The sequence below is a fragment of the Tabrizicola flagellatus genome, from assembly GCF_046295235.1.
Lineage (GTDB): Bacteria > Pseudomonadota > Alphaproteobacteria > Rhodobacterales > Rhodobacteraceae > Tabrizicola > Tabrizicola flagellata_A.
This window is the reverse complement of the sequence record NZ_JBKBLV010000001.1, coordinates 9871-120414: the sequence shown is the minus strand read 5'-3', so window position 1 is coordinate 120414 and position 110544 is coordinate 9871. Positions and strand designations below refer to the sequence as shown.

Here is a 110544-nt window from a genome sequence, read left to right as displayed (position 1 = left end):
AGCTACAACTCCCAGCGCACGCGCGAGGCGGTGGCGATCCTGAAGGACCTCGGCACGCCGCTCCTCATCCACCAGCCCAGCTACAACATCCTGAACCGCTGGGTGGAAACCGACGGGCTGAAGGACACGCTTAAGGAACTGGGCGTCGGCTCCATCGCCTTCGTGCCGCTGGCGCAGGGCATCCTGACGAACAAGTATCTGAACGGCATCCCCGCCGGCAGCCGGGCGACGCAGGGCAAGTCGCTCGACCCCGCCGTGGTGGAAAAGGCGCTGGCCTCGGTGCGCAAGCTGAACGACATGGCCGCCGCGCGCGGGCAGACGCTGGCGCAGATGGCCATCGCCTGGGTCTTGCGGGGCGGCGGGATCACCAGCGCGCTGATCGGCGCATCCAGGCCCGAGCAGGTGGTGGACTGCGTGGGCGCGCTGGAGAACCTGGACTTCACCGCCGAGGAACTGGCCCGGATCGACGCCATCTCCGAGGAGAAGGACATCAACCTCTGGGCCAGATCCTCCGAGGGATGACCGCGCAACCCCAAGATTTTTCGTCGAAAAATCTTGGGGCCCGCCCGTGGCCTACTTCGCCGCCAGAAGCTCCGGCACTTCCAGAAGGACGAACTCGTTGTCCGCGGCCTTGTCCAGCGCGCGACCCGAGGAGAACGGCAGGTTGTTGTCCACCGCCACGACGATATGGGTATCGTCGGCCTTCATCACGTCCTCGATGGTGAAGAAGGGCAGGGTGAAGACCCCTGCCTCGCCGCCCGCGGTTTGCAGACGCGCCTTGCCGTCCGGGTCGGCGATGTTCATCAGATCGACATGGCCAAGACGCTTGGCGAAACCGTCCGCGTCGATCTGCGCCGTGTCGATCAGCACCACGTTCTTCACCATCGCCGGGGCGGGGAAGCAGTCGGGCTTCGGATCGCCCGCGCATTTCAGCGCCGGAACGCCCTCGCCGTTGTCACGCTCGATTACCAGGGCACGAGTCTCGTCGATGAAGTTGAAATCGCCGATCGCCGTCGCGCCTTCGGCGAGCGCGAACTTGAAGCCCGCCCCGGTCCATTCGCCCTTGGCCGGATCGAAGGCCAGCGCGCGCAGGAAGGCACCCTCGTTCTTCCCCTCGGCGTTCAGGAGCGGCTTCTCGAACATCGCCCAGAGCAGGCCCGAGCCCGGTTGCAGCGCCATCCCCTCGTAGCCGCCCGAGCGTGGCACGGTCCAGTCCTTGCCCATGACCGAGACCGCGCTGATGCCGGGGGTGTCGGGGCCCTTCAGCTGCGCGCCGTCCATCATCGTCGGATAGACCGCCTTGACCACGCCATCGAGGCCGGCGCGGATGATGTAGGGTCCGAACTCGTCGCCGATCCAGACCTCGCCGTTCACAAGCTGGATGCTTTCCAGATCGAAATCGGCACCGGTCAGATAGCGGCTGTCCGACCCCTCATAGGCGATGCGGAACGGCACCTTGAACTCGGGGTCGCGCAGGAAGACCGTCTCGCGCACCGCGACCTCGCCCGAGGCCCAGTCCGGCGCGACGCGGTGGAAGAACAAGAGCGCATCGGGGCTGTTCGCCTTGGAGCCGAAGCCGTTGTCGGTCAGCGTCAGGATGCTGCCGTCCTCGGTCAGATTCATCGCAAAGCCGGAAAAGCCCTGCAGGGGCTGGCCCTGGAACGGCAGGCTGATCCCGGTCGGGCGCTTGCCGTGGCTGGCGCCGGTGTCGCCCGGGACGGTCCCCGGCTCCCTGACCGGCGCCGCGCCGGTGAACTTGCCCGACACCTGCGCATCCTTCGGCGCATCGGCGGGGGCGGGAATGTAGCTCGCCGCCGGCACCAGCGCATGGCCGGCGAGTTTCGACGGGAACACCGTCTCGGCGGCGGCGGGCAGGGCCAGGCCGGACAGGGCGGTGCAGAGCAGAAGGAACCTGGATCGCATTGCAAGGTCTCCATTGGCGGGTTGACCTCGCTTCGGTAGCAAAGCCGCCACGACGGACGCGTGACGGCGCTGCGAAAGTTTCGCAAAGGCGCCCGGACCTCACGGCCCGGGCGCCCGAACTGTTACTCTGCCGGAACCTTGGCCACCTCGTCCGACAAGGGATAGGGCAGGCGATCGACCATCTCTTTCGGGCAGACCTGAAGGAAGTTCTGCCGCTCGCGGTCCCAGTTCGACAGAATGCGCCCGGCGATCCGGCTGCCGGTTTCCTCGTGATGGCGCTGAATCAGGCCCTTCAGCTGCATCTCCCAATGCGGATGGCCCACGGCGCAGGTCAGGATCGACTCGAGGTTCATGAAGTCCTCGGCCACACCATCCGGGTCATAGACATAGGCCATGCCCCCGGTCATCCCCGCCCCGAAGTTCGCGCCGATCCGGCCCAGGATCACCGCCACCCCGCCGGTCATGTACTCGCACCCGTTCGAGCCGCAGCCTTCCACCACGACCGAAGCGCCCGAGTTCCGCACCGCGAACCGCTCCCCCGCGCGGCCGGAGGCGAACAGGAACCCGTCGGTCGCACCATAGAGCACGGTGTTGCCAATGATCGTGTTCTCTTCCGCCTTCAGGGGCGAGGACATCAGCGGCCGCACGGTGATCGTGCCGCCCGACAGGCCCTTGCCGACATAGTCGTTGGCGTCGCCCTGCACCTCCAGCTTGAGACCCCGCACCGCGAAGGCGCCCAGCGACTGCCCGCAGGACCCGGTCAGCTTCACCGTCAGATGGTCGGGTTGCAGCGCATTCCGCATCCCGAACTTCTTGACGATGTGGCTCGAGGCCCGCGTCCCGATGGTGCGATGGGTGTTGCGCACCGCGTAGGACAGCTGCATCTTCTCGCCGTCCTCGAAGAACCGCGCGCCGTCGCGGATGATCTCGGCATCCAGCGTGTCGGGCACCGCATTGCGCGGCTTCGACCGGTCATAGGTGATCGACCGCGCGCCATCGACAGTGATCAGAAGCGGGTTCAGGTCAAGGTCGTCGAGGTTCGCAGCCCCACGGCTGACCTGGGTCAAAAGGTCCGCGCGCCCGATGATCTCGTCCAGCGACCGCGCGCCGATGGAGGCGAGGATTTCCCGCACTTCCTGCGCGTAGAAGGTGATGAGGTTGACCACCTTGTCCGCCGTGCCGGTGAACTTGGCCCGCAGGCGCTCGTCCTGGGTGCACACGCCCACCGGGCAGGTGTTCGACTGGCACTGGCGCACCATGATGCAGCCCATGGCGATCAGCGCCGCTGTCCCGATGCCGTATTCCTCAGCCCCCATCATCGCCGCCATGACGACGTCGCGCCCGGTCCGCAGGCCTCCGTCCGTGCGCAAAGTCACCCGCTCGCGCAGGTTGTTCATCGCCAGCACCTGATGCGCCTCGGTCAGGCCCATCTCCCACGGCAGGCCCGCGTACTTGATCGACGTGGCCGGCGATGCCCCGGTGCCCCCGTTGTGGCCCGAGATCAGGATCACGTCGGCCTTGGCCTTCGCCACCCCCGCCGCGATCGTGCCCACGCCACTGGACGACACCAGCTTCACCGTCACCTTGGCGCGCGGGTTGATCTGCTTCAGGTCGTAGATCAGCTGCGCCAGGTCCTCGATCGAATAGATGTCGTGGTGCGGCGGGGGGCTGATCAGCGTCACCCCAGGCGTCGAATGGCGCAGGCGCGCGATCAGCGCCGTGACCTTCATCCCCGGCAGCTGGCCGCCCTCGCCGGGCTTCGCCCCTTGCGCGACCTTGATCTCCAGCTCCTCGCAGGCGTTCAGATACTCCGCTGTGACGCCGAACCGGCCCGAGGCGACCTGCTTGATCTTGGCCGAGGGGTTGTCGCCGTTCGGTTCCGGCACGAAATGCGCCGGGTCCTCGCCTCCCTCGCCCGAGTCAGACTTCGCCCCGATGCGGTTCATCGCCACGTTCAGCGTCTTGTGCGCCTCGGGGCTGAGAGCGCCCAGGGACATGCCGGGCGTCACGAACCGCTTCCTGATCGAGGTGATCGACTCCACCTCCTCGATCGGCACCGGCTTTCCCAGCGGCTTGATGTCCAGCAGGTCGCGCAGGTGAATGGGCGGGTTCGCCCGCATCGCCGCTGAATACTGCTTCCAGATGTCATAGGACGCCCGGTCGCAGGCTGATTGCAGCATGTGCATCGTCTGCGCCTCCCAGGCGTGCTTCTCGCCCGACCGCCGCGCCTTGTAGAAGCCGCCGATGGGCAGCACGTCCGCGCCGCCCAGCCAGCCCCTGCGATGAACCTCCTCCAGCTTCTGCTCGATCCCGGTCAGGCCGATGCCCGAGATGCGCGACTGCATCCCCGGGAAATACTCGGCCACCATTGCGCGGGACAGTCCCACCGCCTCGAAGTTCAGCCCGCCGCGATAGCTGGAGATCACGCTGATCCCCATCTTCGACATGATCTTCAACAGGCCCGCGTCGATGGCATCGCGATAGCGACGCATCGCATCGGTCAGCGAGCCATCGAGCAGCCCCCGGTCGATCCGGTCCGCGATGCTGTCCTGCGCCAGATAGGGGTTCACCGTGGTCGCGCCGCAGCCGATTAGGACCGCAAAGTAGTGCGGGTCGATGCATTCCGCCGACCGCACGTTGATCGAGCAGAAGGTCCGCAGCCCCTTGCGCGTCAGCCAGCTGTGGACCGCCGAGGTCGCAAGGATCATCGGCATCCCCACCTTCTCCGGTCCCTGATGCTCGTCCGTCAGCACCAGCTGCGCCGCACCCGACCGCACGGCATCCTCGGCCTCGGCCCGGATCCGCTCCAGCCCCTGACGCAGGTCGTCAAGCCCCTCGCCCACCGGGAAGGTGCAGTCGATGAAGGCCACCTGATCGCCGAAGCGTTCCACCATGACCTGGAACTCGCGGTTGGCGATGAAGGGGCTTTCCAGAACCAGGATCTCGGTCTGGCTGGACGACTCATCCAGCACGTTCTTCAGGTTGCCGAAGCGGGTCTTCAGGCTCATCACCCGCCCCTCGCGCAAGCTGTCGATGGGCGGGTTCGTCACCTGGCTGAAGTTCTGGCGGAAGTAGTGCGACAACGGCCGATAGACGCTGGACAACACCGCCGGCGGCGTGTCGTCGCCCATCGAGGCGACCATTTCCTTGCCGTCCTCGGCCATCGGCGCCAGCACCTGCTCCAGCTCCTCCAGGGTGAACCCCGCCGCGATCTGGCGCTTGCGCAATTCCGCCCCGGTGAAGGTCTGCGTCTCGGGTACGTCGCGCAGAAGGCTGTTCAGGTCCACGACCTTCTCGATCCACTCGCCATAGGGCTGGGCGGCGGCGAGTTTGTCCTTCATCTCGACATCGTGGTATAGCTTGCCCTCCACCATATCGACCGCGATCATCTGACCCGGCCCCAGCGCGCCCTTCTCGCGCACCGTCGCTTCATCCACCGGCACCATCCCGGCCTCGGACCCGGCGATCAGCATCCCGTCGCCCGTCACCACATAGCGCATCGGCCGCAACCCGTTGCGGTCGAGGCCCCCGCAGACCCAGCGCCCGTCGGTCATCGCCAGTGCCGCCGGACCGTCCCACGGCTCCATCACCGAGTTGCAGTAGGAATACATGTCCGCCCAGGCCTTCGGCATGTTCACCGTCTGCTTCGACCAAGCCTCGGGCACCAGCATCGTCTTGGCCATCGGCGCCGACCGCCCCGATCGCACCAGCACCTCGAACACCGCATCCAGCGCGCCCGAGTCGGACGTTCCTCCCGGAATGATGGGCTTGATGTCCTCGGCCGCCTCGCCGAAGTTGTTCGAGGCCATGCGGATCTCATGGCTCTTCATCCAGTTGACGTTGCCCTTCAGCGTGTTGATCTCGCCGTTGTGGGCGAGCATCCGGAAGGGCTGCGCCAGCCACCATTGCGGGAAAGTGTTGGTCGAATAGCGCTGGTGGTAGATGGCAAAGGCGGACTCAAACCGCTCGTCCAGAAGGTCCGGGTAGAAGGTCGAGACCTGCTCGGCCAGCATCATCCCCTTGTAGATGATCGACCGGCAGGACAGGCTGCAAAGATACATCCCCTGGATGCCCGCCGCCGTCGCCGCCTTCTCGATCCGGCGGCGGATGATGTAAAGTTCGCGCTCGAACTGTTCCTGGTCGATGTCCTTCTCGCAGCGGATCAGGATCTGCTCGATCTCGGGCCGCGTCGCGTTGGCCTTTTCGCCCAGCACGGACACATCCACCGGCACATGCCGCCAGCCGTAGATGTAATGCCCCATCCGCAGGACCTCGGTCTCCACGATGGTCCGGCAGCGTTCCTGAGCGCCGAAATCCGTCCGCGGCAGGAAGACCTGACCGACGGCGATCAGCTTGTTCACGTCGGGCTCGTGCCCCGTCCGGCGCACCACGTCGTAGAAGAATTTCACCGGGATCTGCACATGGATCCCCGCGCCGTCGCCGGTCTTGCCGTCGGCGTCCACCGCGCCCCGGTGCCAGACCGCCTTCAGCGCGTTGATGCCGTTCTCCACCACCTTGCGGCTGGGCTTGCCGCTGATGGAAACCACCAGACCCACCCCGCAGGAGGAATGCTCGTCCTCGGCCCGGTAAAGCCCGTTCGCATCCAGCCAGGCGCGCTTTTCCTCTTCGGCCTTCACCCAGGCGGCATCGTATTTCGTCATGGCTTGCCCCTCATTCACTGGCCAGCAGCGGGAATTTCTCCACACACTGCGCGCGCGTCAAAACTTGCCGATCACCGCCCGCAAAGGCGTAACTATCGGGTTTGTGGTCGATGTAGATCTCGTTGGTCATGGTCAGCCCGTTCGCATCGTCGAACGAGCCCACCGGCAGTTCCAGGTTCCCCGCATAGGGCCCCTCGACCGTCACCCGGAACCAGACGGGAGAGCCGCAGTCCGCGCACCAGGCGCGTTCGCCCCAGGCCGAGGACTGCCGGCGCGCGATATGCTCCGCCCCCGTCCACTCCACGTCGGCCGCCGGGACCGTGATCCCCAGCAGGGCCGAGCCGGTCCATTTCCGGCACATCGGGCAATGGCAGGCGCCGAAGTTGGTCCCCGTCAGCCGGGCGCGGAACCGCACGGTCCCGCAAAGACAGCCGCCTGCCCGGTCCAACTCGGGGCGCTCAAGGCTCATGGCTGACCCTCCACACGGGCAGCGAGGCGGTCAGCGCATCGCAGTCATACAGCGGCTGATTGGACAGAAAGCCCTTGTCGCCCGGAAAGACGAAGTCCACCGGGCTGCCGTCGATCGGCAACCACTGGCCATCGCCCAGGTCCGTCTCGCCCGGCCCGGCGAAGAACAGCCGCCAGTCGGGATGGACATATTCATTGCCGCGCGACCGGCGCAGCACCGTGCCGTCGCGGCCGTATTCGGTGAAATCGACCTCGGTCTGTTGCAGGGTGATGCCGTCGATCAGGACCGACTTGCCGGTCAGCCGGTCATAGCCCTCGGCCCGGCTGCCGGTGCCGTCCTCCTTCGACAGGCTGAAGCTCCAGGTGTCCATCCCCTCGGCCAGCAGCTCGGTCATGCTGGCCGGATCGGCCGGGTTCGGGTCCAGCACCTGCTTGACCGGGTCGTAGCTTTCGACCCATTCCGCCTCGTGGTTGATGCGGGAATAGAAGAACGGGCCCTCCTGATCCAGGTCCACCCGCCATTGGTCCCCCGGCGCATCGGCGCTGCACTTGTAGTAATGCGAGACGCGGCAGCCCTTCGACTGCACCGTCATGAAGGCCTCGCAGCCCTCGGGCGCGGTCCAGGTCCCGGCCAGCCCCGGGGTCGGGGTAGCAAGACAGGCAAGGATCAGAACTTTCCGCATCGCCGCTCCCCCTTCCGGATGGGTCACCCATCCTGACATTTCGTTGCCTCCGGTCTGTCAGCTGTGCCCGACGCAAAGCCGACGCATGCCAGACAGATGCCAGACGCTTGACCTTCCCTTCACTATTCGGCCGCCACCGCCCCGGTCTGGGCCAGATAGGACAGGATCGACTCCGCCGCCTCGCGCCCGTCGCGGATCGCCCAGACGACCAGGCTTGCGCCCCGTACGATGTCGCCCGCGGCATAGACGCCGGGCAGGCTGGTGGCATGGGTGCGGAAGTCGGCCTTGATCGTGCCCCAGCGGGTGACCTTCAGTTCCGGCACGCCCCAGAGCGTCGGCAGGTCTTCGGGCTCGAAGCCCAGCGCCTGGATGACCAGGTCGGCGGGTTCGACATAATCGGCGCCCTCGATGACCTCGGGCGTCTGGCGGCCCGTGGCGTCCGGCGCGCCCAGGCGCATCTTCTGCACCATCACGCCCTCGACTTCCGTGCCGCCGGTGAACCCCTTCGGCGCGGAAAGCCATACGAATTCGACGCCTTCCTCCTCGGCGTTCTGCACCTCGCGCTGCGACCCCGGCATGTTCACCCGGTCGCGGCGGTAAAGGCATTTCACCGACAGTGCCCCCTGCCGGACCGCCGTCCGCACGCAGTCCATCGCCGTGTCGCCGCCGCCGATCACGACGACTCGCTTGCCGCTGGCGTTCAGCTCGCCGCTGTCGAACTCCGGCACATCGTCGCCAAAGCCCTTGCGGTTCGAGGCGGTCAGGTAGTCCAGCGCCTTGACGATGCCCCTGGCACCGACCCCGGGAGCCTCGATGTCGCGCGCCTTGTATACGCCCGTCGCGATCAGCACCGCGTCGTGCTGGCCAAGGATGGCGTCAAAGCTGATGTCCTCGCCCACGGTGCAGTTCAGCACGAAGTTGACGCCCCCATCCGCCAGCTGGGCGTTGCGGCGTTCGACCACGTCCTTCTCCAGCTTGAAGCCGGGGATGCCATAGGTCAGGAGGCCCCCCGCGCGGTCATAGCGGTCATAGACCGTGACCTGCACGCCCTGCCGCCGCAGCACATCCGCCGCCGCCAGACCCCCCGGCCCCGCGCCGATGATGCCCACGCTTTCGGGGCGCTCGGCATGGGGGCGGATCGGCTTGACCCAGCCTTCCTCCCAGGCGGTGTCGGTGATGTATTTCTCGACCGAGCCGATGGTGACGGTGCCGTGGCCGGACTGTTCGATGACGCAGTTGCCCTCGCACAGCCGGTCCTGCGGGCAGATGCGGCCGCAGATTTCTGGGAAGGTGTTGGTGGCCTGGCTGATCTCGTAGGCTTCCTGCAACCGGCCCTCGGCGGTCAGCTTCAGCCAGTCGGGGATGTTGTTGTGCAGGGGGCAATGCGACTGGCAGTAGGGCACGCCGCATTGCGAGCAGCGGCTGGCCTGCTCGGCCGCCTTGCGATCGGCGAACTCCCGGTAGATCTCGTGGAAATCCTGCGCGCGCGAAGCTGCGTCACGCTTTTCCGGCATTTCCTTGCCGATCGTGACGAACTTCAGCATCTTCTGCGTGGCCATGGCTGCGCCTTTCACCAGAGTCTTCCGGACCCGCTGGATAGCTTGGTTCGACACACAAGAAAAGTCAAATATGCTGACCTAATTGGGCCTTTTTGGCAGATTAGGTCAAGGAATCTGCCAGAATCCCGAAAATTTATGTCAGCTTTGCTTACCTATAAGCCCTCGCTGCCTCAGATATTGGCCCATCCTCCATCGATTATGTGCGCAACGCCGGTGGTGTAGGAGGATTCGTCCGAGGCCAGATAGACGACCAGAGCGGCGATTTCCTCGGCCTTCGCCATGCGTCCGATCGGCTGGCGGGCGGCAAAGGCTGCGCGGGCGGCCTCATAATCCCCGGTCGCGCGCAACCGGTCCTCCAGCGAGGGGCTTTCCACGGTTCCCGGACAGATCGCGTTGCAGCGGATGCCCTTGCCGACGAAATCGGCGGCGATGGACTTGGTCAGCCCGATCACCCCGGCCTTGGTCGCGCCATAGACGAACCGGTTCGGCGCGGCGATCACCGACGAGGCGACCGAGGCCATGTTGATGATCGACCCAGCCCCCCGTTCCAGCATCCCGGGCAGGAAGGCACGGCACATCCGGTACATCGCCGTCAGGTTCAGATCCACGCTGAAGGCCCACTGGTCCTCGTCACAGTCGAGGATGGTCCCGTTGGCAACAAAGCCTGCACAGTTGAACAGCACATCGACCGGGCCTGCCGCCTGAACCGTCGCGGCGATCTCGGCGGGATCGCGCACGTTCAGAAGCCGGGTCTCGATCCCTTCGGACCCCAGGCTTTCCAGCGCCGAGGCATTGATGTCGGTGGCCAGCACCCGGGCACCTTCCCGCGCCATGGCCAGGGCGCTTGCCCGCCCGATCCCCTGCCCGGCGGCCGTCACCAGCACCCGCTTGCCCTTCAACCGATCCGTCACACCCGACCTCCTGTTCCCTGCCGACCCATCACCTCGGAACCCCCGCCAGCGCCCGGTCCAGATGAGTGTATCCGCCGTCCACGAAGAGCCATTGCCCGGTCAGGTGCCGTGCGCGTTTGGACAGGGCAAAGACCGTCATCGCCGCGATCTCCGCAGCCTCGGTCATCCGCTGGCCCAAGGGGATGCGCGCCGTGATCTCCGCCAGCTTTTCCTGCGGATTGTCGAAGCTTTTCAGCCAGCGGTCATAAAGCGGCGTCATCACTTCGGCCGGGATCACGGCGTTGACCCGCACCCCATGCGGCGCGAAGGCCGCCGCCCATTCTCGCGTCAGCCCCAGCTGCGCCGCCTTGGCCGCGACATAGGCCGAAGTGTTCCCCTGCCCGGTCACCGCCGTTTTCGAGCTGATGTTCACGATCGCGCCCTGCGCGGCCTTGATGTCCTCGGCCAAGAGATGCACCAGCGTGTAATAATGCACGAGGTTTCGCTCGAGCGAGGCGCGGAAGGCTTCGGGCCCGGCCTCTATCCCCACACCGTCGTTGCTGCCGGCATTGTTCACCAGCCCGTAGATCGCCCCGAACCGCGACCGCGCCTGGGCCACCGCCGCGCGGCACTGGTCATCGCTGGACAGTTCCACCTCGATCCAGGCCGCCCTGGGACCAAGTCCGGCCAGCCAATCCGGATCCGGCGCGCGGCGGGCGAATATCACCGGCACCGCGCCCTCTGCCGCCAGGTCCTCGGAGATGGCCCTGCCGATCCCGGCAGCGCCGCCGGTCACCACGACCACCTTGCCGTCAAGGCCAAGGTCCATTCCCATTCTCCCCCGCGCGCTTCCCCCTTGCGCGTCCCGGGGCGATCCTGACCAACCCAGCGCCCGTGTCAACGGCCCTGTGAAGCGAACCGGATGCTCATGAGACTGGACGGATCGGGTCCTGCCGTCGCCGGCCCGGGGTTTGCGACACCTCGCCGCGTTCCTGCGAAAGGGCACCGGCGCCGAAAATGAATGAAGGGCCCCGCACCCCTACGGGACCCTTCATCCAACCCACGCGCACACCCCATAGCACCGCGTGTCTGTATAAGGGTCCCGGGCGTCCTGCCCTGACTTCAGTCTTGTCGCCCGAATCCCTGCCGCGCTGCAAGGCAGGAGTTCCAAGCTGTTTAGTCAAATGCGCCTCATCGAAAAGCGCCCGGCCCGCTCCGGCAGGAACGGGCCGGTTGCGTACCGCAGCGGGGCGTCACTTGTAGGCGGATTCCTTGCCGAAGTGCTTGACCAGCAGATAGTAGAACACCGCGCGGTACTTGTTCCGCTCGGACTTGCCGTAGGTCTCGACGGCAGCGTTGATGCCTTCCATCAGCTTGGGGCTGTCGGCGAGCCCCAGCTTCTTCATCAGGAAGTTGTTCTTGATGCGCTCCAGTTCCTCGGGATCGGAGGCGGCGACAGTCTGGGCGTCGTTGTCGTAGATCGAAGGACCGCAGCCGATCGTGACCTTGGTCAGGAGAGCCATGTCCGGCGTCACCTTGCACTTGTTCTTCAGGTCATCGGCATATTTCGCGATGAGCTCGTCTCTCTTACCCATGGTATCCTCGTTCCTTTTACCTGTCCCGTTCGGCCCCTGCCCCGCAGAGGCCGGGCAAAGACCCGGTCAGCTTACGTTAACGAGCCCAAACGGCAACGGGAAAGATCGCCAGGTCTTCCCCGCAGGTCGGGCCGACGGGGAAAACCGGGGGTCAATAGCGATAGTGGTCCGACTTGAACGGGCCTTCGACCTTGACGCCGATATAGTCGGCCTGGTCCTTGCGCAGCTCGGTCAGCTTCACGCCGATCTTCTTCAGGTGCAGCCGGGCGACCTTCTCATCCAGCGCCTTGGGCAGGATGTAGACGCCCGGCGCATAGTCCTTGCCCTTGGTCCAGAGCTCGATCTGCGCGAGCACCTGGTTGGTGAAGCTGGCCGACATAACGAAGGACGGATGGCCCGTGGCGTTGCCGAGGTTCAGGAGGCGGCCTTCGGACAAGAGGATGATCCGGTTGCCCGAGGGCATCTCGATCATGTCCACCTGGTCCTTGATGTTGGTCCACTTGTGGTTCCGCAGCGCCGCCACCTGGATCTCGTTGTCGAAGTGACCGATGTTGCCGACGATGGCCATGTCCTTCATCTGGCGCATGTGCTCGATGCGGATCACGTCCTTGTTGCCGGTGGTGGTGATGAAGATGTCCGCCGTGGCGACCTCGTCCTCCAGAAGCGTCACCTCATAGCCGTCCATCGCGGCCTGCAGGGCGCAGATCGGATCGATTTCGGTCACCTTCACCCGCGCGCCCGCACCGCGCAGCGAGGCTGCCGAGCCCTTGCCCACGTCGCCGTAGCCGCAGACGACGGCCACCTTGCCGGCCATCATCGTGTCGGTCGCGCGGCGGATGCCATCGACCAGGCTTTCCTTGCAGCCATACTTGTTGTCGAACTTCGACTTGGTGACGCTGTCGTTGACGTTGATCGCCGGGAAGGGAAGGAGGCCCTTCTTGTGCAGCTCGTACAGACGGTGAACACCCGTGGTGGTTTCCTCGGACACCCCCTGGATCGCGGCGCGCTGCCTGGTGAACCAGCCGGGGCTGGCGGCAAGGCGCTTCTTGATCTGGTTGAAAAGGCACACTTCCTCTTCGCTGGTCGGCACGGCGATCAGGTCGGTCTCGCCCGCCTCGACCCGCGCCCCCAGCAGGATGTACAGAGTGGCATCCCCGCCGTCGTCGAGGATCATGTTGGCCGTGCCACCCTCGCCCCCGAACTGGAAGATGCGGTCGGTATAGTCCCAGTACTGCTCCAGGCTCTCGCCCTTGATGGCAAAGACCGGGGTGCCCGAGGCCGCGATGGCGGCGGCGGCGTGGTCCTGCGTGGAAAAGATGTTGCACGAGGCCCAGCGCACATCGGCGCCCAGCGCCTTCAGCGTCTCGATCAGCACGCCGGTCTGGATCGTCATGTGCAGCGACCCCGCGATGCGCGCGCCCTTCAGCGGCTTGGACGCGCCGAACTCCTCGCGGCAGGCCATCAGGCCTGGCATCTCGGTTTCGGCGATGGTCAGCTCCTTGCGGCCGAAGTCAGCCAGTCCGATGTCCTTGACGATGTAATCCGCTGCCATCTTGGCGCTCTCCTTGATCCTTTGTTGGCGGGGCAGATAGCATTGATCCCGACCGCAGACAACAAAGGCCCGCCGATGAAACAACCCCGCGCCTGGCAGAGGATGCTTTCGGGCCGCCGGCTGGATCTTCTGGACCCCACGCCAGTGGACATCGAGATCGAGGACATCGCGCATGGCCTGGCCTTCGTCGCGCGCTGGAACGGGCAGACGCGCGGGGACTGGCCCTATTCGGTGGCGGAACACTCCCTGCTGGTCGAGGAGATCTTCACCCGCATGAACCCTGGAACCGCGCCAAGATGGCGGCTTGCGGCCCTGCTGCACGACGCACCGGAATATGTGATCGGCGACATGATCAGCCCGGTGAAGGCGGCGGTCGGGCCAGGCTACGGGGCTTTGGACGAACGGCTGACTGCGGCGGTGCATCTGCGGTTCGGTTTGCCGGCCGTGCTGCCCGCACCGATCAAGAAAGCGATCAAGGCGGCGGACAGGGTTTCGGCCTGGCTGGAGGCGGTGAGGATCGCCGGATTCAGGGAGGCGGAGGCCGACAAGCTGTTCGGCAGGCCCTTGCCGGAACTGATCCACCGACTGGAAATCAGGCTTCGTCCGCCCGCAGAGGTGCGGGCGGACTATGTCTCGACCGTGGCGAGGCTGCTTGCTGACTGCTGACAGCGACCGATCATCAGCGGCCCGTGTGCCGCAGATGATCGGCGGTGCGCAGCGCTACGTCATCCTGGAACTCGCGCGGCGACCGGCGCGGGTAGTGCCGCGGCAGGTAGTCCTCGGAGTTGTGCTTGAACCGCGTGGCGATCATCAGGGCGTCGGCGAAGATATTCAACATTGACTTTCTCCCTTTCGGCTTTCGATGATCCCTTTTGCCATAAAAACGGCTGTGATACGATTCAATAAGGCTTCTGAACTGTAAGGCAGTCTAACACATGATCGACTGGCGCAGCATCCCGTCGCTGACTGCCCTGCGCGCCTTTGCGGCCACGGCGGAGCTGCGCAACTTCAGCCAGGCGGCGCGGGTCCTGAACGTGACCCATGCCGCCGTGGCCCAGCAGGTCCGCGCGCTGGAGGATCAGCTCGGCCGCCCGCTGGTTCAGCGCGAGGGGCGCGGCGTCAGTCTGACGTCGGACGGTGAGCAGCTTGTCGCAGCACTGATCGACGGATTCGGCGCGATTCAGCGCGGGATCGAGACGCTAAAGGCGGGCGAGGCGGACCGCCCGGTCCGCGTCACGCTGACCGCAAGCTTTGCCGCCCAGTGGCTGATGCCGCGACTGAAGGATTTCTGGCGGCAGCACCCCGACATCGGCTTGTCGCTGCATCCCGACAGCAGGGTCTTGGACCTGCACCGCGAACGGATGGACCTGGCCATCCGCTATGGCAACGGCGACTGGCCGGGGGTCGAGTCCGCTTACCTCACCTCCGCGCGCATGGTCATCGTCGGGGCGCCTGCGCTGATCGGCGACCGTGACCTTACTGTCGATGACATGGCGCGGATGGACTGGATCCTGTCTCCGACATGGCCCGAACAGGATGCCTACCTGCGTCAACTGGGGCTGGATCCCGCGCGGCTGGAGCGCACCGATATCAACAGCGAGGAGCTGGCGCTGGCGGCGGCGCGGCAGGGACTGGGGCTTGTTGTGGAAAGCATGGCGCTGATCGAATCCGACGTGACCGAGGGCCGGCTGCGCATCGTGCATGAAAGCAATGAAAAACTGCCGGCCTATTTCGTCGTCGCCTTGCCCGGACCAAAACGCGCCGCGGCCCGGGCATTCCTGAAGTGGCTGAAATCGCAGGGCTGAAGGTCAGATCGCCAGATCTTCCGGCTTCTTCCCCTTTGCCAGTGCTTCAGAGAACCAGCGCGGTTTGCGGCCGCGGCCCGACCAGGTATCGGCCGGATTTGCGGGATTCGCGTATTTCGCTACCGACGGCGTCCTCTTGCGGCCCGCCGCGATGCCGGTCAATTCAGCCAGAGAAAATCCTTTTGCCTTGGCGATTTCATCAAGCTCCGCAAGTACTTCCTTCTTGCGGCGATCCTCATACCCGGCTATCGCCTTTGCTACCTGAGATTGCAAATCCTTCAGCTCTTTCAAGGAAAGGCTATTCAAATCGACTTTCAATTTCTGATCCCTCCCGGACAGGTATGGGACTTGATAAGGCGAATTGTGGATAAGTGCAAGAAAGGTTAATTATCTCGGGCTGCGCTTTGCCAGGATTCGCTGTAACGTGCGCCGGTGCATCGAAAGCCGGCGCGCGGTTTCCGAGACGTTGCGGTCGCACATCTCGTAGACCCGCTGGATATGTTCCCAGCGCACGCGGTCAGCCGACATCGGGTTTTCGGGCGGCTCGGGCAGGTTTCCGCCGCGCGCCAGAAGCGCGTTGGTCACATCGTTCGCGTCGGCAGGCTTGGACAGATAATCGATGGCACCGATCTTGACTGCCGCAACCGCCGTCGCAATTGCGCCGTAGCCGGTCAGCACGACAACGCGGCAGGAGGGCCGCTTTTCGTGCAGGGCCTCGATAACCTCGAGCCCATTGCCATCCTCAAGCCGCAGATCGACGACGGCATAGGCAGGTGGCCGGGCAATCGCCTTGGCCCTGCCTTCCGCCACGCTTTGCGCCGTTTCCGGCAGAAAGCCGCGCTTCTCCATCGCCTTGGCAAGACGCTTCACGAAGGGTTCGTCGTCATCGACCAGCAGAAGCGTGCGATCCGGGCCAAGCTCGGCGGCGAAGTCTTCAGTCATGCGGCATTCCTGCTTCGGTTTCGGGCGTCACATCGCAGCTTTGCCCGCCTCGACAAAACACGCAACGCTTTCCGCCATTTGTTCTGATGTAATCTCGCGGCGGAAGAAATCCACAAATCCCACGCCCGGCAGCACCAGGTAAGTAAAGGTCGAGTGATCCAGCAGGTAGAATTCGTCCCCGGTTTCACGCCGCTTGTAGAAGGTCTTGTACGCCTGCGAGGCCGCCCTCACCTGCTCGGCGCTGCCAGTCAGCGCGATCAGCTTGGGATGCAGGTTCGCCTCGTAGTCGGCAAGGGCTTCGGGCGTGTCGCGCTCGGGGTCGATCGAGATGAAGACCGGCGTCACGTCGATGCCCTTCTTCTCAAGCAGGTCCACGGCCTCGACGTTGCGCGACATGTCGAAGGGGCAGACGTCGGGGCAGAAGGTATAGCCGAAATAGACCAGCGACGGCTTTGTCAGCACCTCGGCATCCGTGACCGTCTGCCCGGCGGAATTGACCAGCGTGAACGGCCCGCCGATGTCGCCGCCGGCAACCTGTCCCTGACGGCACTGCGCGAAAGGGTCCGCTTTTCGGTCGGACAGGACATACCAGGCCGATCCGCCGAGAAAGGCGGCAACGGCAACCGTGGCGACAGTCGCGAAAAATCTGGTCACAGTCTTCTCTCCCATTCTGCAACGCGGCGCATTGATCTCAGATGGGGGCGTCCTTAACAATGAGCAATCCATCGGCAGGGACATCCGGTCACAGCATGGCCAGCTTCGCCACCGGCTCTCCGTCCCAAGAAACAGGGACCAACTGGGTGCGCCTGCGGACCCTTATCCTGCTGCGCTGGATGGCGATTGCCGGGCAGATCGCGGCGATCCTGGTGGCAGGCCAGGTCTATGGGCTCGACCTGCCGCTCGGGCCTTGCGTGCTGGCAGTCGGGGCTTCGATCCTGGCCAACCTCGCCCTTGTGATGCTGTTCCCGGAAAACCGCCGTCTGTCCGAGGCCGAGGCCTTCCTGACCCTTCTGTTCGACCTCGGACAGCTTGGCGTGCTGATCTTCCTCACGGGCGGCCTGACCAACCCATTCGCCATCCTCGTCCTCGCGCCGGTCACCATCTCGGCCAGCGTGCTGCGCCTGCGCTCGACCATCACGCTGGGGGCGCTGGCCATCCTGATCGTGACCGCCGCCCTCGTCTGGCACCTGCCCCTGCGCTTTGCCGACGGCCGGGCACTGGTGATCCCGCCGCTCTTCGTGTTCGGATTCTGGCTGTCGATCGTGATAGGCATCCTGTTCCTGGGTCTCTACTCCCGCCGGGTGGCCACCGAGATGCGCTCGATGTCCGAGGCCCTTCTGGCCACCCAGATGGCCCTTGCGCGCGAGCAGAAGCTGACAGACCTCGCTGGCGTCGTCGCTGCCGCCGCACACGAACTTGGCACGCCCCTTGCCACCATCAAGCTGGTCAGCGCCGAGCTGATCGAGGAACTCGACGGCCAGCCTGCGCTGCAAGAGGACGCCCGGCTGATCCGCGATCAGGCCGACCGCTGCCGCGACATCCTGCGGGACATGGGCCGGGCCGGGAAGGACGACCGCCACCTGCGGCAGGCGCCCCTGTCCGCCGTCCTGCGCGAGGCGGCCGAACCGCATCTGTCCCGCGGCAAGGGGGTCGAATTCGCCTTCGGCCCGGTGCAGGACGGAACCGACGAACAGCCGGTGATCCAGCGCCGGCCCGAGATCATCCATGGCCTTCGGAACCTGGTGCAGAACGCAGTCGACTTCGCCCGCTCCCGCGTCTGGATCGAGGGCGAATGGACCGCCCAGCGGATCATCGTGCGCATTACGGATGACGGTGACGGCTTTCCTGCCAATGTCATCGGGCGGATCGGCGATCCCTTTGTCCGTGTCCGGCGTCCCGAGCCGGAACCGGACCGGCGCCCGGGCTATGAAGGCATGGGACTGGGCCTCTTCATCGCCAAGACGCTTCTGGAGCGGTCGGGCGCCGACCTTTCCTTTGCCAATGCGACCGATCCCTTCCTGCCCCAGAAGGATCGCCCGGACCGCTCGGGTGCCGTGGTCGAGGCGATCTGGGACAGGGATGTGCTTGTTGCGGCGCAGACACAGGGTGGCCTGGGCGACAACCCCCGGATCGCCGACTAGGCGCGGTGCGCCTTTTCGGGACAGGCCGGGTGCAGTCTGTCTCGCGGTCCCCATCTGCCGGACCCCGTGATCGCCAGACCTGCCGTTTCGACCGCAGACTGATCGTCGTGGGCTGCGCCAGTGCCAGGCCGCGTTGGTCAGCCAGAAGAGGTTGCCCACCGGACCCGGCTCGTGCCGGACGCCAGCTTGCCTGACCGGAGATTCGCGCGTATATCGCGCTCATGTCCGGGTTCATCTTCTTCGACATCACCGATCACGCGCGGCTTCCGGCCCGCTTCTTCGGCATGACCCGCTCGATCCTCGCCCGCGCCTGACCGCTGCCGTCCCGCGCGCCCGCGCCGCTTTGCCTATCCCAGCCATCCCAAGAACAGGTGAGAGCCATGGCTCCTCGTACGCTTTACGACAAGATCTGGGACGACCACGTCGTCCATCAGGCCGAGGACGGCACCTGCCTCCTCTACATCGACCGCCACCTCGTGCACGAAGTGACCAGCCCGCAAGCCTTCGAGGGTCTGCGCATGGCCGGCCGCAAGGTCCGCGCGCCGGAAAAGACCATCGCGGTGCCCGACCACAACGTGCCGACGACGCAAGGACGCGAGAACCCGGCGCAGATGCCCGAGGAAAGCCGCATCCAGGTGGCCGCGCTCGACAAGAACGCCAAGGACTTCGGGATCAACTACTATCCCGTGACCGACATCCGCCAGGGCATCGTCCACATCGTCGGCCCGGAACAGGGCTGGACCTTGCCGGGGATGACGGTGGTCTGCGGCGACAGCCACACCGCCACCCACGGCGCCTTCGGGGCGCTCGCGCACGGGATCGGCACGTCCGAGGTGGAGCATGTGCTGGCCACCCAGACGCTGATCCAGAAGAAATCCAAGAACATGAAGGTCGAGATCACGGGCAGCTTGCGCCCCGGCGTCACGGCCAAGGACATCACGCTCTCGGTCATCGGGGCCACCGGCACCGCGGGCGGCACCGGCTATGTCATCGAATACTGCGGCCAGGCGATCCGCGAGCTTTCCATGGAAGGCCGGATGACCGTCTGCAACATGGCGATCGAGGGCGGCGCCCGCGCGGGCCTGATCGCGCCGGACGAGAAGACCTTCGAATACGTCAAGGGCCGCCCGCACGCCCCGAAAGGTGCGAAGTGGGAAGCCGCTCTGGCCTACTGGAAGACGCTCTACACCGACGAGGGCGCACATTTCGACAAGGTGGTGACGATCCGCGGCGAGGACATCGCCCCCGTCGTGACCTGGGGCACCTCGCCCGAGGACGTGCTGCCGATCACCGGCGTGGTGCCGGACCCTGAAAGCTTCACCGGCGGCAAGGTCGAGGCCGCGCGGCGGTCGCTGGACTACATGGGCCTCAAGCCCGGCATGAAACTGACCGACATTGCCATCGACACGGTCTTCATCGGCTCCTGCACCAACGGCCGGATCGAGGACCTGCGCGCGGCGGCCGAGATCCTGAAGGGCAAGAAGATCAAGGTGAAGCGGGCGATGGTCGTCCCCGGCTCGGGCCTCGTCCGCGCCCAGGCCGAGGAAGAGGGTCTGGCCCAGATCTTCATCGACGCGGGCTTCGAATGGCGGCTGGCGGGCTGTTCCATGTGCCTCGCGATGAACCCCGACCAGTTGCAACCGGGCGAACGCTGCGCCGCGACCTCGAACCGCAACTTCGAGGGCCGGCAGGGCCGTGGCGGCCGCACGCATCTGATGTCGCCCGCGATGGCGGCGGCGGCGGCGATCACCGGCCACCTGACCGACGTGCGCGATCTGATGGGCGAGACTGTCTGATTCATGACCGGCCAGCCGACCACGGACGACCAGCCCCCCGCCCCCCGGCGGCGGGTGCTGGTCATCGCGGAAGCCGCGAACCCGGAGTTGGTCTCGGTGCCTCTGGTCGGATGGTCCATCGCCAATGCGCTGCGCGCGCATCACGATGTCCACATCGTGACCCAGATCCGCAACCGCGACGCCTTCCTGCGCGCGGGTCTGGTCGCGGGCCGCGATTTCACCGCCATCGACAGCGAGGCTGTCGCCCGCCCGATCTGGCGCCTGGCTGAGATCCTGCGCATGGGCGAAGGCAAGGGCTGGACCATGGTCACCGCCCTGTACTCGAAACTCGCCTATCCCCATTTCGAGCGGAAGCTGTGGCGGCAGTTCGGCCGCCGCATCGCGGCGGGCGAATTCGACATCGTCCATCGTGTCACACCCCTCACCCCCACTGCCAGCAGCCTGATCGCCCCGCGCTGCGCGAGGGCCGGCGTTCCCTTTGTCATGGGCCCGCTCAACGGCGGAGTGCCCTGGCCCAAGGGGTTCGACGCCGAGCGCTGGCGCGAGCGCGAGTGGCTCTCCTACGTCCGCGGCCTCTACCGGCTGTCATTGGGCCGCCGCCGGATGATCCGCGCGGCCTCGGCGATCATCGCCGGCTCGCGCCATACCGCCTCGGAATTCGCGGCGGCCCGGAACCGGCTGACCCTGATCCCGGAAAACGGCATCGACCCCGCGCGCTTCTCGATGCGCGCCGATCAGCCCGGAACGCTGCCGATCCGCTGCGCCTTCGTCGGCCGTCTGGTGCCCTACAAGGGCCCTGACATGCTGATCGAGGCGGCCGAGCCCTTTCTGCGCGACGGCAGCATGGTGCTGGACATGCTCGGCGACGGACCTTTGATGCCCGCACTGCAAGAGATGGTCAGCGCCCGGGGCCTGACCCATGCCGTCACTCTGCACGGCTGGATCGACCACAAGGATTTGCAGGCCCTTCTGTCGCGGTCCCAGCTGCTCACCTTTCCTTCGGTCCGCGAATTCGGCGGCGGCGTGGTGCTGGAGGCAATGGCGCTGGGCGTTGTCCCGGTGATCGCCGACTATGCCGGGCCGGGCGAACTCGTCACCCCCGGCACCGGCATCAAGGTCCCGATGGGCAGCCGCGCCGAGGTCATCGCCGGGTTCCGCAAGGCCCTCGCCGCGCTGATCGCGGCGCCCCAGACCATCCCCGCCCTCGCCGCCGCCGCTCTGGCCCGGGTCGAGCAGCATTTCACCTGGGACCGGAAGGCCCGCCAGATTGGCAAGATCTACGACTGGGTCCTGGATCCCAAGGGACCGATCCCGCAACCCGTGCCCCTCTCGGGCGAATGACAGGAAGCTGACATGGAAAAGTTCACCACCCTCACCGGCGTCGCGGCCCCGATGCCGCTGGTCAACATCGACACCGACATGATCATCCCCAAGCAGTTCCTCAAGACGATCCAGCGGTCCGGTCTTGGCAAGAACCTGTTCGACGAGATGCGCTATACCCCGGACGGGAAGGAAATCCCCGATTTCGTCCTGAACCAGCCGGCCTACCGCAACGCGCAGATCCTGGTCGCGGGCGACAATTTCGGCTGCGGCTCCTCGCGCGAACACGCGCCCTGGGCGCTTCTGGATTTCGGCATCCGTTGCGTGATCTCGACCTCCTTCGCCGACATCTTCTTCAACAACTGCTTCAAGAACGGCATCCTGCCCGTGGTCCTGCCGCAGGAGGCGGTCGATCACCTGATGGACGATGCCCGCAAGGGCGCGAACGCGCGGATCACCGTGGACCTGGAAAGCCAGACCGTCACCGCCTCGGACGGCACGACGTTCCACTTCGAGGTCGACCCGTTCAAGAAGCACTGCCTGCTGAACGGACTCGATGACATCGGCCTGACGCTGGAAAAGGTTGCCGCCATCGACAGCTACGAGGCCAAGGCCGCCACGCTGCGCCCCTGGGCGTGATCCGAAGGGTCCGGGCGGCATCCGAAGCGGGCCGCCCGGACCGCGCTCCCGCCGCTATCTGTGCCGACACCCCGGTGTCAGGAACTGGTTAACAGCTCGTTACCGTCCGCAGGCAAGTTATTGAATTTGAAAGACTTACCCGTTTTGTCCACCGTGGACAGCCCCACCCTTGCCCACCCGCTGCCCGCGCGCTACCCTCGCCCCGATCCAGAGCGGAGACCCCCATGCACCCGATCGAGAAGCGCCTCGCCGACCTCGGCGTCACCCTGCCCGATGCGCCCGCCCCGGCGGCGAACTACGTCCCCTTCGTCCAGGTGGGCAACCTCGTCCACATCTCAGGCCAGATCAGCCAGAACGAGGCTGGTCTCATCAAGGGCAAGCTGGGCGAGGACCTCAGCTTCGAACAGGGTGCCGAGGCCGCGAAACGCTGCGCGATCTCGCTCCTTGCCCAGCTGAAGAAGGCCGTGGGCGGCGACTGGGACCGGCTGGACCGGGCGGTGAAGCTGGTGGGCTTCGTGAACTCCACCCCCGATTTCACCGACCAGCCCAAGGTCATCAACGGCGCCTCGGATTTCCTGGTCGCGGTCCTCGGCAATGCCGGGCGCCACGCCCGCTCGGCCGTCTCGGCCGCCTCGCTGCCCCTTGGCGTCGCCGTCGAGATCGAAGCGATCTTCGCCCTGAAATGACCCGCGTGCCCCTGCCCGAAGCCTTCCTGCGGCTGCCCGTCGCCCACCGCGCCCTGCACGACCGGGCGGCGGGTCGGATCGAGAATTCGCCCGCCGCGATCCGCGCCGCGGTCGAGGCCGGCTACGCCATCGAGATCGACCTCCAGATCTCCGCGGACGGCGTGCCTATTGTCTTCCATGACGAGGAGCTCGACCGCCTGACCGGCGAGACCGGCCCCCTCAACACCCGCACGGCCACTCAACTCGGCCGGATTGCGCTGACCGGTTCGACCGACACGATCCCGACCTTGTCCGAGGTGCTGGACCTGATCGCCGGCCGCGTACCGCTTCTCATCGAGATCAAGGACCAGTCGCTGACCATGGGTCCGACTGACGGCCGACTCGAGGCCGCGACGGCGGCAGCGCTCAAGGGCTACCGTGGCGAGGTCGCGCTGATGTCTTTCAACCCGTCATCGGTTGCGCACATGGCCCGGCTTGCCCCGGACCTGCCGCGCGGCCTGACCACCTCGGCCTATGACCCAGAGGACTGGGCGCCCCTCCCGCCCGCAACCTGCGACCGGCTGCGCGACATTCCCGATTACGACGCCACCGGGTCCAGCTTCATCAGCCATGAGGCACGCGACCTCGCCCGTCCGCGGGTGGCCGAACTGAAAGCAAAGGGCGCGGCGATCCTCTGCTGGACGATCCGTTCGCCCGAGGAAGAGGCGCAGGCCCGCCTTCGCGCCGACAACGTGACCTTCGAGGGCTATCTCGCCGCCCTTCCGGCTTGACCTCTTCCTGCGGCAACACAGCTTGCCCTTTGACAAATACTCTGCGGGGGTCCGGGGGTGCAAAACCCCCGGACGCCGCCTGTCCCGAAAGCGCCGATGTCCGACCTGACCCTGCACGACAGCCTGTCCGAGATCGCCGCCGCCGACTGGGATGCAGTGGCCGCGCCCGAACAGGCCGAGGGCCGGCCCCGCGACCCCTTCACCACCCACCGTTTCCTCGCGGCGCTGGAGGCTTCGGGCTCCACCGGCCCCGGAACCGGCTGGCAGGCGCGCCCCCTCGTGCTGCGCGAGGACGGACGGATCTTGGCCGCCACGCCCCTCTATGTGAAGTCGCACAGCCAGGGCGAATACATCTTCGATCACGGCTGGGCCGACGCGCTGGACCGCGCCGGGGGGCGCTACTATCCGAAACTCCAGATCGCCGTGCCCTTCACCCCGGCCACCGGGCGGCGCTTCCTTGGCGATGCGGCCCACCGCGAGACGCTCTGGCAGAGCGCCATCGCGGTTGCGGCCCAGAACCGGCTCTCCTCTGTCCACGCAACCTTCTGCACTGTCGATGAGGCCGACGCACTGGCGGGGGTCGAGGGCACGCTGCACCGCGTCACCCAGCAGTTCCACTGGGAGAACCGGCGCTATTCCGGCTTCGAGGAATTCCTCGCCGACCTCTCCAGCCGCAAGCGCAAGATGATCCGCAAGGAACGCGAGACGGCGCGCGCCTCGGGTCTCGCGATCCGCGCGCTGACCGGGGATCAGATCGAGCCCCGGCACTGGGATGCCTTCTGGGCCTTCTACCAGGACACCGGCAACCGGAAATGGGGCCGGCCATACCTGACCCGCGAGGCCTTTGCGCGGTTTCACGAGACGATGCGCGACGACATGCTTCTGGTCCTGGCCTTCAACGGCGACCGGCCGGTGGCGGGCGCGCTGAACTTCATCGGCCGCGACACGCTTTTCGGCCGCTACTGGGGCTGCATCGAGGACCACCCCTGCCTGCACTTCGAACTGTGCTACTACCAGGCGATCGACTGGGCCATCGCCCAGGGCCTGCAACGGGTCGAGGCGGGCGCGCAGGGCGAGCACAAGCTGGCGCGGGGCTACCTGCCGGTCGAGACCCATTCGATCCACTGGATCGCCGACCGCAGCTTCCGCGCGGCGGTGGACCGCTACCTGCAGGCGGAACGCCGCGCAGTGGGCGAAGAGATCGACGTGCTGACCGCCTATGGCCCCTTCCGCAAATGCGAGGCGCGGGAGTAGGCTGGGCAGGCAAGGGAGATCCGCCGATGCTGACCTTCTACACCAACCCGATGTCGCGCGGCCGGATCGCCCGCTGGATGCTGGAAGAGACCGGCCAGCCCTACGAGACGGTGGTGCTGGGCTATGGCCCGCCAATGAAGGCGCCGGACTATCTGGCGGTCAACCCGATGGGCAAGATCCCGGCCCTGGTGCATGACGGCAAGGTCGTGACCGAGGTCGCCGCGATCTGCGCCTATCTCGCCACGACCTTCCCCGAGGCAGGACTGATGGCCGAGGACAAGGCCGCCTTCTTCCGCTGGCTGTTCTTCGGCGCGGGGCCGCTGGAACAGGCGGTCGTCAACACCTCCTTCGGCTGGGTGCCCGAGGGCCCGCGCGAGGCCGGGCGGACGGGCTACGGCAGCCTCGACGAGGTGGTGCGCGCCCTGACCGGTCATCTGGAGAAGGCCGACTACATCGCCGACGGACGGTTCACCGCGGCGGATGTCTATGTTGGCAGCCAGGTCGGCTGGGGCCTGCAGTTCAGGACCATACCCGCGAACCCGGTGCTCGAGGCCTACTGGGCGCGGCTGAAGGACCGCCCCGGCCTCAAGGCCGCCAACGCCAAGGACGATGCCCTGATCCCGGAGGCCACGACATGACCCCGCTTCTGCCTGAAGACGACCGCCGCACTGCCCTGCCGCCCCTGGCCGAGACCGGGTGGGCCGCCGTTCCGGGCAAGGACGCGATCCGCAAGGTCTGGAAGTTCCCGAACTTCAGCCAGGCCTGGGGCTTCATGTCCCGCGCGGCGCTGGTGGCCGAGAAGCTGAACCACCACCCGGACTGGACCAACCGTTACAACGTGGTGGACGTGACGCTGACCACCCATTCGGCGAAGGGGCTGACGCGGCTGGACATCGACCTTGCCCATGCGATGGACCGGCTGGCCCCCGACACCGAGATCGAGCGCAATCATGGCGAGCCGGTCAGTTGTCTGTGCGAACTGCATGCGCGCAAGGCCTGACGCTCGTCGATGACTGCGTCACTCCTCGCTGCTCCCCGACGAGAAGGCGAAGCCGCACGAGGAGGTTCCGGGCGAGGGGTTAAAGAAGCCCCGCCATCCGCGCGCCGGTCAGAAGGTCTGGCGCGAGATGATGCGCCCAGCGACCCTGGCTGGGCACGATGTCGGGGACCTGGACCACGATGCATCCGGCGCGATGCGCGGCTTCGGCCCCGGTCTCGCTGTCCTCGAACACCAGGCAGCGTGCGGGGGGCACGCCGAACAGCGATGCAGCCAGCAGGTAGGGCTCGGGGTCGGGCTTCGGGGCGCGGACGTCATCCAGCGTGACGACATGGGTGAAGACCTCCGCGATCCCGGCGATGCCAAGCTTGCGGTGCGCGCCCGCGCGGCCCGTCGAGGTGACGATGGCCTTGGGGGCGGCAAGCGCGGGCAGCAGTTCGCGCGCACCCGGTTTCAGCGTCAGGCCCGCTTCCACGCCGTCGTTGAAACCTTGCCGCCAGTACCGGTTGACCGCATCGAGGTCCACACCCGGCAGCGCCTCGCGGATGATCCGCGCGGCGGTCGGTTCGTCCTTGCCGACCAGGCCGTGCATGAAAGCTTCGTCCACCGCATGCCCGTGTGCGGCGAAGGCGGCCATGCCGGTGACCAGCGCGATGCTTTCCGTGTCGATCAGCGTGCCGTCGAGGTCGAAGAGGATGGCGTCGTAGGTCAGGGTCACAGGCTCGGCTCTCTGGGGGTGGAGATGCCTTAGCCCATCAGAGGTGCAGCCGGAAGTGGGCAAAACCGTCGGTACCTTGTCCAAGGGGAACCGGGCGCAGTTGCGCGATCTCCTCAAGGTGCCGCTCGGCCCGATCCCCGGCGGCAACGGTCACGGTGGTGCCGGGCATCGGCAGGAAGTGCCAGTTGCGGCGATGGTTGGCGTCCACCGACCCCTGACGCTGAAGATAGGCTGCGATGACAGACTGGACGCGCGCGGCATCGGTAAAGGCGATCTCCGGCACGGATGCGGGGTCTTGCAGGCGCGCGCGGCCGAGGCGGTGGCTGTTGGTCACCAGAAGGAATTCGTCCGTTGCCCGGACCGGCCGGCCCTGATGACGCAGGCCGACGATCCGGTGCGCCTCGGGATGCGCCAGACGTCCTTGCGGATCGAAGCGGGCGGGCTGGCTGAGATCGAAGGCATAGTCGAGCTGCGGGATGGTCTCGAAGGCAAAGCCTGGAAGATCGGGGTCGAGGAGGAGCGCGTCGCTCTCGCCCGGAGCGATCTGGCGGAACACGGTCGCCGCGCGCTCCAGCCAGGTGGCAATCTCTGCCCCGGTCACCAGAAGCGTCACCAGCGTGTTGGGGAACGGGTAGAGGTCCGACAGGTTGCGCTGGCGCAGCGGTCCCGTCGGAATGTCGGTGAAGTTGCCCGGCCCGCTGCGCCCGCCGGTCCGGTAGGGCGAGGCGGAGGACAACAGCGGCAGGCCCTCCCAGCTGGTCCCGGCAAGCTGTCGGCGGACATGATCCGCCTTGGCCTCGGCGACCAGTGCCAGCGCTGCCGACGGGGCAATTGTGGCGAAATGACTGTGCAGCGGAACCCGCGTCTCGCCCAGGTGGCGGCGCGACCAGGCCAGCGCAGCCCGGTGGTCGGGGACAAGCGCCCGGTGCAGCGCCGGGGTGGCCGGCGCCGGACAGGGACTGCGCGGTCCGACCCTCGAGGATGCCCCGACGACCTGCCAGCGCCGTGCGCCGATGCGGCAGCGTTCAAGCTGGAGGTCGATGATGCCGACATGGCTTGCGGAGTGACCGGGCATCACGGCCGGCTTGCCGGCCAGCCGCCCGGCTACCGGATCGACCGCCGGAGAGGGTGCGAAATCGGGACCGGGAAAGACCTGATGGCTGTGTCCGGCGATCACGGCATCGATCTCGGGCAGGGCGGCAAGCGCGGTCGCCGCGTGTTCGGTCCCTTGTTCAGGCTCCAGCGCGCCGATCCCGGTATGGGCCAGCGCCACGATGATGTCGGCACCCCGGGCCCGCAGCCTCGGCAACCAGGCGCGGGCTGCCGCCAGGATGTCGCGGGTGCGCACGCCGCCATCCGGGGCATTGCGGTCCCATTCCTGGATCTGCGGCGGCGCAAAGCCGATCACGCCGACCCGGATCAGATGCGACTGGCCTTCGCGGTCGATGATCTGGCGCCGCAGGATCGCGTAGGGAGGAACGAAGGTCTCGTCCCGCGCCGGGCTCTTGCCCAGTCGCACCGCGACGTTGGCCGACACGACGGGGAACCGTGCCTCGGTCAGGGCCTGCGACAGGAACCCGAGTCCATAGTCGAACTCGTGGTTGCCAAGGGTCACGGCGTCGTAGCCCAGCGTGTTGAACGCCGTGATCACCGGATGCGCCCGCCGTCTGCGGGCCGAGGCGGCATAGTCGGCGATCGGGCTGCCTTGCAGGAAGTCGCCGTTATCGAACAGAAGCGAGTTCTGAACCTCGCCCCGGGCCTCGGCGATCTGCTGCGAGACCGCGCCGAGGCCAAGCCGGGCATTCGGCCGGTTTGCGCGGTAGTCGTAGGGCATCAGACTGGCGTGCAGGTCGCTGGTGGCGATCAGCCGTAAATGCGCAATCGGGCGTTGCGATGCCGTCCGATCGACCGCCACTTCCGCGGATGCCTCGGAGTGATCCCTGGCCGGATCCGAAGCCTCGGGCATCCTGGCCCTCATTGCGGGAACGTGGAACATCGACCGTCCGGTTGGTGACAGCAGCCCAAATCGCGAAGAACACACACCCTTTACGCGAGTGAACTATTGCGAGGGTTGTGTCAATGTTGTGGCAAATTGTCGTTATTCAAGCGGAGGTTGTGCGAATGCGGCCTGCTGTGGATTGCAACCGGCACAGAAAGCGGCAGAGCTTTCGGACGGCACGGAAGATGCAGAAAGCGGGGTCGGCATGCGGATCGCGGAAACGGTTACCTTCGGTGGATCGGGCCTGGACAGACAGGCGCCGTTGCGTCGCGATGCCGAGGGGCTTTCGCGGTCCCTGAGCCGGGGCGCCGTGCTGCCGTTCTGGCGCGGCAAGCCGCTGTTCCGGGACGGCCGTCCGCATTGGGTGGCCGCCGGGCATCCCGTTCTGGCCCGCGCCAACCCGCCTGTCTTTCTGGGAAATGACGCGGGGACACCCCGCTTTGCCGCCGACCTGTCCGACTGGTCGCCCGAGGCGGGGGTCGAAGCGGTGCAGGCCGGATTCTTCGACCCCTCGGTGCAACGGCACCCAGCCGTCGCAGAGGAGGCCGGTTTCACCGAGCTGCGCGGGGTGATGACCCTGCTCGACCCGCGCGAGGCAGAGCTGGTGGCGACCGCCAAGGCGCTGGTGCAATGGCATCGCAGCCACGGCTTCTGCTCGACCTGCGGCGCGGGCTCCGAAATGACGCAGGGCGGCTGGCAGCGAACCTGCCCGGCCTGCGGTGCCAACCATTTCCCGCGCACCGACCCGGTGGTCATCATGCTGGTCACGCGGGGGAACTCGGTGCTCCTGGGCCGCAGTCCCGGCTGGCCCGAGGGGATGTTCTCGCTGCTGGCGGGCTTTGTCGAGCCGGGCGAGACCATCGAGGCCGCCGTGCGCCGCGAGGTGATGGAGGAAACCGGCATCGCCTGCGGGCTGGTCAGCTATCTGGCCAGCCAGCCCTGGCCCTTTCCCGCCTCGCTGATGATCGGCGCCCGGACCGAGGCGATGAGCGACGAGATCCGCCTCGATCCCGAAGAGCTCGAGGCCGCCGCCTGGGTCAGCCGGGAAGAGCTTGTCCAGGTGTTTGCCGGGATTCACCCGAAGATCCGGCCCAGCCGCAAGGGCGCCATCGCGCATTTCATCCTGCGCAACTGGCTTGCGGATCGGCTGGATTGACCCGATCATCGCGACCTGCGGGTGCCGCCCGGGACCTTCTGCCTGCGGAGTATGAATGAAGCTGACGGCCAAGACCGATCTGGAAGTCCCCGCGGCTGCGGTCTTCGTCGTCCTGACCGACCATGCGTCCTGGGAACGCGAGGCGATCCGCAATGGCGTCGAGATCGAACGCCCGCCGGGCTCTCCTCTGACGGGTGTCGGGGCCGAATGGCGTGTGCGCGGGCATTTCCGCGGCAAGGCGCGCAAGGTGCAGGTCAGGATCACCGAGATGACGCCGGACCAGCGGCTGATGCTTGGCATCGACAGTCCCTCGATCGAAGGCACCAGCCGGGTCGAGGTCATGGTGCTGTCGCCGCGCCGCAGCCGGATCAGGGTCGATCTTGAGATCAAGCCCAAGACCCTGGCGGCGCGGCTGTTCATAAACACGCTACGGCTGGCCAAGGGGCGGGTGACTGCCAGGTTCGAGGGGCGACTTGGCCAGCTGGGCAGCCGGATCAAGGACCGCTACGACCGCAGCCTTGCCTCGGCCTAGCCGCGCTCGCGGTCGGCCGGGTAGACGCCCAGGATACGCATCTCCGAGGTGAAATAGCGTAGCTCTTCCAGCGCCAGGGCGACGTTCGGGTCGTCGGGGTGGCCCTCGATGTCGGCGTAGAACTCGGTCGCGGTGAAGCTGCCGCCGACCATGTAGCTTTCCAGCTTGGTCATGTTCACGCCATTGGTCGCAAAGCCGCCGAGCGCCTTGTACAGCGCGGCTGGGATGTTGCGGACGCGGAAGGTGAAGGTGGTGATCATCTTTCCCGTTCCGCGCCGGTTGTAGTCCGGCTCGCGCGACATGACCAGGAAGCGGGTCGTGTTGTTCGCCTGGTCCTCGATATGACGGGCCAGCACGTCCAGCCCGTAAATCTCGGCCGCCAGCTCGCTGGCCAGCGCGGCCCTGGAGGGGTCGCCGGCCTCGGCCACCTCGCGCGCGGCGCGGGCGTTGTCGCTGCTGACCTTGCCGCGGATGCCATGTGCCTTCAGGAAGGCCGCGCATTGCGGCAGGATCACCACATGGCCGTGCGCTTCCTTCACGCCGGACAGGGTCGCGCCTTTCACGCCCAGCAGGTTCACATGCACACGGACAAAGGCCTCGTCCACGATATGCAGGCCCGCGCGCGGCAACAGCGAATGGACATCCGCTACCCGGCCGTAGGTCGAATTCTCGACTGCGAGCATGCCCAGATCGACCTCGCCGCGGGCGACCTTGTCCACGACTTCCTCGAATGTGGTGCTGGGAACCGGCTCCATGTCCGGACGGGACTGCTGGCATGCCTGGTGCGAATAGGCGCCAAGTTCTCCCTGAAAGGCGATGCGACCGGCCATCCGAAGCCTTCCTCTGTCGAAAACCTGCCCTTTGGGGCGATTGGTCGCGCGTCTACACCTTGAAACCGGACGGGGGAAGCGGATAGATACCGCGCGACACGAGACCGCAGATAGGTGAGACCCATGTTCGACACGATGACGATGACCAAGGCGGTGGGCGCGGTGTGCGGCTCGCTTCTGGTCCTGATGCTGGTCAGCTGGGCATCGGACTCGCTCTACACGGTCGGCGGCGGGCATGGCGGGCATGGCGAAGGCGAACTGGCGCAGGCCTACACCATCGACACCGGGGAAGCGGCCGCCCCGGCAGAAGGCGCAGGCGAGACGGTGGACCTCGCCGCGGTCCTGGCGGCCGGTGACGCGGCTGCGGGCGAAGCGGTGTTCAAGAAATGCGGGTCGTGCCACAAGCTTGACGGGTCCGACGGCGTTGGCCCGCATCTGAACGGTGTGGTCGGGCGCAACCACGCGGCTGCGCCAGGCTTCGCCTATTCCGAGGCGATGGCCGCCAAGTCGGCCGAGCCGTGGACGCCCGAAGCCCTGTATGCCTTCCTGGAGAACCCGAAGAAGGCGATACCGGGCACCAAGATGGCTTTCGCGGGCCTGCCGAAGTCAGAGGACCGCGCCAACGTGATTGCTTACCTGGCGGCGAATCCCTGATCGAGCCATAGCGCAAGTCCTGAAGGCCGCCCTCCGGGGCGGCTTTTTCATTTCCGCTCACGCAATCGCGCGCGCAATCGCGGCTTGTTGCCTCGACAAAGCGCGGAATTGGATAAATGTATTGCAATGAGGACCAAAGGGGAGGTCGAAGGATGCGGACAGGCAAGCGGGTGGCAGCAGGGGCAGGGTCGGTCCGGCTGGATTACGGTCCGCTGTTGGCCGGGGCGCTTGTCGCGGCGCTGGGCGCATTGGCCTTGCCGGTCCGGGCCGAGACGATCATCAAGTCGCACGGCATTTCCACTTTCGGCGATCTCGCCCTGCCGGCCGACTTCACCCACCTGCCCTATGTGAACCCGGACGCCCCGAAAGGCGGCGAGATAAGCCAGTGGGCGCCGGGCAGCTTCGACAGCTTCAATCCCTATGCCATCGCCGGCAATTCGGCGGCGCTGTCCTCGATCTTCTACGAATCCATCCTGTCGGGCACGCTGGACGATGTCAGCGCTGCCTATTGCCTGCTCTGCGAGACGATGGAATATCCCGAGGACCGGTCCTGGGTCATCTTCAACCTGCGCAAGGACGTGACCTTCTCGGACGGCAGTCCCTTCACCGCCGATGATGTCCTGTTCAGCTACGAGCTGTTCCGAGACAAGGGCATCCCCGAGTTCCGGGCGGTGGCGAACGGCAAGTACCAGTCGGTCGAGGTGCTGGACCCCTACCGGATCAAGTTCACCTTCGCCCCCGGCACGCCGTTCCGCGACATGCCGGCACAGGCGGGCGGCACGCCGATCTTCTCGCGCAAGCACTACGAGGAGAACAACCGCGATCTGGAGAAATCCAGCCTCGAGCCCTTCCTCGGCACCGGTCCCTACGTTCTGGAAAGCTTCAAGCCCGGCCAGCAGGTGATCTACGCCCGCGATCCGGACTACTGGGGCGAAAAGCACCCGCTGAACGTCGGCCAGAACAACTTCGACCGGATCCGGATCGAATATTTCGGCGACGACAACGCCGCGATGGAGGCGTTCAAGGCCGGCGTCTACACCTTCCGCAACGAAAGCCTGCCGAAACGCTGGGCAACCGACTATAACTTTCCGGCGGTCGCCTCGGGCGACATCGTGAAGGAGGTAATCCCGTCTGGCGACATCGCGGGCGGTCAGTCGATCATCTTCAACCTGCGCCGGCCGCAGTTCCAGGACCCGCGTGTGCGTGAGGCGCTGGGGCTGATGTTCAACTTCGAATGGTCGAACAAGGCGCTGTTCTACGGGCTTTTCGCGCGGATCAACTCGATCTGGGAAAACTCCGAGATGGCGGCGACCGGCACGCCGACGCCCGAGGAAGCGGCGCTCCTGAAACCTCTTGTGGACGAAGGCCTGTTGCCGGCAGGCATCCTTACCGACGAGGTGCCGATGGGCTCGGTCTCGTCCGAGGCGAACAACCTTGACCGGAAGAACCTGCGCCGGGCCTCGGCGCTTCTGGACGAGGCGGGCTGGACGGTGGGCGACGACGGTATCCGCCGCAACGCGCAGGGCCAGAAGCTGCGCATGCAGATGGTCCATTCGCGCACCGACCTCTTGCCGGTGATGAACGCCTATGTGGAAAACCTGCGCGCGCTGGGCGTGGATGCAAGCTTCGACATCATCGACGATCCGCAGTTGCAGGAACGTGCGAGCCCGCCGAATTTCGATTTCGACGCGCTGCCGACCACAGTGGTGAATGGCGGGCCGGAGCCGGGCGGCATCCTGAAGCAGGCCTGGGCCTCGGTGGCGAAGGACAATTCCAGCCGCAACCGTATGGGCTATGCCAATCCGGCAGTGGACAGGCTGCTGGATCTGGTCGAGGCTGCGGACAGCCGACAGGAACTGACCAATGTCATCCGTGCCCTGGACAGGGTGCTGCGGTCGGAATTCGTGATCGTCCCGCGCTATTACAAGCGCGACAACTGGGTGGCCTACTACAACATGTACGAACATCCCGCGACCCTGCCGCCTTATGCAGTAGGCGAACTGGCGATCTGGTGGTACAACGCCGAAAAAGCCGACGCGCTGAAGGCCAAGGGCGCGTTGAAGTAACCACAAACGGGCAGGGATCTTGGGCGCCTATATCCTTCGCAGGCTTCTGCTGGTCATCCCGACGTTGTTCGGGGTGATGCTGATCAACTTCGCGCTGACCCAGTTCGTCCCCGGCGGGCCGATCCAGCAGATCCAGGCCCGGTTCGAGGGCGAGGGGGATTCGATCCAGAACATCTCCGGTTCGGCCGGGGGCGGGGTGCAGGAAGAGGACACCGGCTATGTCGGCGCCCGCGGCCTGCCGCCCGAGTTCCTGGCGCGGCTGGAGGTGCAGTTCGGCTTTGCGCGCATCGTCTGCGACGAGGGGTTCACCGGCACGCCCTCGCTGAAGGCGCCGGAATGCCGGAAAGAGGCGATCCCGGCCGCCGAACGCTTCCTGATCATGATGGGCAAGTACCTGACGCTGGATTTCGGCCAAAGCTATTTCCGCTCCATCTCGGTGGTAGATCTGGTGCTGGAGAAGATGCCGGTGTCGATCACGCTGGGCCTGTGGTCAACGCTGATCGCCTATCTGGTCTCGATCCCGCTGGGCATACGCAAGGCTGTGCATGACGGGACGCGCTTCGACACCTGGACCAGCGGCATCATCATTGCAGCCTATGCCATCCCGGGCTTCCTGTTCGCGATCATGCTGATGGTGGTCTTTGCCGGCGGGTCCTACTTCCAGTGGTTCCCCCTGCGCGGGCTGACCAGCGACAACTGGTCGGAACTGTCGCTCTGGGGCAAGATCACCGATTACTTGTGGCACATCACCCTGCCAGTGACGGCGCAGCTCATCTCGTCCTTCGCGGTGCTGACGCTTCTGACCAAGAACAGCTTCCTCGACGAAATCAAGAAGCAGTATGTGATGACCGCCCGCGCCAAGGGCCTGTCGGAGGGGCGCGTGCTTTACGGCCATGTCTTCCGCAACGCCATGCTGATCGTGATCGCAGGCTTTCCGGGTCTTTTCCTTTCGGTCTTCTTCGGATCGAGCCTGCTGATCGAGGTGATCTTCTCGCTGGACGGCCTTGGTCAGCTGGGCTTCAAGTCGGCGGTAGAGCGGGACTATCCGGTCATCTTCGGCACGCTGTTCGCCTTCGGGCTGATCGGCCTCGTGGTCGGGATCCTCTCGGACCTGATGTATGTCTTCGTCGATCCCCGGATCGACTTCGAAAGCCGCAGATGATGGCGCTCTCGGCTCTCAACCAGCGCCGCTGGCGCAATTTCAAGGCCAACCGTCGGGCCTACTGGTCCTTGTGGATCCTGCTGGTGCTGTATGGCCTGTCGCTGTTCGCCGAGCTGATCGCGAACGACCGGCCGATCCTGGTAAAATACGACGGCGGCTATTACATGCCGGTGTTGAAGTTCTACCCGGAAACCGCCTTCGGCGGCGACCTGCGCACCGAGGCCGACTACACCACGCCCGAGGTGAAATGCCTGATCGTCGCCGCCGGGTCCGAGGCCTGCTGGGACGATCCCGATGGCGTCCGTGCCGAGGTGGAAAGCACCGGCAAGGCTGCAGGGGTTGATGTCAACCGGGGCTGGATGCTCTGGCCGCTGATCCCCTACCGTTACAACACCATCGTCAATACCGGCGGCGTCGCACCGGGTGCGCCCTCGGCACAGAACTGGCTGGGAACAGACGACACCAGCCGCGACGTGCTGGCGCGGGTGATCTACGGCTTCCGTCTGTCCGTCACCTTCGCGCTGATCGTGACCGCGCTGACCACCGTCATCGGTATCGCCGCCGGCGCCGTGCAGGGCTATTTCGGCGGGCTAACCGACCTTCTGTTCCAGCGGTTCATCGAGCTCTGGTCCTCGGTGCCGACGCTGTACGTCATCATCATCCTGACGGCGGTCTGGTCGAAAAGCTTCTGGCTCCTGGTGGGTCTGATGGTCGCCTTCGGCTGGACGGCGCTGGTCGGCGTGGTGCGGGCGGAATTCCTGCGGGCGCGGAACTTCGAATATGTCCGGGCGGCCAAGGCGCTGGGCGTCAGCGACACGCAGATCATGTTCCGCCATGTCCTGCCGAACGCGATGGTCGCCACCCTGACGCTTCTGCCCTTCGGCATCACCGGGGTGATCGGCACGCTGGCCAGCCTGGACTACCTGGGCTTCGGCCTGCCGGCAGACCTGCCCTCGCTGGGCCAGCTGACCCGCCAGGCGCAGCAGAACCTGCAGGCGCCGCATCTGGCCTTCGTCGCCTTCTTCACCTTCGCGATCATGCTGTCGCTTCTGGTCTTCATCTTCGAGGGCGTGCGCGACGCCTTCGACCCGCGGAAAACCTTCAGATGAGCGTTCTCGAGGTCAGGGACCTGTCCGTCACCTTCCGGCAGGACGGGCGTTTGATCCAGGCGGTGAAGGGCGTCTCGTTCTCCATCGGCAAGGGCGAGACGGTCGCCCTTGTCGGCGAAAGCGGATCGGGCAAGTCCGTCACCGCGCTATCGACCGTGGGCCTTCTGGGCGACAACGCCGAGATCGCCGGCTCGATCACCTATGGCGGCACCCAGATGGTCGGCGCCTCGGAGCGCGATCTGCGCCGGATCCGCGGCAATGACATCAGCTTCATCTTCCAGGAGCCGATGACCAGCCTGAACCCGCTGCACACGATCCAGAAGCAGCTGGGCGAAAGCCTGGCCCTGCACCAGGGCCTGACGGGCGACAAGGCCCGCGCCCGGATCGTGGAACTTCTGAACAAGGTCGGCATCCGGGACGCGGAAAGCCGGCTGGGTGCCTATCCGCACCAGTTGTCGGGCGGACAGCGGCAGCGGGTGATGATCGCCATGGCACTGGCGAACGGGCCGGACCTGCTGGTCGCCGACGAACCGACCACCGCGCTGGACGTGACGATCCAGGCGCAGATCCTTGACCTGCTGGCCGACCTCAAGCGGTCGGAGGGGCTGAGCCTCCTGTTCATCACCCATGACCTCGGTATCGTCCGTCGCATCGCCGACCGGGTCTGCGTGATGCAGGGCGGCGAGATCGTCGAACAGGGCCCCGCCGTACCGATCTTCGCCGATCCGCAGCATCCCTACACGCAAAAGCTGCTGGCGGCCGAGCAGAAGGGCGGTCCGCCCCCGGTGCCCGAGGGCGCGGCGGAAGTGGTGCGCACCGAGGCGCTGCGGGTCTGGTTTCCGATCCAGAAGGGCCTGTTGCGCCGTACGGTCGGCCATGTGAAGGCGGTGAACGAGGCGACCCTGTCGGTCCGCGCGGGGGAAACCCTGGGCATCGTCGGCGAAAGCGGCTCGGGCAAGACGACGCTGGCGCTGGCGATACTGCGGCTCATCCCCTCGACGGGCGGGATCACCTTCCTGGGGCGCGATCTTCAGGGTCTCGGCAGGACCGAACTCCGCAGCCTTCGGCGCGAAGTGCAGATCGTGTTCCAGGACCCTTACGGCAGCCTCTCGCCCCGGATGACGGTCGAGGAGATCATCGCCGAGGGACTGGGTGTCCACGGCGTCGATCCCGGACGCAACCGGACAGAGATGGTGGCCGGCATCATGCGCGAGGTTGGCCTCGATCCCGCCACCATGGCGCGCTATCCGCACGAGTTCTCTGGCGGCCAGCGCCAGCGCATCGCCATTGCGCGCGCGATGATCCTGCGGCCGAAACTGGTGGTGCTGGATGAACCCACCAGCGCACTGGACATGACAGTGCAGGTCCAGATCGCCGATCTTCTGCGCGAGTTGCAGCGGAAATGGGGGCTGGCCTACATCTTCATCAGCCATGACCTGCGGGTGATCCGCGCCATGGCGCACAAGGTCATGGTGATGCAGGCCGGCGATGTCGTCGAAGCCGGCGATTGCGAGGCCGTGTTTACCGATCCGCAAACCCCCTATACCAAAGCTCTGATGGCCGCCGCCTTCGGAGCCTGACGGGTGAAACTTCTCTTCGTCCACCAGAACTTTCCCGGCCAGTTCCTGCATCTCGCACCCGAGATGCAGCGGCGCGGACATGATGTGCGGGCGATCACCGATGCGGCGAACACCAAGTCGTCGGACGTGCCGACACTGCTCTACACCTACAAGGCGCCACCGCTCGACGCCGCGGCCACGCGCCTGGGCCGGACCTTCACGATGATGAGCGACCGTGCCGTGGTCGTGGCGCGCCTGGCGCGGAAACTGCGTGCCGAGGGCTATGTGCCTGACGTGATCTATGGTCATTCCGGTTGGGGCGAGACGCTGTTCCTCAAGGAGGTCTGGCCAGAGGCGAAGCTTCTGGTCTTTGCCGAGTTCTACTATCGCGGCCTTGGCGCCGACGTCGGCTTCGACCCCGAATTCCAGGCCAGCGGGTTCGACCAGGTGATGATCGCGCAGTCGCGCGCCGCCTATCTGGCCCAGGCGCTGATCCATGCCGATGCGGCCGTCACGCCGACCGAATGGCAGGCCAGCACGCATCCGCCGGCCTTGCGGGAACGGCTGGAGGTGATCTTCGACGGGGTCGACTGCGACCGTCTTGCGCCCAACCCGGCGGCGCGGTTCGCGCTGCCGGACGGGCGCGAACTGCGGCGAGGGGACGAGGTTCTGACCTATGTCGCCCGGAACCTCGAACCCTATCGCGGCTTCCACATCTTCATGCGGGCGCTGCCGGCTGTGCTGAAGGCGCGGCCCGAAGCACAGGTGGTCATCGTCGGCGGAAACGAGGCCAGCTACGGCCCGCTGCCCAGACAGGGCGGGAGCTGGAAGGATGTCCTGCTGGAGGAACTGGGCGACCGGCTGGATCTGTCGCGGGTGCATTTCACCGGCAAGCTGCCCTACGACCGGCTGGTCGATCTGATCCATGTCAGCCGGGTGCGCGCCTATCTGACCTATCCCTTCGTCCTCTCATGGTCGATGGTCGAGGCGCTCGCCGCCGGGGCGATGGTCGTCGGCTCGGCCACGGCGCCGGTGGCCGAAGTCATCGAGGACGGCGTGACCGGGCGGCTGGTCGATTTCTTCGATGTGGCGGGGTGGTCGGACGCACTGATCGACGCTCTGGCCCGGCCCGAGGCCTACCTACCCCTGCGCGAAGCCGCCCGCGCCATGGTGCGCGAACGCTATGACCTGCGCTCGGTCTGCCTGCCTCGGCAGGTGGACCTGCTGACCCGACTGGCGCGTGGCTGATCCGCGTCAGATCGCGGCGGAATGTCGGGCCTTCTCGCTGTCGTAGGCGTCAAAGGCGCGGGCGATCATCCGGGTCAGGGGGCGGGCGCGTTCCGGGATGAAGAAGCCTTCCCCGGTCACATGCACCATGTCGCCGAACGCCGCGGCAGCCGTGCGGAACAGGGCATCCACCCGTGCGACACTGGTGTCGAACTCCCGCAGCAGCTCTTCCTTCAGCACCCGGAATTCGCACATCAGCGCCTCGATGATCCGGGCGCGCAAGAGATCCTCGCCGCGGAAGGCATGGCCGCGGTGGGTCGAGAACCGGCCATCGCGGATTGCCCTGGTGTGCTCGGCCGTGCCCGAGGCGTTCTGCGCATAGCCCTGCGGGAACCGGCTGATCGACGAGGCGCCAAGCCCGATCAGAACCTTGGCGGGATCGTCGGTATAGCCCTGGAAGTTCCGCCGCAGGGCCCCGGTCTGCAAGGCACGCGCGAGGCCGTCCTCGGGTTTGGCGAAGTGGTCGATCCCGACCTCGACATACCCATCCCACAGGAAAAGCTGCCGCGCGGTTTCGAAGAGCGCCAGGCGTTCTTCCGGGGTCGGCATGGCATCCGAGGGAATCATCTGCTGTCGCCGGCTCATCCAGGGCACATGGGCGTAGCCGTAAAGCGCGACGCGGTCCGGCGAGAGGGTCAGCAGCTTCTGGACCGAATCGGCGATCCGCGGCCCGGTCTGGAACGGCAGGCCGTAAAGGATGTCGGTGTTCAGACTGGCAACGCCCCGGTCGCGGATCCGCATGGCCACATTCCGGGTCAACTCATAGGCCTGGTCGCGACCGATCGCCTTCTGGATCATCGGGTCGAAGTCCTGCACCCCGATCGAGGCCCGGTTCATTCCTGCCGCCGCCAGAGCATCCAGGCGCGCATCGTCGATCTCGTTCGGGTCAATCTCGACCGAGAACTCGCCATCCTTTGCCATGGGTGCCACCGCCTGGATCGCGTCGGCCAATTCCCGGATCAGGTCGGGGCCAAGCAGCGTCGGCGTGCCGCCGCCCCAGTGCAGGCGGCTGAGCGTCACACCGCGCGGCAGATGCCTGCGCAACAACGCCAGTTCGGCCTTCAGCATCTGCACATAGGCCCGCACCGGCTCGTCCGAGGTGGTGCCCTGGGTCCGGCAGGCGCAGAACCAGCACAACCGGCGGCAGAATGGCACATGGACATAGAGTGAGATTTCGCTGAATTCCGGCACCGCCCCGATCCATCGGGCCATGTCGGCAGGTCCGACCTCCGCCCCGAAATGGGGGGCGGTCGGATACGACGTGTAGCGGGGCACACGTGCGTCGAATAACCCTAGGCGGGCAAGTTGCGGGTCGTGGCTCATCAGGTTAGGCTAGCCGTGGAGTGGCGATGGCTCCTTGATGCAGATCAACAAGAGGCATTCATGTTGCATGACCATTCCGTCCACGTTCAGTGCCGAGACTGTCCGATCCGGCACCGCGCCGTCTGTGCCCGATGCGATACCGACGAACTGACCCGGCTGGAACAGATCAAGTATTACCGCAGCTTCCAGGCCGGCCAGACGATCATCTGGTCGGGCGACCGGATGGAGTTCGTGGGCTCGGTGGTCAGCGGGATTGCAACCCTGACCCAGACCATGGAGGACGGACGGCGGCAGATGGTCGGGCTGCTTCTGCCGTCGGATTTCGTGGGCCGCCCCGGCCGCGCCACGGCCGCCTTCGATGTCACCGCGACGACCGACCTCGTGATGTGCTGTTTCCGCAAGAAGCCGTTCGAGGATCTGATGGCCGCGACGCCGCACATCGCCCAGCGGCTGCTGGAGATGACGCTGGACGAACTGGACGCCGCGCGGGAATGGATGCTGCTGCTCGGCCGCAAGACCGCGCGCGAGAAGATCGCCTCGCTGATCTCGATCATCGCCCGACGTGATGCCGCGCTCCATCTGCGGCGGCCAGCGGGCGCGCTGGCGGTGGATCTGCCGTTGACCCGCGAGGAGATGGCCGATTATCTGGGCCTCACGCTCGAGACTGTCAGCCGCCAGATCAGCGCGCTGAAGCGTGATGGGGTGATCAGCCTGGAAGGCAATCGCAGGGTCACGATTGCCGACATCAACCGTTTGATGGAAGAGGCCGGCGACGATAGCGACGGCGGGATGCTGGTCTGACAGCTGCCGTGCTGCGAATGGCTTGAATTCTAGTCATCCCGTGCTTGTGCGAGGGCCGCGCTGCCGTATGCTCTCGGCCGTGGAGCAGAAGGATTTCAGGCAGGTGCAAGGGCCGTGACACGGATAAGGCCGGCTGGTGCAGGAATGCCATAGGCGGGGACAGGCAAAGGTTGCACGGCTCGACCTGTCTTTCTTCCAGAACGGGAATGCGATAACCGTCCGGTGAACGGATCGCGCTTGCGGGTGGAGACGATTATGAAGGGCAAACTCGGGCTGGCGTTGTTTCTTGGCACAACCCTGACCGTCGGCTGGGCGGCGCAGGCCCAGGATGCCGGGTTCGTTCAGCTCACCTACGGGTCGATCGACCTGTCCGACGGCTATTCCGACCGCGACTATGTCGGGTTGAACTCCCGTTTCGCCCTGTCACAGGATCTGGCGATCCTGCTGGACATCACCCGGCAGCAGCGTGAGGAAGACGTGACTTCCCTAGGCCTCGGCGTGGAGTTTTCGGCTGGCCCGGGCAAGCTGCGCCTGACAGCGGAAGGCTCCGATTCGGATCTGGGGATCGCGCCCGACTGGAAGTATGCGCTCGGCTATCGGTACGACGCCGGTCCGGCCACCGGGATGATCTACGATGTCGAGATCAACCGCGCAAGATACGACGGCGGCATCACCACGACGACCCTCAAGGGCGAGGCGATCAGGTATTTTCCGCCCAATGCCAATGGCTCCTACTTGGTTGGCCAGCTGCGTGCCGGGGTGACCGACAGCTCGGGTGCTGCCGACATTGGTTATGACGTCGCTGCGGTTGCCACCTGGGTCACGCCAGCAGGGTTGAACGTCGGGGCGGAACTTGGCTTCGGCAAGATGTCCTACGACCTCGGGACGCTGACCGCCGTGAACAACGACTACACGGCGTTCAAGCCCTTCGTTTCCTACCGATTCTCGGACAATGCCGAACTGATCCTTCGCGGCGAATTCGTCGATACCGATCTCTACGATCTGCAAGGCGCCTCGATCAGTGTCAAATTCGGGCTATGATCGGGGCGTCGATCGCGCTCATCCTGGTCTGGAACGTTGCGACGACCCTTTTGGCTCTGGTCGTGCTGATCCGGCAGGTCGTCGTGACCCTGCTGTTTCATTTCGGTCCCCGAGGCAGACCCGCCACGCCCTTGGGGGAGGGTGATCTGCCGCGTGTGACGGTGATCGTGCCGGCCCACAACGAAGAGCGGGTGCTTCATGGCTGTCTGGACTGCCTGACCCGGGTGGACTACCCGCCGGACCGCTACGAGGTGATCGTGATCGACGACCGTTCGAGCGATGGCACCGGGGCAATCGCTGACGACTTTGCCGCCCGCCATCCCTTCCTGCGGGTGATCCACCGCCCGGCCGATGCGACACCGGGCAAGCCGGCGGCGCTCCTCGATGCCATCAACGGCTCCAGTTCCGAGATCCTGGTCTTCTTTGACGCCGATTACCTGCCTCCGCCGCAAATCATCCGGCAGTTGGTCGCCCCCTTCCGCGATCCGCTGGTCGGCGCCACCATGGGACGTGTGGTGCCCTACAACGCCAATGCCAACATGCTGACCCGGATGCTCGATCTGGAACGGCGGGGCGGCTATGTCGTCGATCAGGAAGTACGCCATCGCATGGCGCTTCTGCCGCAGTTCGGCGGCACTACCGGGGCGGTGCGCCGCTCTTCGCTCGAGGCGGTCGGCGGCTGGAACACGGTCTCGCTGGCCGAGGACACCGATCTGACCTATCGGCTGTTCAATGCGGGCATGCGCGTCGCCTATGTCGCGGACGCCGAATGTTACGAGGAGAGCCCCGAAACCTGGCAGGTCCGCTACCGGCAGGTGAAACGCTGGGCCATCGGGCACAACGACTGCCTGTTGCGTTACTTCATTCCCACCCTGCGCGCGATGCGACAGCCGCTGATGGCCCGCCTCGATGCCGCGCTGGTGCTCCTTGTCTATACCGTTCCCAGCCTGGTGCTTGTGAACCTGATCATTGCGCTGTCGATGCCGGCTCAGGTCGGCGAAACCTGGGCCAGCCTTTCGATCCTGACGGCCGCACTGATGCTTTTCACCGGGATTGGCAACTTCGCGCCCTACTACCAGATCGCCGCCGGCTGCGCCTCGGACCGGCAGCGCCAGGTCTTTGCTGCCGTGCCATTCCTGTTTGTCTCTTCGTTCATCAGCCTGATGGCTTGCAATGTCGGGGTGGTGCAGCTTCTGAAGGACAGGATCCGCGGCGCCACCACGCAATGGGACAAGACCCAGCGGTTCCGGGGCGCGGCGTGAGGGCGCGTCCATGCTGAACATCATCGTCGCCGTCCTCGTCTATGAAAGCGTGGTCGCGCTCGGCTTCTTGCTGTGCTGGCGCCTGGTCCGCGGAATGGATATGCGACTGCCGATCGCCGCGACCGGCCCCGGAGGCTCTGCGCCGCTATCGTATCGCAGGCGTCGGGAAGTCGATCGGAAAAAGACGCCGGGTCTGCACTTGCAGGTCGTCGCGATCCTTCTGGGTGCCCTCGTCCTTTACGTTGTGGCGACAAGCGCCTCGGCCATCCTTGGCGGGCTGGGTCCGGCGCTGCTGCGCGCTGACAGTCTGTCGCAGGGCCTTGGGGTGGACCCGATCCTGTTGCGCCTCGTGCTCCCGGTCGGGCACTTCCTGATCCTGGGCGGCCTGTTCCTGGCCCTGCGACGATCCGTGATCTATCCAGCGGTGCTGGTGCATTTCTTCCTGATCGCCTTCTGCCTGCTGGTCACGCTGCTCGACCCGGGCCGGATCGAGAGCGTGCGTCTAACCCTTGTTCCGATCTTCCTTGCCAATCTGGTTCTGCTGATCATCACCCATGGCCTGCTGACACTCCTGTTCTGCCGCAGCGTGGCAGAACTGGCCGCCTCCCTGGTCCTCGCGGCCCTGGCCGGTGGGATCCTTGCGCTGGGGACCATGGTGATCTCGCTCGCTTCCACGCTTCTTGGCGGGCCGCTGTTCTTCTTCCAGCTTTACCTCGTGTCGTCCTTCGGGATCTTTGGTTTGTATTTCTGCATGGTGTCCATCGCACTTGCGCTCTGGATCAGGGACGAGCGCGATCCGGCGGCTGCCCAGCCTGGCTGAGGCTGTTGGGTGCAAATGGAGCCGGGCCATTGCGGTCAAACCCCGGGAACGGGAAAGACATGACCCGTCAGAACGGAGGCGGGGCGAAGAAACTGACCCGCTCTCGCGTCGTCGGGTGGTGCAAGCTCAGGCTTTCGGCATGCAACATCAGGCGGCCATGATCGGCCCGGGTTTCGGAGGCATAGATCTGGTCGCCGAGGATCGGGTGGCCGAGTGCCAGCATGTGGACCCGCAGCTGATGGCTGCGCCCGGTGTGCGGGGTCAGGCGGACACGGGTTTCGCCATCCGTCCGGTCGATCACCTGCCAGTCGGTAACCGCGGGGCGGCCATGGTCGTGGTCAACCTTCTGGCGCGGGCGATAGTCCCAGTCGCTGCCGATGGGCAGGTTCACCGTGCCCGCGTCGGGTTCGAGACGGCCCTTCAGCCGGGCGATGTAGGTCTTCTGCGCGCGGCGTTGTTCGAATTCCTGGCCGAGGAAGCCCTGGGCCTGCTTGGTGCGGGCGAAGATGATGACCCCGCTGGTGTCGCAGTCAAGGCGATGCACCGTCAGCGCGTCCCAGCGCGCGGCCTGCAGACGGGTGACCAGGCAGTCCTGCCGGTCCGCCAGCTTGCCCGGCACGGTCAAGAGGCCCGCCGGCTTGTCCACCACGATGATCGCGGCGTCCTCGTGCAGGATGGACAGCGGCGTGTCCGGCGGATCGTAGTCGAAATCCGGGATGAGCGAGGGTCTATGCAATCGTATGGCCTTCGGCCAGGAGACGGGCGTGGAGGTGGCGGATATGGGCGGGTCCGACCTCGCAGCAGCCGCCGATCAACGTCGCGCCCTGCGCCACCCAGCCGAGCGCGAAGTCGACATAGCGTTCGGGAGACAGGTCGTGGCGGGCGCAATAGGCCGGGGCCTCGGTGCCGTGCGTGTGCGGAGTGATTTCCGAGAACCCGTTGGCATAGGCCCCGAAGGGCAGGCCAAGCGTCTTCAGCGCGTCGAGGGCGGCGGACATCGCCTCGGGCATCGAGCAGTTGGCAAGGACGGCATCGGCGGGGGTCTCGGCGAGGACTTCGGCCAGGGCCGCGACTGGCTCGCCAGAGCGCAACTTCGTGCCGTCGCGGTCCTCGACCGAGACCGACAGCCAGACTGGCCGGTCGGTGGTCCGCGCGCCTTTCAAAGCCCCCCGCGCGAGGTCGAGCGAGGAGATCGTCTCGATCAGGATCAGGTCCACATGGGCGGCGAGGATCCGGGCCTTCTCGGCATAAAGCGCGGTCGAGACGGCCACGGGCGGGGTCAGGTCGGGACGGTAGCTTTCGCCGAGCGGCCCCATGGAGCCTGCGATCAGACCCCGTCCCGCAGTGGCGCGGGCCTCCTGCGCCTCGGCCAGGGCGCGAAGGTGAAGCGCGTGGTAGAGCGCGTCGAGACCGTGCGGGATCAGCCGGTCGTGCAGGATGTTGTAGGTGTTGGTCGTCGCCAGGCTGGCGCCCGCGGCGAAATAGTCCTCGTGGATGGCGCGGACGAGGCCCGGGTGGTCCAGCATCACCCGTGTCGCCCAGAGCGGGCCGGGGTCAGAGCCCGCGCGGGCGATCAGTTCCTGGCCCATGCCGCCGTCGAGAAGGGTGATTTCGGTCATGACAGATCCCGTCGTGGTGCCCGGGGCTGGCGCCGGGGGGCTTCATGCCCCCCCGGACCCCCCGTGGAGTATTTGCGAAAAGAGCAAGCAGGGTTTCGGGCGCGACGGTCAAGAGGCGTCGCGGAAGACCTCGGCGAGGAGGGGCACGAGCCAGTCCTCGTCTTCCCGGGTGAAGGCAGCCGGAGTGTTGCTGTCGAGGTCGAGCACGCCGAGCAGCCGTCCCTCGCCATTCCAGACCGGCAGCACCAGTTCCGACCGCGTGGTAGAGGAACAGGCGATGTGGCCGGGGAAGGCGTCCACGTCAGGCACGTTCTGCACTTGGCCGGAGCGGGCGGCGGCCCCGCAGACCCCGCGGGAGAACGGGATCACCAGGCAGCCGTGGCCGCCCTGGTAGGGGCCGATCTTGAGGAGTTCGGGCGCCACGACGCGGTAGAAGCCGGTCCAGTCGCAAAAGGGGTGGGCGTGGTGGATCTCGCAGGTGACGGTTGCCATCAGCGCGACGGTGTCCGTCTCGCCATGGGTCAGGGCGCGGATGCTTTCGCTGATTGCGCGGCGGTCGGTCTCAGTAGCCAAGGGCACAGCCGTCCTTTCTGGGGTCAGAGGCACCAATCAGAAGGTCGCCGTCGATGCGGATCGCCTGCGACCCGCCGAGCGGCGTGGTCGGGATCACCACCTGGTGGCCCATGGCGGCGAGTTCGCTGCGGACGCTGTCGCTGTAGCCGCGCTCCACCTCCATCCCGTCGGGGCCGGAGAAGGAACGGGGCGCGTCCATCGCCTCTTGCAGATCGAGGCCATAGTCCACGAGATTCGTCACGAACCGCGCATGGCCGCAGGGCTGGTAGGCCCCGCCCATCACGCCGAAGGGCATAAGGACGCGGCCGTTCTGGCGGATCATGCCGGGGATGATCGTGTGCATGGGGCGCTTGGCCGGACCGGCCTCGTTCGGGTGGCCCTCGGTCAGGGTGAAGCCCGCGCCGCGGTTCTGGAAGTTGATGCCGAACTTCGTCGAGGCAAGGCCCGAGCCGAAGCCCCAGAAGATCGAGTAGATCAGCGACACCGCCATCCGGTCGCGGTCCACGACGGTGATGTAGATCGTGTCGCGGTGGACCGCCTCGGTCAGCGGCGCGGCGGCGGGCATCGCGCGTTTGGGATCGATCAGCGCGGCGAGCCTTGCGGCGGTCTCGTCGCTGAGCATGTGCTGGAGCCGGCTGGTGTGGTCCGGATCGGCAATGAAGCGGTTGCGGGCGTCGTAGGCAAGCTTCGTTGCCTCGGCCTCGACATGGGTGCGGGTTGCGCCGAACGGGTCCATGGCCTTCAGGTCGAAGTGCCTGAGGATGTTCAGCATCAGGATCGCCGTCGCCCCCTGGCCGTTCGGCGGGTGTTCGACCAGGTCGATGCCATGATAGCTGCCTGAAACCGGGGTGGTGTAGTCGCAGGCGGTGGCGGCCAGATCGTCGAGCGTGTGCGTTCCGCCCAGGGCCTGCAGCGAGGCGATCATGTCCTCGGCCACCTCGCCCTCGTAGAACCCGGCGCGGCCCTCGCACGCGATGCGGCGCAGGACCTCGGCCTGGCCCGGGGCGCGGAAGACCTGGCCCACGGTCGGCGCCTTGCCGTTCAGGGTGTAGAAGTCGCGCGCGGCTCCCTTGAGGCAGGGCAGGTCGTCGGCCCAGTCGAAGGCGACGCGGGGGGCGACGGGGATGCCTTCCTCGGCATAGTGGATTGCGGGGGCAAGGACCTCGGCCAGTGATTTCAACCCGTAATCGGCGTTCAGGCGGCAGAAGGCGTCGATGGCGCCGGGGAGCGTCACGGCCTCGATCGCCTGCACCGGCATTGCGGTCAGGCCCCTGGCCCGAAGATCGGCCGCGTTCAGGCCCGCCGGCGACCGGCCCGATCCGTTCAGCGCGACGATGTCCTCCGACCCGGCGGGTTTCAGTAGCACGAAACAGTCGCCGCCAATCCCGGTCATCTGCGGTTCGGCAATCCCGAGCACCAGGGCACCCGCGATGGCGGCGTCAACCGCGTTGCCGCCGGACTTGAGGACCTCGATCGCCACTTGCGAGGCGATGGGGTGCGAAGTCGCGCACAGGCCGTTGCGTGCATAGACGGCCGATCGGCCGGGAAGATGCAGGTCGCGCATCATGCACCCTGTTCGCGGCGGTGAAGATTAAGACGGCCGTTTGCCACAAAAGACGCCACGATGACCTCCCTCTGCCGGGATTCCTGTGCTGCCGCTGATCCGCAGGACCGGCCGCCACACGGCAAGCTAGGACGAGAACGGCGGGAAGCCAAGAGGTCAAGGACCCTGGTGTCCGGCAAGAGGTGGACATAGGGTCCGGACGCCAGGGTGCGGCATTTCCGACCACGGACCGGATATGCCGCGAGATCGTGGCTTCAACTGCGCGGGAAACGGACTGTCCGATGGAGAGTCCGACACATTCGAGCTTTTGGGTGCGCAACGCACGGTATTCAGCACATCCGATTTCCCAATTTCCCCGGCCGTGGGTGGCCAGTGCTTGCGGGGATCGCCGGACCGTCGCCCAGGCAGACAGGATCAGCCAGGGATAAGGTACATCAGAAGATTTTTCCCCTCGCTGCGGGTGTAGGACAGATCGGCACAAAGCGAACGGATCAGATGCCATCCGAAGCCGCCCTCGGGCAGATCCTGAAGCTGCGCGTTGGTATTTGTGGGCAACTGCCCTTCGGGCAACCGCCCGTTCGGCATCGAGCGACCAGAGTCAACAATCTGGCAAAGAATCCCGTCCGGATCCTGCCTGAGGGTGACTTCGATGCTTCCCCCCCCCTCGTCATAGGCATGTTCGGCCACGTTGTTCAGACTCTCGGCAAGGACCAGTTCCGCAACACCGCGCGCCTCGGCCGCCAGTCCCGACAGCGGCGGACTGGCCAGCATCCGGGACAGGGAGCGACGGATCGCCACGGGATCGGCGTCGAACACCAGATGCAGCTCCGGGGGGCCGTAGGTCTTGTCAGGCACCCGCGGCATGTGCCACGGCGGCGTCGAGGTTCGGGTGAATCGTGAAGATGCTGTCCATGCGCGTCAGCCGGAACACCTTTTCGACCGTCGGCGTGAGGCTCGAAAGCTCAAGCACGCGGTCGGGGCCGAGCAGCTTCTTCACCGCGACAATGGCACCCAGCCCGGAGGAATCGAGGAATTGCACCCGAGCCAGGTCCAGCACCACGCGCGCCGGGCCATCGCGGGTGGCATCCCGCATCTGTTCCTTGAACTGGATCGCCGTGGCCGCATCGATGCGGTCGTCGATGACGGACACGGAAATCACCTTTGGCCTGGTCTGGGTCTGTAGTTGCATGGTGCACCCCTTTGCTTGCGTTTCCCGCAGGCTAGGGGCAAAGCGTGAACAAGTGGTAAGCAGCCGCCGGTCAGTTCAGCTGGAAGGTCACCGGATAGCGACCATCCTGGAAATCGCCGAACAGGTCGCCGAGATCCGGGTGATCGACGGGTTCGCCGGTCTCGTCCGGGACAAGGTTCTGTTCCGAAACATAGGCCACATAATAGCTTTGGCCGTTTTCGGCGAGCAGGTGATAGAAGGGCTGGTCCTTCGAGGGACGGCTGTCTTCGGGAATGTTGTCGTACCATTCCTCGGTGTTCGAGAAGATCGCATCGACATCGAACACAACGCCACGGAACGGATGCTTCCTGTGTCGAAGCACCTGCCCGATGTGATACTTGGCGTGTGTGGTCTGCATCACCGTCAGTCCTCTTGCAAATGTTTACGCCGCCAGGCCGGGACTGTCCACTTTGCCTCGCAGCCTGCCGGGAAACAGTCTGTGGGCCTGACCCGCACAGTGCGGCCGCTTCCCCGTTCTCGCGGAATTCTGATGTGCGCTGCAGGAGTTGCCCATTTCATCCGCGTCCCGGATAGTCTAGAATTCCGGCAAAAGAAAAGTGCACGAGGGGCAGATGAGCAGGTTTCTCCGTGCGTCGCTGGTGGTTTTGTGTCTGGCGTCCTGCGGGGGCGGCGGCGGCAGCTACTCGGCGCCGAGGCAATTGGACGATGCGTGCGCGATCATCCGCGAACGGCCGCACTACCTCCGGGCGATGACCGCGGCCGAACGGCGCTGGGGCGTGCCGGTGCATGTGCAGATGGCGACGATCCATCAGGAATCGAAGTTCGTGGGCAACGCCCGAACGCAGCACACCTTCGTGCTCGGCGTGATCCCGATGGGGCGGCAGAGCACGGCCTATGGCTACAGCCAGGCCCTCAACGCCACCTGGGAGGAATACCAGCGCAGCGCCGGCAACCGGCGAGCAAAGCGCGACGACATCCGCGACGCGACCGATTTCATGGGATGGTACATGGATCAGTCCGAACGCGGGCTGGGGATCTCGAAGGCCGATGCCGAGGCGCAGTATCTGGCCTACCACGAGGGCCGGACCGGCTATGCCAACCAGTCCTACCTCAACAAGCCCTGGCTGATGGAGGTGGCGAAGAAGGTCGGGCAGCGGTCCGAGATGTATCGCATGCAGCTGGCGACCTGCCGCTAGGTGCGGGGCGGGTCGCCGGTCAGTTCTTCCGCCTCGCCGTCTCGGCGGTGATGTCGAACAGGCCTGCGCGCATCTCGCCGCCCTTCTTCATCTCGCCCAGGATCACCGTGGTCTGCTGGCCCAGGTCGTCGGTGATGACCCATTGCCGCAGTTCAACCGGGTTCGACGTGAACACAAGTTCGATCGAGCCGTATTCCGGGTGTTCCGGATCCTGCGCCCTGACCCTGGTCGAGGTGCCGTCCTCGGTATGGCCCACGACCATCTTCGCCCGACCGAGGTCGATGTTCGCGGCGAGGATCAGGTTCAGCGGCGTGCGCTTCAGCGGGTACTGTTCCGGCGGCTGGTTCGACTTGGCGTCGAAGATCGCGACCGTCTGGCTGCCCGCGATCACCAGGCTGCGGTCGGGAGGCGCATATTCGAAGCGGACCCGACCGGGCCGCCGGATGTAGATCTTGCCGGTCGAGATCGTTCCGTCCGAGTTGATCTGGGTGAAGTCAGCCTCGACGGTGGTCAGCCCGTTCAGATACGCCGAAAGCGTGCCGAGCGGAATCTTCTCCGCCAGCGCCGGGAAGGGCAGCAGGAAGGCAAGCGGGGCCAGAAGTGCGATGCGACGGTTCATCGCGCCGATATAGCCGCGAATTGGGCAGCTTGCACCCCCCTCGGCGGCAACTCGCCGGGACGTGGCAGCGCGTGATCCGGCGTGAGGGTCAATCCTTCGGAAGATTCGCCATGGTACGCAAAAATCTTCTGTCATTTGATAGAAAGATGACAGAAAGCACTGAGATTGGCGTGAATCAAGGCCAGAATCGCTAAGAAGTGCCACAGATTGCGCAGTATCTGTATCCGAACGGAATGCAGCGGAGACGGTCATGAAAATCGTGGTGCTTGGCGCGGGTGTCATCGGGGTCACCTCGGCCTGGTATCTGGCTCGGGCCGGTCACGAGGTGACCGTCATCGACCGTCAGCAGGCCGCGGCGCTGGAGACCTCCTTTGCCAACGCGGGCGAGATCAGCCCCGGCTATGCCTCGCCTTGGGCTGCGCCCGGCATTCCGCTCAAGGCGCTGAAGTGGATGTTCCAGGAACATGCGCCGCTGATCGTCCAGCCCCGGCCGGACTGGGCCAAGATCAGCTGGCTGGCGCGGATGCTGATGAACTGCACCACCTCGGCCTATGCGGTCAACAAGTCGCGCATGGTGCGGCTGGCCGAATACAGCCGCGACTGCCTGATCGAGTTGCGCTCCGAAACCGGGATTTCCTACGACGAGCGCACGCAGGGCACGCTGCAGCTCTTCCGCACCGAAAAGCAGGTCGCGGCGGCCGAAAAGGACATCGCGGTGCTGAAGGCCGATGGCGTGCCCTTCGAGGTGCTTGACGCCGATGCCTGCGTGGCGGCCGAACCCGGCCTTGCGGCGGCACGCGACAAGATCGCGGGCGGCCTGCGCCTGCCGGGGGACGAGACCGGCGACTGCTTCAAGTTCACGCAGAGCCTGGCCCGGATGGCCGAGACGCAGGGCGTGACCTTCCGCCATGGCGTCAGCATCGACCGGCTCGAGGCCGAGGGCGACCGCATCGTCGCCGTCCAGACCTCGGAAGGCCGGGTGACGGCCGATGCCTTCGTGGTGGCGCTGGGCTCCTATTCGCCGATGCTGGTCCGCGAATTCGGGATCAGGTTGCCGGTCTATCCGGTCAAGGGCTATTCAATCACCGTGCCGATCGTGGACGAGGCCCGCGCGCCGGTTTCCACCGTGATGGACGAGACGCACAAGATCGCGATCACCCGGCTGGGCGACCGGATCCGTGTCGGCGGCATGGCCGAGATCGCGGGCTTCGATCTGAGCCTGCGGTCGAAGCGGCAGGCAACCCTGACCCATTCGGTCGAGGACCTGTTCGGCGGCGCGGGCGACCAGAGCCGTGCCAGCTTCTGGTGCGGCCTGCGCCCGATGACGCCCGATGGCACGCCCATCGTCGGCCGCTCGCCCATCGCGAACCTGTTCCTGAACACCGGGCACGGGACGCTGGGCTGGACCATGGCCGCTGGCTCGGGCCGTGTGCTGGCCGACATCGTCTCGGGCCGCCAGGCCGAGATCGACACCGCGGGCCTCGGCCATTCCCGCTATCTGCCTGCCCCGCGCGCAGCGCGTCAGCGGCTTGGCAAGACTGCCCTTCCCGCCTGACCTGCCCTCCGGCCGTCAGGCCTTTCTGGCACCGATCGGCCACAGCGGGCTGCAGAATATGCCCGCGGTCGCGCTCGACACGCTGGATTGCCGCCCCGTTTCCCTGCAAAGTGGCAGGATCGGGGGGAATGGACGGGGAAGGCGGGGGTGGAAGCGTCTCGGAACGGACTGACCGACTACGGCCTGTTTCTGGCCGCGCTCGGCATCGTCTGGTTCCATACCCAGGCTCCCGGTTACCGCATCGCCTACATCGCGCTGCCGTTCTTCCTTGTCTTTCTCTCGATGCCGTCCAGCGCCAGCCTCGGGACTCAGGCAAAGCGGCTTCTGGTGCCCTTTCTGACCTGGTCGCTGGTCTTCGCCATGCTGAGCACCGCGCTTTCGCTCAAGAACCACGACCCGCCCTTCGACTGGTGGCGCTGGCACATGCTTCTGTCGGGTACCTGGGTCCATCTCTGGTTCCTGCCCTTCGCCTTCGTTGCGACGACGTTATCGCCGTGGTTTCGACACCCGCTGGCTTCGTTGGGGGCGGCAATCCTGTTCGCCACGCTGGTCGTGCTGAACGGCACGCCCGAGGTGAAGCCCTTCGGTCTTTGGGCCTTCGGAGTGATCCCGGTCCTGACCGGCATCGCCTATTTCTCCTGGGGTTGGCGCCTGGCGGTGACGACGCTGGGGCTCAGCATGCTGATCCTGTTCCTCGGCGCCCCTTCGCCGGACAACATCGTCATTCTGGTCGGCACCGGCCTTGCGCTGGTATTCCTGTCCCATCATCTGCCGGCAACCGCTGTGTCCGACTGGTGCGCGCGCCTGTCGCTCTGGATCTACCTTTCGCATCCCCTGGTCATCATCGTCGGTCAGTCCCTGCGGATCACCTACATCGAGCTTGGCCTCTTTTCGCTGGCCTTCAGCGTCATCTTCGCCCAGGTGATCGAGACCCTTGTCCAGGCCACGCGCAAGGGACGGCTGGAGTTCTAGGTCCAGCCCTTTCCCGGCCGATCGGTCAGTGGTTGTGGCGCGGCACCCAGCGGCCGATCCCTCGCAACCCCTTGGCCGATGACAGCCCGGCTCCTTCGGCAAGCGACTGCACCTCGCGCCGATATATGCGTTGCCAGGGCGTCTCGCTTTCCGGCACCCCGGGAGAGCCGGCTGCCTTGCGGCGGGCGATCTCTGCCTCGTCCACCAGCGCGTCGCAGCGCCCGGCGGCCAGGTCGATGCGAAGGATGTCGCCGGTCCGCAGCCATGCAAGCCCGCCCCCGGCCGCACTTTCGGGCGAGGCATGGACGATGGAAGGGCTGGCCGAGGTGCCGGACTGGCGGCCGTCGCCGATGGTGGGCAGGCTGGTGATCCCGCGCCGGATCAGCGCGTCCGGGGGCTGCATGTTCACCACCTCGGCCGAGCCGGGCCAGCCGACCGGACCCGCGCCGCGGATCACCAGGATGCAGGTCTCGTCGATGTTCAGCGCGGGATCGTTGATCCGGGCGTGATAGTCCTCGGCCCCGTCGAACACCACGGCACGGCCCTCGAACCGGCCCTCCTGCCCGGGGGTGGAGAGATAGCGCGCGCGGAAGTCGTCGGAAATGACGCTGGTCTTCATGATGGCAAAGTCGAACAGGTTGCCGCGCAGCACCTGGAATCCGGCCCGGTCCTTCAGCGGCTGACCATAGGGGCGGATCACCTCGCGGTCCGTGGCCGCGCGACCTTCCAGATTGCGGGCGACCGTCTGGCCGGTGACGGTGAGGCAGTCGCCGTCCAGCCGCCCGGCGGCCAGCAGTTCGTGCATCACCGCAGGCACCCCGCCCGCCCGGTGGAACCTTTCGCCCAGGAAGCGCCCGGCGGGCTGCACATCGGCCAGAAGCGGGATATCATGACCATGGACCTGCCAGTCCTCGGGGCGCAGCTCCGCCCCGGCCGCCTCTGCGATGGCGGCCAGATGCGGCTGGGCGTTGGTCGAACCGCCAAGGGCCGAGTTCACCCGGATCGCGTTCAGGAAGGCCGCACGGGTAAGGATCGCCGAGGGCCGGAGGTCCTCATGCACGATCTCCACCGCGCAGCGGCCGGTGCGGTAGGCCATCTGCCCGCGCTCGCGATAGGCCGCCGGGATCGCGGCGCAGCCGGTCAGCGACATGCCCAGCGCCTCGGCCATGGCGTTCATCGTGGACGCCGTGCCCATTGTGTTGCAGTGCCCGACCGAGGACGCGCTGTCGAGGGCGGCTTGCAGGAACTCCTCGCGCGTAATCTCCCCCGCCGCGTATTTCTGCCGGCATTGCCAGATCACCGTGCCCGACCCCGCCAGTTCCCCGCGCGAAAGGCTGTCCAGCATCGGGCCGCCCGACAGCACGATGGCCGGCAGGTCCACCGTCGCGGCCGCCATCAGCGCGGCAGGGGTGGTCTTGTCGCAGCCCGTGGTCAGGACCACGCCGTCCAGCGGATAGCCGTACAGGATCTCCACCAGCCCCAGATAGGCCAGGTTCCGGTCCAGCGCGGCGGTCGGGCGGCGGCAGTTCTCGAAGATCGGGTGCATCGGGAACTCGATCGGGATGCCGCCCGCGTCGCGGATGCCGTCCTTCACGCGCGCCGCGAGGTCCAGATGGTGCCGGTTGCAGGGCGACAGGTCGCTGCCCGACTGGGCGATGCCGATGACCGGGCGCCCGGCTCGCAGTTCCTCGGGCGTCAGGCCGTAATTCATGAATCGTTCGAGATAGAGCGCGGCCATGTCGATATGGTCGGGGTTGTCGAACCAGTCCTGGCTGCGCAACCGGCGGGTCACAGCACGCCCCGCCGGGCCAGGTTCTCCATCAGCGCGCGGGTGCCGAAGGTCCAGGGCGCGATCTCGTCGCAGGGCCGCACCGTATTGACCAGCTTGCCCAACGGGGCAGAGCCGATGGTCACCCGGTCGCCCGCATGGTGGGTAAAGCCCTGTCCCGGCGCATCGCGGTCCTTGGTCGGGGCGAACATCGTGCCGAGATAAAGGACGAAACCGTCAGGATACTGATGGCTGCGGTTCAGCGTCTGCGCCGCGATCTCCTCGGGCGGGCGCGAAATCTGGCCCATGTCGGAATGGTCCTGCAAGAGGAACCCGTCCTCGCCCCGGATCTCCAGGTCAACGCGCAGGGTCCTGACCGTCTCCAGCGTGAAGCGGTCGTCGAACAGGCGGAAGAACGGCCCGATGGCGGCCGATGCATTGTTGTCCTTGGCCTTGCCGAGGAGAAGGGCCGACCGCCCCTCGACATCGCGCAGGTTCACATCGTTGCCAAGCGTGGCGCCGCAGATGCGGCCCCGGCTGTTGACCGCCAGCACCACCTCCGGCTCCGGGTTGTTCCAGGCCGATTTCGGATGGACGCCGATCTCGGCCCCGCAGCCGACGGCGGCCATCGGCGGAGCCTTGGTGAAGACCTCGGCATCCGGGCCGATGCCGACCTCCAGATACTGCGACCACATGCCCGCGGCCTGCAATTTCGCCTTCACCGCCGCCGCGGCCTCCGACCCTGGCCGCACCCCGCGCAGGCTGCCGCCCAGGATGCCGGCCAGTTCGTCCCGGATCGCCTCGGCCCGCGCGGGGTCGCCCTTGGCGCGTTCCTCGATCACCCGCTCGATCATCGACCCCGCGAAGGTCACGCCCGCCGCCTTGATCACCTGAAGGTCGCAGGGTGCCAGAAGCCGCCCGTGCCGCCCGGTGCCGTCACCGAGGTTCAGGAAGGCATCCAGCGGGCCGATGTGCGGATGGTCCGCCGCCAGCGCCTCGGCCAGGTCGTCGCGTTCCAGCAGGCCGGACATCGTGGGGGCAAGGGCGGTCAGGTCATGGACTTCGCCACCCCGGCACAGGACAGGGCAGGGCCCGCCCGCCGCATCGGACCAGACCCGGCCGACCAACAGGGCCTCGGGGTCCTCAGGCAGGATGTCGGCGGCGGAAAGGTGCAGCGGCATGGCGTCTCCCAGTCATCCGGTTTCGCGGTCGCCCCGGCCATAGATCAGCAGCATGACGATGATGACCACGCCATAGATGATCTGTCGCAAGGCCTCGGGCATCTGCATTATCGACAAGACGGAATTCAAGAGCACGATCAGGATCACCCCGATCAGGGTGCCGACATAGCGCCCGGACCCGCCCAGCACATTGGTCCCGCCCAGCACCACGGCGGCGATGGCGGGCAGGAGGTAGGCGTTGCCCATCCCCTGATAGGCCTTGGCCGAATAGCCGGCGAGGAGGACCCCGGCGAGCGCCGCACACAGCGACGAGGCGACGAAGGCCCCGATGATGACCGGCCGGATGCGGATGCCCGACAGATAGGCCGCCCGCTCGCGCGTGCCGATGGCGTAAAGCGCCCGGCCGAATGTGGTCCGGGCCAGGAGGAAGGCGATCAGGATCGACACGGCCGCCCAGACATAAAGCGCCAGCGGGATGCCGAGGAGCCGGTCCTTGGCCAGGGCCAGCATCAGGGGCGTCGCCTGATCCTGCGGGGCAAAGCCCCCGGTCTGGGCGACCGTGATGCCGCGCAGCACGGTGTCCATCCCCAGGGTGAAGATCATCGAGGGCACGCGCAGCACCGCCGTCCCCGCCCCGTTGACCAGCCCGACCGCCAGCCCGAAGGCCAGCGCCGCCGGAATGGCCCAGGGCCCGCCGACCGCCGTCGCGATCATCGCCGCGCCGGTCAGCGTGGCCGGGATCGACAGGTCGATGTGGCCGGTCAGGATCACCAGCATCAGCCCCGCCGCGCAGATGCCCAGGAACGACCCGATCTGCAGCTGTTGCAACAGGTATGTCGGCTGCAACAGCGGCATCGTGCCCGAGGTGCTCAGCGTGTAGCCCGTGCCGATCAGAAGGATCACCAGCGTGAACCCGGCGGCGATGACCAGCGGCTTGTCCTCGGTCTTCATCGGAACAGCTCCAGCCGGTTCTTCACCGCGAAGGTCCGCCAGGCTCCGGCGCTGACGGCGAGAAGCAGGACCACCCCCTCGATCAGCGGCTGGAGCAGGGGTTCGATGTCCAGGATGCGGAAGTAGAACGAGATCACCCGCAGGATCAGCGCGCCCACGATGGACGCGATGGCCCCTCCGATCCCGCCCGCCAGCGCCGTGCCGCCCAGCACCACGGCGGCGATGGAGTTCAGCGTATAGGCCCCCGCCTGCACCGTGTCGGCATTGCCGGTCGAGGTCTGCAAGGCGAGGTAAAGCCCCGCGCAGGCCGAGAAGAACCCGGCCATCGTGAAGGCCGCCAGCTTCGCCCGGTTGATCGGCAGGCCCGAGACATAGGCCGCGCCCTCGGCCGACCCGATGGCATAGACTGTGCGGCCCGTGACCGTGCGCTTGAACGGCAGCCAGACCAGCGCCGCAACCCCGAACAGCAGGATCAGCGGCACGGGGATGCCGGCGAAGGGCCGGATCCACCAGGCCTCGCCGCCGCCCGCGATGCCGTAGGTGTCGGCCAGGTCCCAGACCGTGTTGGTCATCGCCCAGCTGAGGTCGCCGTCCACATTGCCCCCCGGCTGCGGCCGCAGAATGAGAGCGAGGCCGATCGCGATGGCGCCCGTCGCCAGCGTTGCGATGATCGGTTGCAGGCGGCCATGGACCACGATCAGCCCGTTCACCAGGCCGAAGGCGGTTCCCGTGGCCAGCACGGCAAGGATGCCCATGGAAATCTCCAGCCCCGATCCGGTCAGGAGATAGGACGCCACGCAGGCCGACAGCGTCATCACCGCGCCGACCGACAGGTCGAGGCCGCGCATCAGCACCGGCACGGTCTGGGCCATGGCGACGAAGGCAATGGCAACGGCCTCGTTGGCGTTCTGCACGAAGACCGCGCTGGAAAAGCCGCGAGGGTGCAGAAGGTTGTAGGTGACGAACAGCGCCGCGAACAGCGCCAGCGCCCCGGAAAAGGCCCGGTTCTGCGTGATCAGCCGGCCGATCACGCCGCCGTCCCGATGTTCAGCGAGGCGCCGACGATGGCCTCTTCGCTGATCGCCTCGCCTTCCAGTTCCCGCACCACCCGGCCGTCATAGAGGACCAGCACCCGGTCGGCACAGCCGATCAGCTCGGCATAGTCCGAGGAATAGAACAGGATCGATTTCCCCCCGTCGGCCAGGTCGCGCATCATGCGGAAGATCTCCTGCTTGGTGCCCACGTCGATCCCCCGCGTCGGATCGTTCATCAGAATGATGTCGGGGTCGGTCATCAGCCACTTGGCGATGACCACCTTCTGCTGGTTCCCGCCCGACAGCGTGCGCACCGGGTCGGACGGGTGGCCCACCTTGATCTGCAACCGGGCTATCCCCTCCTGCACCGCCGCCTCCAGCCGCGCGGGGTCGATCACGCCCGACCGGGTGATCCGCTCGAACCCTGCCGTCACCAGATTGTCGGCGATCGACAGGGGCAGCATCAGCCCCTCGGTCTTGCGGTCCTCGGGGATCAGCGCGACGCGCGGTTGGCCACCCTTTGCCGTAATGGGAGATGACGGCAGGCCGCGCCCGCCCAGGTCCACCCGGCCGCGCACGCCCTTCAGCACGCCGAACAGCGCCAAGAGCAGCTCCTTCTGCCCTTGCCCGTCAAGACCGCCGACGCCGAGGATCTCGCCTTTACCCAGCGTCAGCGACACGCCCTTCAGCGCGTCTTCCCACTCCAGCCCCTCCACCTTCAGCACCGGAGGTCGCGCCACGGGCGCGGGCTTCGGCGGATATTTCGCGATCACGTCGCGCCCGATCATCAGGCGCACGATCTCTGCATCCGTGCGTTCGCCCTTGGCGAAGGTCTCGATATGGCGGCCGTTGCGGAAGACCGACAGCCGGTCGCACAGGGCCTCGACCTCGTTCATGCGGTGGCTGATGAACAGCACCGTCACCCCCTCGGCCTTCAGCCGGCCCAGAAGGTCATAGACCGTCTGCACATCCTCGGCGGTCAGTGCCGAGGTCGCCTCGTCCAGGATCAGCACCCGGGGATCGCGCCCCAGCGCCTTGGCGATTTCCACCATCTGCCGGCGCGACAGCGACAGGTCCCGGACCAGTGTCCGGGGGTCCACATCCTCGCATCTTACCCGGGCCAGCAGCTCCTCGGCCCGCCGCAGCTGTGCCCTGCGGTCGATCAGCCCCATCCGGCGCGGCGGTGCGGCGATACAGATGTTGTCGGCCACCGAAAGGTCGGGGATCAGAGACAGTTCCTGGAACATGCAGACCACGCCTTGCGCCGTCGCCGCCGAGGGCGAGGCAAAGCGGACCGGCTGCCCGTCAAGCCGCATCTCGCCCGCATCGGGCTGGACGACGCCCGAGATGATCTTGATCAGCGTGGATTTCCCGGCGCCGTTCTCGCCGAGGATCGCGTGGACCGATCCGCGATGCGCGGCAAAGTCCACGGCCTCCAGCGCGCGGATCCCGGCATAGGATTTCGAAATCCCGCGAAGGGCGATGATCGGCGTGTCGCTCATGGCAAATCCCGGCAGAACGGGGCGGCCCCCACAGGGAGCACGGGGACCGCCCCCACCTTCAGTTCACGTCGCTCTCGTCCTTGGCCATGATGGCCGGGCCCGAGATGTTCACGCCGCAGGGCGGGAACTCGTTGACCGTGAAGAAGTTGTCCGGCAGGTCGGACCAGAAGTTCTTGCCGTCCTCCAGGTTGGTGTAGTCGGCTACCGGCAGCGGGACCGAGATCAGCTGCGGCATCGGGTTGCCCTCCAGCGCCGAGATGGCGGCCTTCATGGCAATGGCGACCAGGCCGGGCGACTGGCCGATGGAAATGCCCTTGAGCCCCGCGTCACGATATTCGGCGATGGCCTTGCGGAACCCGTTCTCGGATTCGCCCGCGATCGGCACCCAGGGATGGCCTGCATCCTTCAGCGCCTGCACCACCCCGTTCGAGCCGCCCTGCGCCACCACAGCAACGAACTGGCCATGCACGGCGATGGCGTCGGCCACCACCTTCTGCGTGGTCCCGTCATCCCAGTTTCCGACGACCGAGATCATCTCCCAGTTGCCGCCGTCTGCGGCAAAGACCTCGTTGATCCCCTGCGAACGGTCGCGGTCCACCGAGTTGCCGGGCAGGCCGCGCACCTCCAGCACCTTGCCGCCGGTGACACCGGCCGCCTTCAGCTCCTTCAGGACGAATTCGGCCCAGGTCCGGCCCATGGCCAGCTGGTCCTCGTTCACCTGCATGACCGCGTCGGTATCCAGGACGTTGTCGAAGGGCACCAGCACCACGTTGTTCTTGTCGGCCAGCCGGATCACCCGGTCGAACCCGTCGGGCGCCACTGCAATCGTGACGATGGCGTCATAGCCCTGGTTGATGAAATCCTCGATGGCCCCCAGCTGTGCGGGCGCATCAGTGCCGGTCGAGACCACCTTGAACTCGGCGATCTTGTCCTTGATGGCCGGATCCTCGGCGTAGGCCTTGGCGGTCTTGATCATCTGGATCCGCCAGGTGTTGCCGACGAAACCGTTGACGATGGCGATCTTGTAGGGGCCTTCCTTCGCGGGCCATTGCATGTATTTCGTGTCCGCCGACCAGGGCGCGAAGCATTCCGGCTCGGCACCGGGGCCCGAGACGATCTCGGGTCCTGCCCAGGCGGCAGTCGACAGCAGCGATGTCAGCAAGGCGACGGCTGCAAGCTTGTGTTTCATGATATCCTCCCAGATCATTGCACGTCAGTGACTTTGGGGCTTCGCCCTTCTGGTGTTGCTTGGCCCGGTTTCGGGCATCCCGGTTTGGTTACCCGTCCTCGAAGGTCCAAAGGCCGGCCCGCAGATGCGTGCGCATCAGGTACTTGAAGGCCAGCGCGTCGCGCCGTTCGGCCGCGTCAAGGATCGCCTCGTGTTCTCGGAAGGTCTCGCCCTCGATCGTGCGCCGGGTCTTGCCGCGCTGCATGATCCGCAGGATCACGGGGGTCATGATCCGGTAGATGTCGAGGATCGACTTGTTGCCGATGATCGACACCAGCCTGGTGTGAAAGCGCAGGTCGTGCTCGGATGCCTCGATCACGCTTTTCGCTCGCACCATCTCGCGGTTGATCTCGCGCAGATCCGACAGGTCGGATGGCTGGATGGCCGCGAAGATCTGGATGACCGATCCGGTCTCGATAAGTTCGCGAAAGCCCTGGATGTCGTCAAAGGTCTGGCGCGAGATCTCCGTCACGTTGAACGAGAACAGGTCGAAGGCCCGGTTCATCCGCTGATCGACGATGGTCGCGCCCACCTTGGGCCGTACTTCGACCAGACCGAAGGCCTTCAGCATCCGCATCGCCTCGCGCACGGTGTTGCGGCTTGAGGCGAAGCGTTCGCACAACTCGCGCTCGGTGGGCAGCTTGTCGCCGACCTTCAGCCCGCCATCGACGATCATCTGCCGGATCTGCGCCAGAACCGCATCGACCGCCGACCCGCTGGCCCGGGCAATCTCGTCGGCGGCACTGGGGAAGGAGGTCTCGCGATCCGGGATCATTGGGACGACTCATTTGTTGGACCAGAGATCATCTTCTCCGGCATATCGTGTCAACCGGATTCCTTCGGCTGGACAAAGTCATGCCATCTGGAAGGACAAATGCACGATGCGTTGGCCAGCGTGATGTGCCGAGAAAGCCGATTTCCCGGAAGCCGGACGACAGGTTCCGCTGTCTGCCGGCCATACCCCTTGACCGATTACCGTCCATGGCCAGCGGAACCATGCCGCTGCTTTCCGGCCGGGCACGCATCCGGTGAAGTGGGGTCTTGCCAGGTCCATGCGGCCCGGTAAACGCCAATGGCCTCTCCATGCCGACCCCCCGGCCGAATGGAGCATCCCATCGCCTGCATGGAGGAAAAACCGGCACCGCCCAGGGCAGCGGCGGCAAGGTCGGGAGAGGTCGGTCGTCTAAAGCCGGATGGCCTGGGCGACGCGGCGCACCTGCATGCGGGCGAGGGCCGGATTGGCCTCTTCCCGGTCAAGGGTCGCGCAGACATAAACATGCGGCGACTTGTCCAGCGGGCGCACCAGGTGCAACTTGTCCATGCGAGTGATCTGGATGTCCTCGACCGCGTCGCCCGGATCGAGCGCCTGCAAAGCCTGCAGATTGGCCCGGGCAGCCGCCACAAGGGCAAGCGCCGTAGCGTCCGACTCCGTGGTCCCGGCCTCGCTGGTCATGACCGATCCCGTCAGCCCGTCGATCAGCCAGCCGCCACGGAAGCCGCTGATCCGGCGCAGACCGGACAGATCGACAGCGGCGACCCGCGTCGTCGGGCGCCGCGGTCGCAACGGGATCGGTGCGCGCAGCGGGATGGGTTCAGCGGCAACCAGAGAAGTCGGGGCCGTCGCCACCGGAGAGATCGCGGTGGCCTGAGCGGCCACCGTAACGGGCGCAGGTACCACCCGGCGCACCAGCACCACCTTGCGGTCGGCCCTGGTTTCGGGCTGGGGCAGGGCCTTCAGCCAGTCGGCAGCCGACTGGAAGCGCGCCGCCGGCATCACCGCCATGGCCTTGTCGATTGCCTCCAGGAAACCTGCCGGATAACCCGCGAAGTTGCCGGCCAGCGGCTTGCAGGGGTCGCCCCGCTTTTCCGCCAGCGCCGACAGCCTGGCCTGGCAGTTCACCGGGGCCACACCGGAAATGGCGTGATAGAGCGATGCCGCCAGCGCATAGATGTCGCTCCACGGCCCGCTGTTGCCGCCCGCGGTATACAGCTCATGCGGCGAATAGCCGTCCTTCACCACGGTCAGGCCCGAGTATTTCTGCACCGCACCCGCCGCCGTGCGCCGTGATGCGCCGAAATCGATCAGCACCGGCTCTCCCGCCGGGGTAACGAAGATGTTGTCCGGCGCGATGTCGCAATGCAGCAGCTGGTTGTCGTGGATATAGGCCACGGCCGCGGCCAGCTTTCCGGCCATCCGAACAATCAGCGCAGACGTCAGGTCTGCGCGCTTTTCCTCGATGGTCTCCAGAAGGTCATGACCCCGGATGTAATCCAGAACCATGTAGGCGGTATCATTTTCCTCGAAAACCTGGTGCACGCCGACGATGTTGGGGTGCCGCAGCCGGGCGAGGCTCTGCGCCTCATGCAGGAAGCTGCGGACCAGCTTCGACAGATGCTCGCGCGAGCCCATCGACCGCGCCCGGACGCGGGTCTGCGCCCGGCGGCAGAAGGTCGAGGAAAAGCACTCCTTGATCACCACCTCGCGGCCCAGGCTGTCCTGGGCCAGGTAGGTGATGCCGAACCCGCCCGAGTTGATGAAGCGGGTGATCCGGTAGGCGCCATGGAACAAGGTCGTGCCGGGCAGAAGCTCGTCGCCCAGATCGGTCCGTGCAAGGAGGTCGGAAGTATCGAGTGCCATGATGCGAAGCCAAGCCCCTTCCCCAAAAGACGCTTCAGGCGATGCCAGGCCAGTGCAACGATTCCCTGGCGAGACGTCTGCCTCGATTACAACCAGAAGTTGTGTCTCGATTCGGGCGCGATTGAGGCTGCTTTATGGCGAAAACGCCGCAATGCTTAAGATCCCGGCCGGGGCGGCCGGGATTCGACACTTTGCGCTGTACTCCGAAGCAGATCGCCGACCGTTTCCCCCGACCTCTTGATCCGATGTCTGCGACCTAGGGGGGAGTTACGAACGCCTCCTCGTCCAAAGACACGTAAAGCCAGCCGATCCCGCGCGCGAGAGCATGGTCGCGGCACGCCGCAACAGAGGCTGTCCGCATTCGTTCCTGCGGCAGAGGTGCCACATCGACGACAAGCATCACCCCGCAAAGGGCATCGCGCGGTCGGCCGGTCTCGGTCAGCTGTGCATCCAGCTTGTCGATGTCCCGGACGATCTCCCCGTGACCAAGCCTGCCATTCGCGCGTTCCGATGCCTTGATCTCGATCGCCATCGCCATGGTTTCGAGAGTTCTGGCGTGGTTTCTGCGCCGCCAGTCTCCCTCAACCTCCGGACGAAACAGCACGACATCAGGGATCGGCTCAAAGCCGCCCCGAAAGGATTCGTGCTTGCAAAGGTCCATCGCCTTGAACAACGGGGTGACGGGGGACGGTATCCACTGCTTCACGTTCATGCCGATCTGCCTGCGCGGAACGCCCGCAAGTCGAAGGCAATGATAGACGACTGCCTGATAGTGCAACTCTCCCCCGAGCACCGCGCGGCATTCGTCGACGATCAAGGGCCAGGCAAGACGCAGAGCCTTCGCGGCGTCAGAGGCGGTTGCGAGGGCAAGCCCCCCTTCGCTCACCGTTCTTCCACCAGGATCTCGCGCTTGCCGACGTGATTTGCGCGGGTGACGATGCCCTGCTCTTCCATCTGCTCGACCAGACGCGCGGCCTTGTTGTAGCCGATGCCCAGTTTCCGCTGGATGTAGCTGGTGGAACACTTCCGGTCCCGCGCCACGATCGCCACGGCCTGATCGTAGAGCGCATCGTCCGAGGCCTCGCCCGAGCCGAGGCCCAGCACCATGTCGATGTCGCCCGCGACCTCGTCCTCCGGCCCCTCGACCACGCCCGACATGTAGACCGGCGGACCGAAGCTCTTCAGGTGGTTGACGATCTCTTCCACTTCCTCGTCCGACACGAACGGCCCGTGGATCCGGGTGATCTTCGCGCCGTTGCCCATGTAGAGCATGTCGCCGGCGCCCAGCAGCTGCTCGGCCCCCTGTTCGCCGAGGATGGTCCGCGAGTCGATCTTCGAGGTGACCTGGAAGGAAATCCGCGTCGGGAAGTTCGCCTTGATCGTGCCGGTGATGACATCGACCGAGGGCCGCTGCGTCGCCATGATCAGGTGGATGCCCGAGGCCCGCGCCATCTGGGCCAGCCGCTGGATGCAGGCCTCGATCTCCTTGCCCGCCACCATCATCAGGTCGGCCATCTCGTCCACGATGACGACGATGTAGGGGAAGGGCTGCGGCGCGAATTCCTCGGTCTCGAACACCGGATCGCCGGTTTCCTCGTCGAACCCGGTCTGGATCGTGCGCTTGAACATCTCGCCCTTGGCCAGCGCCTCGCGCACGCGGCCGTTGTAGCCCTCGATGTTGCGGACGCCCATCTTGGACATCTTGCGATACCGCTCCTCCATCTCGCCCACAACCCATTTCAGGGCGACGACCGCCTTCTTCGGGTCGGTCACGACGGGAGAGAGGAGATGCGGGATGCCGTCATAGACCGACAGTTCCAGCATCTTCGGGTCGATCATGATCAGCCGGCATTCCTCGGGCGTCAGCTTGTAGAGAAGGCTGAGGATCATCGTGTTGATCGCGACCGACTTGCCCGACCCCGTGGTCCCCGCGATCAGGAGGTGCGGCATCTTGGCGAGGTTGGCCACGACGGGTTCCCCGCCGATATCCTTGCCCAAGGCCAGCGGCAGCCGCATCTGGCTGTCGCCGAAATCACGCGCCGACAGGATCTCGCGCAGCACCACCTTCTCGCGGTGGGCGTTCGGCAGTTCGATGCCGATGACCGACCGCCCCGGCACGGTCGAGACGCGGGCCGACAAGGCCGACATCGACCGCGCGATGTCATCGGCCAGACCGATCACGCGGCTGGCCTTCAGGCCGGGCGCCGGTTCCAGTTCGTACATGGTGACCACCGGGCCGGGGCGTACGGCCACGATCTCGCCCTTCACGCCATAGTCGTCCAGCACGGATTCCAGCATCCGCGCGTTCTCTTCCAGCGCCTCGTCGGACAGCTGGTTTCGCTGGATCGTCACCGGGGCCGACAACAGGCTCAGCGGCGGCAGTTCATAGGTCTGCGCATGGTCATCGAAGCGCAAGGCCGGCTGGCTTTCCGCCATCGCCTGCCGCGAAGGCGCGGGCTTCTTCACCGCATGCTGCACCACGGCCTTGCGATCATGCGCCGGGGCCATGAAGCGCGACTGGGGCAGTTCGGGCTCCAGCGTGTCGAGGCCCGCGTCGTCCAGATCGTTCCGGTCGTCCCAGCCGGCATCCTCGGCGAAGACATTGGCCGGCAGTTCCTCCTCCGCCTCGGCCTCCGGCTGCCAGCCGCGCTCGGGCGCCGTGACCGGCGGGACGGCGCGGGGCAGGGGGCGGGTGTCGGCCATCAGGACGGCAGGCCCCTTCGGGCGCATCACCGGCGGCTCGACCCGGGCGGCGGTCGGAAGAGGCGGCGGCGCCACCGGGAAATCGGGCGTGCGCAGCACGCGGTTGCGGATCACGTCGGAAATCCGCGCCTTGATGCGGTCCTCGGTCGGCATCGAGGGATCCCAGGAATGCTCGTATTCGATCAGCTCCGGCTCGGGCTCCGGCTGGTGCTTGCGGCGCAGGCGGTCCAGCAGGCCAAGCTTCTCCTTCGCGGGTGCCATTTCCGCCTCGGGTGCCGGATGCCGGGCCTCGCCGCGCAGCGCGGCCGGCATCGCCCGGCCATGGCTTGCCCGCAGCGGCTCGGGCGTCATCTCGGCGGCAACTCCCCCCGTTACCGGCGGCACCACGCGGCGCGAGACGGGGGCGTCGCGGCCCATGGCGACAGGCGGCTCGAAGCTCCGCGTGGTCGTCGCGCTTGCCGACCGCGCCCGGGCCCGATCCTGCAGGGCGACCGCGCCGGTCAAGGCGCTGCGCGCCCCCGCGCCAAGCGCCTGGCGCAGTGCCGAATAGCCCAGGATCGACCCCACCAGCAGGAACCGCTGGATCGCGCGCAGCTCCTCCATGTCGAAGCCGGTGACGAACAGCATCATCGCGACCAGCCCTGCAAAGGTCATCAGCGACAGAAGCTTCAGTCCGAAGCCCGCCGTCCCCGGAATGATCCCCAGAAGCGACCCCGTCACCGTGTCGCCGAACAGTCCGCCCAGGCCAAAGGTATGCGTCCAGCCATCCCCCGGTAGCAGGGTCGCGCAATGCACCGCCGCGAAGGCCACCGCGATCACCGCAAAGACCACCCGACCGATCGCCCTCTCTCCGCCGCGATGGATCATGAACCGCACGCCCCAGGCGCCGAAGATCAGCGGGATCGTCCAGGCACCCTTGCCGATCAGGATGATCAGCGTCGAGGCCAGCGCCGCGCCGAACCGCCCGAAGATGTTCCGCGCCGGCTCATCGGTCGCCACCATCCAGCCCGGATCCTCGGGCGTATAGCTCCACAACATCAGCGTGAAGGCGAAGGCCACAAGGCAGAGAACCAGCCCCAGAAGCTCGCGCCCCCGGCGTTCCAGCATTGCCTGCGTGCCCTGGTCCAGAAGCGGATCGCGCTGCCGTGCCTGATAGGATGCCATTCGTCCCTCACTCACCCATAGATGCAGTCGCGGAGCCTGCTCAGCCCGCGCTGCGTTTCTTCTTGGGGGGCGACAAGCGCCACCCGGATATATCCGCGGCCAGGATTCTCGCCCCCGACCTCGCGCGATAGGTAGGCGCCGGGCAGGACCCGCACCCCCGTCTCGCGCCACAACTTGAGGGCCGCCGCCTCGCCATCCTCGACCGGCAGCCACAGGAAGAACCCGCCGCCCGGCGCCCGATAGCCCTGAAGGCCCGCGAAAATCGCATCCGCATCGCGGAACTTCGCCTGATACAGGGCGCGCGAGGCATCGACATGCGCCTCGTCCGCCCAGGCTGCCTCGGCCACACGCTGCAAGGGCAGGGGCAGGGGGGCACCGGCGAAGGCGCGCAGCTTGCGGATGCGCCCCATGCTTTCCGGCCCCGCGGCGACAAAGCCCGACCGCAGCCCCGGCAGGTTCGACCGTTTCGACAGCGAATGAAACACCACGACGCGCTCGGGATCGGCTCCTTGCGCCGCTGCCACCTGCAACAAGCCGGGCGGTGGCGCCTCGCGCCAGATCTCGGAATAGCACTCGTCGGCCAGCACCTTGAAATCATGCCGCTCGGCAAGGGCCAGGAGGTCCGCCAGATACTCCTTCGACGCGACCGCCCCCTGGGGGTTGGCGGGCGAGCAGATATAGGCCAGCGCCACCCGGTCCAGCACGTCCTTGGGCAGGCTGCCGTAATCGGGCAGGAACCCGGTCGCGGCGGTGGCGGGCACATAGACGGGTTCCGCCCCTACGGTCAGCGCGGCCACGGCATAGACCTGGTAGAACGGGTTCGGCATCAGGACGACCGGGGTCTTTCCGGCCTTGGTCTCGGGGCAGAGCGCGATGCAGGCGTTGAAAAGCCCCTCGCGCGTCCCGTTCAGCGCCATCAGCCGGTCATCGGCGACGGTCACGCCATAGCGCCGCGCGATCCAGCCCGAGATCGCGGACAGGAGTTCCGGCGTCCCGTCGTTCGGCGGATAGACGCCGAAGCCCGAAAGGTTCGCGGCAAGGATCGGCCCGACGAACTCGGGCATGGCATGACGCGGCTCGCCGATGGTCATGGCGATGGGTTCGCCGCCCGGGGCGTGCGCATCCAGAAGCTTCCGCAGTCGCGGAAACGCATAATCCGGCAGGTTCGAAAACCGCTCAGGAAACGCCATTGCTGCCTCAATCGCGGGGTCTATGCGCCCCGTTTTCCGGCACGATAGCGGCCCTCGCGCGTGAGGTCCACAAAAAACCCTTCGCGCTGAGAGGCTTGGGCAAGGCTGTGGCATTTTCGTAGGGTGCGCTACAGCGCACCATCCGCCGGTGCGCCCTAGCGCACCCTACGCCTGCTTCGGCCCGACATTCTCGGCGAAAGCCTTGTCGAAGGCCGCCTTCTTGTCCGCATCCGCCTCGGTCTGGTGCAGGGCCACCCATTCGGCATAGGGCATGCCATAGACGATCTCGCGCGCCTCGTCCTTGGTCATCGCGATGCCCCGCTCGGCGGCGGCTTCCTGATACCAGCGACTCAGGCAATTCCGGCAGAAGCCGCCCAGGTTCATCAGGTCGATGTTCTGCACCTCCGGGCGCTTGACCATCAGGTGATGCACCAGAGCCCGGAAGGCCGCCGCCTCCAGCTCGGTCCGCGTTTGGTCGTCCATCTACAGGCCCTCCAGGACTTCGGTCAGGATCGCGGCCAGCCGCCCGGCCCAGTGCGCCTGCTCGGCGGGCGTGGCGATCAGGTCGTTCCGCAGCTCTATAAGTGTGTTGTGTCGCCCCAGCCGCAAGGCATGCCGATCGATCGCGTCGCCCGGCAGGTGGCCCGAATAGGGCTCGTTGTCGCCAATGCAGAGGTCGGCCTCCGCCCGCAACCGCGCGATCAGCGGTTTCGAGAACCGCTCGTCCAGGTGGCTGTACAGCACCCCCACATGCCAGGGCCGCGGCGCCCGGCCGCGCAGGCAGGGGGTGAAGGAATGGATCGCCAGGATCACCCGGTCCGGCCGCACCGCCGCCAGCCGCGCATAGGCGGCGTGATAGGGGCGATAGAGCCGGTCCAGCCGCGCCTCAACGCCGTCCGGCCCGATGTGCCGGTTGGCCGGGATGATCGTCCCGTCGTAAAGCCGCATCACCAGCGTCGGGTCGTCCTCGCCCCGGTTCGGGTCGATCACCAGGCGGCTGAAGTCCGACAGGATCACCGGGCTCTCCAGAAGCCGCCCCAACTCGCGGGCCACCCCCGCCGCGCCCACGTCCCAGGCGATGTGGCGGGCCATGTCCTCGGCCGGGATGCCAAGGTCGCCGCCATTCACCCACTCCGGCACCCGGTTCGACGCATGGTCGCAGGTCACCAGCCAGCGCCCCTTGCGATCCTCGCCCTCGATCCTGAACGCCACGCTTCACCCCTGCAGTCCCGACGCGCTTCTACCCGCAACCGCCCGCCGATGCCAGCGACCCGCGCGCCCCGCGCCGCCGCGCCCAAAATTCTTCGCCGAAGAATTTTGGGCCCCGCCCGGCGGAAGCGGGCGTTGCGGCTTGGCCCGACTTGGTCCATAACGCACGCGGCCCACATCAACGGAACCTATGAGCAGGAGGATGGCGATGCGCCGCCACCGCAACGTGAAGATTGTGGCCACGCTTGGCCCGGCATCTTCGAGCTACGAGATGATCCGCGCGCTCTTCGAGGCCGGGGCCGACGTGTTCCGCCTGAACATGAGCCACGGCTCCCACGACGACATCCGCAAGCGCCACGAGATCATCCGCCAGGTCGAAAAGGACCTCGGCCGCCCGATCGGCATCCTCGCCGACCTCCAGGGCCCGAAACTCCGCGTCGGCGTCTTCGCCAACGACGCCGAGGAGCTGGTCGAAGGCGCGGCCTTCCGCATGGACCTCTCCACCACGCCGGGCGATGCCAAGCGGGTGAACCTGCCGCACCCGGAAATCTTCGCGGCGCTGGAACCCGGCGCGACGCTTCTGGTCAACGACGGCAAGATCCGCCTGAGGGTGAACGCCTGCGGAAAGGACTTCGCCGACTGCACCGTGGAAGTCGGCGGCACGATCTCCAACCGCAAGGGCGTGAACGTGCCCGACGTGGTCCTGCCGCTCGCCGCGCTGTCGGAAAAGGACCGCGCCGATCTGGAATTCGTCTGCGACCTCGGCGTGGACTGGCTGGCGCTCTCCTTCGTGCAGCGCCCCGAGGACGTGATCGAGGCCCGCAGCCTTGCCAAGGGCCGCGCCGCCGTCCTGTCGAAGATCGAGAAGCCGGCCGCGGTGAAGGCCTACGACGCCATCCTCCAGGTCTCGGACGGGATCATGGTGGCGCGCGGCGACCTTGGTGTCGAACTGCCCGTCACCTCGGTCCCCCCGATCCAGAAGCGGCTCGTGCGCGGCGCCCGCGCGGCGGCCAAGCCGGTGATCGTGGCCACCCAGATGCTCGAATCGATGATCGAATCGCCCGTGCCCACCCGGGCCGAGGTCTCGGACGTGGCGACCGCGATCTACGAAGGCGCCGATGCGGTGATGCTGTCGGCCGAATCCGCGGCCGGCAAGTATCCGGTCGAGGCGGTGACCACGATGAACAACGTGGCGATGAGCGTCGAGAAGGATCCGACCTATCTGTCCATCATCGAGGCCAGCCGCGTCGTCCGCCGCGAATCGGTCGCCGACGGCATCGTCGCCGCCGCGCGCGAGATCGCCGAGGCCACGAACATCAAGGCGATCTGCTGCTTTAGCCAGTCGGGCACCACGGCCTCACTGGTGGCGCGCGAACGCCCGCATGTGGCGATCCTCGCGCTCACGCCGCTGATGTCCACCGCCCGGCGGCTGGCGCTGACCTGGGGCACGCATTGCGTAATCACCCCGCCGCAGGAACGCTTCAAGGGCGCGGTGCTCGCGGCCGTGGGCGCGGCGCGGTCGGATGGTTTTGCCACCGAAGAAGACCAGATCGTTGTCACCGCCGGCGTTCCGTTCAACGTCAAGGGCACGACCAACATCCTGCGCGTGGCGCCCTGCGACGAACGCTTGATCTCGCGCGTGGACCCCGAGTAGGCTCTGCCCGCGCGGGGTCATGGGCGAGACGCCATGGACACGGATCTGCTTCTGACGGTCGGGATCGTGCTGCTTGTGCTGTCGGTTCCGTCATTGCTGTCGGCCTGGGTGGAAAGCCGTGCGCCCCGGATGGGGGCGATCATGGCCGTGGTCGCGCTGGGAATGATCTCGGCCGCGCTGATCGAAAGCCCCGGAGGTTATACCTTCGAGGAGGTGCCCGGGGTCGTTCTCAAGACGGTGATGCGCCTGTTCGACTGACGCAATCCGCTTGCACCTTTTCCCGGCTGCCCCTATAGGGGCGGCTTCGATACCCGCACGGCCGGCCATAGTGGCATGCCGAGTCGTGCCTGAAACCACGGAGATGGAAATGCCCAAGATGAAGACCAAGTCGGCGGCGAAGAAGCGCTTCAGCTTCACGGCCACCGGTCGGGTGAAGGCCGGCGTCGCCGGCAAGCGCCACGGCATGATCAAGCGTTCGACGAAATTCATCCGCGAAGCGACCGGCACGATGCTGCTGAACGACAGCGATGCGAAGATCGTCAAGAAATACATGCCCTACGACCGGTAAGGAGAGCAGCACATGTCCCGCGTCAAATCCGGCAAGGTCACGCACGCCCGTCACCGCAAGGTCATCAAGGCGGCGTCCGGCTACTATGCCGCCCGCTCCACCAACTTCCGCACCGCGACCCAGGCTGTCGACAAGGCCAACCAGTACGCGACCCGCGACCGCAAGGTCCGCAAGCGCCAGTTCCGCGCGCTGTGGATCCAGCGGATCAACGCCGCCGTCCGCCTGTTCGACGCCGAGATGACCTATTCGCGCCTCATCAACGGCCTGACCAAGGCCGGGATCGAGGTTGACCGCAAGGTCCTCGCCGACCTCGCCGTGCACGAGCCCGAGGCGTTCAATGCCATCGCCGGGCAAGCGAAGGCCGCTCTGGCCTGATCGGTCAGGTCGAAGGATAAGGAAAGGCCCTGCGGCGACGCGGGGCTTTTTCGTTTTGGTCGTCGAGGCGCCGCTCAAGCTCGGCATAGGGGCAGACATCCGCCTCGAACGGCACATTCCGCCGCCGGAACTGCTTCCCCTCGACCACCACCGGCGCGCTGATCCGGTCCATCCGGAAATGCCGGAAATCGGCCCGCGACGGGTCCCAGGCCACCAGGTACCACAAGGGCGGCAGGATCAGGATAGCCTGCGGCTCGACCTCGCGCCGCGTCTCCGCCCCCTTGGCATCGCGGTAGCGAAAGCGCAGGGATAGTTGCCGCAGGAATGCCGTCTCGAAACAAGGGAGCAGCGCCTCCTCCATCCGCGCGATGTCCGACAGGTCCTGCAGCGGCGACAGAATGCCCACATGCAGGCAGGCCAAGAGCCGCCGCAGGTCGCGCAGCTTGTCCGGGGGCAGCGTCCGCTCGACCTTCGCCAGACCCGTATCCGCCAGATCGGCAAAGGGCAGCGCCCGCGCCGCCCGCATCGTCGCCATGCTGATCACCAGCGCGAACAGCTCGGCGACCGAGACCCGCGCCGTCCCCTGCATCGTCCCAGGGTCAAGCTGCACGCCCCCACCACGCCCGCAGTCGGTCTGGATGACATAGCCCTGCTCGCGTAACGCCCCGATGTCGCGCAGCACCGTCCGGCGCGAGACATTCACCAGCTCCGCCAATTCACCCACCGTCGCGCTGCCGTTGCGGCGCAACAGACGCAGAAGGGACTCCTGTCTCAGGCGGCTGCTCATGCCGGGGGTATAGCATGAATGGTGCCAGAATCTGTCACCGTTTCATCCTACCGGTTCCGACTGACCCACAGAAGGACACGGACCATGACCCAGCCCCAGATCGTCAACCCGCCCCACCTGCCCGACCCGCGCCCGAACGGCTACAGCACTGCTGTCATCACCCCTGCTTCCGGGCGCCTTGCCTTCATCTCGGGCCAGGGCGGACAGGACCCCACCGGCGCGCTCTCCCCCGATTTCGCTACCCAGGTCCGGCAGGCCTATGCCAACCTTTCCACGGTGATCGAGGCGCTCGGCGGCCGGCCCGACCAGGTGGTGAAACTGACGGCCTATGTCGTCGACCACAATATGGCCAAGCTTGGCCCTCTGACCGAAGCCGTGATCCGGATGTTCGGGGGCCGCCTGCCCGCGCAAACCCTGGTCCCGGTCCCGAAACTCGCCATCGACCCCATGCTGTTCGAGATCGAGGCGGTGCTTACCCTCGACTGACCGTGCCAAACCTTGTGGCCGGGGCGGCAGGCCCTGGCCGCAGGCCTACCGGACAAACACCCTGCTCGGGTGCAACTCGCCCCCCCGATAGTGCCCCACAGCGACCGCCAGGCCGTTCAGAGAGGCCCAGCCCTCGGTCCCCCAGTCGGCGTGCCCGATCACCTGCCCCGGATTGCCGTTCCGCAGCCGCACCGCCCCCTCGGGAGTCGCCCGGAACTCCGGCAGGTCCTGCAACCCCAACTCCAGCGGCAACAGCCGGGCGTCCAGCGCATCGGTCTTGGCCTCGGCGTCGATCACCTCCAGCGAGACCCCCTGACCTGCTTCGAACGGCCCCGACCACTCCCGCCGCAGCCATTCGACATGCCCGAGGCACCCCAGCACCTGCCCAAGATCGCGCGCGATCGACCGCACATAGCCGCCCTTGCCGCAGACCATCTCCAGATCGACATGGTCCGCGTCGGGGCGGCCCAGCATGACCAGCCGCTCCACCCAGAGGGGCCGGGCGGCAAGGTCCATCACCTCACCCTCGCGCGCCAGGTCATAGGCCCGCTCGCCATCCACCTTCACCGCCGAATACTGCGGCGGCACCTGGAGGATCTCCCCCCGGAACGCCCCCAGCGCCGCCTCGATCTGCGCGTCCGTCGGCCGCAGTGTCGAGGTCGCGATCACGCGACCCGAGGCATCGTCCGTCTCCGTCGCCGCGCCGAAGCGCACGCGGAAGCGGTAGCATTTCAGCGCATCCGTGATGTAGGGAATGGTCTTCGTCGCCTCGCCCAAGGCCACGGCCAGCACGCCCGTCGCATCCGGGTCCAGCGTCCCGGCATGGCCCGCCTTCTGCGCCGACAACGCCCATTTCACCTTGTTGACCACGGCGGTCGAGGTCACGCCCGCCGGCTTGTCCACGACCAGCCAGCCGCTGATCTCTCGCCCCTTGCGCGTGCGGCCCATGGCTCAGCCCTTCGCGACCACGGTGCCGACGATCGGTCCCATCGGGAACCCGCCGTCATGCCGCCCCAGCGAGGGGGCATAGAGCCGCGAGATGTTGCCGTCGAAATACAGCGCATCCGGCAGGCCCAGCCCGTCGCGGAAGAACCGCGCGAAGGCGTGGAAGTTCACCGCCTCGTTCGAGATCACGAACACCGCCCGGCTACCGTCCTCGCTGACGCCCACGCCGTTGCGTACATAGCGGCTGTCACTGCCGGGTAGCAGTTTCGGATGCAGCTTGCCCTTGATCACCAGCATCGGCCCCGATTGCGTGGCGTGGCGACACGCAGTCTTAGCCTTCTTGAAGGCGCGGCTCTCGATCACCCGGAAGGTCTCGCCGATGCAGAACACACCGTTCGGCAGAAGGCCGAAGTTTCCCGGCCCGTCGCTGGTCACGATGGCCGAGCGTTCCACCCCGTCCTCGACATAGAGACCCACCGGCGACAGGTCGCGGTGATACATCCCGGCGTTCATCGCGAAGCCCAGCGCCTTGCCCTCGGCCGCCAGCGCCAGATCGACGTTGCGGAAACTGCCGTAGGCGCCGTCCGGCCCGGAATGGAACAGCCGCAGGTCCTCGTCCGCTCCGACCTCGCAGACCGTGTAGGAGGCGCCCTCGAAGCTGGTGTCCCGGCAATCTGCCGCCTCTGCCGCCTCCGGGGCCAGCAGAAGGGCCAGGGCAAGCCACTTCATTCCGTGTCGTCCGTCGCGCCGAGGTCGCGCTGCACCGCCGGGTCGGCGAACAGCCGCCGCGTCTCGTCCAGCCGGTCGAAGGTCTCGTCGGGCCGGAACCGCAGGTCGGGCGCGTATTTCAGCGTCAGTTCTCCGGCCACCCGGTGCCGAAGCTCGGCCTTGTTGCGCGCCAGCGCCGCGATCGCCGCCTCGACCGGCACCGACCCCATCAGCGGCATGACATAGACCGTCGCCACCTTCAGATCGGGCGAGCACGACACCTCGCCCACCGTGATCGACATGGCATTCAGTTCGGGGTCGTGGATCTCGGCCCGGTTCAGCACATCCGACAGTGTGCGGCGGATCAGTTCCCCTACCCGAAGCTGACGTTGCGACGGGCCGGACCCGGTATCATGGCGCTTGGACATGCGCGTCCACATAGGCCCTTTCGGCCCGGCCCGCAACGCCGGGCTTCTCACGCTCGCGCGAACCCGCTAGGGAAGGGCGAGCGGCAAGGGGGGCGACATGAGCGATGGTCCGGGACTAGTGGTCACAGGCGCTTCGGGGCGCATGGGCCAGACGCTGATCCGCCTGGCGCAGGGGTCGGACCGGCTGCGCCTCGTCGGCTGCGTCGAACGCGCGGGCCACCCCTGGATCGGCCGCGACGTGGGCGAGGCGATGGGCGGCGCCCCCATTGGCGTGAAGGTCACCGACGACGCGCTGGAGGCCTTCGCCAAGGCCCAGGCGGTGATCGACTTCACCGCCCCCGCCGCCACGGTGGACTTCGCCGCGCTCGCCGCCCAGGCCCGCGCCGTCCACGTCATCGGCACCACGGGGCTTGAACCCCAGCACATCGCCCGGATCGAGGCCGCGGCCCGTCACGCCGTCATCATTCGCGCCGGCAACATGTCGCTTGGCGTCAACCTGCTGGTGCGCCTGACGCAGACGGTCGCCGCCGCGCTCGATGCCGACTGGGACGTGGAAATCGTCGAGGCCCACCACCGCATGAAGGTCGATGCTCCGTCCGGCACCGCGCTGATGCTTGGCCAGGCTGCCGCCGAAGGCCGGGGCGTCAGCCTCGATGATGCCCGCGTCTCTGGCCGCGACGGCATCACCGGCGCCCGGGCAAGGGGCGCAATCGGCTTTTCGGCGATCCGCGGCGGCGACATCGTCGGCGAACATGACGTGATCTTCGCCGGCGAGGGTGAACGGGTGATCCTGCGCCATGTTGCCACCGACCGGGCGATCTTCGCGCGTGGCGCCCTGCGCGCCGCGCTCTGGGGCCAGGGCCAGAAACCCGGGCAATACGACATGATGGATGTGCTGGGCATCTGACGGGTGATCCGATCCGGCGCCAGCCGCGTAAAGCCCCTGTGACTGTGATCGGGGGGTCTCATGCTGCGTCTTGCTGCCGTGCTGTTCCTGCTGTCCGTCCCGCTTCCGGCCGCGGCCAACGGGTTCGAGCCGGTCAAGGACAAGGACCGCTTCCTGACCCTGGTCAAGGATCGCACGCTGCGCATCGGGCTTTACAACCTGTCGATCAGCGTCCTGCCCGACGGCCGGATCGACGGCTCGGCGCTGGGCTGGAAGATTACCGGCAGCTGGTCGTGGAAGGACGGCTACTTCTGCCGCGAGATGGATTGGAGCGGCACGCCGATCCGCTACAACTGCCAGCTGGTCGAGGCGCAGGGGGCCGACAAACTCCGCTTTACCGTCGACCGGGGCAATGGCGACAGCGCCACCTTCCGCCTGCGCTAGGTGCGGCCCGACCGCGGCCGGGCCTCAGAAATCGACCGCGATTCCCTTCTTCTCCCAGTCGCCATAGCGCACCGGCTCGGGCCCGTCCCGACCGCCCAGCTCCTTCGGCAGCGGCGCCTGCGCCGCGGCAGCCTTGCGGCGCGCCTCGGCCTCGGCCAGCGCCCGCCGGGCTGCGGGCGGCAGATCGCCGTTCCTGTCCGACCCTTCCATCCTCGACCCTTCCTTGTCTGGCCTCCCTTCGTGATATAACCCGCATCCCGAACCAGCAAGGGGACGGTCATGGCCGAAGGCATCGCGGCGCGCGCCACCGCAGTCGCAATTCTCGACGGCGTGGTCGGCGAGGGCCGGATGCTGTCGGAATTCTCGGGCGACCATCTTGCCCCCGCCGACCGCGCCCGTGCGCTGCGACTGGCCGAGACCACGCTGCGCCACCTGGAAAGCGCCGACCGGCTGCTGGACCGGCACCTGCGCAGGGCCCCGCCGCTGAGCGTGCGCAACACCCTGCGCCTCGCCGTCGCAGAGCGTTCCCAGGGTGCCCCCGCGCACGGCGTCGTCAATGCCGCGGTCGAGATCACGCGGCGGGGCGGCAGGCGCACCGCGCATCTCGCCGGCCTCGTCAACGCGGTGCTGCGGGCGCTGCCCGATCCCGTCGTGCTTCCGGTGCAGAAACTGCCGCGCTGGCTCCGCCAACCCCTCGTCCACACCTACGGGCGCGACATCGTCTCCGCCATCGAGGCCGTCCACGCCCAGGAACCGCCGCTCGACCTCACCCTGCGTCCGGGCTTCCCCCATCCGGACGGAGAGCTTCTTCCCACCGGCAGCTTGCGCCTCCGCGCCCCCGGCCAGCTCTCCAACCTGCCGGGCTATGCGGAAGGCGGCTGGTGGGTGCAGGACGCCGCCGCCGCGTTGCCGGTGCAACTCCTGCAACCCCGACCTTGCGAACGCATCCTCGACCTCTGCGCCGCGCCGGGCGGCAAGACGCTGCAACTCGCTGCCGCAGGGGCCGAGGTCACCGCCCTCGACATCTCCGCCCCCCGGATGGCCCGCGTGCAGGCCAATCTCTCCCGCACCGGCCTCGCCGCTACCCTCGTCACTGCCGACGCGCTCCACTGGCAACCTGAAGCCCCCTTCGACGCCATCCTCCTCGACGCCCCCTGTTCAGCCACCGGTACCATTCGCCGCCACCCCGACCTGCCCTTCGTCAAGGACGGCTCCGAGCTTCCTTCCCTCACCGCCCTGCAAGCCCGGCTCCTCGACCGCGCCCTTGGCTGGCTGACTCCCGGCGGGCGGCTGGTGTTCTCCACCTGCTCGCTCCTGCCCGAGGAAGGCGAGGCCCAACTGACCGCCGCCCTCTCCCGCCACCCGGACCTCGCCGTGGAATGCCCCGCGCTTGACGGACTCGACCCGGCCAGGTGGACCCCGGAAGGCGGCCTTCGTCTCCGCCCGGACCTCTGGGCGGAACAAGGGGGAATGGACGGTTTCTTCATGGTCCGCCTGCGCAGGCCCGCCTGACCATCACATTTGCCCTTTTCCAAATACTCTCGGGGGTTTGGGGGTGGAAAACTCCCAACTCCGCGCCGACCCGAACAGGTCGGGGAAACCGCCGGCCACGCGGTCGCCGTGGTCCTCCGGCAGGCATGGAAACAGGCCGCCGACCGGGGCCGCGCCAGTGGTTAAGAAATCCCTGACGTCCACGATCAAGATACTGAAAAGACTGGATGAACCGGAAATGTCCACCGTGGACAGCTACCGCAGCGCCTCCAGCACCTCCAGGCTCGGATACCCGTCCGGCACCATGCTTCGCGCCTTCTGGAACGCCTTGACGGCCGCCACGGTCTTCGGCCCCATGCGCCCGTCCACGCCCCCCGGATCGAACCCGGCGCGGCCCAGCCGGTCCTGCAACTCCATCCGCTCCTCCAGCGTCAGCGCCCGCAACTCGCGCGGCCAGCCCGACTGGATCGCCGGACCGCCTTTCAGCCGGTCCGACAGCGACCCGATCGCCACCACATAGGCATCCGCCGTGTTATAGTGCTCGATCACCTGGAAATTCGGCCAGATCAGGAAAGCCGCCCCCCGGTGCCCGCCGGGCAACAGGATCGACCCCGGCCCGTGGTCGGGCAGGTCGGCCCCGAACACTGTCCTGATCCCCATCGCCTGCCAGTCCGCAACCGGCTTCACCACCCGCTCGGTGGTCTGGTCATAGTCGAACCCCTCCGGCAGGCGCACCTCCACCCCCCAGGGCTGCCCCTTTGTCCAGCCCCAGTGCCGCAGGTAGTTCGCCGTGGACGCCAGCGCATCCGCCGGGTCATCGCCCCAGAGGTTCTTCTTCCCGTCCCCGTCGAAATCGACCGCGAACCTCTCCCAGCTCGACGGCATGAACTGCGTGTGACCCGACGCCCCCGCCCATGACCCGGTGAACCGCTCGACATGCCCGCCCGCGACGATCTTCAACGCCGCGATCAGCTCCGCCTCGAAGAAGGCCCCGCGCCGCCCCTCGTAGGCCAGCGTCGCCAGCGACCCCAGCACCGGCAGATCGCCCCGATAGGTGCCATAGGCGCTCTCCAGCCCCCAGACCGCCGCGACGACTTCCTTCTCGACCCCGAACTCCGCCTCGATCCGCTCCAGAAGGGCCCGGTTCTTTTCGATGGCCTTCAACCCCAGCGCCACCCGGTCCTCGGAGACGGCGGTATCCAGGTAATCCCAGATCGTCTTGGTGAACTCGTTCTGGTTCCGGTCGCGCTCCACCACCTTCGGGCTGAACTCCACCCCGCGCATAGCGGCGTCGAAGGTCGCCGCCGAGACGCCCGCCTCCAGCGCCCGCGCCCGGAAATCCCGCAACCAGGCATCCAGCCCCGCCTGAGACCCCATCACATCCTCCACCCCCGCCACCGGATCGGGCAGGATCGTCTGCGCCGCCACCAGACCGGGCGTGACGCCCACCACCAGCGCGCCCAAAATCCTTCGAAGGATTTTACAAAACTTTTCGAAAAGTTTCGCTCCGCCCCTCATCGCCGCTTCCGCACCACCCGCCGCTTCGCCGCCGCCTGTGCGGGCTTGCGGGGGCGATACTTCCCCCCCGCCCGCCGCGGCGGGCGAACCGTCGCCCCCTCCACCGACAACAGGTCCAGGATCAGCCCGCCCGTCACCGGCACCGCCTCGGCCAGCCGCACCATGACCTTCTGCCCGATCCCCAGCGTCAGGCCCGTCTCCGACCCCATCAGCGTCTGGCTGCCTTCGTCATAGTGGAAATACTCCCGCCCCAGCGCCCGCACCGGGATCAACCCGTCCGCCCCCGTCTCGTCCAGCCGGACAAAGACCCCGAACCGCTGCACCCCCGAGATGCGACCCGCGAACTCTGCCCCCACCCTGTCTGCGAGGTAGGCCGCCAGATAGCGGTCGGTCGTGTCCCGCTCCGCCGCCATGCTGCGCCGCTCGGCCTCCGAGATCAGCTTGCCCGTCTCCTCCAGGTTCTCCATGTCCCAGGCCGACAAGCCATCCTTCCCCCAGCCATGCGCCGAGATCAGCGCGCGGTGCACGATCAGGTCGGAATAACGCCGGATCGGGCTGGTGAAATGGGCATAGTTGCGCAGGGCCAGCCCGAAATGCCCGAAGTTCTCCGGGTGATAGTAGGCCTGCGTCATCGACCGCAGGGTGGACAGGTTGATGAGCTCGTCGAACTCCGTCCCCTGCGCCTGGGCAAGCAGCTGGTTCAGGTGCCGGGTCTGCAAGACCTGACCCTTGGCCAAAGTCATCCCCGCGCCTTCCGCCACCTCGCGCAGACCCTCCAGCTTCAGCGACGAGGGTTCCTCGTGCACCCGAAAGAGAAGCGGATGCTTCAGCCGGATCAGCTCCTCCGCCGCGGCCACGTTGGCGAGGATCATCATCTCCTCGATCAGCCTGTGCGCCTCGAGCCGCTCCTTGAAGGTGACCGAAACCACGCGACCCGCGTCGTCCAGCTCGATCTTCCGCTCCGGCAGCTCCAGGTCGAGCGGCTGCCGCACCTCGCGCGCCCGTTTCAGCGCGGCATAGGCAGCATAGAGCGGCTTCAGGACCGTCTCCACAAGGGGTGCAGTCTTCTCGTCGGGCGCCCCATCCACCGCCGCCTGCACCTGCGCATAATGCAGGGAAGCCACCGACCGCATCATTCCGCGCACGAAGCGATGGCTCCGCTTGTGCCCCCCGGCGTCGATCACCATCCGCACCGCAATGCAGGCGCGGTCCACACCCTCGTGCAGGGAACAGAGGTCGCCCGACAGGATGTCCGGCAGCATCGGCACCACCCGGTCGGGGAAATAGGTGGAGTTGCCCCGCTTCCTCGCCTCGCGGTCCAGCGCCGAACCGGGCGTGACGTAATGCGCCACGTCGGCGATCGCGACCCAGATGACGAAGCCGCCGATATTGCCGGGGTCCTTGTCCGCCTCCGCATAGACCGCGTCGTCACGATCCCGCGCATCGACCGGGTCGATGGTCACCAGGGGCAGGTCGCGCAGGTCCTCGCGTCCCGCCAACCCCACGGGCTCGGCCCGGTCGGCCTCGGCGATCACGGCATCGGGGAACACGTCCGGGATGCCATGCTGGTGGATGGCGATCAGGCTGGCTGCCCGTGGCCCCGCCGGATCGCCCAGCCGCGCCACGACCTGCGCCGCGGGCAGCCCCAGCCTGCGACCGCCCACTGCCTCGGCCTCGACCAGCTCGCCGTCCTTCGCGCCCATCGTCATGTCGGGCGAGACGCGCCATTCCTTGTCGTCGCCCTTCTCGATGGGCACTATGCGCCCGCCCTGCGACCCCAGGCGGAACACGCCCAGCACCTTCCTCGGGTTGGACCCCAGCCGCCGGATCAGCCGGGCCTCATAGGCGCAATCATCCAGGTCAACCATCGAAAGCCGCGCCAGGATGCGGTCCCCCGCCGCCAGCGCCGGGTCGCCCTTCTTCGGAATCACCAGGATGCGCAACCCTGCCTCCACCCCCTCTTCCAGCGGCTGCGCGTAAAGGTCCCCCTGCGCATCGGGCGCCAGAACCTGCAAGACGGCCACGGGCGGCAACACCCCCGGCTCGCGGAACCGGCGGACGCTCTTCTCCACCGCCCCCTCGCTTTCCAGCTCGCGCAACAGGCGCTTCAGCTCGATCCTGCCATCGCCCTTGATGCCGAAGGCCTTGGCAATGTCGCGCTTGGCCGAAAGGCCGGGGTTGTCCTGGATCCACTGCCGGATCGCTTCCTTTGAGGGCAAAGTCTTCATGCCTCTGACCTAGCACGCCGCCCCGCCCAAGACTATCCCGCCCAGTCCCTTGCCCCTTGCGAAATACTCTCCGGGGGTCCGGGGGTGGAAAACCCCCGGCGCCCGAGGAGGAGGCGCAGGCCGACGACGAGAGGAAAGGCTCGCGCCGCAAGGCGCTCCGCCCGGTGACCGCCGGTCAGAGGGCGCGGCGCATGTGGCGGTGCGGGATGCCTGCGTCCAGGAACTCCTCGCCCTCGGCCACGAACCCCAGCTTCTCGTAAAAGCCGGTCGCGTGCGACTGCGCGCCCAGACAGGCCTCCGTCACCCCCGGCTGCTTGCGCAGCACCTCCAGCGCCGCGCCGATCAGCGCCGCGCCCAGGCCCGTGCCCCGCATCTCCGGCAGGACACAGACCCGGCCGATCTTGCCTTCCGACCCCTTGACCAGGATCCGCGCCGTTCCGGCGGGACAGGCGCCCTCCCAGGCCAGCAGGTGGATCGCCCGCCCATCCAGCCCGTCCAGTTCGTCCGCCTCGCTGACGCCCTGTTCCTCGATGAAGACCACCCGGCGCAAGGCCTGGCAGGTCGGGATGTCCTGCGTGACCTCGATCCTGAAGCTGCCGGTCCGCGTCACGCGAAATACTCCCGCAGGATCCGACCGTAGATCGCCTTAAGCTGGTGGATATGCGCGATCTCCACCCGCTCGTCCACCTGGTGCATGGTCTTGCCGACCAGCCCGAACTCGATCACCGGGCAATGGTCCTTGACGAAGCGCGCATCCGACGTGCCGCCGCTGGTCGAGGCCACCGGCTTCCGCCCCGTCTCGGCCTCGACAGCGCGCGCCACCAGAGCCGACAGCTCGCCCGGCGGCGTCAGGAAGGCCTCGCCCGAAACGCCGATCTTCAGCCCGATCTCGCAGCCCGTCGCCTCGGCCACCGCCTCGGCCTCGTGCCGCAGCCAGGCCGACAGCGTGTCGCCGGAATGGGTGTCGTTGAACCGGATGTTGACCGTGGCCGTCGCTTGCGCCGGGATCACGTTCGAGGCCGGGTTGCCGCAGTCGATCGTGGTGATCGCCAGTGTCGAGGGGTCGAAATGCTGCGTCCCCCGGTCCAGCGGTTCGGCGTCGAGCTTCGCCAGCAGTTTCACCAGCGCCGACAGCGGGTTCTTCGCCCGGTGCGGATAGGCGGAATGGCCCTGCACCCCGGTGACGGTGATCTTCGCCGTCAGGCTGCCGCGCCGGCCGATCTTCATCATCTCGCCCATCTGGTTCGGACAGGTCGGCTCGCCCACCAGGCAATGCGTCATCCGCTCGCCGTTGAAGGCCATCCAGTCCAGGATCGCCACCGTCCCGTCCTTGCCCTCGCCCTCCTCGTCGCCGGTGATCGCCAGGATCACCGCGCCGTCGGGGGGCGTCTCGCGCACGAAATCCACCGCCGCCGCGACAAAGGCCGCAACGCCCGACTTCATGTCGCAGGCGCCCCGGCCGTACATGACCCCGTCCTTCACCTCGGCCCCGAACGGATCATGCGTCCAGGCCGCCGCATCCCCCACCGGCACCACATCGGTATGCCCGTTGAACCCGAAGGCCCGGTTCGCGCCCTGCTTGCCCCAGCGCGCGTAGAGGTTGGCGATGCCTCCCCGGTCCACCCGCGTGCAGCTGAACCCCGCCGCGCCCAGCACCTCGGCCAGAAGCCCGATGGCCCCGCCGTCCTCGGGGGTCACCGAGGGACAGCGGATCAGCCTTGCGGTCAGGTCCACGGGGTCGAGAGGCGCGAAAGTCATGGTCAGGTCCACAGGTGCGGGATCGGAAGGCATCCCTATCCGCTTGCCCCCGGTCCTGCAACCGCAAGGCGACGCCCCGGGCCTCAGTCGAAGAAAGGCGTGACCTCGGCCACGATGACCGAGTTCTCCTTCAGCGCGCGCTCCATCAGGAAACGCTCCTCGTCGTCGATCTCTTCCCCGGCCCTGGTCCGCTCGTCCAGGTTGCCCAGCCCCTGCACCTCCAGCGGCGCCATGTCGGCCTCCTTCAGGATCGCCACCGTCTCGCGCACCGCCTCGGCCTCGTCCACGCCGCTCGCATAGCACAGAAGCGCCGCCCCCGTGGCGCGCGGAGGCAGCCCGTCGCCCTCCTTGCGGCCGACCTGGACGATCAGCGAATAGACCTGCTGCGGGCGCTTCGGCTTGCCGGCGTCTCCGGGTGCATCGCTCATTCGCAGCGCTCCAGCAGGCTGACATGGCCGTCCTGGACCATCGCCAACCCCTCCGGCACCCGCATCAGCATCATCCGGTAGCTGTAGCTTTCGCCCTCGCCGTCGCACTCGGCATCATACAGCACCGCCGACATCCCCCGCACCTCGACCGGATTGGTCAGCCGGCACAGGCTCTCGACCCCGTGGAACTGACCGTCCCGGATCATCAGGGCGCCCCCATCGGAACCCACGGTCCGGCAGTCCCAACTGTCCGCGCCATCGGGCCGGTACACCCCGTCGAACGGCCCGGCCGCCACCGCACCCGCCGACACCGCCAGAAGAAAGACCGCCCCGATCCCGCGCATCCTCAGTCCCTCAGAAGTTCGTTGATGCTGGTCTTGGCGCGCGTCTGCGCATCGACCTTCTTCACGATCACAGCGCAGTAGAGGTTCACGCCCCCCTTCGACGGCATCGACCCGGCAACGACCACCGATCCCGCCGGCACCTCGCCATACATCACCTCGCCGGTCTCGCGGTCCACGATCTTCGTCGATTTCCCGATGAACACGCCCATCCCCAGGACCGACCCCTCGCGGACAATGCAGCCCTCCACCACCTCGGACCGCGCGCCGATGAAGCAGTTGTCCTCGATGATCGTCGGGCCCGCCTGCATCGGCTCCAGCACCCCGCCGATGCCGACCCCGCCCGACAGGTGCACGTTCTTGCCGATCTGGGCGCAGCTGCCGACCGTGGCCCAGGTATCGACCATGGTGCCCTCATCGACATAGGCGCCCAGGTTGACGAAGCAGGGCATCAGCACCGCGCCCTTGGCGATGAAGGCCGACCGGCGCACCACGCAGTTCGGCACGGCACGGAACCCCGCCGCGCGCCATTCGCTGTCGCCCCAGCCGGCGAATTTCGAATCCACCTTGTCCCACCAGGACCCGCCCTGCGGCCCGCCCGACTGCTGCGCCATGTCGCGCAGACGGAAGCCCAGGAGCACCGCCTTCTTCGCCCACTGGTTCACATGCCAGTCCTGCCCGCGCTTTTCCGCCACGCGCAGCGTGCCGGCGTCCAGCGCGGCCAGCGTCGCCTCGATGGCATTGCGCATCTCGCCCCGCGTGGCCGGGCTGATGGTCTCCCGTGCCTCCCAGGCGGCTTCGATGGCGACTTCAAGCTCGGCATGGGTCATGCGAAATTCCCTTTTCGGTTGGTCACGGGCCAGCCGACCCTATAAGCCTTGCACCAGTGCCACGCAATCCGAGCGAGTTGATGACCGAAGACCACCGCAGCCACCAGTTCCGCGATTCGATCGAGGACGCCGCCGCCGTCCGCCGCATCCCCGAGACGCCGCAGACCCGTGCGCCGGCCTACCGGCTGGCCTTCCTCGACCGCGACTTCATGCTGCGCGACGAACTGCGCCCGGTGCGGCTTCAGCTGGAGCTTCTGAAGCCGCAGATGGTGATGGACGAACGCGGGATCGAATCGACCGTGGTCATGTTCGGCGGCGCCCGCATTCCCGCGCCGGAACACCGCGACCGGGCGGCGACCCCGGTGCTGGCGAGCCTGTCGCATTACTACTCCGAGGCGCGCCGCTTTGCCCGGCTGATGACGGAACGGAGCCTTGCCAGCTATGGCCGCGAATGGGTGATCTGCACCGGCGGCGGCCCCGGCGTGATGGAGGCCGGCAACCGCGGCGCGGACGAGGCCGGGGGACAGTCGATCGGGCTGAACATCGTCCTGCCGCACGAACAGGCCCCGAACGGTTTCGTGACGCCCGACCTGTCGTTCAACTTCCACTACTTCGCCATCCGCAAGATGCATTTCCTGATGCGGGCGAAGGCCGTCGTGGTCTTTCCCGGCGGCTTCGGCACGATGGACGAGATGTTCGAAAGCCTGACCCTGATCCAGACCGGCCGCATGAAGTCGGTCCCCTTCCTCCTGTTCGGCCGCGACTGGTGGGAAAGCGTGGTGAACTGGCAGCAACTGGCCGATGCCGGGGTCATCAGCCCCGAGGACCTGTCGCTTTTCGCCATGGTCGAGACGGCGGAAGAGGCGGTCGCGGTGATCGACGGGTGGGAGGCGCCCGAGTAGGCAGGCCGGCAGTCCATACCTTGTCACTTCAGTCGCGATCGGATTGACTGCCTGCGTTCAATTCTTGTGGAGCGACTGATGCGGAATTTGTCTGTCTTGATTTGCGGGGCCACGCTGCTGGCGGGCTGTGCCGGTGAAATGACCGGCCAAGTGCGCGGGACAGGCGAGCGCGTCAAGTTCACCTACGAACAGGGCATGGACTCGGACAAGTACATGGCAACGATCGGAGGTGAAACCTTTGTCGGAAAGGCCGTGATGGATGGTTCTTCGTCTGGCGTCGGGACGGCATTTGGCGACGGGATGACCGCAGCAATCTTCGGATCATCGACGACAAATCGCTTCGTTGCCGTGCTCCTCGGCAACAAGGGAAGTTCACTGAACTGCCAGATGAGATACGCGGATTCCTCCGGCTTCACCACCTCTGGCGGGGTCGGAGTCTGTCAGCATTCCGATGGTCGGATCATCGACGTCATCTGGTAGACGCTGTCACGGCGCGGCTTCCTTCGCCGTCCACCCCTGCAACCAGACCTTGCCCTCCCGGACACCGCCCCGGATCAGGAACCCGGGCTCCTGCACCTCGGGATGGGCCTCGGCCCAATCGCGGAACCGGTCGTTGGTCACGATCCTTGCGTCGAACTCGCGCGCCGTCTGCAACAGGAACGGGTCGGCCTGCGTGCCCTTGGCCACCACCAGGACCTGCCGCTCCTCCAGACCCAGAAGGCGTGCGAACTCGCCGTCATGCAGGTAGCGGCCGAACAGCTTCCAGCCCGCGTTCGCGTCGAAGACGACGCCCGGCACGAAGCCCTGGCCGGCCACCGTGCGCACCACCTCCTGCACCACGCCAAGGTCTGGTGCGTTCTCGCGCCAATGCATGACGTTCGACCCGTCGATCAGGACCCAGGCTTCCGGCCCGCCTTGCGACCGCTCGCCCGTGGGGCGTCGCAGCCACAGGACCAGAAACGTTGCCGCAAGGGCCGCAGCAAGAAGGGCGAGGTAGAGGATCGTGTCGTCTGTCAATCTTCCGGGGTCCGCAACGCGCTGATCGGCAAAGTCTAGCCGCGCGCGATGTCGTCTGCCAAGCGGCGCACAGCCGATTCGCCCGGCATGGTAAATCCCGCATCTGCCCGCTTCGCGTCGGGACGGAAAGCCGACGCATGCCAGACGGATGCCAGACCGTTAACCTGTTCGAAATGTCCTGATTTAACACAGCGTTCTCAAAGGCTTGACCGCATCAAGGTCTCCCTCTCCCATCCATCCGCGAACTCGACCCTGTCGCAGCCCGCGAAAACCGCCAGCCGGTCCAGCTCTCCCTCCAGCTTCGCCCGGCGGCCCTTGGTCAGCTTCACCCCGACCTCGGGCCAGAAGGCCTTGACCCGCAGGCTACCAACATCGCGGAAGGCCTTCACGTCGATCCGCCCGACCAGCCGGTCGCCCTCCAGGACCGGAAAGACATAATAGCCATAAACCCGCTTCGGCTCGGGCACGAAGACCTCGATCCGGTAGTGGAAGCCGAACAGGAACTCGGCCCGGTCGCGGTCGCGAAGCGCTGGGTCGAAGGGCGACAGGATGCGCAGGCGGGGGGTGGGTTCGGGCGGATCTTCCTCCAGAATCTCCGCGAAAATGAAGACCTTGTGCCGCTGGCCCCCGGCGCCTTCGACCTCGGCCGCGACGATCTCGCCCTGGCCGAGCGCCGCACGGCACCAGTCCTTCGCGGCCTCCGGCCCGACCGCGTTCCAGTAGGCCGCGATCTCTCCGCTGGTGCCGAAGCCCAGATGCCGCAGCGCCGAGCGGCAGGCCCAGTCCGTCACCGTCTCGGCCGGGACGGGGGAGCGATGCGGCTCGGGGATCACCCGTTCGGTCAGGTCGTAGATCTTGGCGAACCCCTCGCGACGGGTGACTGCCAGCCGGCCCGTCCGCCACAGCCATTCCAGCGCGGTCTTCGAGGGATGCCAGTCCCACCAGCCACCCTTGCCGCGTTCTTCCCCCTCGCCGACATCGGCCGTGCCGACCGGACCATCTCTGGCTATCCGATTGAGAATGCTGTCGAATTGCGCCTCATACCCCTCGCGGAACCACCGCTTCCAGTTCGCCTCCAGCCGCACCGCATCGCGCCGGAAGCGATGCTGCCAGACCCCGTGCAAGGCCACCGGCAGGATCGAGGCGTCATGCGTCCAGTGCTCCCAGAGGCTCCGGTCCCGTTCCAGCAGACGCTTCAGCGCGGCAGGGCGATAGGACTGCCGGCGCGACCACAGGATCATGTCATGGGCCCGCGCGACGGTGTTGATGCTGTCCACCTGGACGAACCCGATCCGCGCGATCAGGTCGTGCAGCGCCTGGCCCGAGGCGGGACCCCGGGGCGGCTCGGCCAGCGCATGGCGGTGCAGGAACAGGCGGCGGGCGCGGAGGTTCGGGATCAGCGGGGTCATCTCCAAGCCGTAACATTGCAAACTGTTTCGGCAAATGCGCGAATCGTGACCTTTCGGAACGGCACAGCCGATTGCATCGCGTCGATCCTTGCCTACTATCCTGTTGTCTCCTGACAGGATTTCCCGACTGGCGACTGGCCGGACCCCGTGGCTCGGGGCTGCCGGCCGGAAAGGATGCAGAAGGTTTGCCGCACGAAACGCCCCTGATCACCATGCTTGTCGCCGGCTTCGGGCTGGCCTTCCTGTTTGGCCTGATGGCCCAGCGGCTGAAGCTGCCGCTGATCGCGGGCTACCTGCTTGCGGGAGTGGTGATCGGCCCCTTCACCCCCGGCTTCGTCGCCGATACCGACCTTGCGGGCGAGTTGGCCGAGCTTGGCGTCATTCTCTTGATGTTCGGGGTCGGCCTGCATTTCTCGCCCCGCGACCTGATGGCGGTGAAGGGCATCGCGCTGCCCGGCGCGCTGGGCCAGATCGCGGTGGCGACGCTGGCCGGCACCGGGGTCGGCTGGGCGATGGGGTGGAGCCTCGGGGCCGGGCTGATCTTCGGCATCGCGCTGTCGGTCGCCTCGACCGTGGTCCTGCTGCGTGCGTTGCAGGACCGCGAACTGATCCAGACCGACAAGGGCCGCGTCGCTGTGGGCTGGCTGATCGTCGAGGACCTGGTGATGGTGCTGGCGCTGGTGCTGATCCCGCCGCTGGCGGGCCTCCTGGGCGGGACGGCGATGCCGGTCAGCGAGGATGCCGAGATCGTCGCGGAAGTCACCCAGAACATCGGCCTCGGTCCGATCGCGGCTACCGTATTGATAACGTTGGTGAAAGCGGCGGCCTTCGTGGCCCTCATGCTGGTGATCGGCCGCAGGGTCATCCCCTGGGTCCTGCATTTCGTGGCCCATACCCTTTCGCGTGAGCTGTTCCGGCTGGCGGTCCTCGCCATCGCGCTGGGCGTGGCCTATGGCGCGACGCATTTCTTCGGCGTCTCCTTCGCGCTGGGGGCTTTCTTCGCCGGGATGGTGATGTCCTCCTCGACCCTGTCGCAACAGGCCATGCGGGAAACCCTGCCGCTGCGCGACGCCTTCGCGGTCCTGTTCTTCGTCTCGGTGGGCATGCTGTTCAACCCGGCGATCCTGATGTCGAAACCCCTGGCGCTACTCGCCACGGTGACGATCATCGTCGGCGTCAAGGCGGCGGCCGGGTTCTACCTGGTCCGGCTTCTGGGCGAGGGGCGCGACATGGCGCTGACCATCGCGGCAAGCCTGGCGCAGATCGGCGAATTCTCGTTCATCCTGATCACCATGGGCGCGAAACTCGACATCGTCCCGCCCGAGGCGCGCGACCTGGTGGTGGCGGGTGCGATCCTGTCGATCCTGGCCAACCCGCTGTTGTTCCACCTGCTCGACCGGCGCGAGGCGCGCAAGGTGGAGGCTCCTCGTTCGCCTTCGGCTCCTCCTCGCGAGGAGGCTGCGAGGAGTGCCGAAGGCGTCGATGAGCCTTCGGCAGAGCCTACACCGGACGCCCCGTCAGAAGGCGCGGAAGCTCGCCCGTCAGCCCCGCCGCTTGCCGGATGAAGCCGCGGCGCAGGCCGGGCAGGGCGCCGATCACCCCCATCCCGAGATCGCGCCCCAGCCGGAGAAGCGGATTGTCGCTGGAAAACAGCCGGTTCACCCCGTCCATGCCCAGGGCCAGCGCTGTCGCGTCGAACCGGCGCCAGCGCTGGTATTCCTCCAGCGCGGCGGGGCTGCCCGGGTCCTCGCCCCGGCGGCGGGCGAGGATCAGCACCTCGGCCAGCGCCGCCACATCACGCAGGCCGAGGTTCAGCCCCTGCCCGGCGATCGGATGCACCCCATGCGCCGCATCGCCGACCAGCGCCACGCGGGGGGCAATGAAGTGTTCGGCCAGGGACAGCGACAGGGGATAGGTGAACCGGTCCCCGGCCAGCGCGATCTGCCCAAGGAAATCGCCGAAGCGGGGGCGAAGCGCCTCGAGATAGGCGTCATCCGGCAGGGCCTGGATCGCGGCGGCGGTGGCGTCCGTCTCGCTCCAGACGATGCTGGAATGGTGACCGCCCTTCAGGGGCAGTATCGCCAGCGGCCCCGAGGGCATGAAGAACTGGTGCGCGATACCCTGGTGGTCGCGTTCGTGCCGGATCGCGGTGACAAGCGCGGTCTGGCCGTAGCCCCAGCCGACGCGGCGGATCCCCGCGCGGGCGGCCACGCCAGAGCCGCGCCCGTCGCAGCCGACGAGCAGTCCCCCCGTCAGCCGGTGCTCCGAAGCAAGCGTCACCGTTACCCCCGCCGGCCCGACCTCCTGCGCGACGACGCTTTCGCCCGAGAGTAGCGTCACCCCCGGCGCGGTCTGCATCGCGGCAAGGAAGGCCGCGTAGAGATGGCGGTCCTCCAGCATGTGGCCCATCGGGCCTTCCTCGATCTCGGCCGCGTCGAACTGCAGGAAAAAGGGCGCCGCCCCCTCGCCCGCGCGGCCGTCCGAGGCCTTGATCTGCAGGATCGGCTGTGCCCGGTCGGCGACCGCGGGCCAGATGCCGATGGCGGTCAACAGGCGGACCGAGGCGATGGCCAGCGCATAGGCGCGCCCGTCGAACCCCGCCTCGGCCCGGGCAGGCGCGGGGCGGGCGTCGATCACCGTTACCCGGAAGCCGCCCTGCGCCAGCGCCAAGGCCAGCGCGGGGCCGTTCAGCCCTCCGCCCGCGATCAGGATATCGGCGTCCCGTTCCATGCCCCTCTACATACCCCGCGCCGACGGATTGTCCATGCGTCGCCAAGCCGCTACGGTCGCCGGAAAACGGGGGATGCCATGACCGGAACCTGGGCGCACATGACCGCAGCCGAACTCGGGCGCGAGATCGACGCGGGCCGCATCCATCCGGTCGAGCTGACCGAAGCCTTCCTGCACGAGATCGAAACGCATCCCCTCGCCGCCCGGATCTATGCCCGTGCCACGCCGGCCCGGGCACGGGGCGAGGCGATGGCCGCCGCCGCCCGCGCCAAGGCGGGCCTGCGCCGGGGGCCGCTCGACGGGGTGCCGCTCAGCTGGAAGGACCTGTTCGACACGGCGGGCGTGGCGACCGAGGCGGGGTCGGCACTCTTGAAGGGCCGGGTGCCCGAGCGGGATGCGGCGGTGCTGGAGACGGCGACGCTGAACGGGTTGGTGTGCCTCGGCAAGACGCACATGTCGGAACTGGCCTTTTCCGGGCTGGGCATGAACCCGGTGACGGCGACGCCGCCCAACTTGAACGACGACCGCGCGGTGCCGGGCGGGTCGTCCTCGGGCGCGGCGGCCTCGGTGGCCTTCGGGCTGGCTCCGGCGGCCATCGGGTCGGATACCGGCGGATCGGTGCGGATCCCGGCGGCCTGGAACGACCTCGTGGGGCTGAAGACCACGCATGGCAGCCTGCCCACCGAAGGGGTGGTGCCGCTTTGCGAACGCTTCGACACGATCGGGCCCCTGGCACATTCGGTCGAGGACTGCGCCTTGCTGCTCGAGGCCATGGGCGGGGCGCGGGCCGACCTGGGCGGTGCGACGCTGGCCGGGATGCGGCTGGCGGTGCTCGAGACCGTCGCGCTGGACGATCTGCGGGCGCGGCCGGCGCAGGGCTTCGAGGATGCGGTGGCGCGGCTGGCGCGGGCCGGGGCGCGGATCGAGCGTTTCGCCATGCCCGAAGTGGCCGAGGCGATGGGGCTTGCCGCGGTGCTGTTCACATCCGAAGCCTATGGCATCTGGCGCGAGACCATCGAGCGCGCGCCGCAGAAGATGTTCTCGCGCATCCTGGAACGCTTCCGGTCGGGTGCCGGGATCCTGGCCACCGACTATGTCGCCGCCTGGCGCCGGCTTGAGGTGATCCGGCGGCTCTGGTCCGACCGGGAGGCCGCGTTCGATGCGGTGCTCTTGCCCTCGTCGCCGATCCTGCCGCCGGATGCGAACCGGCTGATGACCGACGACGCCTATTATGTGACCGAGAACCTCCTGGCGCTGCGCAACACCCGGATCGGCAACCTGATGGGGGGCTGCGCGCTGAGCCTGCCGACCTCGCAGCCCTCCTGCGGAATCGGCCTCATGGCCGGGCCGGGGCAGGAGGCGCGGCTGTTGCGGCTGGGTGCTGCGGCGGAACGGGCGCTCTTGTAGGGGCGGCTCGTCGAAGCCCTTCGGGCACTCCTCGCCTGCGCCCGGCCGAGGAGCGACCGAAGGAAGCGAGGAGGCTGCCGTCAGACCCGGTGGTAGGGCGAACCCGCAAGGATGGTCGCGGCGCGGTAGAGCTGTTCGGCCAGCATGACCCGGACCAGCATGTGCGGCCAGACCATGCGGCCGAAGCTGAGCACAAGGTCGGCCCGGTTGCGCAGCGCCGGGTCCACCCCGTCCGCCCCGCCGATCACGAAGGCCGCATCCTGCCGCCCCCCGTCGCGCCAGCCGGCAAGCTGCGCGGCGAACTCGGGGCTGGTCATGAGCTTGCCCCGTTCGTCCAGCACGCAGAGCGCCGCACCTTCGGGAATCGCGCGCGCCAAGAGCGCGCCCTCGGCCGCCATGCCGCCGCCCTTGCGGTCCTCGACCTCGTGCTCGGCCACCGGGCCGAGGCCGAGGGGCCGCCCGCTGCGGTCAAGCCTTTGCAGGTAGTCGTCCACGAGGTCACGCTCTGCCCCCGCCCGCAGGCGGCCGACGGCGCAGAGGTGCAGCCGCATCAGGCCTTGGCCGCGCGGGCCGCGCCCGCCCCCATGGGCAGCCACATCTTTTCCAGCTGGTAGAAGTCGCGCACTTCCGGGCGGAAGACATGGACGATCACGTCGCCCGCGTCGATCAGCACCCAGTCGCCGGTTTCCTTCCCCTCCATGCGGACGGAAATCCGCATCTCCTGCTTCAGCCGGTCGGCGAGCTTTTCCGAGATCGAGGCGACCTGGCGCGACGACCGGCCCGAGCAGATCACCATGTAATCGGCCACGTCCGACCGACCGCGCAGGTCGATCTGCACGATGTCCTCGGCCTTGTCGTCATCGACGGATTTAAGCACCAGGGCCAGGACATCCTCGGACGCGTGGTCCTGCTGGGCATCGGCGGGTTTCAGGCGCGGACCGACCGGCAGGCCGGTGGCGGGATCAGAATGCGACAGGACCGGGTCCTCCAGAGACAGGCGCGGCCGACGGCCCCCGCGCCGGGGCTTCGGAAAAGAGTAGCATCCGGGACGCGCAATCTCAACCGAAGGCGGGCGCCTACGCGCTATTCGGCGGCATGGCAAGGCTTGATCGCGCGCAAGGTGTCCGGCCCGAGCAGGTCGGACAGCCGCCCGTCGGCGACCAGCGGCAGGAAGGGGCCATCCGCCGCCACCCGGATAAGGACCGAGCCCCGGGCCTCTGGCGCGGGTCCATCGCCGATCGCGCAGCCGCCGATCCCGAGGCCGAGCTGCCCCCGCGCCGCCCCTTCACGCTTCCACCCCGCGATTTCCGCCTGAAGGGCGCGCATCCGGGCGACCTCGGCCTTCGCGATGGCAAAGCCGCGGGCAGTGGCGCCAGCCGGCAGGGCGACGCCGGGCGGAACGGGGCGGTCCGCAAGGCGGAAGCTGCCCGAGAGCCGATCTGTCCCCCGGGAAGCGGAGAGGTCCAGCCGGGCGCTGCCGGGCGTGACTGCAAGGCCCGGCGGCAGGATCACGACCAGTTCCAGCGCCGCCGGATTGGCCGTCAACGGGTCGAGCGCGGCAAGCCGCGCCGCCGTGGAGGGAACGACCGAGGCACAGGCAGAGAGCGCCAGAAGGCCAAGGAAGGCGCGCAGGGCGGGGAGCATGAGAATCACCTTTGACAGACATATTTTACTGTTTTACAATAAAACAACGTCGCAAAGGGAGAATGTCAATGGAGGAAATCGCGCGTCTGCGGAAACTGTCGGGCATCCTGTATGGGGTTGCGCTGGCCCTGTCGGCGATCCTGCCGGTCGTGGTGCTGATCTATGCTGGCAAGGGGGTGACGGACCCGTCCTCGCTGTTGGCCCGGGCGCCCCTTGTGCCGGCGGGGACGCCGGTCAGCCAGGTTCAGGCCGGGCTGGTCGGGGCGCTGGGGATTCTCTCGGTCCTGCCGATGGTCGCGGCCTTGCGCGGGATGGCGCGGCTGTTCGGCCGCTATGCCGAGGGGGTCGTGCTGGATGCCGGGAACGCCGAGACGATCCTGCGGATCGGCCGCGCGCTGGTCCTGGTGGCGCTGTTCGCCATCCTGGTGCCCACGGCGCAGACCCTGATCCTGGGTTGGAATGCGCCCGACAAGGTGCTGGCGATCAGCCTCGACGGCGGGACGCTGGGCTTCCTGATGGCGGCGGGCCTGCTGACCGTCATCGGCTGGGCGCTGCGCGAGGCGGCGCGGGTCAAGGCCGAGAACGAGGGCTTCGTCTGATGCCTCCCCGCAGCATGCAGATCGTCGTCCGGCTGGACGTGATGCTGGCCCGGCGCAAGATGCGCTCGCGCGAGCTGGCCGAGCGCATCGGGATCACCGAACAGAACCTGTCGCTGCTGAAATCGGGCAAGGTCAAGGGCATCCGCTTCGAGACGCTTGCCGCGATCTGCGCCGCACTGGATTGCCAGCCCGGCGACATCCTGGAAGCGGTGCCAGAGGGCGAGGCCTGAGCCGGGCTGTCAGCCCTTCTTGCCCAGCACCTCGGCCTGGTGTTGGCCCAGACGCGGCGCGGGGCGGTCCAGCGCCAGTTCGGCCGCCGAGAAGGTCATCGGGCTGCGCACGCCCGGCACGCCCTCGGGCGCGATCCGCATGCCCCGCGCTATGACCTGCGGATCGGCAAAGACCTCGGCCATGTCGTTGATCGGCCCGGCGGGGACGCCCTCGGCCTCGCAGGCAGCCAGCAGGTCGGACTTGGCGAAGCTGCGCGTCGCAGCGGTCAGCCTTTCCGTCAGCGCGGCGCGGTTGGTCACGCGGTCGGCGTTGGTCAGAAAGGCGGGATCGGTCGCAAGCTCCGGCAGCCCGAGGATCGCGCAGAGCCGCTGATACTGCGCGTCGTTGCCGGTGGCGAGGATGATCCAGCCGTCCTTGCAGTCGAACACCGCGTAAGGCGCGAGGTTCGGATGCGCGTTGCCCATCAGACCCGGCGGCTTGCCCGAGGCGAGGTAGTTCATCGCCTGGTTCGCCATGATCGAGGTCGCCACGTCCAGCAGCGCCATGTCGATGTGCTGGCCCTCGCCGGTCCGTCCGCGCTGGATCAAGGCGGCAAGGATCGCGGTCGCGGCATAGACCCCGGTGAACACGTCCGTCACCGCCACACCCACCTTCTGCGGCTGGCCGTCGGCGGGGCCGGTCACGCTCATCAACCCGGACATGCCCTGAATGATGAAGTCGTAGCCCGCACGATGCGCATAGGGGCCGGTCTGACCGAAGCCGGTGATCGAACAGTAGATCAGCCGCGGGTTCACCTTGCGCAGGCTATCGTAGTCCAGCCCGTATTTCGCAAGGCCCCCGACCTTGAAGTTCTCGATCACCACATCGGCGTCAGCGACCAGGCGGCGCACGGTCTCCTGCCCTTCGGGCGTGCGGAAATCGCAGGTGATGCCGCGCTTGCCGCGGTTCGCGGCATGGAAATAGGCGGCGGAGCGTTCCCCTTCCACCTCGAGGAACGGAGGCCCCCAGCGCCGGGTGTCGTCGCCCTCGGGCGCCTCGACCTTGATGACTTCGGCCCCGAGGTCGGCCAGCGTCTGGCCCGCCCAGGGGCCGGCCAGAATCCGCGCCAGTTCGATGACGCGGATTCCTTGCAGAGGTGCGGTCATTCCTTGGCCAGCTCGGCGTCGATGATCGCCTTGAGGTCGGCGTAGGTCATGTTGGAATGCTTGCTGCCGTTGATGAACAGCGTGGGCGTGCCTTGCACCCCGTCGGCCTCGAAATTGGTCTGGAACTGCTTGATCAGCGCCTCGGCATGGGGCTTGTCGTTCAGACAGGCTTCCATCGCGGCATCCTCGAGTCCCGCCGCGCGGCCGATGGTCTTGAGCTGTTCGACCACGGCCTGCGGGCTTTCTGCGGCCGCCCATTCCTTCTGCTTGGAAAACAGCATGTCCTGGATGCCGAAATAGCGCATCTCGCCGCCGCAGCGAGCGATCAGAGCCGCCCAGAGGCCGTAACGGTCGAAATAGACCTCGCGCAGGGTGAAATGCACCTTGCCGGTGTCGATGTAGTCCTTCTTCAGCTGGGTGAAGACGTTGTCGTGGAAATCGGCGCAATGCGGGCAGGTGAAGCTGGCATATTCGACGATCTTGACCTTGGCGTCGGGCGATCCCAGCGAATAGTCGCTGACTGCGGGGGCAGCGGCCTCGGTCGTGGTTTCCTGGGCCAGCGCCGGGGTCATGGCCGCGGTGGCGGCAGCGGCAAGGGCGATCATGGCCCGGCGGTTCAGTTTCATCATCGGTCGGCGTCCTTTTCAGCCCGAAGTTCTGGATCGGGGGCGAGTTAAGATGTTTTGCGCCAGCTGTTCAAGCGCACTGCGCAAGCCCGGATCGGAGACACCCTCGGCCACGGTTGCGGCCTTTGCGGCCACGGCCGGATCGGCGGGCTTCGCTGCCTTTGGCGCAGGGGTGAATTCGGCCTGACCCTCGGCAAAGCCGGTGGCGGCGGTCTGGGTCAGGTGGATGTGCTGGATGGCGGCATAGCCATAGACGGCGTTCACCCGTTCCTTCAGCTGCGGCAGCGCCATCTGCACCAGCGGCGCCTCGCTGGCCTTGACCAGAAGGGTGAGCGTCGCACCGAGGCCCCCCTTGCCATAGCCGATCTTCACCGGCCGGGTCCGGCGCGCCATGTCCTCGCCCGCGACCTCGGCCCAGTGGGTCAGCAGACGCGCGGCGGCAAAGCCGCGCGACTCTCCGGCCACGCGCACCGCGTCCTTCATCAGCCCGAAGGCAGGCTCGAACCCGCGCATCCGGTGCTCGGCACTGGGTGAGGGGAGGGGCTGGCGGCTCATCTGCTCCTGTCCTTTGCGCCCATTCTACCCGATGCGCTGGCCCTCGCCAGTGGGAAGGCTGAAACAGGAATAAACATTGCGTCAGCGGATGGTTACCCGGTGCCCGGACGCCCGGTGCAGCCACGCCCTCTGGCCGCCGGCGTCCCGTCCGCTATCTTCGCCCCGATGCAGGCCCCCGAATCCCTATCCGCCCGGCTCCTGTCCTGGTACGACCGCTACGCCCGTGCGATGCCATGGCGAGTCCCGCCGCAGGACCGCGCAGCGGGCATCCGCCCCGACCCCTACCGCGTCTGGCTGTCCGAGGTCATGCTGCAGCAGACCACCGTCGCGGCGGTGAAGGATTACTTCCACCGCTTCACTGCGCGCTGGCCCACGGTAAACGACCTTGCCGCCGCCGAAGATACGCAGGTGATGGGCGAATGGGCGGGACTGGGCTACTACGCCCGCGCCCGCAATCTGCTGAAATGCGCCCGGGCGGTCGCCTCGGACCATGGTGGCCGGTTCCCCGCGACCCGCGACTCCCTTCTGGCACTGCCCGGGATCGGGCCCTACACGGCCTCCGCCATCGCGGCCATCGCCTTCGACGAACCCGCGACCGTGGTCGATGGCAACGTCGAGCGCGTGATCGCGCGCCTTCACCTTGTCGAGACCCCGCTTCCCGCCGCCAAGCAGGAACTTACCGCGCTGGCCGCCCGGCTGACCCCGGCCTCCCGCCCCGGAGACTATGCCCAGGCCATCATGGACCTCGGCGCCACCATCTGCACCCCGCGCTCTCCGGCCTGCGGAATCTGTCCGTGGTCGGATGCCTGCCGCGCCCGGGCAAGGGGCCTCCAGGCCGAGCTTCCCCGCAAGACGCCGAAACCCGACAAGCCCATCCGGCGCGGCACGCTCTGGCTTGGTCACGGGGACGGCGCCATCCTCCTGGAACGCCGCCCGGAGAAGGGTCTCCTCGGCGGGATGCTGGGTTTTCCCGGAGACGGCTGGGACGGGCAGGGCGGCCCGGCACCGGCCGCCGCCGACTGGCAGGATATCGGCGAAGTGCGCCATACCTTCACCCATTTCCACCTGATCCTGTCGGTCCGGGTCGCCCGGCTGGACGGCCCCCCGGACCGGGGCGAGATGATCCCGCACCACCAGTTCCGCCCCGCCGACCTGCCCACGGTCATGCGCAAGGCCTGGGATCTCGCCCGGGGTCAGCTTTCAGGATGATCCGGGACAAAGCCAAGATTTTTCGACGAAAGATCTTGGCCATCCGCCCGTTGGCGACTTTGATGCCGGTCGAGCTTGATCTAGACTGCCGGCATGAGCCCGTTGCCCGCCGTCCTGCCGTTCTGGCTGTCCCTCGCCCTGCCGCCGCTCGCGGTCATCGGGCTCTGGTTCGGCGGCTGGACCATCGCGCTCCTGCCACTCTCGACCTGGTGGCTCTTCACGCTTCTCGATGCGGTCACCGGCCACAACACCGCCAATCCCGATCCGCAGACGCCAGAGGCGCAGCTGGGCGCTTACCGGATGGTCACGCTGGTCTGGTTCCCGATCCAGCTTGCGCTGCTGGTGGCGATGCTGTGGTTCGTCCCGCGCGCCGACCATCTGGACGCCGGCGAGAAGCTGGCGCTGTTCTTCGGGATGGGGGTCGTCTCGGGCACCATCGGCATCAACTACGCGCATGAGCTGATGCACCAGAAATCGCGGCTGGAGCGCTGGCTTGCCGACCTGCTTCTTGCCTCGGTGCTGTATTCGCATTTCCGGTCGGAACATCTGCGCGTCCACCACATCCATGTCGGCACTCCACGCGATCCGGTGACCGCGCGCTACAACGAAGGCTTCCATCGCTTTTTCCCCCGAGTGCTGCGGCAGTGCCCGCCTTCGGCCTGGCGGGCCGAGGTGGCGATGCTGGCCCGGAAGGGTCTCCCCTGGTGGCACCGCTCGAACCCCTTCTGGCGCTATGCGGCCTTGCAGTCGGCGTTTCTCGCGCTGGCACTGGGTCTGGGTGGCTGGGAGGGGCTGGGGCTGTTCCTGGTCCAGGCCTTCACCGCGATCTGGCAGCTGGAACTGGTGAACTACATCGAACACTACGGCCTGACGCGCCGCCATCTGGGCGATGGGCGCTATGAACATGTCCTGCCGCGCCACAGCTGGAACGCGGACCAGCGCGCCTCGAACTGGCTGCTGATCAATCTCCAGCGCCATTCCGATCACCACTACAAGCCCGACCGTCGCTTTCCGGTCCTGCAGACCTACCCGCCGGACGAGGCGCCGCAGCTGCCCTTCGGCTATCCGCTGATGACCATGGCAGCGATGGTCCCACCCTTGTGGAGGCGGATCATGAACCCCCGCGTCCGCGCCTGGCGGCGCCGGCATTACCCCGACATTTCCGATTGGCACCCCTACAACAAGGCGCTGAACCCGGTCGCGGGCTGAGCGGGCCGCTCAGCAGACGACCTCGATCAGCCGCGGGCCGCGCTTGGCCATCGCCTCGGCGAAGGCGGCATTGAAGCCAGCCATGTCGGCGACACGCACCCCCGCCACGCCATGCCCCTGCGCCAGCGCCACCCAGTCGAGCGCCGGCCCCTCGACATCGAACATCGCCCGTGCATTGCGGCCGACCTCGTTCACCCCCATCGCCGCCAACTCGTCGCGCAGGATCTGGTAGCCGCGGTTGGCGAAGATCACCACGGTCACGTCCAGCCCCTCGCGCGCCATGGTCCAGAGCGATTGCAGCGTGTACATCCCCGACCCGTCGCCCTCCAGAACCACGACCTTGCGGTCCGGGCAGGCCACTGCCGCGCCCACGGCATTGGGCAGGCCAAAGCCGATCGAGCCGCCGGTGATCGTCAGCGCATCATGCCCCCGCGCCCGCTTCAGCCCCGGCGCAAGGAAGTAGGAGGCCGAGATCCCCTCATCCACCACCACCGCGTCCTCGGGCATAAGCGCGGCGATCGCCTCGCCCACCTTGGTGACGGTCAGCTCGCCCTCGGGCAGGGCGGGCAGGTCGAGGGGCACGAAATCCTCGGACCCAAGCGCGGCCTCGCCCAGTTCGGCGGCCAGCGCCTGAAGGGTCCAGGCGATGTCCATGTCGCGGCTGCACAGGTCGATCAGCCGGGTGTCGGGATCGTCGGGGGTGGAGGGCAGTCCGGGATAGGCGAAGAAGCCCGCCGGACGGGTCGTCCCGCAGAGGACCAGCGCCGGGGCGCCCTGCAACAGCTTCAGGTTCTCATCGATCCGGTAGGCCATGCGCTCGATCCTCACCGCGCCCGCCCCACGGCGGAAACGGCTGACGAAGAAGGGCTGCATCAGCCGCGCCCCCGCCGCCTTGGTCAGCCGTTTCGCCAGCAGGCCAAGGTCAGTGAACAGCACCGGCCCATCTACCAGGAGCACCGCCCCCGGCTGGCGCAGCGCCCTGGCGGCGGCCTTCACCTCGGCCTCGGAGGGCCGGCGCAGCGATGGCGGAGGGGCGGCAACCGCGTGGCCCGTTGCCGGCTCCCAGGCGGTGTTTGCCGGCAGGATCAGCGTGGCGATCTGCCCACCCTTCGCCCGTGCGGCCTGCACCGCCTCGGCTGCATCCTGCGCAACCTTGCCGGCTTCGGAACAGACCCGGGTCCAGTGCGACACGGCCTGCGACACGCCCACCGTGTCGCCTTTCAGCGGCGCCTCGAAACGCAGGTGATAGTCGGCATGGTCGCCCATGATGTTCAGGACACCCGACTGCGCCTTGCGGGCATTGTGCAGATTGGCGAAGGCGTTGCCGAAACCGGGCGCCAGATGCAGGAGAGTGGCCGCGACCTCGCCCGACATCCGGTAGTAGCCGTCCGCTGCCCCCGAAACCCCGCCCTCGAACAGGCAGAGGATGCAGCGCATCTCGGGGTGGCGGTCCAGTGCGGCCACGAAATGCATCTCGGACGTGCCGGGATTGGCAAAGCAGACCCTGACGCCCGAGGCCAGCAGCGTCTCGACCAGGGTATTCGCACCGTTCATTTCCCGTTCCCTTCATCGGTCGCCTCGGCCTTCGCCGACAGCCTTTGAGCCCGCGCCTCGCGCCTGGCAGCCCGCAGTCGCTGATAACCGTTCAAGGCCGGCAGGCTGAGCCAGTATGCAGCGATCGCCGCGACCAGGCCGGGGCCCGTGCCGCCCACCAGATAGGGCAGGAACACGCCCCGGAAGAACCGCTCCAGCCGGTCCCAGCGCATCTCCTCGGCGGTGAAGATGGCCCGGACGTTGCGGTAGATCTCGTCGCCCGCCTGCCCGAAGGCGGTCATGACCTGCGACATGGGAACCCCGTCGGCCCGGGTGCCCAGGATCGTCTGGCCGAGGTCGATCGACAGCATGGCGATGAAGGGGAAGGTCAGGGGATTGCCTGCCGCGGTGCCGATCAGCGCGGCGATGATGTTGCCGCGGATGACCCAGGCCAGGAACACCGCCAGAAAGAAATGCAGCCCGAACAGCGGCGTGAACGAGGCGAAGACCCCGCAGGCGATCCCCCGCGCGATCCGGTGCGGTGCGTCGGGGATGCGGCTGGCGCGATGGCGCAGATAGCGGAACGCCCGGCCCCAGCCACCCCGCGGCAGCACCAGGGCGCGCAGCTTCTGCCAGAGGCTGAGTGGCTTGCGTCGGCGAAAGACCATCCGTGCTCCATTTCGGTATTGGAACCGGGATAGGAAACCTGGGGGCCGGGATCAACCAACTCGAGGCTGAGGAACGGAAAAAACCCCGCCGAGACATCTCGGCGGGGTAGAGGTGTCCCCCAGGCGGTCCGGGGGACAGGCGTGTTCGGATGTCAGTGCGTGCGGCTGCCGTCGGCCTCCATCTCGGCCCGGATCTGCTGCCGCAGGATGTCGATGGGGACCAGCTTGCCGTCGCGCTTGAAGTGCCAGTAGGTCCAGCCGTTGCAGGAGGGCGCGCCCTCCAGAGCCGCGCCGACCTGATGGATCGAGCCCTTCACGTCATTGCCAATCAGCGTGCCGTCGGCCCGTACCTTGGCCTTGAAGCGGTTGCCGAGGCTGAAAAGCTCTTCCCCCGGCCGCAGCATCCCGCGTTCGACCACCTGGCCGAAGGGCACCCGCGGCTCGGCGCGTTTCGACCCCGAGACCTCCAGCGCCGAGGCGTCGAAGCGGCGGACCCGTGCGATCCGCTCGGCGGCGGCCTTGCGATAGGCGGGTTCGCGTTCGATGCCGATGAAGTCGCGGCCCAGCATCTTGGCGACCGCACCCGTGGTTCCGGTGCCGAAGAACGGGTCCAGCACCACGTCGCCGGGATTGGTGGTTGCCACCAGCACCCGATGCAGCAGCGCCTCGGGCTTCTGGGTCGGATGGGCCTTGTCGCCGTTCTCGTCCTTCAGCCGTTCGTGCCCCGTGCAGAGCGGGATCACCCAGTCCGACCGCATCTGCACGCCGTCGTTCAAGGCCTTCAGCGCCTCGTAGTTGAAGGTGTATTTCGCCGCCTCGTCCCGGCTGGCCCAGATCAGCGTCTCGTGCGCGTTCGTCAGGCGCTTTCCCTTGAAGTTCGGCATGGGGTTCGACTTCCTCCAGACAACGTCGTTCAGAAGCCAGAACCCAAGATTCTGTAGTTCGGTTCCCAGCCGGAACACATTGTGGTAGCTGCCGATGACCCAGATCGCCCCGTGAGGCTTCAGCAGGCGCTTTGCGGCGGCCAGCCAGTCACGGGTGAAGGCGTCGTAGGCGGCAAAGCTCGCGAACTGGTCCCAATGGTCGTCCACCGCATCGACCTTGGAGTTGTCGGGCCGATGCAGTTCGCCCTTGAGCTGAAGGTTGTAGGGCGGGTCGGCGAAGATCAGATCGACCGAAGCCGCCGGAAGGGAATTCATCACCTCCACGCAATCGCCAGCAAGGATCTGGTTCAGCGGAAGGTCGCTCTCCGCCGCGGTATTCCTGGTCGTCATTCTCTGCCTCTGCCCCCGGCATCTTTGTGTGCCGATGTTGCCCGGAATCATGAGTCAGAGCCGATTCGCCGTCAAATTCTTTTTTGAATCAAGAGCTTACATAATTCTCTTGATACAATATGTTGTGGACGGGGCGGAACGAACGTCTATGCCAAGGGGTAACGCCTAGAGTTTTCAGCGCCTCAAGATGCGCGGCGGTCGGGTAGCCGGCATTGGCTTCCCAGCCGTAACCGGGGTGATGTTGCGCCAAATCCACCATGATCCGGTCGCGCGTGACCTTGGCCACGATCGAGGCAGCGGCGATCGACAGGCAACGCACGTCGCCCTTGACGATGGCCGTCGCCGGACAGGCCAGCCCGCGCGGGATCAGGTTGCCGTCGATCAGCGCATGGTCCGCCGACAGGCCCGCCACCGCCCGTTCCATCGCCAGATGGGTGGCTCGCAGGATGTTCAGGCTGTCGATCTCCTGAACGCTGGCATGCGCGACCGAGACCTCGGCCAGCGCCATGATCTCGTCGAACAAAGCCTCGCGCCTTGCGGCCGTCAGCATCTTGGAATCGCGCAGGCCCGCCGGGATCCGGGTGGGGTCCAGCCGCACGGCGCAGGCGGTCACCGGGCCGGCCAGGGGTCCGCGCCCAACCTCGTCCACGCCGACCACCCGCAGGGCGCCGGTGCAGAGCGCCTCGGTCTCGTGCAGGAAATCGGGAAGGTTGCGGGCCATGTGTCCACCTAGCGCGGAACCGGCGCCGGAAAAAGGGGGCGGGAGCTGCTCACCCTCCCACCCCCAGCAGGAGACGGGATCAGGGCGGTCCCGTCTCGGTCAAGGCCGCCTCGGCGGCCCGGATGTCAGTTGCCCTGCACGCGAAAGCCCGCGTCGCGCAGGCATTTCGCCGAATAGACCCGGTCCCGTTCGCCGAAGATCGTCGCGCCATTGGAACAGCCGCGCGGCAGGCGGTGGCGAAAGCCTTCCGCACGCAGGCAGCTTTCGGGGTAGAGCGAGACCGAGCGGTCCGCCCCGTCGATCGAGATTGCGCAGACTGATGGAACGCGCCTGGACGACACCGGCTCGGGCAGGGGTGCGGGGGCTGGCGCCGGCGCCGGCCGGTCGCGGTCCTTCAGTTCATGTGCGATGGCGCCGACGACCAGAGCCGCGATCAGCGCCTTGGCCAGGTCGTCCTTCTTGTCGGCCTTGGCCGGGATCGCGGTGGCCAGCACCAGCGCCAGCGCCGCGGCGCCGCCGGTCAGCATTGCGGCAAAGCGGCGTCCGGTCAGCGTGCTTTCAGATATGCCATGCGACGGGATGCGATGCGACTTGCTTCTGAATTCGACGGGCATGCGTGCCTCCTGCTGGGGGTCTGTTGGTCTTTGCGGTCGCTGCCGATGGTCCGCGACCTCGATGACCCACGCTCGACCCATGCCTCCCGGGTAAGCAATATCGCCCGCCTGCTAGGCCATAGCGGTGCGGCAGACCTGACTTGCTATCCGATAACAAGGCCGCAAATTCTTGCCTGATATTGAATATCAGCGCGCCCGCGCGCATTGTCCGAGGGCAAATCGAGCAGCCTCCTTTCCGGAGCCGGAAAAATGAAAAGACTGACCGCTTCTGTCGCAGTTGCGCTTGCCTTGGCCATAGCCGGGCCGGCCTCGGCCGAATGCTATGCCGACTACAAGGCCAAGCGTGACGAACCGCTCAAGCTGATCTACGGTGTCTCGCAGGTGTCGGACGGCAATTGCAACCCCGGAGCGGCCGAAGGCGAACTCACGCCCAGGCTTGCATCGGGTGGCTGGACCTTGCTTACTGTTCTGTCCACATTCGGGCCCGAAGGGCTTGAGGAAAGGAAAGCGAGTGCCGGAGACTTCTTCCTCCGTTACTGAGAGTCTCAAGGCGGGCAACCGCGTCGTCGCCTTCGGTATCGCCGCCATCGTCCTGATCCTGCTGGCGGCGGCCCTGTTCCTGTTCCTGAACCTGCCGGACGCGAACGCCTTCAATGCGCGTGTCGAACGCATTTTCGTCGAGAACGACGACCTGCGATCGGGCGCCGAGATCAAGCTGCTGGAGATCCTCGCGCAATCCGGCACCGCCTTTTCCGAGGTGCTGGTCAGCTATCGCAGCGTGATCTTCGTGCTTCTGGTGTTCTCGACCGCGCTCCTGATCGCGGCGCTGGTGTTCCTGGTCATGATCATCGCGCTGAACCGGCGGATCTCGGCGATCCAGCGGTCGGGGATTCAGGTCGCCAGCCTGATGATTTCCCGCGAGGCGCGGGCGGTCTACATCAACGACATGGAATTCCAGCTGACCGAGGCGGCGCTGGAAACGCTGTCGGTCCTGGCGGAGGCGCGGATGGATGACGAGGTGCTGACCGGCGCCCAGATCGAGGCGGTGATCTCGGGCCGGAACGAGGCCGACTGCGACGAGGCCGCCGGGGCGACCCGCGTGAAGCGGCTGCGCGACGCGCTGGGCAACCAGCTTGTGTCGGAACTGCTGGTCAAGACCATCGCCCGGCGGGGCTACATGCTGGCGGTAGGCAAGGACACGATCAAGATGATCTGACCGGCCTTGCCCTGCCGCAGCCGACCGTCAGCCGCCGTCGCTTTCGTCGCCCTCGCCCCAGAGATACTTGCCCAGATCCCCGCTCGCCAGCGCCTGGACATAGGTCGCAGCGCCCTTGGCCGAGCCCAGATCGAATCGGGTGCGGCCATAGCTGTTCTGCTCAATGAACGCGGCCGCCTGCACCAGACCGCGGCGCGTGCCCGGACCATAGGCGCCGTCGATGCCGCCGGAATAGAAGCCGGCCATGGCCAGCTGCTCCTGCGCAGCGCGGCGGGCGGCGGGGGAAAGCCTCTCGAAGGCGGATTGCAGCGCGTCGCCCTCGGCGAGCAGCGGCGCCGGCAGGATCAGGGCTGCGGGAAGGGACAAAAGGATCTGGCGACGGTTCATCGGGAACTCCTTGCACGGTTACAATCGCAAGCATAGCCTATGAATTGGATCACAACTTTGACCAAAAGCAGGCAATGCCGTGCCAGATCGATAGAGCCCGGTCCGTCTGGTCCGCCCGCAATTCAGTCCATGGCTTTCAGGAAGTGGTGGTGAGCCGGACAGGATTCGAACCTGTGACCCGCTGATTAAAAGTCAGCTGCTCTACCAACTGAGCTACCGGCCCCACGAGGCGGCTGATTAGGCAAGCCCGCCCACAGGGTCAAGGGCAAAAACGAGCGGCACTGGCAAATCTTCGGGTGCGGGCGTATATGCCGGGGCATGATGGAGACTTCGGCGCAGACCGGCCTGCCGTTCATGAAAATGCATGGCGCGGGCAATGATTTCGTGGTGATCGACTCGCGCGGGCGCGGGGCGGTGGTCACGCCTGCGCTGGCGCGGGCGCTGGGGGATCGGCACCGGGGCGTGGGCTTCGACCAGCTGGCCGAGATCACCGATGCGCCCGGCGCCGATTTCGGGCTGGTGTTCTGGAACAGCGACGGCAGCCAGGCCGGGGCCTGCGGCAACGCGACCCGCTGCGTCTCGGACCATGTGATGCGCGGGCTGGGGCGGGACCGGGTCTCGCTGGTCACCGCGCGCGGCGGGTTGCGGGCGGAGCGTCTAGAGGACGGCCGGGTGGCGGTGAACATGGGGCCGCCGCAGCTTGACTGGGCCTCAGTTCCGCTGGCGCGCGCGGTCGATCCGCTGCACCTGCCCCTGCCGGGCGATCCGGTGGCGGTGGGCATGGGCAACCCCCATTGCGTCCACTTCGTCGCCGATGCCGAGGCGGTGGACCTGGCCGCGCTCGGCCCCGGCATCGAGCATGACCCGCTGTTTCCCAAGCGCACGAATGTCGAGTTCGCAAGCCCGCTTGGCCCCGATCACCTGCGGATGCGGGTCTGGGAGCGCGGGACGGGGATCACGCTCGCCTGCGGTTCGGGCGCTTGTGCCGTGGCGGTCGCGGCGCATCTGCGCGGGCTGACCGGGCGGCGCGTGGTGCTGGAGGCGGACGGCGGCACGCTGGAGGTGGACTGGCGCGAGGATGGCGTCTGGCTGACCGGCCCGGTGGCGCGGGTCTTCGACGGTGAACTGTCACCCGATTACGTGGCGGCCCACCGATGAACGCGCCCGCCCATCCGGTGAAACCTCCGGTCTTCGCCACGCTCGGCTGCCGGCTGAACGCCTACGAGTCCGAGGCGATGAAGGAGCTGGCCGCGGCGGCGGGCCTGTCGGACGCGGTGATCGTGAACACCTGCGCCGTCACCGCAGAGGCGGTGCGCAAGGCCAAGCAGGAAATCCGCCGCCTGTCCCGCGAGAATCCGGGCGCGCCGATCATCGTGACCGGCTGCGCCGCGCAGACCGAGCCCGAGACCTTCGCCGCCATGCCCGAGGTGGCCCGTGTCATCGGCAACCACGAGAAGATGCAGGCAGAGATCTGGAAGGGCCTTGCCGCGCCGGACCTGATCGGCGCGACCGAGAAGGTGCAGGTCGATGACATCATGTCGGTGCGCGAGACGGCTGGGCATCTGATCGACGGGTTCGGCCGGCATCGGGCCTATGTCCAGGTGCAGAACGGCTGCGACCACCGCTGCACCTTCTGCATCATTCCCTACGGGCGGGGCAATTCGCGCTCGGTCCCGGCGGGGGTGGTGGTCGAGCAGATCAGCCGGCTGGTAGACCGCGGCTTCAACGAGGTGGTGCTGACCGGGGTGGACCTGACCTCCTGGGGCGCCGACCTGCCCGGCCAGCCGCGGCTGGGCGATCTGGTGCGGCGGATCCTGAAGCTGACGGCGGTGCCCCGACTGCGGATCAGCTCGATCGATTCCATCGAGGCCGACCCGGCGCTGATGGAGGCGATCGCGACCGAGCCGCGGCTGATGCCGCACCTGCACCTGTCGCTGCAGGCCGGGGACGACCTGATCCTGAAACGGATGAAGCGGCGGCACCTGCGAGAGGATGCGATCCGCTTCTGCGAGGAGGCGCGGCGGCTGCGGCCCGGCATCGTCTTCGGGGCCGACATCATCGCGGGCTTCCCGACCGAGACCGAGGCGATGTTCCAGCGCAGTCTCGATCTGGTGGCCGACTGCGGGCTGACCTTCCTGCATGTCTTTCCCTTCTCGCCCCGCAAGGGCACCCCGGCCGCCCGGATGCCGCAGGTGCCGGGGGCCGAGATCCGCGAGCGCGCCGCCCGGTTGCGGGCGCTGGGCGAAGCGGTGCTGGCCGCCCACCTCGCCGCGCAGGTGGGACAGGTCCAACGCGTGCTGACCGAGGGAGCCCGGATCGGACGGACCGAGGGATTCGCCGAGGTGGCCTTCGCCGCGGACCAGCCGGAGGGGGCGATCCTGGAGGTCCGGATCACCAGCCGGGACGGGGCGCGGCTGCTGGCCTGACCTGTCCACGGTGGACAAGAGCCGATAATACTTGAAAATCAATACTTTGAAAATTTTCGTAAAGGATTCCGAAAGGAATCGGGCATGCTGCTGGGCGGGCGCTGGGGGCGCTTCGCCCCCCAGACCCCCCGAGAGTATTTCCGAAAAGGGCAAGAGCAGATCGGGCCCTCTGGCAAGGTAGTCCCTTGGCGCGATCAGGGCAGTTCGGCGATCACGGCGCGGGCGGCGGCGGCGGGATCGGTGGCCTGCCAGATCGGGCGGCCGACGACGATGTGGTCCGCGCCGTCGGCGATGGCCTGGCGCGGGGTGGCGATGCGCTTCTGGTCGCCAGTGGCTACCCCGGCGGGGCGGATGCCGGGGGTGACGATCAGCTTGCCCGCCGCTTCGGGCAGGGCGCGGATCAGGGCGGCTTCCTGCGGGCTGGCGATGACGCCGTCGGCCCCGGCTTGCAGGGCGCGGGCGGCGCGTTCGAGGGTGATGTCGTGGATGTCGCCAGGCTTGATGAGGTTCGCGTCCAGATCGGCGCGGTCGAGCGAGGTGAGGATCGTGACGGCAAGGATCTTCAGGTCCGTGCCGCGCTTGCCGGTGGCGGCGGCGGTGACGACCTGCGGGTCGCCGTGGACGGTGAGAAAGTCGAGGTCGTATTGCGCAAGGCCCCGGACGGCGGCCTCGATCGTGGCGCCGATGTCGAAGAGCTTCATGTCGAGGAAGATGCGCTTGCCTTGTTCGTGCTTGAGCTCGTTGGCCAGCGCCAGGCCGCCGCCGGTCAGCATGCCGAGGCCGATCTTGTAAAAGCTGGCGGCGTCCCCGATCCGGGCGACGAGGTCGAGGCCCTGCACCACATTCGGCACGTCGAGGGCGACGATCAGGCGGTCATCTGCGGGCATCGGGCTCTCCTGCGTTGCGGGCGGTTTGACGGGGCGGGGATGGGCTGTCAAGACTGGCGGCAAACGGGGCCGGAATGGCGCCAGAACGGGGACAGAATGATCCTGGCATTCGACATCGGCGGCAGCCGGATCCGGGCGGCCGCCTGGGACGGGGCTTTGCGGCCCCTCGGCGAGGTGCCGACGCCCGGTGACGATCCGGGTGCCTTCCTGGCGGCCGTAACGGGTTTCGTGACCGGACATGAGCAAGGCATCGCGATCTCGATCGCCGGAGTCGTGGACCCGGGCAGCGGGGTTGGCAGGGTGGCCAACATCCCGGCGATCGACGGCGTTTCGCTGGAAAGCCGGATCGGGGCGGCGACCGGGCGTCCGGTCAGGGTCCTGAACGACGCCGACTGCTTTGCGCTG

Annotated in this window: 114 protein-coding genes and 1 tRNA gene (1 of these 115 only partly in view); 48 read left to right on the top strand and 67 right to left on the bottom strand. The window is 67.0% G+C overall.

All coding sequences use genetic code 11. The annotated features are described in order from the left end of the window. Positions 1-522, top strand: the 3' portion of a protein-coding gene (mgrA, locus tag ACK4IU_RS00625) for an L-glyceraldehyde 3-phosphate reductase (RefSeq protein ID WP_409730625.1). The gene continues 504 nt to the left of window position 1, outside the view; the window shows 522 of its 1026 coding nt (coding positions 505-1026); its start codon lies off the left edge, out of view; the stop codon is at positions 520-522. Positions 523-573: 51 nt separating this feature from the next. Here mgrA and ACK4IU_RS00620 read toward each other — a convergent pair whose 3' ends face one another. From ACK4IU_RS00620 to ahcY, 9 genes are all read right to left on the bottom strand, one after another. Next, on the bottom strand, positions 574-1923 hold the full coding sequence (locus tag ACK4IU_RS00620) for an esterase-like activity of phytase family protein (RefSeq protein ID WP_409730623.1): 1350 nt from the start codon (positions 1921-1923) through the stop codon (positions 574-576). A gap of 122 nt (positions 1924-2045) precedes the next feature. Next, on the bottom strand, positions 2046-6584 hold the full coding sequence (gene gltB / locus ACK4IU_RS00615) for a glutamate synthase large subunit (RefSeq protein WP_409730621.1): 4539 nt from the start codon (positions 6582-6584) through the stop codon (positions 2046-2048). Positions 6585-6594: 10 nt separating this feature from the next. Continuing rightward, the gene (locus ACK4IU_RS00610; protein WP_409730619.1) at positions 6595-7053 is read right to left on the bottom strand and encodes a GFA family protein; all 459 of its coding nucleotides are present in this window, start codon (positions 7051-7053) and stop codon (positions 6595-6597) included. Further along, positions 7043-7735 carry a hypothetical protein gene (locus ACK4IU_RS00605; RefSeq protein ID WP_409730617.1) on the bottom strand — a complete coding sequence of 231 codons (693 nt, stop codon included), beginning with the start codon at positions 7733-7735 and terminating at the stop codon, positions 7043-7045. Before ACK4IU_RS00605 ends, ACK4IU_RS00610 begins: the two co-directional genes overlap by 11 nt. A gap of 122 nt (positions 7736-7857) precedes the next feature. Beyond that, positions 7858-9294, bottom strand: a complete 1437-nt coding sequence (locus ACK4IU_RS00600) for an NAD(P)-dependent oxidoreductase (RefSeq protein ID WP_409730616.1) — start codon at positions 9292-9294, stop codon at positions 7858-7860. A gap of 170 nt (positions 9295-9464) precedes the next feature. Next, a complete protein-coding gene (locus tag ACK4IU_RS00595) occupies positions 9465-10205 on the bottom strand; it encodes an SDR family oxidoreductase (RefSeq protein WP_409730614.1) in 741 nt (246 codons plus the stop codon). Positions 10206-10233: 28 nt separating this feature from the next. Beyond that, entirely contained in the window at positions 10234-11013 is a 780-nt protein-coding gene (locus tag ACK4IU_RS00590) for an SDR family oxidoreductase (protein WP_409730612.1), read from the bottom strand. A gap of 424 nt (positions 11014-11437) precedes the next feature. Continuing rightward, positions 11438-11779, bottom strand: a complete 342-nt coding sequence (locus ACK4IU_RS00585) for a DUF2853 family protein (RefSeq protein WP_409730611.1) — start codon at positions 11777-11779, stop codon at positions 11438-11440. A gap of 151 nt (positions 11780-11930) precedes the next feature. Then, a complete protein-coding gene (ahcY, locus tag ACK4IU_RS00580) occupies positions 11931-13331 on the bottom strand; it encodes an adenosylhomocysteinase (protein WP_409730609.1) in 1401 nt (466 codons plus the stop codon). A gap of 75 nt (positions 13332-13406) precedes the next feature. Here ahcY and ACK4IU_RS00575 point away from each other — a divergent pair, with 75 nt between their 5' ends. Next, positions 13407-13997, top strand: coding sequence for an HD domain-containing protein (locus ACK4IU_RS00575; RefSeq protein ID WP_409730607.1), 591 nt, complete (start codon positions 13407-13409; stop codon positions 13995-13997). A 13-nt stretch (positions 13998-14010) separates the two neighbouring features. Here the strand turns inward: ACK4IU_RS00575 and ACK4IU_RS00570 are convergent, their stop codons facing one another. Beyond that, positions 14011-14169, bottom strand: coding sequence for a hypothetical protein (locus ACK4IU_RS00570; RefSeq protein ID WP_160147762.1), 159 nt, complete (start codon positions 14167-14169; stop codon positions 14011-14013). Between the two features lie 97 nt (positions 14170-14266). Between ACK4IU_RS00570 and ACK4IU_RS00565 the strand changes: the two genes are divergently transcribed. Continuing rightward, positions 14267-15136 (top strand): LysR family transcriptional regulator, encoded by an 870-nt coding sequence (locus ACK4IU_RS00565; protein WP_409730605.1) that lies wholly within the window; start codon positions 14267-14269, stop codon positions 15134-15136. Positions 15137-15139: 3 nt separating this feature from the next. On the opposite strand, the gene ACK4IU_RS00560 is transcribed toward ACK4IU_RS00565, so the two are convergent. The 3 genes from ACK4IU_RS00560 to ACK4IU_RS00550 form a co-directional block, all read right to left on the bottom strand. Then, positions 15140-15454 carry an H-NS family nucleoid-associated regulatory protein gene (locus ACK4IU_RS00560; protein WP_409730603.1) on the bottom strand — a complete coding sequence of 105 codons (315 nt, stop codon included), beginning with the start codon at positions 15452-15454 and terminating at the stop codon, positions 15140-15142. A 69-nt stretch (positions 15455-15523) separates the two neighbouring features. Further along, positions 15524-16078, bottom strand: a complete 555-nt coding sequence (locus tag ACK4IU_RS00555; protein ID WP_149588496.1) for an ActR/PrrA/RegA family redox response regulator transcription factor — start codon at positions 16076-16078, stop codon at positions 15524-15526. 27 nt (positions 16079-16105) lie between these two features. Further along, entirely contained in the window at positions 16106-16732 is a 627-nt protein-coding gene (locus tag ACK4IU_RS00550; protein WP_409730601.1) for an SCO family protein, read from the bottom strand. Between the two features lie 95 nt (positions 16733-16827). Here ACK4IU_RS00550 and regB point away from each other — a divergent pair, with 95 nt between their 5' ends. The 9 genes from regB to ACK4IU_RS00505 all read left to right on the top strand — a co-directional run bounded on the left by regB (position 16828) and on the right by ACK4IU_RS00505 (position 25684). Continuing rightward, positions 16828-18219 carry a sensor histidine kinase RegB gene (gene regB / locus ACK4IU_RS00545; RefSeq protein WP_409730599.1) on the top strand — a complete coding sequence of 464 codons (1392 nt, stop codon included), beginning with the start codon at positions 16828-16830 and terminating at the stop codon, positions 18217-18219. A gap of 380 nt (positions 18220-18599) precedes the next feature. Continuing rightward, entirely contained in the window at positions 18600-20015 is a 1416-nt protein-coding gene (gene leuC, locus ACK4IU_RS00540) for a 3-isopropylmalate dehydratase large subunit (protein ID WP_409730597.1), read from the top strand. A gap of 3 nt (positions 20016-20018) precedes the next feature. After that, positions 20019-21356 (top strand): glycosyltransferase family 4 protein, encoded by a 1338-nt coding sequence (locus tag ACK4IU_RS00535; RefSeq protein WP_409730595.1) that lies wholly within the window; start codon positions 20019-20021, stop codon positions 21354-21356. 12 nt (positions 21357-21368) lie between these two features. Beyond that, positions 21369-21974 (top strand): 3-isopropylmalate dehydratase small subunit, encoded by a 606-nt coding sequence (leuD, locus tag ACK4IU_RS00530; protein WP_409730593.1) that lies wholly within the window; start codon positions 21369-21371, stop codon positions 21972-21974. Positions 21975-22198: 224 nt separating this feature from the next. Next, complete coding sequence (locus tag ACK4IU_RS00525; RefSeq protein WP_409730591.1) at positions 22199-22660, top strand: RidA family protein; 462 nt, start codon at positions 22199-22201, stop codon at positions 22658-22660. Then, positions 22657-23430 (top strand): glycerophosphodiester phosphodiesterase family protein, encoded by a 774-nt coding sequence (locus tag ACK4IU_RS00520; RefSeq protein WP_409730589.1) that lies wholly within the window; start codon positions 22657-22659, stop codon positions 23428-23430. The genes ACK4IU_RS00525 and ACK4IU_RS00520 overlap by 4 nt, the downstream gene beginning before the upstream one ends. A gap of 96 nt (positions 23431-23526) precedes the next feature. Next, entirely contained in the window at positions 23527-24684 is a 1158-nt protein-coding gene (locus tag ACK4IU_RS00515) for a GNAT family N-acetyltransferase (RefSeq protein ID WP_409730588.1), read from the top strand. 26 nt (positions 24685-24710) lie between these two features. Next, positions 24711-25322: a glutathione S-transferase family protein gene (locus ACK4IU_RS00510; protein ID WP_409730586.1), complete on the top strand. Its 612-nt coding sequence runs from the start codon at positions 24711-24713 to the stop codon at positions 25320-25322. Then, positions 25319-25684 carry a 4a-hydroxytetrahydrobiopterin dehydratase gene (locus ACK4IU_RS00505; protein WP_409730584.1) on the top strand — a complete coding sequence of 122 codons (366 nt, stop codon included), beginning with the start codon at positions 25319-25321 and terminating at the stop codon, positions 25682-25684. Before ACK4IU_RS00510 ends, ACK4IU_RS00505 begins: the two co-directional genes overlap by 4 nt. 79 nt (positions 25685-25763) lie before the next feature. Here ACK4IU_RS00505 and ACK4IU_RS00500 read toward each other — a convergent pair whose 3' ends face one another. Both ACK4IU_RS00500 and ACK4IU_RS00495 read right to left on the bottom strand, forming a co-directional pair. Beyond that, positions 25764-26399 carry an HAD family hydrolase gene (locus ACK4IU_RS00500; protein WP_409730582.1) on the bottom strand — a complete coding sequence of 212 codons (636 nt, stop codon included), beginning with the start codon at positions 26397-26399 and terminating at the stop codon, positions 25764-25766. 37 nt (positions 26400-26436) lie between these two features. Continuing rightward, positions 26437-28365, bottom strand: coding sequence for a bifunctional 2',3'-cyclic-nucleotide 2'-phosphodiesterase/3'-nucleotidase (locus ACK4IU_RS00495; RefSeq protein ID WP_409730581.1), 1929 nt, complete (start codon positions 28363-28365; stop codon positions 26437-26439). Positions 28366-28603: 238 nt separating this feature from the next. On the opposite strand from ACK4IU_RS00495, the gene nudC reads away from it, so the two are divergent. Together nudC and ACK4IU_RS00485 are read left to right on the top strand one after the other, a co-directional pair. Next, positions 28604-29554 carry an NAD(+) diphosphatase gene (gene nudC / locus ACK4IU_RS00490; protein WP_409730579.1) on the top strand — a complete coding sequence of 317 codons (951 nt, stop codon included), beginning with the start codon at positions 28604-28606 and terminating at the stop codon, positions 29552-29554. Positions 29555-29609: 55 nt separating this feature from the next. Continuing rightward, positions 29610-30086: an SRPBCC family protein gene (locus ACK4IU_RS00485; RefSeq protein ID WP_409730577.1), complete on the top strand. Its 477-nt coding sequence runs from the start codon at positions 29610-29612 to the stop codon at positions 30084-30086. Here the strand turns inward: ACK4IU_RS00485 and ACK4IU_RS00480 are convergent. Then, positions 30083-30916, bottom strand: coding sequence for a prephenate dehydratase (locus tag ACK4IU_RS00480; protein WP_409730575.1), 834 nt, complete (start codon positions 30914-30916; stop codon positions 30083-30085). The two genes, ACK4IU_RS00485 and ACK4IU_RS00480, sit on opposite strands and share 4 nt — an antisense overlap. 123 nt (positions 30917-31039) lie before the next feature. On the opposite strand from ACK4IU_RS00480, the gene ACK4IU_RS00475 reads away from it, so the two are divergent. The 6 genes from ACK4IU_RS00475 to ACK4IU_RS00450 all read left to right on the top strand — a co-directional run bounded on the left by ACK4IU_RS00475 (position 31040) and on the right by ACK4IU_RS00450 (position 38714). Beyond that, complete coding sequence (locus ACK4IU_RS00475; protein WP_409730573.1) at positions 31040-31570, top strand: c-type cytochrome; 531 nt, start codon at positions 31040-31042, stop codon at positions 31568-31570. 152 nt (positions 31571-31722) lie between these two features. Next, positions 31723-33636 carry an extracellular solute-binding protein gene (locus ACK4IU_RS00470; protein ID WP_409730572.1) on the top strand — a complete coding sequence of 638 codons (1914 nt, stop codon included), beginning with the start codon at positions 31723-31725 and terminating at the stop codon, positions 33634-33636. A gap of 19 nt (positions 33637-33655) precedes the next feature. Then, positions 33656-34798, top strand: coding sequence for a microcin C ABC transporter permease YejB (locus ACK4IU_RS00465; protein ID WP_409730570.1), 1143 nt, complete (start codon positions 33656-33658; stop codon positions 34796-34798). Then, on the top strand, positions 34798-35907 hold the full coding sequence (locus tag ACK4IU_RS00460) for an ABC transporter permease (RefSeq protein ID WP_409730696.1): 1110 nt from the start codon (positions 34798-34800) through the stop codon (positions 35905-35907). The genes ACK4IU_RS00465 and ACK4IU_RS00460 overlap by 1 nt, the downstream gene beginning before the upstream one ends. Beyond that, positions 35904-37487, top strand: coding sequence for an ABC transporter ATP-binding protein (locus ACK4IU_RS00455; RefSeq protein ID WP_409730568.1), 1584 nt, complete (start codon positions 35904-35906; stop codon positions 37485-37487). The genes ACK4IU_RS00460 and ACK4IU_RS00455 overlap by 4 nt, the downstream gene beginning before the upstream one ends. Positions 37488-37490: 3 nt before the next feature. Further along, the gene (locus ACK4IU_RS00450) at positions 37491-38714 is read left to right on the top strand and encodes a glycosyltransferase (RefSeq protein WP_409730566.1); all 1224 of its coding nucleotides are present in this window, start codon (positions 37491-37493) and stop codon (positions 38712-38714) included. Positions 38715-38720: 6 nt separating this feature from the next. Here the strand turns inward: ACK4IU_RS00450 and hemN are convergent, their stop codons facing one another. Then, on the bottom strand, positions 38721-40076 hold the full coding sequence (hemN, locus tag ACK4IU_RS00445; protein ID WP_409730564.1) for an oxygen-independent coproporphyrinogen III oxidase: 1356 nt from the start codon (positions 40074-40076) through the stop codon (positions 38721-38723). Between the two features lie 60 nt (positions 40077-40136). Here hemN and fnrL point away from each other — a divergent pair, with 60 nt between their 5' ends. From fnrL to ACK4IU_RS00425, 4 genes are all read left to right on the top strand, one after another. Next, positions 40137-40877: a transcriptional regulator FnrL gene (gene fnrL, locus ACK4IU_RS00440; protein ID WP_409730563.1), complete on the top strand. Its 741-nt coding sequence runs from the start codon at positions 40137-40139 to the stop codon at positions 40875-40877. 255 nt (positions 40878-41132) lie between these two features. Continuing rightward, positions 41133-41918, top strand: a complete 786-nt coding sequence (locus ACK4IU_RS00435; protein ID WP_409730561.1) for a YaiO family outer membrane beta-barrel protein — start codon at positions 41133-41135, stop codon at positions 41916-41918. Continuing rightward, the gene (locus ACK4IU_RS00430; RefSeq protein ID WP_409730559.1) at positions 41915-43180 is read left to right on the top strand and encodes a glycosyltransferase; all 1266 of its coding nucleotides are present in this window, start codon (positions 41915-41917) and stop codon (positions 43178-43180) included. The genes ACK4IU_RS00435 and ACK4IU_RS00430 overlap by 4 nt, the downstream gene beginning before the upstream one ends. 10 nt (positions 43181-43190) lie before the next feature. Continuing rightward, positions 43191-44000, top strand: a complete 810-nt coding sequence (locus ACK4IU_RS00425; RefSeq protein WP_409730557.1) for a hypothetical protein — start codon at positions 43191-43193, stop codon at positions 43998-44000. Between the two features lie 67 nt (positions 44001-44067). On the opposite strand, the gene ACK4IU_RS00420 is transcribed toward ACK4IU_RS00425, so the two are convergent. The 7 genes from ACK4IU_RS00420 to hspQ form a co-directional block, all read right to left on the bottom strand. Beyond that, positions 44068-44736 (bottom strand): RluA family pseudouridine synthase, encoded by a 669-nt coding sequence (locus ACK4IU_RS00420; RefSeq protein ID WP_409730555.1) that lies wholly within the window; start codon positions 44734-44736, stop codon positions 44068-44070. Further along, complete coding sequence (locus tag ACK4IU_RS00415) at positions 44729-45619, bottom strand: homocysteine S-methyltransferase family protein (RefSeq protein ID WP_409730553.1); 891 nt, start codon at positions 45617-45619, stop codon at positions 44729-44731. Before ACK4IU_RS00415 ends, ACK4IU_RS00420 begins: the two co-directional genes overlap by 8 nt. A 108-nt stretch (positions 45620-45727) precedes the next feature. Beyond that, the gene (locus ACK4IU_RS00410; protein ID WP_409730694.1) at positions 45728-46111 is read right to left on the bottom strand and encodes a GAF domain-containing protein; all 384 of its coding nucleotides are present in this window, start codon (positions 46109-46111) and stop codon (positions 45728-45730) included. 70 nt (positions 46112-46181) lie between these two features. Beyond that, positions 46182-47756 carry a gamma-glutamyltransferase family protein gene (locus ACK4IU_RS00405; protein WP_409730693.1) on the bottom strand — a complete coding sequence of 525 codons (1575 nt, stop codon included), beginning with the start codon at positions 47754-47756 and terminating at the stop codon, positions 46182-46184. Positions 47757-48170: 414 nt separating this feature from the next. Continuing rightward, positions 48171-48572 (bottom strand): ATP-binding protein, encoded by a 402-nt coding sequence (locus tag ACK4IU_RS00400; protein ID WP_409730551.1) that lies wholly within the window; start codon positions 48570-48572, stop codon positions 48171-48173. Positions 48573-48603: 31 nt separating this feature from the next. Continuing rightward, positions 48604-48945: an STAS domain-containing protein gene (locus ACK4IU_RS00395; protein WP_409730549.1), complete on the bottom strand. Its 342-nt coding sequence runs from the start codon at positions 48943-48945 to the stop codon at positions 48604-48606. A 70-nt stretch (positions 48946-49015) separates the two neighbouring features. Further along, a complete protein-coding gene (hspQ, locus tag ACK4IU_RS00390) occupies positions 49016-49342 on the bottom strand; it encodes a heat shock protein HspQ (RefSeq protein WP_149588529.1) in 327 nt (108 codons plus the stop codon). A gap of 214 nt (positions 49343-49556) precedes the next feature. Here hspQ and ACK4IU_RS00385 point away from each other — a divergent pair, with 214 nt between their 5' ends. Then, positions 49557-50141, top strand: coding sequence for a lytic transglycosylase (locus ACK4IU_RS00385; protein WP_409730547.1), 585 nt, complete (start codon positions 49557-49559; stop codon positions 50139-50141). A gap of 19 nt (positions 50142-50160) precedes the next feature. Here the strand turns inward: ACK4IU_RS00385 and ACK4IU_RS00380 are convergent, their stop codons facing one another. Further along, positions 50161-50760 (bottom strand): LolA family protein, encoded by a 600-nt coding sequence (locus ACK4IU_RS00380; protein ID WP_409730545.1) that lies wholly within the window; start codon positions 50758-50760, stop codon positions 50161-50163. 250 nt (positions 50761-51010) lie between these two features. Between ACK4IU_RS00380 and ACK4IU_RS00375 the strand changes: the two genes are divergently transcribed. Continuing rightward, positions 51011-52315: a D-amino acid dehydrogenase gene (locus tag ACK4IU_RS00375; RefSeq protein ID WP_409730543.1), complete on the top strand. Its 1305-nt coding sequence runs from the start codon at positions 51011-51013 to the stop codon at positions 52313-52315. A 147-nt stretch (positions 52316-52462) separates the two neighbouring features. Then, a complete protein-coding gene (locus ACK4IU_RS00370; RefSeq protein WP_409730541.1) occupies positions 52463-53287 on the top strand; it encodes an acyltransferase family protein in 825 nt (274 codons plus the stop codon). A gap of 25 nt (positions 53288-53312) precedes the next feature. On the opposite strand, the gene ACK4IU_RS00365 is transcribed toward ACK4IU_RS00370, so the two are convergent. The 13 genes from ACK4IU_RS00365 to ACK4IU_RS00305 form a co-directional block, all read right to left on the bottom strand. Next, positions 53313-55079: an IlvD/Edd family dehydratase gene (locus tag ACK4IU_RS00365; RefSeq protein WP_409730538.1), complete on the bottom strand. Its 1767-nt coding sequence runs from the start codon at positions 55077-55079 to the stop codon at positions 53313-53315. Then, positions 55076-56236, bottom strand: a complete 1161-nt coding sequence (locus ACK4IU_RS00360) for a fumarylacetoacetate hydrolase family protein (protein ID WP_409730537.1) — start codon at positions 56234-56236, stop codon at positions 55076-55078. Before ACK4IU_RS00360 ends, ACK4IU_RS00365 begins: the two co-directional genes overlap by 4 nt. 12 nt (positions 56237-56248) lie before the next feature. Continuing rightward, positions 56249-57187, bottom strand: a complete 939-nt coding sequence (locus tag ACK4IU_RS00355) for an ABC transporter permease (RefSeq protein ID WP_409730535.1) — start codon at positions 57185-57187, stop codon at positions 56249-56251. Then, complete coding sequence (locus ACK4IU_RS00350; RefSeq protein ID WP_409730533.1) at positions 57184-58218, bottom strand: ABC transporter permease; 1035 nt, start codon at positions 58216-58218, stop codon at positions 57184-57186. The genes ACK4IU_RS00355 and ACK4IU_RS00350 overlap by 4 nt, the downstream gene beginning before the upstream one ends. Next, on the bottom strand, positions 58215-59723 hold the full coding sequence (locus ACK4IU_RS00345; RefSeq protein WP_409730531.1) for a sugar ABC transporter ATP-binding protein: 1509 nt from the start codon (positions 59721-59723) through the stop codon (positions 58215-58217). The genes ACK4IU_RS00350 and ACK4IU_RS00345 overlap by 4 nt, the downstream gene beginning before the upstream one ends. 58 nt (positions 59724-59781) lie before the next feature. After that, a complete protein-coding gene (locus tag ACK4IU_RS00340) occupies positions 59782-60912 on the bottom strand; it encodes a sugar ABC transporter substrate-binding protein (RefSeq protein ID WP_409730529.1) in 1131 nt (376 codons plus the stop codon). 88 nt (positions 60913-61000) lie between these two features. Further along, positions 61001-61726: a FadR/GntR family transcriptional regulator gene (locus tag ACK4IU_RS00335; RefSeq protein ID WP_409730527.1), complete on the bottom strand. Its 726-nt coding sequence runs from the start codon at positions 61724-61726 to the stop codon at positions 61001-61003. A 408-nt stretch (positions 61727-62134) separates the two neighbouring features. Continuing rightward, on the bottom strand, positions 62135-63589 hold the full coding sequence (locus ACK4IU_RS00330; RefSeq protein WP_409730526.1) for a serine/threonine-protein kinase: 1455 nt from the start codon (positions 63587-63589) through the stop codon (positions 62135-62137). Positions 63590-63845: 256 nt separating this feature from the next. Beyond that, positions 63846-64406 carry a hypothetical protein gene (locus ACK4IU_RS00325; RefSeq protein ID WP_409730524.1) on the bottom strand — a complete coding sequence of 187 codons (561 nt, stop codon included), beginning with the start codon at positions 64404-64406 and terminating at the stop codon, positions 63846-63848. Between the two features lie 65 nt (positions 64407-64471). Beyond that, positions 64472-67456 (bottom strand): DNA translocase FtsK 4TM domain-containing protein, encoded by a 2985-nt coding sequence (locus tag ACK4IU_RS00320; RefSeq protein ID WP_409730522.1) that lies wholly within the window; start codon positions 67454-67456, stop codon positions 64472-64474. Positions 67457-67467: 11 nt separating this feature from the next. Continuing rightward, positions 67468-68646 carry an aminotransferase class I/II-fold pyridoxal phosphate-dependent enzyme gene (locus ACK4IU_RS00315; RefSeq protein WP_409730520.1) on the bottom strand — a complete coding sequence of 393 codons (1179 nt, stop codon included), beginning with the start codon at positions 68644-68646 and terminating at the stop codon, positions 67468-67470. A gap of 165 nt (positions 68647-68811) precedes the next feature. Then, positions 68812-69129 (bottom strand): DUF1244 domain-containing protein, encoded by a 318-nt coding sequence (locus tag ACK4IU_RS00310; protein WP_409730518.1) that lies wholly within the window; start codon positions 69127-69129, stop codon positions 68812-68814. Next, positions 69130-69858 carry an N-formylglutamate amidohydrolase gene (locus tag ACK4IU_RS00305; RefSeq protein ID WP_409730516.1) on the bottom strand — a complete coding sequence of 243 codons (729 nt, stop codon included), beginning with the start codon at positions 69856-69858 and terminating at the stop codon, positions 69130-69132. A gap of 205 nt (positions 69859-70063) precedes the next feature. Between ACK4IU_RS00305 and pyk the strand changes: the two genes are divergently transcribed. The 4 genes from pyk to rplT all read left to right on the top strand — a co-directional run bounded on the left by pyk (position 70064) and on the right by rplT (position 72452). Then, positions 70064-71509, top strand: coding sequence for a pyruvate kinase (gene pyk / locus ACK4IU_RS00300; RefSeq protein ID WP_409730514.1), 1446 nt, complete (start codon positions 70064-70066; stop codon positions 71507-71509). Positions 71510-71542: 33 nt separating this feature from the next. Then, positions 71543-71767 (top strand): hypothetical protein, encoded by a 225-nt coding sequence (locus ACK4IU_RS00295; RefSeq protein ID WP_409730512.1) that lies wholly within the window; start codon positions 71543-71545, stop codon positions 71765-71767. A gap of 109 nt (positions 71768-71876) precedes the next feature. Continuing rightward, positions 71877-72077 (top strand): 50S ribosomal protein L35, encoded by a 201-nt coding sequence (gene rpmI, locus ACK4IU_RS00290; RefSeq protein ID WP_409730510.1) that lies wholly within the window; start codon positions 71877-71879, stop codon positions 72075-72077. 12 nt (positions 72078-72089) lie between these two features. After that, positions 72090-72452, top strand: a complete 363-nt coding sequence (gene rplT / locus ACK4IU_RS00285) for a 50S ribosomal protein L20 (RefSeq protein ID WP_137113090.1) — start codon at positions 72090-72092, stop codon at positions 72450-72452. Between the two features lie 4 nt (positions 72453-72456). On the opposite strand, the gene ACK4IU_RS00280 is transcribed toward rplT, so the two are convergent. Further along, positions 72457-73239 carry a helix-turn-helix transcriptional regulator gene (locus ACK4IU_RS00280; protein WP_409730508.1) on the bottom strand — a complete coding sequence of 261 codons (783 nt, stop codon included), beginning with the start codon at positions 73237-73239 and terminating at the stop codon, positions 72457-72459. 84 nt (positions 73240-73323) lie between these two features. Here ACK4IU_RS00280 and ACK4IU_RS00275 point away from each other — a divergent pair, with 84 nt between their 5' ends. Next, on the top strand, positions 73324-73725 hold the full coding sequence (locus ACK4IU_RS00275) for a RidA family protein (RefSeq protein ID WP_409730506.1): 402 nt from the start codon (positions 73324-73326) through the stop codon (positions 73723-73725). Between the two features lie 45 nt (positions 73726-73770). Here the strand turns inward: ACK4IU_RS00275 and truB are convergent, their stop codons facing one another. From truB to rbfA, 3 genes are read right to left on the bottom strand one after another with little or no spacing between them, the layout of a single operon-like run. Then, positions 73771-74673: a tRNA pseudouridine(55) synthase TruB gene (truB, locus tag ACK4IU_RS00270; RefSeq protein ID WP_409730504.1), complete on the bottom strand. Its 903-nt coding sequence runs from the start codon at positions 74671-74673 to the stop codon at positions 73771-73773. A 3-nt stretch (positions 74674-74676) separates the two neighbouring features. Then, positions 74677-75399, bottom strand: coding sequence for a phosphodiester glycosidase family protein (locus tag ACK4IU_RS00265; protein ID WP_409730502.1), 723 nt, complete (start codon positions 75397-75399; stop codon positions 74677-74679). Further along, entirely contained in the window at positions 75396-75806 is a 411-nt protein-coding gene (rbfA, locus tag ACK4IU_RS00260; RefSeq protein ID WP_149588554.1) for a 30S ribosome-binding factor RbfA, read from the bottom strand. Before rbfA ends, ACK4IU_RS00265 begins: the two co-directional genes overlap by 4 nt. A 97-nt stretch (positions 75807-75903) precedes the next feature. On the opposite strand from rbfA, the gene dapB reads away from it, so the two are divergent. Then, a complete protein-coding gene (gene dapB, locus ACK4IU_RS00255; RefSeq protein ID WP_409730499.1) occupies positions 75904-76713 on the top strand; it encodes a 4-hydroxy-tetrahydrodipicolinate reductase in 810 nt (269 codons plus the stop codon). 60 nt (positions 76714-76773) lie between these two features. Beyond that, positions 76774-77136: a dihydrodipicolinate reductase gene (locus ACK4IU_RS00250; protein ID WP_409730498.1), complete on the top strand. Its 363-nt coding sequence runs from the start codon at positions 76774-76776 to the stop codon at positions 77134-77136. 24 nt (positions 77137-77160) lie between these two features. Here ACK4IU_RS00250 and ACK4IU_RS00245 read toward each other — a convergent pair whose 3' ends face one another. After that, on the bottom strand, positions 77161-77346 hold the full coding sequence (locus ACK4IU_RS00245) for a DUF1674 domain-containing protein (RefSeq protein WP_409730496.1): 186 nt from the start codon (positions 77344-77346) through the stop codon (positions 77161-77163). A 69-nt stretch (positions 77347-77415) separates the two neighbouring features. On the opposite strand from ACK4IU_RS00245, the gene ACK4IU_RS00240 reads away from it, so the two are divergent. Beyond that, positions 77416-78648, top strand: coding sequence for an RsmB/NOP family class I SAM-dependent RNA methyltransferase (locus ACK4IU_RS00240; protein ID WP_409730494.1), 1233 nt, complete (start codon positions 77416-77418; stop codon positions 78646-78648). Positions 78649-78882: 234 nt separating this feature from the next. On the opposite strand, the gene ACK4IU_RS00235 is transcribed toward ACK4IU_RS00240, so the two are convergent. From ACK4IU_RS00235 to dapD, 7 genes are all read right to left on the bottom strand, one after another. Beyond that, positions 78883-80091, bottom strand: a complete 1209-nt coding sequence (locus tag ACK4IU_RS00235) for a lytic murein transglycosylase (RefSeq protein ID WP_409730492.1) — start codon at positions 80089-80091, stop codon at positions 78883-78885. Between the two features lie 50 nt (positions 80092-80141). Continuing rightward, a complete protein-coding gene (gene rnr, locus ACK4IU_RS00230; RefSeq protein WP_409730490.1) occupies positions 80142-82373 on the bottom strand; it encodes a ribonuclease R in 2232 nt (743 codons plus the stop codon). 175 nt (positions 82374-82548) lie between these two features. Beyond that, positions 82549-82983 (bottom strand): GNAT family N-acetyltransferase, encoded by a 435-nt coding sequence (locus ACK4IU_RS00225; protein WP_409730488.1) that lies wholly within the window; start codon positions 82981-82983, stop codon positions 82549-82551. Further along, the gene (dapE, locus tag ACK4IU_RS00220) at positions 82980-84131 is read right to left on the bottom strand and encodes a succinyl-diaminopimelate desuccinylase (protein ID WP_409730487.1); all 1152 of its coding nucleotides are present in this window, start codon (positions 84129-84131) and stop codon (positions 82980-82982) included. The genes ACK4IU_RS00225 and dapE overlap by 4 nt, the downstream gene beginning before the upstream one ends. An 83-nt stretch (positions 84132-84214) precedes the next feature. Next, positions 84215-84559, bottom strand: a complete 345-nt coding sequence (locus ACK4IU_RS00215) for a hypothetical protein (RefSeq protein ID WP_409730485.1) — start codon at positions 84557-84559, stop codon at positions 84215-84217. Then, the gene (locus ACK4IU_RS00210) at positions 84556-84903 is read right to left on the bottom strand and encodes a hypothetical protein (protein ID WP_409730483.1); all 348 of its coding nucleotides are present in this window, start codon (positions 84901-84903) and stop codon (positions 84556-84558) included. The genes ACK4IU_RS00215 and ACK4IU_RS00210 overlap by 4 nt, the downstream gene beginning before the upstream one ends. Positions 84904-84905: 2 nt before the next feature. After that, a complete protein-coding gene (gene dapD, locus ACK4IU_RS00205) occupies positions 84906-85730 on the bottom strand; it encodes a 2,3,4,5-tetrahydropyridine-2,6-dicarboxylate N-succinyltransferase (RefSeq protein ID WP_409730481.1) in 825 nt (274 codons plus the stop codon). A gap of 80 nt (positions 85731-85810) precedes the next feature. Between dapD and ACK4IU_RS00200 the strand changes: the two genes are divergently transcribed. Both ACK4IU_RS00200 and ACK4IU_RS00195 read left to right on the top strand, forming a co-directional pair. Then, positions 85811-86632, top strand: a complete 822-nt coding sequence (locus ACK4IU_RS00200; RefSeq protein ID WP_409730479.1) for an LOG family protein — start codon at positions 85811-85813, stop codon at positions 86630-86632. Between the two features lie 78 nt (positions 86633-86710). Then, positions 86711-87112 carry a hypothetical protein gene (locus ACK4IU_RS00195; RefSeq protein ID WP_409730477.1) on the top strand — a complete coding sequence of 134 codons (402 nt, stop codon included), beginning with the start codon at positions 86711-86713 and terminating at the stop codon, positions 87110-87112. Between the two features lie 6 nt (positions 87113-87118). Here ACK4IU_RS00195 and ACK4IU_RS00190 read toward each other — a convergent pair whose 3' ends face one another. Together ACK4IU_RS00190 and ACK4IU_RS00185 are read right to left on the bottom strand one after the other, a co-directional pair. After that, entirely contained in the window at positions 87119-87649 is a 531-nt protein-coding gene (locus ACK4IU_RS00190; RefSeq protein ID WP_409730475.1) for an NYN domain-containing protein, read from the bottom strand. 197 nt (positions 87650-87846) lie between these two features. Next, the gene (locus ACK4IU_RS00185) at positions 87847-89058 is read right to left on the bottom strand and encodes a winged helix-turn-helix domain-containing protein (RefSeq protein WP_409730473.1); all 1212 of its coding nucleotides are present in this window, start codon (positions 89056-89058) and stop codon (positions 87847-87849) included. A 212-nt stretch (positions 89059-89270) separates the two neighbouring features. Between ACK4IU_RS00185 and ACK4IU_RS00180 the strand changes: the two genes are divergently transcribed. Further along, positions 89271-90623: a cation:proton antiporter gene (locus tag ACK4IU_RS00180; protein ID WP_409730471.1), complete on the top strand. Its 1353-nt coding sequence runs from the start codon at positions 89271-89273 to the stop codon at positions 90621-90623. Here the strand turns inward: ACK4IU_RS00180 and ACK4IU_RS00175 are convergent. Further along, positions 90559-91788, bottom strand: a complete 1230-nt coding sequence (locus ACK4IU_RS00175) for an FAD-dependent monooxygenase (protein WP_409730469.1) — start codon at positions 91786-91788, stop codon at positions 90559-90561. The two genes, ACK4IU_RS00180 and ACK4IU_RS00175, sit on opposite strands and share 65 nt — an antisense overlap. Positions 91789-91866: 78 nt before the next feature. On the opposite strand from ACK4IU_RS00175, the gene ACK4IU_RS00170 reads away from it, so the two are divergent. Further along, on the top strand, positions 91867-93195 hold the full coding sequence (locus ACK4IU_RS00170) for an amidase (protein WP_409730467.1): 1329 nt from the start codon (positions 91867-91869) through the stop codon (positions 93193-93195). 80 nt (positions 93196-93275) lie between these two features. Here ACK4IU_RS00170 and rlmH read toward each other — a convergent pair whose 3' ends face one another. The 3 genes from rlmH to ACK4IU_RS00155 form a co-directional block, all read right to left on the bottom strand. Beyond that, entirely contained in the window at positions 93276-93746 is a 471-nt protein-coding gene (gene rlmH, locus ACK4IU_RS00165; protein WP_409730466.1) for a 23S rRNA (pseudouridine(1915)-N(3))-methyltransferase RlmH, read from the bottom strand. Then, positions 93746-94126: a ribosome silencing factor gene (gene rsfS, locus ACK4IU_RS00160; RefSeq protein ID WP_354001250.1), complete on the bottom strand. Its 381-nt coding sequence runs from the start codon at positions 94124-94126 to the stop codon at positions 93746-93748. Before rsfS ends, rlmH begins: the two co-directional genes overlap by 1 nt. 152 nt (positions 94127-94278) lie before the next feature. Next, complete coding sequence (locus ACK4IU_RS00155; protein WP_409730464.1) at positions 94279-94839, bottom strand: hypothetical protein; 561 nt, start codon at positions 94837-94839, stop codon at positions 94279-94281. Between the two features lie 68 nt (positions 94840-94907). On the opposite strand from ACK4IU_RS00155, the gene ACK4IU_RS00150 reads away from it, so the two are divergent. Beyond that, entirely contained in the window at positions 94908-95438 is a 531-nt protein-coding gene (locus tag ACK4IU_RS00150) for a DUF2975 domain-containing protein (protein WP_409730462.1), read from the top strand. Between the two features lie 14 nt (positions 95439-95452). Beyond that, positions 95453-95668: a helix-turn-helix domain-containing protein gene (locus ACK4IU_RS00145; protein ID WP_409730460.1), complete on the top strand. Its 216-nt coding sequence runs from the start codon at positions 95453-95455 to the stop codon at positions 95666-95668. Positions 95669-95677: 9 nt separating this feature from the next. Here the strand turns inward: ACK4IU_RS00145 and ACK4IU_RS00140 are convergent, their stop codons facing one another. Genes ACK4IU_RS00140 through ACK4IU_RS00130 form a run of 3 tightly spaced genes read right to left on the bottom strand, consistent with a single transcriptional unit; the run spans position 95678 to position 97995 of the window. After that, the gene (locus ACK4IU_RS00140) at positions 95678-96814 is read right to left on the bottom strand and encodes a CaiB/BaiF CoA transferase family protein (RefSeq protein ID WP_409730459.1); all 1137 of its coding nucleotides are present in this window, start codon (positions 96812-96814) and stop codon (positions 95678-95680) included. Then, the gene (locus ACK4IU_RS00135) at positions 96811-97419 is read right to left on the bottom strand and encodes a DsbA family protein (RefSeq protein WP_409730690.1); all 609 of its coding nucleotides are present in this window, start codon (positions 97417-97419) and stop codon (positions 96811-96813) included. The genes ACK4IU_RS00140 and ACK4IU_RS00135 overlap by 4 nt, the downstream gene beginning before the upstream one ends. A 39-nt stretch (positions 97420-97458) precedes the next feature. Continuing rightward, positions 97459-97995, bottom strand: coding sequence for a DUF721 domain-containing protein (locus tag ACK4IU_RS00130; RefSeq protein ID WP_409730457.1), 537 nt, complete (start codon positions 97993-97995; stop codon positions 97459-97461). 165 nt (positions 97996-98160) lie between these two features. Between ACK4IU_RS00130 and mutY the strand changes: the two genes are divergently transcribed. Together mutY and ACK4IU_RS00120 are read left to right on the top strand one after the other, a co-directional pair. After that, entirely contained in the window at positions 98161-99204 is a 1044-nt protein-coding gene (gene mutY / locus ACK4IU_RS00125; RefSeq protein ID WP_409730455.1) for an A/G-specific adenine glycosylase, read from the top strand. Positions 99205-99297: 93 nt separating this feature from the next. Beyond that, positions 99298-100413: an alkane 1-monooxygenase gene (locus ACK4IU_RS00120; protein ID WP_409730453.1), complete on the top strand. Its 1116-nt coding sequence runs from the start codon at positions 99298-99300 to the stop codon at positions 100411-100413. A gap of 9 nt (positions 100414-100422) precedes the next feature. Here ACK4IU_RS00120 and ACK4IU_RS00115 read toward each other — a convergent pair whose 3' ends face one another. From ACK4IU_RS00115 to ACK4IU_RS00095, 5 genes are all read right to left on the bottom strand, one after another. Then, positions 100423-101967, bottom strand: coding sequence for an acetolactate synthase large subunit (locus ACK4IU_RS00115; RefSeq protein WP_409730451.1), 1545 nt, complete (start codon positions 101965-101967; stop codon positions 100423-100425). Then, positions 101964-102614, bottom strand: coding sequence for a DUF2062 domain-containing protein (locus ACK4IU_RS00110; RefSeq protein WP_409730449.1), 651 nt, complete (start codon positions 102612-102614; stop codon positions 101964-101966). Before ACK4IU_RS00110 ends, ACK4IU_RS00115 begins: the two co-directional genes overlap by 4 nt. Before the next feature lie 152 nt (positions 102615-102766). Continuing rightward, entirely contained in the window at positions 102767-103888 is a 1122-nt protein-coding gene (locus ACK4IU_RS00105; RefSeq protein ID WP_409730447.1) for a site-specific DNA-methyltransferase, read from the bottom strand. A gap of 88 nt (positions 103889-103976) precedes the next feature. Beyond that, positions 103977-104609 (bottom strand): ribonuclease HII, encoded by a 633-nt coding sequence (locus tag ACK4IU_RS00100; protein WP_409730445.1) that lies wholly within the window; start codon positions 104607-104609, stop codon positions 103977-103979. 125 nt (positions 104610-104734) lie between these two features. Further along, complete coding sequence (locus ACK4IU_RS00095) at positions 104735-105223, bottom strand: hypothetical protein (RefSeq protein ID WP_409730443.1); 489 nt, start codon at positions 105221-105223, stop codon at positions 104735-104737. 249 nt (positions 105224-105472) lie between these two features. Here ACK4IU_RS00095 and ACK4IU_RS00090 point away from each other — a divergent pair, with 249 nt between their 5' ends. Together ACK4IU_RS00090 and ACK4IU_RS00085 are read left to right on the top strand one after the other, a co-directional pair. Continuing rightward, positions 105473-105763: a hypothetical protein gene (locus ACK4IU_RS00090; RefSeq protein WP_409730441.1), complete on the top strand. Its 291-nt coding sequence runs from the start codon at positions 105473-105475 to the stop codon at positions 105761-105763. Beyond that, the gene (locus ACK4IU_RS00085) at positions 105735-106439 is read left to right on the top strand and encodes a transcriptional regulator (RefSeq protein ID WP_149588585.1); all 705 of its coding nucleotides are present in this window, start codon (positions 105735-105737) and stop codon (positions 106437-106439) included. The genes ACK4IU_RS00090 and ACK4IU_RS00085 overlap by 29 nt, the downstream gene beginning before the upstream one ends. Before the next feature lie 27 nt (positions 106440-106466). On the opposite strand, the gene ACK4IU_RS00080 is transcribed toward ACK4IU_RS00085, so the two are convergent. Continuing rightward, positions 106467-106826, bottom strand: coding sequence for a peptidoglycan-binding domain-containing protein (locus ACK4IU_RS00080; RefSeq protein ID WP_409730439.1), 360 nt, complete (start codon positions 106824-106826; stop codon positions 106467-106469). Between the two features lie 147 nt (positions 106827-106973). Then, positions 106974-107049: transfer RNA gene (locus ACK4IU_RS00075), tRNA-Lys, on the bottom strand. A gap of 95 nt (positions 107050-107144) precedes the next feature. On the opposite strand from ACK4IU_RS00075, the gene dapF reads away from it, so the two are divergent. Together dapF and mtaB are read left to right on the top strand one after the other, a co-directional pair. After that, a complete protein-coding gene (gene dapF / locus ACK4IU_RS00070) occupies positions 107145-107984 on the top strand; it encodes a diaminopimelate epimerase (protein WP_409730438.1) in 840 nt (279 codons plus the stop codon). Between the two features lie 17 nt (positions 107985-108001). Beyond that, positions 108002-109252 (top strand): tRNA (N(6)-L-threonylcarbamoyladenosine(37)-C(2))-methylthiotransferase MtaB, encoded by a 1251-nt coding sequence (gene mtaB / locus ACK4IU_RS00065; RefSeq protein WP_409730688.1) that lies wholly within the window; start codon positions 108002-108004, stop codon positions 109250-109252. Between the two features lie 194 nt (positions 109253-109446). Here mtaB and pyrF read toward each other — a convergent pair whose 3' ends face one another. Continuing rightward, entirely contained in the window at positions 109447-110139 is a 693-nt protein-coding gene (gene pyrF / locus ACK4IU_RS00060; protein WP_409730436.1) for an orotidine-5'-phosphate decarboxylase, read from the bottom strand. 96 nt (positions 110140-110235) lie between these two features. On the opposite strand from pyrF, the gene ACK4IU_RS00055 reads away from it, so the two are divergent. After that, a partial coding sequence (locus tag ACK4IU_RS00055; protein WP_409730434.1) for an ROK family protein occupies positions 110236-110544 on the top strand: 309 nt, incomplete at its 3' end.

Coding starts and splice junctions, on each gene's coding strand:
- ACK4IU_RS00310 (WP_409730518.1), bottom strand. CDS start 69,129: ATGGACGACCAAACGCGGACCGAGCTGGAGGCGGCGGCCTTCCGGGCT.
- ACK4IU_RS00110 (WP_409730449.1), bottom strand. CDS start 102,614: ATGGTCTTTCGCCGACGCAAGCCACTCAGCCTCTGGCAGAAGCTGCGC.
- ACK4IU_RS00120 (WP_409730453.1), top strand. CDS start 99,298: ATGAGCCCGTTGCCCGCCGTCCTGCCGTTCTGGCTGTCCCTCGCCCTG.
- ACK4IU_RS00330 (WP_409730526.1), bottom strand. CDS start 63,589: ATGGCACTCGATACTTCCGACCTCCTTGCACGGACCGATCTGGGCGAC.
- ACK4IU_RS00180 (WP_409730471.1), top strand. CDS start 89,271: ATGCTTGTCGCCGGCTTCGGGCTGGCCTTCCTGTTTGGCCTGATGGCC.
- ACK4IU_RS00415 (WP_409730553.1), bottom strand. CDS start 45,619: ATGACCGAAATCACCCTTCTCGACGGCGGCATGGGCCAGGAACTGATC.
- ACK4IU_RS00575 (WP_409730607.1), top strand. CDS start 13,407: ATGAAACAACCCCGCGCCTGGCAGAGGATGCTTTCGGGCCGCCGGCTG.
- ACK4IU_RS00360 (WP_409730537.1), bottom strand. CDS start 56,236: ATGCCGCTGCACCTTTCCGCCGCCGACATCCTGCCTGAGGACCCCGAG.
- ACK4IU_RS00115 (WP_409730451.1), bottom strand. CDS start 101,967: ATGAACGGTGCGAATACCCTGGTCGAGACGCTGCTGGCCTCGGGCGTC.
- hemN (WP_409730564.1), bottom strand. CDS start 40,076: ATGAGCCACGACCCGCAACTTGCCCGCCTAGGGTTATTCGACGCACGT.
- dapE (WP_409730487.1), bottom strand. CDS start 84,131: ATGACTTTCGCGCCTCTCGACCCCGTGGACCTGACCGCAAGGCTGATC.
- leuC (WP_409730597.1), top strand. CDS start 18,600: ATGGCTCCTCGTACGCTTTACGACAAGATCTGGGACGACCACGTCGTC.
- dapF (WP_409730438.1), top strand. CDS start 107,145: ATGATGGAGACTTCGGCGCAGACCGGCCTGCCGTTCATGAAAATGCAT.
- leuD (WP_409730593.1), top strand. CDS start 21,369: ATGGAAAAGTTCACCACCCTCACCGGCGTCGCGGCCCCGATGCCGCTG.
- ACK4IU_RS00170 (WP_409730467.1), top strand. CDS start 91,867: ATGACCGGAACCTGGGCGCACATGACCGCAGCCGAACTCGGGCGCGAG.
- ACK4IU_RS00240 (WP_409730494.1), top strand. CDS start 77,416: ATGGCCGAAGGCATCGCGGCGCGCGCCACCGCAGTCGCAATTCTCGAC.
- ACK4IU_RS00145 (WP_409730460.1), top strand. CDS start 95,453: ATGCAGATCGTCGTCCGGCTGGACGTGATGCTGGCCCGGCGCAAGATG.
- ACK4IU_RS00315 (WP_409730520.1), bottom strand. CDS start 68,646: ATGGCGTTTCCTGAGCGGTTTTCGAACCTGCCGGATTATGCGTTTCCG.
- ACK4IU_RS00385 (WP_409730547.1), top strand. CDS start 49,557: ATGAGCAGGTTTCTCCGTGCGTCGCTGGTGGTTTTGTGTCTGGCGTCC.
- pyrF (WP_409730436.1), bottom strand. CDS start 110,139: ATGCCCGCAGATGACCGCCTGATCGTCGCCCTCGACGTGCCGAATGTG.
- ACK4IU_RS00185 (WP_409730473.1), bottom strand. CDS start 89,058: ATGACCCCGCTGATCCCGAACCTCCGCGCCCGCCGCCTGTTCCTGCAC.
- regB (WP_409730599.1), top strand. CDS start 16,828: ATGGCCAGCTTCGCCACCGGCTCTCCGTCCCAAGAAACAGGGACCAAC.
- ACK4IU_RS00080 (WP_409730439.1), bottom strand. CDS start 106,826: ATGAACCGTCGCCAGATCCTTTTGTCCCTTCCCGCAGCCCTGATCCTG.
- ACK4IU_RS00425 (WP_409730557.1), top strand. CDS start 43,191: ATGCTGAACATCATCGTCGCCGTCCTCGTCTATGAAAGCGTGGTCGCG.
- ACK4IU_RS00430 (WP_409730559.1), top strand. CDS start 41,915: ATGATCGGGGCGTCGATCGCGCTCATCCTGGTCTGGAACGTTGCGACG.
- dapD (WP_409730481.1), bottom strand. CDS start 85,730: ATGACCCATGCCGAGCTTGAAGTCGCCATCGAAGCCGCCTGGGAGGCA.
- ACK4IU_RS00480 (WP_409730575.1), bottom strand. CDS start 30,916: ATGGCCGGTCGCATCGCCTTTCAGGGAGAACTTGGCGCCTATTCGCAC.
- mutY (WP_409730455.1), top strand. CDS start 98,161: ATGCAGGCCCCCGAATCCCTATCCGCCCGGCTCCTGTCCTGGTACGAC.
- ACK4IU_RS00495 (WP_409730581.1), bottom strand. CDS start 28,365: ATGCCCGAGGCTTCGGATCCGGCCAGGGATCACTCCGAGGCATCCGCG.
- ACK4IU_RS00570 (WP_160147762.1), bottom strand. CDS start 14,169: ATGTTGAATATCTTCGCCGACGCCCTGATGATCGCCACGCGGTTCAAG.
- ACK4IU_RS00405 (WP_409730693.1), bottom strand. CDS start 47,756: ATGCGCGACCTGCATCTTCCCGGCCGATCGGCCGTCTATGCACGCAAC.
- ACK4IU_RS00200 (WP_409730479.1), top strand. CDS start 85,811: ATGACCGAAGACCACCGCAGCCACCAGTTCCGCGATTCGATCGAGGAC.
- ACK4IU_RS00345 (WP_409730531.1), bottom strand. CDS start 59,723: ATGAGCGACACGCCGATCATCGCCCTTCGCGGGATTTCGAAATCCTAT.
- ACK4IU_RS00210 (WP_409730483.1), bottom strand. CDS start 84,903: ATGCGCGGGATCGGGGCGGTCTTTCTTCTGGCGGTGTCGGCGGGTGCG.
- rplT (WP_137113090.1), top strand. CDS start 72,090: ATGTCCCGCGTCAAATCCGGCAAGGTCACGCACGCCCGTCACCGCAAG.
- ACK4IU_RS00520 (WP_409730589.1), top strand. CDS start 22,657: ATGACCCGCGTGCCCCTGCCCGAAGCCTTCCTGCGGCTGCCCGTCGCC.
- rbfA (WP_149588554.1), bottom strand. CDS start 75,806: ATGTCCAAGCGCCATGATACCGGGTCCGGCCCGTCGCAACGTCAGCTT.
- ACK4IU_RS00510 (WP_409730586.1), top strand. CDS start 24,711: ATGCTGACCTTCTACACCAACCCGATGTCGCGCGGCCGGATCGCCCGC.
- ACK4IU_RS00090 (WP_409730441.1), top strand. CDS start 105,473: ATGAAAAGACTGACCGCTTCTGTCGCAGTTGCGCTTGCCTTGGCCATA.
- ACK4IU_RS00555 (WP_149588496.1), bottom strand. CDS start 16,078: ATGACTGAAGACTTCGCCGCCGAGCTTGGCCCGGATCGCACGCTTCTG.
- ACK4IU_RS00590 (WP_409730612.1), bottom strand. CDS start 11,013: ATGGACCTTGGCCTTGACGGCAAGGTGGTCGTGGTGACCGGCGGCGCT.
- ACK4IU_RS00320 (WP_409730522.1), bottom strand. CDS start 67,456: ATGGCATCCTATCAGGCACGGCAGCGCGATCCGCTTCTGGACCAGGGC.
- ACK4IU_RS00435 (WP_409730561.1), top strand. CDS start 41,133: ATGAAGGGCAAACTCGGGCTGGCGTTGTTTCTTGGCACAACCCTGACC.
- dapB (WP_409730499.1), top strand. CDS start 75,904: ATGAGCGATGGTCCGGGACTAGTGGTCACAGGCGCTTCGGGGCGCATG.
- ACK4IU_RS00610 (WP_409730619.1), bottom strand. CDS start 7,053: ATGAGCCTTGAGCGCCCCGAGTTGGACCGGGCAGGCGGCTGTCTTTGC.
- ACK4IU_RS00295 (WP_409730512.1), top strand. CDS start 71,543: ATGGACACGGATCTGCTTCTGACGGTCGGGATCGTGCTGCTTGTGCTG.
- pyk (WP_409730514.1), top strand. CDS start 70,064: ATGCGCCGCCACCGCAACGTGAAGATTGTGGCCACGCTTGGCCCGGCA.
- ACK4IU_RS00130 (WP_409730457.1), bottom strand. CDS start 97,995: ATGAGCCGCCAGCCCCTCCCCTCACCCAGTGCCGAGCACCGGATGCGC.
- ACK4IU_RS00470 (WP_409730572.1), top strand. CDS start 31,723: ATGCGGACAGGCAAGCGGGTGGCAGCAGGGGCAGGGTCGGTCCGGCTG.
- fnrL (WP_409730563.1), top strand. CDS start 40,137: ATGTTGCATGACCATTCCGTCCACGTTCAGTGCCGAGACTGTCCGATC.
- ACK4IU_RS00155 (WP_409730464.1), bottom strand. CDS start 94,839: ATGCTCCCCGCCCTGCGCGCCTTCCTTGGCCTTCTGGCGCTCTCTGCC.
- ACK4IU_RS00460 (WP_409730696.1), top strand. CDS start 34,798: ATGGCGCTCTCGGCTCTCAACCAGCGCCGCTGGCGCAATTTCAAGGCC.
- ACK4IU_RS00215 (WP_409730485.1), bottom strand. CDS start 84,559: ATGAGCGATGCACCCGGAGACGCCGGCAAGCCGAAGCGCCCGCAGCAG.
- rnr (WP_409730490.1), bottom strand. CDS start 82,373: ATGAAGACTTTGCCCTCAAAGGAAGCGATCCGGCAGTGGATCCAGGAC.
- ACK4IU_RS00245 (WP_409730496.1), bottom strand. CDS start 77,346: ATGGAAGGGTCGGACAGGAACGGCGATCTGCCGCCCGCAGCCCGGCGG.
- ACK4IU_RS00335 (WP_409730527.1), bottom strand. CDS start 61,726: ATGATCCCGGATCGCGAGACCTCCTTCCCCAGTGCCGCCGACGAGATT.
- ACK4IU_RS00605 (WP_409730617.1), bottom strand. CDS start 7,735: ATGCGGAAAGTTCTGATCCTTGCCTGTCTTGCTACCCCGACCCCGGGG.
- ahcY (WP_409730609.1), bottom strand. CDS start 13,331: ATGGCAGCGGATTACATCGTCAAGGACATCGGACTGGCTGACTTCGGC.
- ACK4IU_RS00455 (WP_409730568.1), top strand. CDS start 35,904: ATGAGCGTTCTCGAGGTCAGGGACCTGTCCGTCACCTTCCGGCAGGAC.
- ACK4IU_RS00100 (WP_409730445.1), bottom strand. CDS start 104,609: ATGGCCCGCAACCTTCCCGATTTCCTGCACGAGACCGAGGCGCTCTGC.
- ACK4IU_RS00135 (WP_409730690.1), bottom strand. CDS start 97,419: ATGATCGCCCTTGCCGCTGCCGCCACCGCGGCCATGACCCCGGCGCTG.
- ACK4IU_RS00265 (WP_409730502.1), bottom strand. CDS start 75,399: ATGAAGTGGCTTGCCCTGGCCCTTCTGCTGGCCCCGGAGGCGGCAGAG.
- ACK4IU_RS00525 (WP_409730591.1), top strand. CDS start 22,199: ATGCACCCGATCGAGAAGCGCCTCGCCGACCTCGGCGTCACCCTGCCC.
- ACK4IU_RS00340 (WP_409730529.1), bottom strand. CDS start 60,912: ATGAAACACAAGCTTGCAGCCGTCGCCTTGCTGACATCGCTGCTGTCG.
- ACK4IU_RS00095 (WP_409730443.1), bottom strand. CDS start 105,223: ATGCCCGTCGAATTCAGAAGCAAGTCGCATCGCATCCCGTCGCATGGC.
- ACK4IU_RS00195 (WP_409730477.1), top strand. CDS start 86,711: ATGCGGAATTTGTCTGTCTTGATTTGCGGGGCCACGCTGCTGGCGGGC.
- rlmH (WP_409730466.1), bottom strand. CDS start 93,746: ATGCGGCTGCACCTCTGCGCCGTCGGCCGCCTGCGGGCGGGGGCAGAG.
- ACK4IU_RS00515 (WP_409730588.1), top strand. CDS start 23,527: ATGTCCGACCTGACCCTGCACGACAGCCTGTCCGAGATCGCCGCCGCC.
- ACK4IU_RS00280 (WP_409730508.1), bottom strand. CDS start 73,239: ATGAGCAGCCGCCTGAGACAGGAGTCCCTTCTGCGTCTGTTGCGCCGC.
- ACK4IU_RS00565 (WP_409730605.1), top strand. CDS start 14,267: ATGATCGACTGGCGCAGCATCCCGTCGCTGACTGCCCTGCGCGCCTTT.
- ACK4IU_RS00355 (WP_409730535.1), bottom strand. CDS start 57,187: ATGAAGACCGAGGACAAGCCGCTGGTCATCGCCGCCGGGTTCACGCTG.
- ACK4IU_RS00250 (WP_409730498.1), top strand. CDS start 76,774: ATGCTGCGTCTTGCTGCCGTGCTGTTCCTGCTGTCCGTCCCGCTTCCG.
- ACK4IU_RS00150 (WP_409730462.1), top strand. CDS start 94,908: ATGGAGGAAATCGCGCGTCTGCGGAAACTGTCGGGCATCCTGTATGGG.
- ACK4IU_RS00105 (WP_409730447.1), bottom strand. CDS start 103,888: ATGACGACCAGGAATACCGCGGCGGAGAGCGACCTTCCGCTGAACCAG.
- ACK4IU_RS00475 (WP_409730573.1), top strand. CDS start 31,040: ATGTTCGACACGATGACGATGACCAAGGCGGTGGGCGCGGTGTGCGGC.
- ACK4IU_RS00275 (WP_409730506.1), top strand. CDS start 73,324: ATGACCCAGCCCCAGATCGTCAACCCGCCCCACCTGCCCGACCCGCGC.
- gltB (WP_409730621.1), bottom strand. CDS start 6,584: ATGACGAAATACGATGCCGCCTGGGTGAAGGCCGAAGAGGAAAAGCGC.
- ACK4IU_RS00375 (WP_409730543.1), top strand. CDS start 51,011: ATGAAAATCGTGGTGCTTGGCGCGGGTGTCATCGGGGTCACCTCGGCC.
- rpmI (WP_409730510.1), top strand. CDS start 71,877: ATGCCCAAGATGAAGACCAAGTCGGCGGCGAAGAAGCGCTTCAGCTTC.
- ACK4IU_RS00505 (WP_409730584.1), top strand. CDS start 25,319: ATGACCCCGCTTCTGCCTGAAGACGACCGCCGCACTGCCCTGCCGCCC.
- ACK4IU_RS00395 (WP_409730549.1), bottom strand. CDS start 48,945: ATGCAACTACAGACCCAGACCAGGCCAAAGGTGATTTCCGTGTCCGTC.
- ACK4IU_RS00410 (WP_409730694.1), bottom strand. CDS start 46,111: ATGGCAACCGTCACCTGCGAGATCCACCACGCCCACCCCTTTTGCGAC.
- ACK4IU_RS00380 (WP_409730545.1), bottom strand. CDS start 50,760: ATGAACCGTCGCATCGCACTTCTGGCCCCGCTTGCCTTCCTGCTGCCC.
- ACK4IU_RS00535 (WP_409730595.1), top strand. CDS start 20,019: ATGACCGGCCAGCCGACCACGGACGACCAGCCCCCCGCCCCCCGGCGG.
- ACK4IU_RS00620 (WP_409730623.1), bottom strand. CDS start 1,923: ATGCGATCCAGGTTCCTTCTGCTCTGCACCGCCCTGTCCGGCCTGGCC.
- nudC (WP_409730579.1), top strand. CDS start 28,604: ATGCGGATCGCGGAAACGGTTACCTTCGGTGGATCGGGCCTGGACAGA.
- ACK4IU_RS00175 (WP_409730469.1), bottom strand. CDS start 91,788: ATGGAACGGGACGCCGATATCCTGATCGCGGGCGGAGGGCTGAACGGC.
- hspQ (WP_149588529.1), bottom strand. CDS start 49,342: ATGCAGACCACACACGCCAAGTATCACATCGGGCAGGTGCTTCGACAC.
- truB (WP_409730504.1), bottom strand. CDS start 74,673: ATGGGCCGCACGCGCAAGGGGCGAGAGATCAGCGGCTGGCTGGTCGTG.
- ACK4IU_RS00585 (WP_409730611.1), bottom strand. CDS start 11,779: ATGGGTAAGAGAGACGAGCTCATCGCGAAATATGCCGATGACCTGAAG.
- ACK4IU_RS00485 (WP_409730577.1), top strand. CDS start 29,610: ATGAAGCTGACGGCCAAGACCGATCTGGAAGTCCCCGCGGCTGCGGTC.
- ACK4IU_RS00600 (WP_409730616.1), bottom strand. CDS start 9,294: ATGGCCACGCAGAAGATGCTGAAGTTCGTCACGATCGGCAAGGAAATG.
- ACK4IU_RS00140 (WP_409730459.1), bottom strand. CDS start 96,814: ATGACCGCACCTCTGCAAGGAATCCGCGTCATCGAACTGGCGCGGATT.